The sequence below is a fragment of the Pseudomaricurvus alcaniphilus genome (assembly GCF_011440395.1).
Taxonomy (GTDB): domain Bacteria; phylum Pseudomonadota; class Gammaproteobacteria; order Pseudomonadales; family Cellvibrionaceae; genus Pseudomaricurvus; species Pseudomaricurvus alcaniphilus.
The window spans coordinates 230,686-329,061 of record NZ_JAAOIX010000004.1 but is presented as its reverse complement, the minus strand read 5'-3'; the positions used below and the strand labels follow the sequence as shown (position 1 = coordinate 329,061).

General features: G+C 57.7%; 80 protein-coding genes (1 of these 80 only partly in view). 48 read left to right on the top strand and 32 right to left on the bottom strand.

Annotated elements, in window-relative coordinates; all coding sequences use genetic code 11:
- Positions 1–820: 820 nt before the first annotated feature.
- The gene (locus tag G8764_RS11425) at positions 821–1,072 is read right to left on the bottom strand and encodes a type II toxin-antitoxin system Phd/YefM family antitoxin (RefSeq protein ID WP_166164760.1); all 252 of its coding nucleotides are present in this window, start codon (positions 1,070–1,072) and stop codon (positions 821–823) included.
- A gap of 132 nt (positions 1,073–1,204) precedes the next feature.
- Positions 1,205–1,348: a nucleotidyl transferase AbiEii/AbiGii toxin family protein gene (locus G8764_RS11420; RefSeq protein ID WP_341806372.1), complete on the bottom strand. Its 144-nt coding sequence runs from the start codon at positions 1,346–1,348 to the stop codon at positions 1,205–1,207.
- Between the two features lie 179 nt (positions 1,349–1,527).
- On the opposite strand from G8764_RS11420, the gene G8764_RS11415 reads away from it, so the two are divergent.
- Positions 1,528–2,358, top strand: a complete 831-nt coding sequence (locus tag G8764_RS11415) for a 2OG-Fe(II) oxygenase (RefSeq protein ID WP_166164758.1) — start codon at positions 1,528–1,530, stop codon at positions 2,356–2,358.
- Positions 2,359–2,386: 28 nt separating this feature from the next.
- Here the strand turns inward: G8764_RS11415 and G8764_RS22510 are convergent, their stop codons facing one another.
- Complete coding sequence (locus tag G8764_RS22510; protein ID WP_243748737.1) at positions 2,387–2,482, bottom strand: type II toxin-antitoxin system RelE/ParE family toxin; 96 nt, start codon at positions 2,480–2,482, stop codon at positions 2,387–2,389.
- Between the two features lie 169 nt (positions 2,483–2,651).
- The gene (locus G8764_RS11405) at positions 2,652–2,894 is read right to left on the bottom strand and encodes a type II toxin-antitoxin system Phd/YefM family antitoxin (RefSeq protein ID WP_166164757.1); all 243 of its coding nucleotides are present in this window, start codon (positions 2,892–2,894) and stop codon (positions 2,652–2,654) included.
- A gap of 534 nt (positions 2,895–3,428) precedes the next feature.
- Here G8764_RS11405 and G8764_RS11400 point away from each other — a divergent pair.
- Genes G8764_RS11400 through G8764_RS11385 form a run of 4 tightly spaced genes read left to right on the top strand, consistent with a single transcriptional unit; the run spans position 3,429 to position 6,032 of the window.
- Complete coding sequence (locus tag G8764_RS11400; RefSeq protein ID WP_166164756.1) at positions 3,429–3,761, top strand: hypothetical protein; 333 nt, start codon at positions 3,429–3,431, stop codon at positions 3,759–3,761.
- 9 nt (positions 3,762–3,770) lie between these two features.
- Entirely contained in the window at positions 3,771–4,079 is a 309-nt protein-coding gene (locus G8764_RS11395; RefSeq protein ID WP_166164755.1) for a hypothetical protein, read from the top strand.
- Between the two features lie 4 nt (positions 4,080–4,083).
- The gene (locus G8764_RS11390) at positions 4,084–4,434 is read left to right on the top strand and encodes a hypothetical protein (RefSeq protein WP_166164754.1); all 351 of its coding nucleotides are present in this window, start codon (positions 4,084–4,086) and stop codon (positions 4,432–4,434) included.
- A 14-nt stretch (positions 4,435–4,448) separates the two neighbouring features.
- Positions 4,449–6,032, top strand: a complete 1,584-nt coding sequence (locus G8764_RS11385; protein WP_166164753.1) for a peptidoglycan-binding protein — start codon at positions 4,449–4,451, stop codon at positions 6,030–6,032.
- 143 nt (positions 6,033–6,175) lie between these two features.
- Here the strand turns inward: G8764_RS11385 and G8764_RS11380 are convergent, their stop codons facing one another.
- From G8764_RS11380 to G8764_RS11365, 4 genes are all read right to left on the bottom strand, one after another.
- Positions 6,176–7,123 (bottom strand): hypothetical protein, encoded by a 948-nt coding sequence (locus G8764_RS11380; protein WP_166164752.1) that lies wholly within the window; start codon positions 7,121–7,123, stop codon positions 6,176–6,178.
- Between the two features lie 97 nt (positions 7,124–7,220).
- The gene (locus G8764_RS11375; RefSeq protein WP_166164751.1) at positions 7,221–8,315 is read right to left on the bottom strand and encodes a hypothetical protein; all 1,095 of its coding nucleotides are present in this window, start codon (positions 8,313–8,315) and stop codon (positions 7,221–7,223) included.
- Between the two features lie 627 nt (positions 8,316–8,942).
- Complete coding sequence (locus tag G8764_RS11370) at positions 8,943–11,840, bottom strand: TonB-dependent receptor domain-containing protein (RefSeq protein WP_166164750.1); 2,898 nt, start codon at positions 11,838–11,840, stop codon at positions 8,943–8,945.
- Positions 11,841–12,136: 296 nt separating this feature from the next.
- Entirely contained in the window at positions 12,137–13,519 is a 1,383-nt protein-coding gene (locus tag G8764_RS11365; protein ID WP_166164749.1) for an MFS transporter, read from the bottom strand.
- Positions 13,520–13,805: 286 nt separating this feature from the next.
- Between G8764_RS11365 and aroQ the strand changes: the two genes are divergently transcribed.
- Positions 13,806–14,252: a type II 3-dehydroquinate dehydratase gene (gene aroQ / locus G8764_RS11360; protein WP_166164748.1), complete on the top strand. Its 447-nt coding sequence runs from the start codon at positions 13,806–13,808 to the stop codon at positions 14,250–14,252.
- On the opposite strand, the gene G8764_RS11355 is transcribed toward aroQ, so the two are convergent.
- A complete protein-coding gene (locus G8764_RS11355) occupies positions 14,249–15,139 on the bottom strand; it encodes a LysR family transcriptional regulator (protein ID WP_166164747.1) in 891 nt (296 codons plus the stop codon). The two genes, aroQ and G8764_RS11355, sit on opposite strands and share 4 nt — an antisense overlap.
- Before the next feature lie 234 nt (positions 15,140–15,373).
- Between G8764_RS11355 and G8764_RS11350 the strand changes: the two genes are divergently transcribed.
- A complete protein-coding gene (locus G8764_RS11350) occupies positions 15,374–16,216 on the top strand; it encodes a shikimate dehydrogenase family protein (protein ID WP_166164746.1) in 843 nt (280 codons plus the stop codon).
- An 81-nt stretch (positions 16,217–16,297) separates the two neighbouring features.
- Entirely contained in the window at positions 16,298–18,181 is a 1,884-nt protein-coding gene (locus tag G8764_RS11345; protein WP_166164745.1) for a bifunctional sugar phosphate isomerase/epimerase/4-hydroxyphenylpyruvate dioxygenase family protein, read from the top strand.
- 180 nt (positions 18,182–18,361) lie between these two features.
- On the opposite strand, the gene G8764_RS11340 is transcribed toward G8764_RS11345, so the two are convergent.
- The 3 genes from G8764_RS11340 to G8764_RS11330 form a co-directional block, all read right to left on the bottom strand.
- Positions 18,362–18,940, bottom strand: a complete 579-nt coding sequence (locus tag G8764_RS11340; protein WP_166164744.1) for a DUF3237 family protein — start codon at positions 18,938–18,940, stop codon at positions 18,362–18,364.
- Positions 18,941–19,056: 116 nt separating this feature from the next.
- Entirely contained in the window at positions 19,057–21,207 is a 2,151-nt protein-coding gene (locus tag G8764_RS11335; RefSeq protein WP_166164743.1) for a TonB-dependent receptor domain-containing protein, read from the bottom strand.
- 141 nt (positions 21,208–21,348) lie between these two features.
- A complete protein-coding gene (locus G8764_RS11330) occupies positions 21,349–21,933 on the bottom strand; it encodes a TonB-dependent receptor plug domain-containing protein (RefSeq protein WP_166164742.1) in 585 nt (194 codons plus the stop codon).
- 304 nt (positions 21,934–22,237) lie between these two features.
- Between G8764_RS11330 and G8764_RS11325 the strand changes: the two genes are divergently transcribed.
- The 9 genes from G8764_RS11325 to G8764_RS11285 all read left to right on the top strand — a co-directional run bounded on the left by G8764_RS11325 (position 22,238) and on the right by G8764_RS11285 (position 35,676).
- A complete protein-coding gene (locus G8764_RS11325; protein WP_166164741.1) occupies positions 22,238–23,434 on the top strand; it encodes an alpha/beta hydrolase in 1,197 nt (398 codons plus the stop codon).
- A gap of 214 nt (positions 23,435–23,648) precedes the next feature.
- Complete coding sequence (locus G8764_RS11320) at positions 23,649–24,479, top strand: alpha/beta hydrolase fold domain-containing protein (protein WP_166164740.1); 831 nt, start codon at positions 23,649–23,651, stop codon at positions 24,477–24,479.
- 436 nt (positions 24,480–24,915) lie between these two features.
- On the top strand, positions 24,916–25,902 hold the full coding sequence (gene acuI / locus G8764_RS11315) for an acrylyl-CoA reductase (NADPH) (RefSeq protein WP_166164739.1): 987 nt from the start codon (positions 24,916–24,918) through the stop codon (positions 25,900–25,902).
- Positions 25,903–27,050: 1,148 nt separating this feature from the next.
- Complete coding sequence (locus G8764_RS11310; protein WP_243748735.1) at positions 27,051–29,969, top strand: TonB-dependent receptor; 2,919 nt, start codon at positions 27,051–27,053, stop codon at positions 29,967–29,969.
- Positions 29,970–30,174: 205 nt separating this feature from the next.
- Positions 30,175–30,558, top strand: a complete 384-nt coding sequence (locus tag G8764_RS11305; protein ID WP_207951824.1) for a hypothetical protein — start codon at positions 30,175–30,177, stop codon at positions 30,556–30,558.
- Between the two features lie 53 nt (positions 30,559–30,611).
- Positions 30,612–31,862 (top strand): Nramp family divalent metal transporter, encoded by a 1,251-nt coding sequence (locus G8764_RS11300; protein WP_166164738.1) that lies wholly within the window; start codon positions 30,612–30,614, stop codon positions 31,860–31,862.
- Positions 31,863–31,868: 6 nt separating this feature from the next.
- Positions 31,869–32,369, top strand: coding sequence for a gluconokinase (locus G8764_RS11295; RefSeq protein WP_166164737.1), 501 nt, complete (start codon positions 31,869–31,871; stop codon positions 32,367–32,369).
- Between the two features lie 145 nt (positions 32,370–32,514).
- A complete protein-coding gene (locus G8764_RS11290; protein WP_166164736.1) occupies positions 32,515–34,767 on the top strand; it encodes a chondroitinase-B domain-containing protein in 2,253 nt (750 codons plus the stop codon).
- A 144-nt stretch (positions 34,768–34,911) separates the two neighbouring features.
- The gene (locus G8764_RS11285) at positions 34,912–35,676 is read left to right on the top strand and encodes an SDR family NAD(P)-dependent oxidoreductase (protein WP_166164735.1); all 765 of its coding nucleotides are present in this window, start codon (positions 34,912–34,914) and stop codon (positions 35,674–35,676) included.
- A 32-nt stretch (positions 35,677–35,708) separates the two neighbouring features.
- Here G8764_RS11285 and G8764_RS11280 read toward each other — a convergent pair whose 3' ends face one another.
- From G8764_RS11280 to G8764_RS11265, 4 genes are all read right to left on the bottom strand, one after another.
- On the bottom strand, positions 35,709–36,185 hold the full coding sequence (locus G8764_RS11280) for an Lrp/AsnC ligand binding domain-containing protein (RefSeq protein WP_166164734.1): 477 nt from the start codon (positions 36,183–36,185) through the stop codon (positions 35,709–35,711).
- 380 nt (positions 36,186–36,565) lie between these two features.
- Complete coding sequence (locus G8764_RS11275) at positions 36,566–37,231, bottom strand: SDR family oxidoreductase (RefSeq protein ID WP_166164733.1); 666 nt, start codon at positions 37,229–37,231, stop codon at positions 36,566–36,568.
- A gap of 160 nt (positions 37,232–37,391) precedes the next feature.
- Positions 37,392–38,483, bottom strand: a complete 1,092-nt coding sequence (locus G8764_RS11270; protein ID WP_166164732.1) for an MBL fold metallo-hydrolase — start codon at positions 38,481–38,483, stop codon at positions 37,392–37,394.
- Between the two features lie 87 nt (positions 38,484–38,570).
- The gene (locus G8764_RS11265; protein ID WP_166164731.1) at positions 38,571–39,344 is read right to left on the bottom strand and encodes a 3-hydroxybutyrate dehydrogenase; all 774 of its coding nucleotides are present in this window, start codon (positions 39,342–39,344) and stop codon (positions 38,571–38,573) included.
- A 570-nt stretch (positions 39,345–39,914) separates the two neighbouring features.
- Between G8764_RS11265 and G8764_RS11260 the strand changes: the two genes are divergently transcribed.
- The 3 genes from G8764_RS11260 (at position 39,915) to G8764_RS11250 (ending at position 44,105) form a co-directional block, all read left to right on the top strand.
- The gene (locus G8764_RS11260) at positions 39,915–42,233 is read left to right on the top strand and encodes a TonB-dependent receptor (RefSeq protein WP_166164730.1); all 2,319 of its coding nucleotides are present in this window, start codon (positions 39,915–39,917) and stop codon (positions 42,231–42,233) included.
- A gap of 438 nt (positions 42,234–42,671) precedes the next feature.
- On the top strand, positions 42,672–43,535 hold the full coding sequence (locus G8764_RS11255) for a DNA ligase (protein ID WP_166164729.1): 864 nt from the start codon (positions 42,672–42,674) through the stop codon (positions 43,533–43,535).
- Positions 43,536–43,742: 207 nt separating this feature from the next.
- Complete coding sequence (locus G8764_RS11250; protein ID WP_166164728.1) at positions 43,743–44,105, top strand: cupin domain-containing protein; 363 nt, start codon at positions 43,743–43,745, stop codon at positions 44,103–44,105.
- A 54-nt stretch (positions 44,106–44,159) separates the two neighbouring features.
- Here G8764_RS11250 and G8764_RS11245 read toward each other — a convergent pair whose 3' ends face one another.
- The 4 genes from G8764_RS11245 to G8764_RS11230 all read right to left on the bottom strand — a co-directional run bounded on the left by G8764_RS11245 (position 44,160) and on the right by G8764_RS11230 (position 50,255).
- Positions 44,160–45,185, bottom strand: coding sequence for a zinc-binding alcohol dehydrogenase family protein (locus G8764_RS11245; protein WP_166164727.1), 1,026 nt, complete (start codon positions 45,183–45,185; stop codon positions 44,160–44,162).
- 284 nt (positions 45,186–45,469) lie between these two features.
- Complete coding sequence (locus tag G8764_RS11240) at positions 45,470–47,437, bottom strand: Clp1/GlmU family protein (RefSeq protein WP_166164726.1); 1,968 nt, start codon at positions 47,435–47,437, stop codon at positions 45,470–45,472.
- Positions 47,438–47,698: 261 nt separating this feature from the next.
- A complete protein-coding gene (locus tag G8764_RS11235; RefSeq protein ID WP_166164725.1) occupies positions 47,699–48,268 on the bottom strand; it encodes a gamma-glutamylcyclotransferase in 570 nt (189 codons plus the stop codon).
- Positions 48,269–48,518: 250 nt separating this feature from the next.
- Entirely contained in the window at positions 48,519–50,255 is a 1,737-nt protein-coding gene (locus G8764_RS11230; protein ID WP_166164724.1) for a potassium/proton antiporter, read from the bottom strand.
- 851 nt (positions 50,256–51,106) lie between these two features.
- On the opposite strand from G8764_RS11230, the gene G8764_RS11225 reads away from it, so the two are divergent.
- From G8764_RS11225 to G8764_RS11210, 4 genes are all read left to right on the top strand, one after another.
- The gene (locus tag G8764_RS11225; RefSeq protein WP_166164723.1) at positions 51,107–53,233 is read left to right on the top strand and encodes a TonB-dependent siderophore receptor; all 2,127 of its coding nucleotides are present in this window, start codon (positions 51,107–51,109) and stop codon (positions 53,231–53,233) included.
- An 88-nt stretch (positions 53,234–53,321) separates the two neighbouring features.
- On the top strand, positions 53,322–54,356 hold the full coding sequence (locus tag G8764_RS11220; RefSeq protein ID WP_166164722.1) for a PepSY-associated TM helix domain-containing protein: 1,035 nt from the start codon (positions 53,322–53,324) through the stop codon (positions 54,354–54,356).
- Positions 54,357–54,492: 136 nt separating this feature from the next.
- On the top strand, positions 54,493–54,984 hold the full coding sequence (locus tag G8764_RS11215; RefSeq protein WP_166164721.1) for an Lrp/AsnC family transcriptional regulator: 492 nt from the start codon (positions 54,493–54,495) through the stop codon (positions 54,982–54,984).
- Between the two features lie 127 nt (positions 54,985–55,111).
- Positions 55,112–55,972 (top strand): 2-hydroxyacid dehydrogenase, encoded by an 861-nt coding sequence (locus G8764_RS11210; protein WP_166164720.1) that lies wholly within the window; start codon positions 55,112–55,114, stop codon positions 55,970–55,972.
- A gap of 55 nt (positions 55,973–56,027) precedes the next feature.
- On the opposite strand, the gene G8764_RS11205 is transcribed toward G8764_RS11210, so the two are convergent.
- The 4 genes from G8764_RS11205 to G8764_RS11190 all read right to left on the bottom strand — a co-directional run bounded on the left by G8764_RS11205 (position 56,028) and on the right by G8764_RS11190 (position 61,098).
- A complete protein-coding gene (locus tag G8764_RS11205; RefSeq protein ID WP_166164719.1) occupies positions 56,028–57,017 on the bottom strand; it encodes a M14 family metallopeptidase in 990 nt (329 codons plus the stop codon).
- A gap of 95 nt (positions 57,018–57,112) precedes the next feature.
- The gene (locus tag G8764_RS11200; RefSeq protein ID WP_166164718.1) at positions 57,113–58,606 is read right to left on the bottom strand and encodes an NAD-dependent succinate-semialdehyde dehydrogenase; all 1,494 of its coding nucleotides are present in this window, start codon (positions 58,604–58,606) and stop codon (positions 57,113–57,115) included.
- 18 nt (positions 58,607–58,624) lie between these two features.
- A complete protein-coding gene (locus tag G8764_RS11195) occupies positions 58,625–59,713 on the bottom strand; it encodes a tartrate dehydrogenase (protein ID WP_166164717.1) in 1,089 nt (362 codons plus the stop codon).
- A gap of 2 nt (positions 59,714–59,715) precedes the next feature.
- The gene (locus G8764_RS11190) at positions 59,716–61,098 is read right to left on the bottom strand and encodes an aminotransferase class III-fold pyridoxal phosphate-dependent enzyme (RefSeq protein ID WP_166164716.1); all 1,383 of its coding nucleotides are present in this window, start codon (positions 61,096–61,098) and stop codon (positions 59,716–59,718) included.
- 130 nt (positions 61,099–61,228) lie between these two features.
- On the opposite strand from G8764_RS11190, the gene G8764_RS11185 reads away from it, so the two are divergent.
- The 11 genes from G8764_RS11185 (at position 61,229) to aspA (ending at position 73,282) form a co-directional block, all read left to right on the top strand.
- Positions 61,229–61,489 (top strand): hypothetical protein, encoded by a 261-nt coding sequence (locus G8764_RS11185; protein ID WP_166164715.1) that lies wholly within the window; start codon positions 61,229–61,231, stop codon positions 61,487–61,489.
- Positions 61,490–61,537: 48 nt separating this feature from the next.
- Positions 61,538–62,206, top strand: coding sequence for a haloacid dehalogenase type II (locus G8764_RS11180; RefSeq protein WP_166164714.1), 669 nt, complete (start codon positions 61,538–61,540; stop codon positions 62,204–62,206).
- Between the two features lie 6 nt (positions 62,207–62,212).
- Positions 62,213–63,502, top strand: coding sequence for an NAD(P)/FAD-dependent oxidoreductase (locus G8764_RS11175; RefSeq protein ID WP_166164713.1), 1,290 nt, complete (start codon positions 62,213–62,215; stop codon positions 63,500–63,502).
- An 88-nt stretch (positions 63,503–63,590) separates the two neighbouring features.
- Entirely contained in the window at positions 63,591–65,213 is a 1,623-nt protein-coding gene (locus G8764_RS11170; RefSeq protein ID WP_166164712.1) for an ABC transporter substrate-binding protein, read from the top strand.
- An 88-nt stretch (positions 65,214–65,301) separates the two neighbouring features.
- The gene (locus G8764_RS11165) at positions 65,302–66,252 is read left to right on the top strand and encodes an ABC transporter permease (protein WP_166164711.1); all 951 of its coding nucleotides are present in this window, start codon (positions 65,302–65,304) and stop codon (positions 66,250–66,252) included.
- Between the two features lie 4 nt (positions 66,253–66,256).
- On the top strand, positions 66,257–67,087 hold the full coding sequence (locus G8764_RS11160; RefSeq protein ID WP_166164710.1) for an ABC transporter permease subunit: 831 nt from the start codon (positions 66,257–66,259) through the stop codon (positions 67,085–67,087).
- Between the two features lies 1 nt (position 67,088).
- On the top strand, positions 67,089–68,927 hold the full coding sequence (locus tag G8764_RS22945) for an oligopeptide/dipeptide ABC transporter ATP-binding protein (RefSeq protein WP_166164709.1): 1,839 nt from the start codon (positions 67,089–67,091) through the stop codon (positions 68,925–68,927).
- Positions 68,927–69,235 (top strand): (2Fe-2S)-binding protein, encoded by a 309-nt coding sequence (locus G8764_RS11150; RefSeq protein WP_166164708.1) that lies wholly within the window; start codon positions 68,927–68,929, stop codon positions 69,233–69,235. Before G8764_RS22945 ends, G8764_RS11150 begins: the two co-directional genes overlap by 1 nt.
- Positions 69,217–70,671: an NAD(P)/FAD-dependent oxidoreductase gene (locus tag G8764_RS11145; protein ID WP_166164707.1), complete on the top strand. Its 1,455-nt coding sequence runs from the start codon at positions 69,217–69,219 to the stop codon at positions 70,669–70,671. Before G8764_RS11150 ends, G8764_RS11145 begins: the two co-directional genes overlap by 19 nt.
- Positions 70,668–71,810: an FAD-dependent oxidoreductase gene (locus tag G8764_RS11140; RefSeq protein WP_166164706.1), complete on the top strand. Its 1,143-nt coding sequence runs from the start codon at positions 70,668–70,670 to the stop codon at positions 71,808–71,810. The genes G8764_RS11145 and G8764_RS11140 overlap by 4 nt, the downstream gene beginning before the upstream one ends.
- Positions 71,810–73,282, top strand: coding sequence for an aspartate ammonia-lyase (aspA, locus tag G8764_RS11135; RefSeq protein ID WP_166164705.1), 1,473 nt, complete (start codon positions 71,810–71,812; stop codon positions 73,280–73,282). The genes G8764_RS11140 and aspA overlap by 1 nt, the downstream gene beginning before the upstream one ends.
- 88 nt (positions 73,283–73,370) lie before the next feature.
- On the opposite strand, the gene G8764_RS11130 is transcribed toward aspA, so the two are convergent.
- Both G8764_RS11130 and G8764_RS11125 read right to left on the bottom strand, forming a co-directional pair.
- Positions 73,371–74,483, bottom strand: coding sequence for a hypothetical protein (locus G8764_RS11130; protein WP_207951823.1), 1,113 nt, complete (start codon positions 74,481–74,483; stop codon positions 73,371–73,373).
- Positions 74,484–74,541: 58 nt separating this feature from the next.
- The gene (locus tag G8764_RS11125) at positions 74,542–75,621 is read right to left on the bottom strand and encodes a phosphotransferase (RefSeq protein WP_207951822.1); all 1,080 of its coding nucleotides are present in this window, start codon (positions 75,619–75,621) and stop codon (positions 74,542–74,544) included.
- A gap of 494 nt (positions 75,622–76,115) precedes the next feature.
- Here G8764_RS11125 and G8764_RS11120 point away from each other — a divergent pair, with 494 nt between their 5' ends.
- From G8764_RS11120 to G8764_RS11110, 3 genes are read left to right on the top strand one after another with little or no spacing between them, the layout of a single operon-like run.
- Positions 76,116–76,763, top strand: a complete 648-nt coding sequence (locus tag G8764_RS11120) for a hypothetical protein (RefSeq protein ID WP_166164704.1) — start codon at positions 76,116–76,118, stop codon at positions 76,761–76,763.
- Between the two features lie 37 nt (positions 76,764–76,800).
- Complete coding sequence (locus tag G8764_RS11115) at positions 76,801–77,508, top strand: hypothetical protein (RefSeq protein ID WP_166164703.1); 708 nt, start codon at positions 76,801–76,803, stop codon at positions 77,506–77,508.
- A 14-nt stretch (positions 77,509–77,522) separates the two neighbouring features.
- On the top strand, positions 77,523–78,224 hold the full coding sequence (locus G8764_RS11110) for a hypothetical protein (protein WP_166164702.1): 702 nt from the start codon (positions 77,523–77,525) through the stop codon (positions 78,222–78,224).
- A gap of 14 nt (positions 78,225–78,238) precedes the next feature.
- Here the strand turns inward: G8764_RS11110 and G8764_RS11105 are convergent, their stop codons facing one another.
- Entirely contained in the window at positions 78,239–78,733 is a 495-nt protein-coding gene (locus tag G8764_RS11105; protein ID WP_166164701.1) for an SRPBCC family protein, read from the bottom strand.
- A gap of 391 nt (positions 78,734–79,124) precedes the next feature.
- On the opposite strand from G8764_RS11105, the gene G8764_RS11100 reads away from it, so the two are divergent.
- The gene (locus G8764_RS11100) at positions 79,125–81,239 is read left to right on the top strand and encodes a TonB-dependent receptor domain-containing protein (protein ID WP_166164700.1); all 2,115 of its coding nucleotides are present in this window, start codon (positions 79,125–79,127) and stop codon (positions 81,237–81,239) included.
- Positions 81,240–81,745: 506 nt separating this feature from the next.
- Here the strand turns inward: G8764_RS11100 and G8764_RS11095 are convergent.
- The gene (locus G8764_RS11095) at positions 81,746–82,990 is read right to left on the bottom strand and encodes a cytochrome P450 (RefSeq protein WP_166164699.1); all 1,245 of its coding nucleotides are present in this window, start codon (positions 82,988–82,990) and stop codon (positions 81,746–81,748) included.
- Positions 82,991–83,469: 479 nt separating this feature from the next.
- Between G8764_RS11095 and G8764_RS11090 the strand changes: the two genes are divergently transcribed.
- On the top strand, positions 83,470–84,123 hold the full coding sequence (locus G8764_RS11090) for a TetR/AcrR family transcriptional regulator (RefSeq protein WP_166164698.1): 654 nt from the start codon (positions 83,470–83,472) through the stop codon (positions 84,121–84,123).
- A gap of 262 nt (positions 84,124–84,385) precedes the next feature.
- Here G8764_RS11090 and G8764_RS11085 read toward each other — a convergent pair whose 3' ends face one another.
- The 4 genes from G8764_RS11085 to G8764_RS11070 form a co-directional block, all read right to left on the bottom strand.
- Positions 84,386–85,126, bottom strand: a complete 741-nt coding sequence (locus tag G8764_RS11085) for a DUF4198 domain-containing protein (protein ID WP_166164697.1) — start codon at positions 85,124–85,126, stop codon at positions 84,386–84,388.
- 162 nt (positions 85,127–85,288) lie between these two features.
- Positions 85,289–85,855, bottom strand: coding sequence for a hypothetical protein (locus G8764_RS11080; protein WP_207951821.1), 567 nt, complete (start codon positions 85,853–85,855; stop codon positions 85,289–85,291).
- Positions 85,856–85,930: 75 nt separating this feature from the next.
- A complete protein-coding gene (locus G8764_RS11075) occupies positions 85,931–86,626 on the bottom strand; it encodes a HupE/UreJ family protein (RefSeq protein ID WP_166164695.1) in 696 nt (231 codons plus the stop codon).
- Positions 86,627–86,653: 27 nt separating this feature from the next.
- Positions 86,654–87,067, bottom strand: coding sequence for a hypothetical protein (locus G8764_RS11070; protein ID WP_166164694.1), 414 nt, complete (start codon positions 87,065–87,067; stop codon positions 86,654–86,656).
- A gap of 524 nt (positions 87,068–87,591) precedes the next feature.
- Here G8764_RS11070 and G8764_RS11065 point away from each other — a divergent pair.
- The 8 genes from G8764_RS11065 to G8764_RS11030 all read left to right on the top strand — a co-directional run.
- Positions 87,592–88,779 carry an acetyltransferase domain-containing protein gene (locus tag G8764_RS11065; protein ID WP_166164693.1) on the top strand — a complete coding sequence of 396 codons (1,188 nt, stop codon included), beginning with the start codon at positions 87,592–87,594 and terminating at the stop codon, positions 88,777–88,779.
- A gap of 46 nt (positions 88,780–88,825) precedes the next feature.
- Complete coding sequence (locus G8764_RS11060; RefSeq protein ID WP_166164692.1) at positions 88,826–89,746, top strand: GNAT family N-acetyltransferase; 921 nt, start codon at positions 88,826–88,828, stop codon at positions 89,744–89,746.
- Between the two features lie 57 nt (positions 89,747–89,803).
- Entirely contained in the window at positions 89,804–91,711 is a 1,908-nt protein-coding gene (locus G8764_RS11055) for a copper resistance system multicopper oxidase (RefSeq protein WP_166164778.1), read from the top strand.
- Entirely contained in the window at positions 91,708–92,598 is an 891-nt protein-coding gene (locus G8764_RS11050) for a copper resistance protein B (protein ID WP_243748733.1), read from the top strand. The genes G8764_RS11055 and G8764_RS11050 overlap by 4 nt, the downstream gene beginning before the upstream one ends.
- A gap of 29 nt (positions 92,599–92,627) precedes the next feature.
- Complete coding sequence (locus G8764_RS11045; protein ID WP_166164691.1) at positions 92,628–92,927, top strand: hypothetical protein; 300 nt, start codon at positions 92,628–92,630, stop codon at positions 92,925–92,927.
- A 33-nt stretch (positions 92,928–92,960) separates the two neighbouring features.
- On the top strand, positions 92,961–93,503 hold the full coding sequence (locus tag G8764_RS11040) for a c-type cytochrome (protein ID WP_166164690.1): 543 nt from the start codon (positions 92,961–92,963) through the stop codon (positions 93,501–93,503).
- Positions 93,504–93,678: 175 nt separating this feature from the next.
- Entirely contained in the window at positions 93,679–97,020 is a 3,342-nt protein-coding gene (locus G8764_RS11035) for a YfiR/HmsC family protein (RefSeq protein WP_166164689.1), read from the top strand.
- 102 nt (positions 97,021–97,122) lie between these two features.
- On the top strand, positions 97,123–98,376 hold the 5' portion of the coding sequence (locus tag G8764_RS11030; protein ID WP_166164688.1) for a Glu/Leu/Phe/Val dehydrogenase dimerization domain-containing protein. The gene runs 396 nt beyond the window's last position; 1,254 of the gene's 1,650 nt are visible here — the first part of the coding sequence; the start codon lies at positions 97,123–97,125; its stop codon lies beyond the right edge, outside the window.

The window sequence follows — 98,376 nt, the reverse complement described above, 5'->3', positions numbered from 1 at the left end:
AGCGCCCTGGTTCGACCAATTCCGCCCCGGGCGGAATTGGGACGAGGAGCGCAGCGACGAAGCCCGCGCAGCGGGTGAAAACGCCAGAGGCAATGGCGTTTTCATCTATCCAGCACGATCAGCACGCCGTCCCCGCACCTTCAGTTGATGCTGCACCCTTCGGGTGGGCCTTTTTTGTTTGTCCGGTGGGTCGGGCCGGGTTGTTGCTTCGAAGCGCCCTGGTTCGACCAATTCCGCCCCGGGCGGAATTGGGACGAGGAGCGCAGCGACGAAGCCCGCGCAGCGGGTGAAAACGCCAGAGGCAATGGCGTTTTCATCTATCCAGCACGATCAACCCTCCGCTCTCGCACCCTCATTTGGTACTGCACCCTTCGGGTGGGCCTTTTTTGTTTGTCCGGTGACTCGGGCCGGGTTGGTGCTTCGAAGCGCCCTGGTTCGACCAATTTCGCCCCGGGCGGAATTGGGACGAGGAGCGCAGCGACGAAACCCGCGCAGCGGGTGAAAACGCCAGGCTCTACCCCATTAACGGAATATGCACTTTCGTTTCAATAAACCTGATCGTGGTTGCCAATATTGATTAGAATAATCTCCTCGCCCTGAATTTCCAGTTCGAGCGCAATCCGATAGCTCATATTGATAGAGACTGAAGATAGCCCTTTTAATCGACCTTCCAGGCTGTGCAGTCTCAGTGAAGGGTGGTAGGGGTCGAGCTCCAACAGCTCGAGTGTTTTCCTGTACTGATTATGTATTTCTGGATGCTTCCGTAAAAATTTCCTGGCGCGCCTGATATAGCTGTCCGCGTATATCAGCGTGTATGGCATTAACCCAGTACTCGCTTCATGTGCTCTTCAACGCTTTCTGCTTTGTAGTTACCGTTTGCTATATCGTTACGAGCCTCCTGGAGGGCAATATCCAGTTCGTATTCGCGCAGTTTGTTGTAGGTATTAAAGTCGAGCACGACGTATTTGCGTTCACCTCGCACAGTAATAACGGCTTCCCCATCCTTTTGAAGTGCCGATTCTACAACTGAGACGCCTTTGGTCTTGAGGTCGTTTGCAGTGATGCTGGTCATGAGAACACCTAATGAAGCTATTAATAACACTTTATATCGTACTCTATAAAGTACGATATTGCTACTATACATTGTCCGGAAGGACTTGCTCGACGACTAATCAAATCGAGGATTTCCGACATCAGTCGTGCATTATCGATCACGCGGATGCTGGCGATCGAAAGTAGCCATTATTTTTCCGGCGTAGAGGCTGGCAAAAGATTGCGCCTGAATTTCTACGAAGCCGAATTGCTCTTGCGCCTGTTCCACGATCTTCATGGAGGCGGGTGGGTACACACACCCTCATTTGATACTATTGATCCGTATCCGCGGAAGCGGGTGAGGAGTGGCAATGACCTCAGCTGTGCAGTTCGAGTGGTTAGCGAACAGGCAGGTTTCACTGCATAACTTACATCGCGAAAGCCTTTGTCTCAGTCAGGGTGGTGATTGCTCGGTTCGTCAACAAGGAATGCCCCATGCGCCAGGCCCTACTAAAAGCGCTTGCCAAAGTCGACCGCCCCAGCGAGGTGTTTGCCTCGGGCGACCTGCCCTTGACGCTGCCTGGTCTGGTGGTTGAGGGCGTCGGATTGGAGCGGTTGCCGCTTGGGGCTACCCAGGCGCGCAAATTGATCCAGCGCTGTCGACAAGCGCCTTATGGCCGGGGTGCACAAACCCTGGTTGACACGGCGGTGCGCCGCGTGTGGGAAATGGATTCTGAGCAAGTCAGCTTTACCAATACCAAATGGCAGCCGCTGATTGATGCCATCGTCTCCGAAATTCAACAAAAGCTCGGGCTCGAGACGCGTCAGCTCGTGGCCAACCTGTATAAGCTGCTGGTCTATGAGAAAGGCAGTTTCTTTCTCTCCCACCGCGACGGTGAAAAGCTGGATGGTATGGTTGCGACTCTTGTAGTTTCCCTGCCGTCGATTCAAACCGATGGTGAGCTGGTTGTGTCTCACAATGGCCACCGCCATGTGTGCGACTTCCCCGGTGCAGCCTCTGGCAACGAGTTGAGTTTCGCGGCGTTTTACGCCGACTGCGAACACGAAGTGCAGCCCCTCGCGAGCGGTTATCGCTTGTATCTGACCTACAATCTGAGGCTGGCAAAATCCCGTCGTCGACATCTGCACGACATGATCGACCGCCATGGTTGCGATCTGACACATGTCACTGAGCGGCGCGGTCGGCCTTTCACCCTGGTGTGCACAAAGACCATCGCATCCTATGAGCGGGCGTTGGCGGTGTATCACCGAAACGTAGATAATCTGGCGCGGATTGTTGATATTGAGAAAAGAATGGTCAAATAGATCGATACAGCAGTCCATCTTGGCGTGGCTATTCGTAGTGAGTCCACAATCCTAATATTTTCACAGCATTTTCCGCTTCCAGAACCTGGTAAACCAGTCGATGCTGAATATTAATTCTGCGCAAATAAGCGCCTGCCAGATCTCCGACTAACTTCTCGTAGGGCGGGGGGGGGGGGGGGGAAAGGGATTCCTTGCAAGAATTTGCAACAACTCCTGAGCTTTGTCTTTGAGGCCGGATGAAGCCAGTTTACGGGCATCCTTTTGAGCTTGTTTGGTGTAGTAGAGCTTCCAGGTCACCAATCGAGCTCCTGGTCGCACTCATCCAGCCCGGTTTCCATCCCATCCCGGATGGACTCCCTCATGCCAGGCAGCGATAGCAGGTTAAGGGTTTCATTAATTGCATTCCAGTCTTCTTCTGCCAGTAGGACGGCGTTACCCCTTTTGCCGGTAATAACGATAGGTTGATGACTGGCAGAGGTCTCGTCGATCAGGGCGTATAGTTTGGAGCGAGCTTCTGTAGCGTTTAATGTGGTCATAGGTTACCTCCGAGCAACTGAGCGTGCGTCAAGGCGTACGCAGTGTCAATCGCCTCCAGATTAATTACTTTCCCCATAAGGGCTACCGATAGCCCGCTACAGTGGGGGGCAGAGGAGTAAAACCCTATCGAAACCAGCCGAAGTGTGAAGAAAGGAAACTGGGAAAATATCCTAAAAACTGCGCGTTCGAGAAACTGACGCCGCTGGCTTTTAACCAATTGGTCGTTGGGTCGTGCCGGGTTGGTACTTCGAAGCGCCAGCAAATTGATAGAACCCTCGCCGTTGCTCGCAGCGTGGTCGTCTTGTGGTCGAAGCACAGGCCGAAGTAGTTATTGTGTGCTGCGCGGCAAGCGGTATAGCGTGTTCACCCGGAAGTTAAGTTGTCAAACTATGGGGCCGGGCATATAGTGATGAAGCTCCGTAAACACAGGAAAAGCCCGAAAAAAAGAAATAAAAAAGGGAGTCAACTGTATGCATCGAACATGGCAGCAGCGATTAAAGCGGCTAGACCCCCGCGTATCAATCGAGCGGGCGATGGAATCGGCATCAGGTTCCGCTACAGTAGAGGGTGTCCTTCCCCACGGCAACAGGGCGCCTGTGCTGTCACTGATACAAACCGGCATCCAGTTCAGCATCGATCACGAGGTCGGCTCCGAAGCCTTCTACCAGCAAATGAAGCCCTCTCTACAGACAGCCCCGTTGTCCCTGAAGTATAACCGCGGTGCCAATTTGCAGGGTGAATCCCGTGTTGAGACGGCTGCCACCAGGGGCCTGAGCAGATGGCTTGACCGGCGGGAGGATGAGGCCAGATTGGTGCTGCAATCACCAGGTCGCTTTGCCGATAACCAATTGGTCCGCGTGGGTTAGGACGTCGCCATGTCGCAACTCGCGCAGGTTTTCATGGGCTATCGCAGCGGGCTGGAACAGTTTCGCGCCGTGCCGGAACTGCGCATCACGCTCTATTCCGGCCGCATGGAATTGCCGCCTTCGAGCGAGAGTATTGATGACGTGATTAACACTGTGCTCGCAAGGGTAAAGAGTCAGCCAATTGTGGCGACGCACAGGGTAGCAAATCAAAAACACCTGGTGTTGGAGAAGGTTGGGGCTGTTTTCCCGGCACCTGTGGTGCAAGCGCTAGTAAACTTTTTCTACACCGATAACATCGTGCAACCGGAGAAGGAGTAATATCATGGGAAAATTCAATGAGGCAATGCAAACTCTCGCCAACGGCATCAAGGACCTGTCGACCCTTGAAGTAGTGACTTTCCAGGGGGCCATTACGCTCACATCGGCAGACAGCGAAAGTCTTTATAAATTTGATGAGGTCATGGCCAGGGCGCGGGCCAACCCGGAGATCAAGGCCAAGGTACTGGCCAGTACCCGCAGCAGTATCGACGGGGATATCGTCGCGTTTTACGACACCGACATCACCGAGGAGCAGCGACTCGCCCACGCCGAACTGGTGGAAATGGGGTCCGAATCCCGCAAGGCGACCATCGAGTTCGTCAAATCGGTGCTGGGTGATATCGCTAGCCTCTGACAGGAGTGCTGTACATGGCGGACACTGAGCTCGATTGGTTGCAGCGCTGGAGCGACGGTATGGATGCGGCGGTGTCGCAGCGCTATCTTCCGGATCCCGGTGCTGAGTGCCACAAATTCAAGAGCCCGAATGAGTCGGATTCGGTTGCCTATATCAGGGCCTTGCGCGGGCGTCTGATTGAGTTGGGTTACCTGGCCGAGTCCGCAGGCAACCGCTCCAGTGCCGCTGTGGATAAAGAGTTTATGGCGGCGGTGAGGCACTTCCAGGCCGATGCGCGCATTGAGCAGGACGGCTGGGCTGGGCCGCAAACCTGGCGGGTACTGGAGTGCCTGGTCAGTTTTGAAAATCAGCAGAACCCGCTGGAATGGCATCGAGACTGGGATCAAGTTGAGGAAGTTCTTGCCAATCCCGCGGTGACGAGAGCCGTGTATTGCCGCTTGTATACCCTCGGCTTTTTCGAGGACTGGAAGCGGGATAAACTTGGCGTCCATTCGGTCATGAGCGCCGGCCAGCAACTCAGTCTTGAGCGCGCGCTTTCGCGTTTCGGTCAATTTGCAATGGGACTGAAACTGTTGCAGCGGCCGCCACAGGGGCTGGATTTCAGCCTCCTGTGCGCGCTCTTCAATCACGATGCCATGCTCGCGTCGCTGGCCAACCACCAAATCTATGACGCTGTAAAACTGGAGTTTGCGCCCAATATCGGCGCCATTACCCGAGCCGAGTTGTGGATGCTGGGCTATGACATTGCCCCTGGCAAGGATCGGGTCAAATGGGAGTCTGTCAGGGCGCACAAGCGCACCTCTCGACACCGGAAAAAGATCTCACAGACAAGCCTGGCCATCCGCAAATTCTGGCGGGACAATCGCGAGGAGCTGCCGGGCTCTGTCGACCAGGAGCAACCGTGCCACGAGCTGTTGGCCACGTTGCACCGGCTTGCCAGTGAATTGCCTGAGGAAGGCCGTCAATTCGAGGATGTCAATCGCAGTGTCGGTGAAATTCTGGCTGACCATGAGAGCGCCAGGACGTTTAAGACCCAGTTTGGCAACATTGCCAGTGGTATTTTCGACGGCATTAAAAGGGCCGTTAAGTGGCTGTATCGCATGGTGCGCAAGGCACTGGCTTTCAGCGTGGAGTTTATCGCCAATATCGTGCGTTACATTGGCAAGCGCGCGCGCCTGTTCTTCGTCACGGTGGTTAAGGCTGTCGATGTGGTTCGAGCCGGGCTCGGCTATTTGAAAAACGCGGTGCACAGTTACGCTGCGGAGCCGCAAATGGTTTTCACTCACGACAGGGATTTTGATCAGTACTGCCTGATCGAACCGGCGCTCGGGGCGGCGACGATTCGCGCTGCCACCGCGCAACATCGAGTGCGTTCCAGGTTCTATGTTGCCGGCCTGCAAATTCTCAGTCATGTTATGCGCATGGTGGCCGGCGTGGTCAAGGCGGTGCATTCTCCCGCAGGATGGGTACTGGCGCTGCTCTCGCTGTCCAATCTGGCTGAGAGTGTGGGTGCGATAAGACACCAGGTTGGGTTGATGGAGCACTACCAATTGGATCTCGGGCATCGGCGGGCGTTGTTCCGGGTGGCTGTGAGCTAGTTGTCCACAATCAAGCCAGTGGAGCCACTCTACGCACACTTGTTCCTGTTCCCGGGTGGCCCGCGCTGCCCGTGCTGCCCGTGCTGCCCGCGCCTGTGCGCCTTACCGATACCCTCACCGCAGCCTTATTGATCTGACCGCTGCTAAAAGCTCGCCTTGAAGGCTACCGATGCCTTGCTGGCGGTGTAGTCGGCGCTGCTGAGGTTGGACTGATAGTCACCGTATTCCAGGCGGGTATCCAGGGAGAAGATGCTGGTCAATGGCAATTCCCAAACCAGCTCCGCGACCTGGCGCTGGTCTGAGCGCCTGGCGCCAAGTGACGGGTCGCTGCCGGCATAGTCCCGCTCGGTCCAGCGCCAGCTCAGTTGCAAGCGGCTGTTTTTATCCAGCAGTGACAGGGTGGTGGAGGCCTGCAGCTTGTAGTCCCGGCCGTGATAGTCAAACAGGTCGGCCTGGGCGTCTTCACTGTCGCGGGCCACGCCGAACATCAGGTAGCTTCGGCCCTGGTTGAAAAAGCGGTACAGATCGATCCCGGCGCCGAGGCTGTCGGCGTCGCGGTCGTAGAAATTATCGAAACGGGTCTCTTTGCCGGTAGCGCTCAGGCGTACAAAATTGACCTCGTCGATCAACTTTGAGCCGTAGACAGTAACTTGCTGCAGGTCCAGCAAATCTTCGCCATCCAGTGTCGCTTGTGCAAAGTGATAGCTGGCGCCGGTGGTCAGGGCGTCAAATCGATAGCTGATGTCGGAGTGCAGCAGGTGCAGGTTATTGTCGTACTGTTCGTACTCGTCATAGGTTTTGGTACTGAAAGTATAGCCGCCATTGACTTGCAGTCGGTCGCTGGCTTGCCAGCGTGCGGCCAGTTTGGTTTTGGTGATCACGGCGCGATCACCCTCTTGCAACTGCTGATCCAGTTCCTTGACGCTGAGTGTGCTGTTGTATTCTGCGCCGGCGGCGACATCGAATTTGAAGCTGACGGCTTCGCCTGAGTTACCGGTAGCAAGGGCGCCGACCGAAAACAGGTTGCAGCAGCAGGTCAGCACGCCAGAAATGGCAAGTTTTCCGGGGTTGAATTGATGGCGTAATATCATGGCGGTGTGCTCCTTGAGCGGGCTGGAAATATGTTGGTGGTGGAATAAGCGGGAAGTGATTGCTGGCCGCTGAAGGCGCGGCCAGCGATGGACCGGTTTACAAACCGATGGCGTTAGTGATGTTGCCTTCTACTGCCTGGGCCACGCTGGCTTCGACGGCGGAGGTCACGCTGTCGCTGACGGCGCTCTCCACTGCGCCGGCTACGGCACCTTCGACAGTACTGGTTAGGGCACCTTCGACAGCACTGGTTACGGCGCCCTCGGCAGCACTGCTTACAGCCCCTTCGACGGCACCGCTTACAGCCCCTTCGACAGCACCGGCAATGGCACCCTCGACAGCACCGCCGATGGCACCATCAACAACACCTGTAACGACGCCTTCGACGGTACTTTCAGCAGCACCGGCAAGCGTGCCCTGCAGTGAACTGGCGGCCGCACCTTCCAGGGAGCCAGCGACGGCGCCTTCCAGTGCGCTGGATACTTTGCTTTCGCCGGCTGTGTTACCCGCGTCGGGTGCCGGGTCGAAAAGCGCAGTGCCAGACACACGGTTGCCAAGGGCTGCACCGACATTGGTAACTGCGCCAGTGGTTGCCTCGACGCCAGTCAATGTACCGCTGGCGCTGGACAGGGTTTTGGTCGCGATAGCAGTTGCTGCGCCTGAGGCGCGGGCGTTCAGGCGCTCGGTTTTGGCGCCGGCGTTGTCCGCTTTGTTGGCGGCGACAGCAGCGCTTTTATCGGCTTTGGCGCTAGCTTTTGCGTTGCCGTCGGCGGCAGTATTTGCCCCTTTGTCGGCAGTGGACTCGGTTTCTCCCGCCAGTTTTGTGGTGGATGGCTCAGCCGTCGCCAGCCCGGCCGACGTGCTCTCTGGGGTAACGGATGCACCGTTAGTGGATGCCGTTGCGTCGCCGCCACCGCTCTGTGAGGATGAAGCGGTGCCGGCATCGGATTCGACACTGGCCTGGTTGGACTTACCGGAGGAGGCTGAGCTCGCCGCCGATGTGCCGTTGTCATGGGTGGAGAATTCACCGCTTGTGTTGTGCTGGTAGCTGAATGAAGCCGATGTGCTGGCGGGCATGGAAGCTTGCACATTGGCTTGGGTGTCCATGTTGGCACTGGCGGATACGTCATCGTTGGCGAAAGCAATGGCGCTGGTCAGCAGGCTGAGGGTAAACAGGGTAGTTGAGTATTTCATTTGGGTGTTCCTCGTTTCGTTGTGAAGGTGTCTGCTTAACGAGTGAGGGACGGGGTTTATTCCCAACTAATTTAAAATTCTTTTGTGTTGAGACTGCGCGGTTGAGTTGCCTGGCGGCCCGATACGGACAGCCAACTCCTGGTTGCTCAAGCGTGCGTCGGCTGGCGGGGCCGCCAGAATCTGGCGGTCATAGCGGTCGAGTTGGGGCTTGCTTCGCCTATGGCCTGTTTCTTGTCGTGCATCGAAGTATGGTTTTATAGAAAAGGGGACGGAGGGATTAAACTTTGACCAACTTCTGGCCTCGTAGGCTTTAAAATACACCAAAGTGGGCATGATGCATTGTAGTTGGGTGTGTCTTGCCAGCTAATGCCGTGGGGTAAACAGCCTGAGCGCTGCTTTATAAAGCTGGAAGTTCTATTGATGTAAATGCTGTTGGATATCTGATGTACAACTGAATCAATATCCTGACAACCCCTGAAAGGGGAGCAAGGTCAGGGGCCGGTGGTTAAAAAATAATCACTCCGACCCCTTTACCCCGTCCCCTTTACCGTCCCCTTTACCCTGGTTTCGGAAGGTAAGCGCCCCGCCCCCGGGGTCCTGCGAAATTGGGGCAGGGCGGTTGTTTACCTAGAAGCTGGCATTGAAGCCGACGAAGAACGAGCGACCGACAATGTCGTAGGTGCCGGCACGGGTATCGCCGATACCACCACCGACGATCGGCGGTGCTTTGTCAAACAGGTTAGTGATGCCGCCCCTGAGGGTATAGTTCTCATTGAAGGTCCACTTGCCGCTCAGATCAAAGTAACTGAAGCTGGATACGCCCGGGGTCTGGCTGCTGGAATCCAGCACGGTATCCCGGTCTTCCATGCCGTGGGTGTAGCGCCAGCGCAGCGTCACTTCGGCGGGGCCTATTGCATAGCTGGGCGCAATCAGGGCGCTCCATTCCGGGTGCACGTTGTTGTCGGCAGCCCGGTTGGCGGGGCCGTCAATGGTGCCTTTGTAATCCAGGAAATCCTCGCCCGGGAGCGCTTGCTCTTCGTAGCTGTTGAGCCAGGTAAGGCTGCCGTTTACTTTCAAAGCGCCGGGACCAACATCCATTCCCCAGGTGGCCTGAACATCGATACCGTCGGTTCTCAAAGCCGCCAGATTCAGGTAGTTGGTTTCGATCCTTGAGACAGTGCCAGTGGCGCTTTCCCGGCTTATCAACTGGCAGAATTCGTTGCTATTGGAGAGGCCCGGATTTGAAGATGAGCTGAAGCACTTGGCAATGGCATCGTTGCCGTTGATGGTATTGATCACATCCTCGATCTCGATGCTCCAGTAGTCCACGGCGATGGAAAGCTCCTGGTTATCAAGGGCCGGCTCCCAGACAAAACCGATGGTCATGGTATCGGCCACTTCCGGTTTCAAATCCAGGTTGCCGCCCGCAGAGGTGGGCATCGAGGTGGTGGTATGTTGGAAAGTGTCTATTTGCGCAGCGGAAATACCCTGGGCAAGACACAGGTTGCGAATGTCTGCAGCGTCTGCACCGTTGCGGGACTCGGTCCGGACATCACAGGGATCGCCCCCTGTTGGCGGGTTGCCGACGGTCACTTCGCTGCCCACTGAGGAGCTGAACAATTCCCCAATGTTCGGCGCGCGCACGGCCTGCTGGACGCTACCGCGAACAAAGACAGAGTCTGTGGGGCGCCACTCGAGGCCCACTTTCCAGGAATCAAAATCGCCGGTAACGTCCTGGTCGGAAACCCGGTAGCCCAGGGTCAGGTCGAGGCTCTGAACCAGCGGCGCGTCTTGCAGCAGCGGTACCAACAGTTCGCCGCCAATTTCTTTGTTGACGGTCTCGCCGGAGGAGGCAAAAGAGGGGCCCCTGCCGAGCACATCATCGGTGGACAGGCTGATACTGGGGGCATAGTCCAGGCTGTCTTTACGATAGCTGTAGGTCAGAGAGTACATGACCTCGCCAGCGGGAATGGCAAACAGGGAACCGGTTACAGTACCCTCAAAGGTTGTGCGCCGGGTTTCCAGGGTGGAGATAGTGGTCGGCGCCAGATAGGCCTGGCACTCCGGAGAGATGGCCGCGCTGTTAGCGAGGCCGAAAGGATTGAAGCCACCCTCGCAAATGGAGGCGCCGCCGTCGGCCGCTTGCAGCAAGCTGTTCAGGCGTGACCCCAGCAGGCTATTGATATTGGATTCGGTGGAATCCATGGCGTCGCGAGCGACGTAGGCATCAAAAGTCCAATCCTTGAAGCCCACATCGCCTTTCAGTCCGACCAGGTACTGGCTGGTAATGAACTGCTCGTCAAAAGCGCGTTCGTTGATGGACATAAAGCGCTTGTTTAAAATGAAGTCAGCCCCCGGGTCTGGACGACTGGCCAGCAAGGTCGCCAGGTCACCCGGTATAAAGGGGTTGGTAACCGGCACCAGGGCGGTGGGACCCTGCAAGGTAATATTGCCGCCAACATTGCCCTCTGTAGTGGAGTTGGCGTACATATACTGGGCGTAGCCAGTGACGTTTTCGGTCAGGTCGTAATCGAACTTGGCAAAGGCGGTGTAACGCTCCAAAGGTTTGATCACCAGGCCCTGTTGGCCGACCGGCATACGCACCGCGCCGCTGGGTTGCACCCAGTACTGGGGATCCTGAGCGTTGGTTGGCCCCTTGTAATTGAGAGCATTGCCCTGGCTGAACAGGGTACCGTCGTCGTTGAAGCCGATCTGGTCGGTGCCGGGTGTGCCGCTAACGCCATAGCCGGCAAACAGTGCATTAAGTGCCGCCTGGGAGGGCGCATTACCGCCAGAGCGGAAAGTCCCCTGGCCGATAAAAGAGGAGGGTACGGCAAACCTGAAGAAATCGCGATCTGAGCCACGTAACTCGGTGCGCTCGGTGCGGCCGAGGGCGATCATGGCATGGCCGCGACCTTCGGCAATTGACGCACCGCCCAGCAGCGACACATCATTTTTTTCGAGACCACCATCAAAGGAATCGCCGTACTGGATATCCAGTTCCAGGCCTTCGTAATCCGACTTGCTTTGGAAGTTGACAACCCCGGAGATGGCCTCGGAACCGTACACGGAGGAAGCGCCACCGGTCAGCACTTCGACATTGCGCACCAGGGCACTGGGCACCATATTGATGTCGACCTCACCAAAGGCACTGGCGATGGGCAGGCGGCGGCCGTCCAACAGCACCAGGTTGCGGTTGGTGCCCAGGGAGCGCAGGTTCAGGGAGGCGCCGCCGCCGCCGCCGATGGCATTGGTCTGGCCGGTGGCGCCTTCGCCGAACTGCGGCATCTGGTTCAGCGCACCTTCCAGCTCTACGGAGCCGCTGGCTTGAATGGCATCTGTGTCAACGGTGGTCACCGGGCTGGAAGAGGCGTAGTCCTTTCTTACAATACGCGATCCGGTCACCATAACTTCTTCGATTACTGAGCTGTCCGCTGCTTGAGCGGTTTCAATTTGGCTATAGCTTGCCGCCGCAACCGCAAGTGCAAGCAGCGATAGCCTAAAGGCTGGTTTAGGTAGTGTCATACAGATTCTCCCCGTAATTTAGGTTTTTGTATCGGTTTGATAGAGCGATTGTGTATCCGAATCGAGCTTCGCCTATTAGAATCCATCTGCTTGCGCGCGGTAAAATACCTATAAATTTACCGACTATAACACGCAGGTATGGTTTGCCAGTTGCCTGCGCTGATCAGCAGGATATGCGTTACCGTTACCGAGTTGCGTGAAATTTGAAGCAAAAAAAACGGCTGTGGTTAGCAGCCGTTGCGCTTTGTGTTAGCTATTTGTTGCCAAATTTGCTGTCGCGAAATGGCAGCGGTAGCTCAGGCAAAGTCCCTGGAGCGAATGTTCAGTGCGGCGATGCCCGCCAGCACCAAAGGCACCGCGAAGACGGCGAAAGTTACTGCCAGGCCGACACCGGATTGCAACAGGTAACCCCCCACCAGAGGGCCGAGTACCGCGCCGGCACGCCCGGCACCCACCGCCCAGCCCACACCGGTGGCGCGGATTTCGGTAGGGTAGAGACGAGCGGCAGTAGGCCAGAAGCCATTAAAGCCGCCGTTGAGGGTGATACCAATAATGAACGCCGAGAGCAGAATAAAGAACACGCCCATTTGCACCGAGCCAAAGACCATCAGCATCACCGCCGCGAGGGTAAAAAACAGGAAGATCATGCGCTGTAAGCCATAGCGAGCGGAAATCCAGCCGAGGAAAATGCTGCCGACAAAAGAGCCCAGGTTATAGGCAGTACCGGCGTAGATCCCCTTGTCCAGTGGCAGGCCGGCATCCACTGCGATCTTCGGGATCCAGCTGATAACAAAATACAGAGTGAAGAACCCCAGGAAGACGCCTGACCAAAGCATGATGGTGGAAAAGCGACGCGGGCCCTCAAACAGTGCCTTGACGCTGGTCTTGTGGTGGGCGTCGTGGGGCTGTTCGGGCAGGGCTGCCAGGGTAGGGGCACCCATCCTGGTCAGGGTGCGATTGAGATCCTTGATGGCGCCACGGGGTTGTTTTTTGGCGAGGAACTCCAGCGATTCTGGCAGCAGAAAATACACCACTGGCAGCATCAGGCCAGTGATAATACCGGCGCCAATAAACATGGGGCGCCAGCCGTAGTCTGGCATAATCCAGGCGGAGACAAAACCGGTCATCACCGCGCCGATAGGGTAGCCTGCCTGCAAAAATGCCACACACAGGTTGCGCTTCTTCTCAGAGGAAAACTCCGCGGTCATGGCGGCCATGCTGGCGAGAATGGCGCCCACGCCAAGACCGGTGTACACCCGCGCGGCCGCCAGTTGCCAGATGGTTTGACAGATACCCGAAATCAGCATGCCGGTGGTGATTACGAACAGCGCTGCCATGATCATGCGCCGCCTGCCGATGACATCGGCGTAAGGGGCAATGGCAAGGCAGCCAAACGTCATGCCCACCAGGGCGGCGCTGAACACAGCGCCGAGCGCGGCGGCGGGAATGGCCCAGTCGTCGGCCAATACCGGTGCCGCATAGGACATTAATACCACATCCATGCCGTCGAGCATATTGAGGGTGAAGCAGATCATCACCACCAGGATTTGCAGCCCGGACATCAGCTTGTTGTCTACCAGGTCGCGCAGCATGCCAATGCACTCGTCGTAAGTGCCGGGGTGGATGCTGCCGCTATTGGCCGCGGGCGGTGGGGAGGAAGCAAGGACATCTGTAGCCATGGGATTTCCTGTGTTCTGTGGTGAAATTATTTGAATATCGACAACAGGTAGATATTGGTTATAACTGCCATGGTAAGGAAATCAGGCACTGTGATTCAAATACTCAAAAATACCCCTCCTATAACCTGGCATTATGGGTGGCTGGTACTGACCAGCTCGTAATGGCCTCCGGGTATATAACCTCAATGCATGGTTGTGCTCACAATTGGTCTTTGCTTTTACGCGCCTGGCTGGCTTGAATAGGCGCCTGACTTAAGTGTTAATCGCAGGAGCAAATCGACTCATTATGCAACAAGTTATCTATGTCCTTAATGGCCCCAACCTCAACCTGTTGGGCAAGCGCCAACCGGAAATTTACGGTACCGAAACCCTGGCCGATATCGAATTGAAGATGCGTGCCAAGGCCAAGCAACAGGGGCTGGAGCTGGATTTTTTCCAGAGCAATCACGAGGGCGCCATCGTCGACAAAATTCACGAGGCGCGGGAGATGGCCGCCGGCATAATCATCAATCCGGCGGCCTACAGTCATACCTCAGTGGCGATTCTGGATGCCTTGAATACCTTTGATGCGCCGGTGATCGAAGTGCATATTTCCAACATTCACCAGCGCGAGGCTTTTCGTCATCACTCCTGGGTGTCGAGCCGGGCCGAGGGGGTGATTGCCGGCCTCGGAACTCTCGGTTACCTGCTGGCGCTGGAGTATTTCGCCTCGATGCCGGTGGCGGGGGCCTAGTCGAGAGCGCGTAATTCCGTTTTTGCCAGCTCGTAGAACTTGCGTACATTGTTCGATAGGGCGATGCCATTGTGACGCAAAAAGTGCAAGCGTTGTTTGCTGCTCTTGATGGGAATGGCCCTGAGGTTGGGGAAACGCTGGGGCATGGCGGTGTATTCAAAGGCCACGGTGATGCCCAGCCCCTGCTCAACCATCGCGCAGGCGTCATCGGCGTAGCGCACCATCACCACCATCCGGGGCTCCCGCTCCAGCTCCGCGAACGCCTGATTGATCTTTTTACCCAGCAACGTCTCGGCGTAATAAGTGATCATGTCACAGTCGACAATATCACTGAATTTCAACGACTTGCGGCTGGCCAGCGGGTGGTCCTCGGGTACTACGCAGACCATGCCGACATTGATCGAGGCCTCAGCCATCAGCAGCGGGTGGTCGGGACAGTAAAAGGCCAGCGCGAAATCGATGCGTCGCTGGATAAGGTATTCGGCAATTTCTTCATTGGGCAGGGTTTCCAGCTTGACACTGACGCCGGGGAGCTTGGCTTTTACCCTGGCCAGCAGGTAGGGCAGTACATAGTTGGCGAGGCTGGGTGTGCAGGCAATCTGGAATTGCAGATTGTCTGGCCGGGTGATGCGATTTATGGTGACGTCGAGGTCTTCCACACGCTGATAAATGGGCTCCAGCTCCTTGAACAATTCCCGCCCTTCGGGAGTGGGTATCAGGCGTCCCTTGTGGCGTTCAAAGAGTTCGATGCCGAGCTTGTACTCCATGTATTTCAGCAGCCGGCTGATCCCCGGTTGGGAAACGTGCAGGAGTTCAGCCGCGCCACTTACCGTTTTGGCGATCATGATCGCGCGAAAAACCTCCAGTTGCCTGAAATTCAGCAGCATGTGGCAGCCTTTATGTTATTGGATTTAGGTGATGCCTAGTAAAGCACAGTCGGTTGGCGATGCAAATAGCGATCGCGGCTGGTGTTTGGCCAGGGCTTCGGCAGGGTAAATAACACCGTGTTATAGGGAGTGTAACTCTGGATATTTTACAAGCAGGGTGGCATGAAATTAAATGGAGCCAATGTAAATCCGAACAACAGGCTGCAACACACAACAATTAATCAAGGTACGCCAATGACTCTATTAATGGGGCTGATGGGATCGGGAATTGCCCGCTCAAGGATGCCGCGCTTGCAACAGTACCTGGGCTCCCTGGCGCAGGTTTCACTGGATTACCAGCTGATTGACGGCGAGCAAGTTGCCGGTTTCGACCCGGTACAGCGAGTCCATCAAGCGATGGCCGCCGGTTTTCACGGCCTCAATGTAACCCACCCCTACAAGCAAAAGGTCTACGACCTGGTGCAGCAGCCGGCGGTGAGCGGTCACGAAATCATTGGCTCCTACAATACCCTCAAGTTTGAGCAGGGCCGGATTTATGGCGCCAATACAGATTACAGCGGTTTTGTCCGCGGTTACCGGTACCGCCGTGGTGTGACCGAGCCGGGCAAGGTAGTGCTGTGTGGCGCCGGTGGCGTCGGTCGCGCCATTGGCTTTGGCCTGGCGGACCTAGGTGCCAGCCACATCAGCATTTTTGACCTGGTGGAGGAACAGGCCCAATCGCTCTGCAAGGCGCTGCAGCGGCAGGGGGTCAGCACCAGTGTGGTTGCCGCCGACGACCTGAAAAATGCCATGCAGGCGGCGGACGGGTTGGTGAACTGCACCGCGTTGGGTATGTACAAATATCCCGGCTCGGCGTTTCCGGCCGCCGCTATCGGGGCCCAGCAATGGGCCTTTGACGCTGTCTACACACCGCTGGAGACGGAGTTTCTTGTTCAGTGTCGACAAGCCGGCATGCAGTGTGTGTCGGGTTTCGATCTGTGGGTTTTTCAGGGGCTTGATGCCTTCCGTATTTTTACCGGCGTTGACGTGGACGCCAACGAAGAACTGCTTGCCACCACCCTGAGCTGGCTCGACTAAGCCGCTGCAGTTTGCCCCAACCCAGTGCGCACCAATAGCCCTGCCGACTGGTTTACAGCTTCACCTAGAGGATAATCGCCAATGAAACGCTCCATAGCATCTGTGTGTCTCTCTGGAGACTTACGCCAAAAGATCGATGCAGCTTCGTTTGCCGGCTTTGATGGCATCGAAATTTTTGAAAATGATCTCATGCTGTTTGACGAGTCGCCGGCGGTAGTCAAGCAAATGGCGGAGGACGCAGGGCTGAAGATCATTGCGTTGCAGCCCTTTCGCGATTTCGAAGGTATGCCGAAGGCAAAAATGCAGAAAAACTTCGATCGCGCGGAGCGCAAGTTCGACCTGATGGAGGAGCTGGAAACCGATACCTTGCTGATTTGCAGCAACGTCTCGCCCCACTGTATCGATAGCCTGGAGCGTGGGGTGGAAGAATTTACCGAGCTGGCCGAGCGCGCCGGCAAACGCAGGTTCAAACTGGGATACGAGGCGCTGGCCTGGGGGCGCTATATTCGCGACTATCAACAGGCCTGGAACCTGGTGAAGCAGGTAGACCAGAAAAACTTTGGCATTATTCTCGACAGCTTTCATATTTTTGCCCGCGGGCGGGACCTGAGTACCATCAGTGACATTCCCGGGGATCGCATTGCCCTGATCCAGGTGGCCGATGCACCCCAGCTGGATATGGACGTGCTGCAGTGGAGCCGTCACTTCCGCTGTTTTCCGGGGCAGGGTGATTTTCCGCTGGTGGAGTTTATGAAGGCAGTCATCAATACCGGCTACGACGGCTATTTTTCCCATGAAATTTTCAACGACGAGTTTCGCTCCTCTCCCTGTCGCCCGACAGCGGTGGACGGCATGCGCTCCATGCTGTGGTTGCAGGAGGAGGTGGCCAAGGAGGCTCCGGACCTCGCCGGTTCGCGGGTAAAACCAGGAGAATACTTGCCGCCAGAGGCGAGTGTTGACAGTATTGAATTTATTGAATTCGCCGCTGAAGGCGGCGCTAAAGATGAGTTGATCAAGCTGCTCAGCAGCCTCGGGTTTGCCAAAACCCATCGCCATCGCTCCAAGGAAGTCAGCCTCTACCGCCAGGGTGATGTCAGCATTGTGGTCAATGAAGAGCCAGACAGTTTTGCCCAGAATTATTACCTGGTTCACGGGGTCTCTGTATGTGCCGTGGCCTATCTCACTGACGATGCCGAAGGGATGGCGGAGCGCGCTGCGCATTTCGGTTATCGCAAGTTTGAAAGCGATATCGATAGCGGTGAACTGAACATACCCGCAATCAAGGGCGTCGGCGGCGAGTTGGTGTACTTTGTCCAGCAGAGCGCCGACGGTACTCGCTTCTTCGACGTGGACTTTATTGCCGTGGCAGATTCTGCACCAAGCCCCGCAGTTGATATGCGGGTGGATCACATAACCAGCGGGGTGTCAGAGTCTGAATTTCTCTCTACGTCACTGTTTTATAAAGTGCTGTTCGGGCTCAGCATCGCCCAGCCTCAGGATCTGATCGACCCCTACGGCATCGTGGTCAGCCGCACTGCCACCAGCAAGGACAAGAAAATTCGACTGCCGTTCAATATGTCGAAGAGCTGGGGTGCCTCCACTGAGCGCTTTCGGGAGGAGCACAAGGGTTCCGGGGTACAGCATATCGCCCTCAACAGCGATGACATCCTCGGCCTGGTGAAGCGGGTTGACCAGGCCATGATTTTGCCGATCCCGGAGAACTACTACGATGACCTGGAGGCGCGCTTTGATCTGGAACCGGGTTTGCTGGCGGACCTGCGCCAGTACAACCTGATGTACGATCAAAGTGAAACCGGCAATTTTATTCATTTTTACACCCGCGCCATCAACGGCATCTTCTTTGAAATCGTGCAGCGCCATAAATACAGCAACTACGGCGAGATGAACGCCCAGGTAAGAATGGCGGCCCAGGCGCGTTTGCGCAGGGCCAGAGCCCAAAAGTAAGCAGCAGCGGGATTATTGAAGAGTCATTTGAGTCGGCTCGCTGTTGCCAATTTTCTTACAGGCACGGTGAGCCGTTTGTACTCAGGTACAGGTAGCTACTTGCTGCTGGTGTCAGGCGCGAGCACATTCCGGAGTTCACCCAGCCTGAAAGAAAAGCCGGAACTGCGAAATCCCCCGCAATTATCGAATGACAAAAACCCTTATGGTTACGGAGGATCCGTCGCTGGCGGGTGTAATAGTACCGACAAAAATTCTTTGGTTGAGCCAGTCGTACTTGCCCGCCGGCGCGTGAAAGCGGGGGGCCGTGCGGACGTACCGAATATCAGCCCGGTCAACGCCGCCGACACTTATGCCCCGGTTGTGTACGATAATATTGTCGCCGTCCTCAGTCTTAACAGAATACAGGGCGTCAATTTCCAGCACACCATCCGGTCGCCGCAATTGCCAGTCGGCGCCACCGGGTAAAACGTCACCCGCCATGCCAACCCCCTTGAATTTACCGCCCGTTATCGGAATATATTGTCGAACACCTGCGTCGCTTTCGCCGACCACTACTCGTTTGCCAATTTGTACCTGCAGTTCAAGGACAAACTCCGTTGTTAGAGGCAGGTTTTCAGCAGTAGCGAATACCGAAGTGGCTAAAACCGATAGTAGTAATATCAGCGCAAGCGGTGAACAAGGCAGGTTGCTTTTAGGAGTCATTCGAATGGGCGGGGTATTGTCGGGAGCTGAGGGGTAACTTTTCTTGTCTAGGATCATACATTTGACTCGCCGGGTAAGCAGCGCCACCAGCGCCGGGGAAATTTTACATGTCACTGCAATTCTCTAAGGTCAACAAGGAGCGGCTATTATTGGCCGCCCCATGCTGGATTACTTTAAAAGTTCGCACTGACTCTCAGGTAGTAGGCGCGGCCAACCTGATCCTGGCCTCCTGAAACGTAGTTTCCGGGTGGCAGGATAAAGGGTTGTTTATCGGACAGGTTGGTAATCCCGAGGCCCAATTTCACGCTGTCGTTCAACTGAATATTGCCCACCAGGTCAAACACATTGTAAGTGTCCGGGCCTGGATCTGACGCGGCCGGATTGGTGATTGCTGTACGGTTGTCCATACTGCCCACATGGCGCCAGCGCACCCCCACAGAGAATTGGTCGGTGACGTAATCGAAGGTTGTCAGTGCCTTGAAGTCTGGCAAAGGCGACAGCGGCGGGAATTCTGAGGCATCAATGGTGTTTTTGTAGTCTACAAAAGGTGATCCATCGGTTGCCGCTATCTCAAACTTGTCGAGGAAATTCATGGCAGTATTGATTTTGAAGTAACCCGGCATATCAGCAAAATGTAGCTCGCCATTCAGAATCAGGTCTACACCACTGGTTTTAAAGCCGCCGGTATTGATATAGGTAGATCGAATATCATTGATAATGCCGGTAGCAGAGTTTCTGGATATTAATTGGCAATTTTCATTGTTCGGATTCAGTGTCGGATTGGAACCATCCCGATTAAAACAGGCGCCGAGAATGGCAGCACCAGAACCATTTAGGTTAATGGCTTGCTCAATTTCAATGCTGTAGTAATCCAGGGATACACTCAGGTTCTGCACTACATCGCCGCCCAGTTCCGGGGTGAAAACGACCCCGGCAGTAATGGTATCCGCTTGTTCAGGGTCCAGGTTTTCGTTGCCGGAAAAACTTCCAGCTACCGAGACAATACCGAGCGTGTAAGACGGGTAGATTGCTGCGGGCACCCCTTGGGCAATACACAGGTCTTGCAAATCAGCAGCAATGGCAGGGTTCATTCTCTCTGCGCTGCCCGCGTCACAGGGGTCACCCGCGCTGGGTACTGGACCAATCGAGGCGGCGGTAGCTGAAACAGGTGCGAACGCCTCATTGAAATTGGGGGCTCTCACAGCGCGCTCAAAACCGCCGCGGAGCAGAATTGATTCTACTGGACGGAAGTCAAGGTCTGCTTTGTAGGCGTTTACAGAGCCCACATGACTGTAGTCGGAGTAACGATAACCCAGGCCCAGGTTGGCGCTCTTGGCCAGAGGTACCAGTAGCTCTGCCGCCACTTCGCTTACGTCAATCGACTTGGAGGGCTGCGAAATAAGCGCTGGACTTGAAACCACGTCGCCAGTGGTAAAGAGAGGGTCCACATCTCTAAAGAAGCTGTCTTCACGGTAAGTGGCGGTCAGGGCAAAGCGCACGTCATCGGCGGGTAGGGAGAACAGCTTGCCTTGTACACTGGCTTCAAAAACATCCTGTTCGGTACCATAATTATTAGTGGCGGGCAGTGAAATGTAATTCAAGCACGCCTGTGAATTGTTCGGTCTGCCAAATGGGTTGTAGCCACCTTCACACACAGAAGCACCGCCATCGGCGGCATCCAGCAAGGCCTGGACGCGGGAGCCGAGCACGCTGTTGGGATGGTCTTCAGTGATATCGGTTTCAGCGTGGGAGTAATAGGCGTCCCAGCTGTAGTTACCATCGCCAAATTCACCCTTGAAACCGGCCACTAGCTGGAAAGTTTCGTAATTAGTGTCGTACACACGCCGTCCTGTTTCCGTGAATCGCTTGAACAGCAGCGCAGGTGCATTGGGGTTGGGGCGCGCCGCCAGCCAGGTTGCGAAGTCCGGAGAAATAAACGGGTTGGTTACCGGTACCGCGCTCAAGTTTGGGACGTTTAACGGGTAACCAATAGAGGTGACCACGGTGGAGTCCATATACAGCCCAGTGGCATAAAAAGTCAGTTCGGGGGATATCTCGAAGTCAGATTTACCGTACAGGGTGTAGCGCTCCTGGGGTGAAATAATACTGCGGTCGTTGAAAATAGCCTCCGACACTGCGCCGCTAACGGGATCGACAAACAAACGACCCGTTGGGTCCATCAGGTTGGCGCCGCCTGTGACAGCGTAGAGGGAGCCATCGTCATTGAAGCCAACCTGGGAGCTCGCATTCACTGTACCAGGTGCAACACCATACTGGGCAAAAATACTATCCACCGTAGCCTGGTCGGGGTTTCCCGTAAGCACATTCAGTGTGCGCCCGGGAGTGTGGAATCCGGAGCTGCCTTGGCCGCGATAATAATCCCTGTCCTCTCCCGTCAATTCGCTGCGATCGGTGTAGTTGAACGCCGCGAGGAAACTGCCCCGCCCCTCGGCATAACTGTTACCTCAAAGTATGGAGGCGTCGGTATTTTCGGCATCACTCTGCTCCGACATGCCGTACTGCACATCTATCTGAGTACCCTCGAACCCCTGCTTGGTCTTGAAGTTGACCACGCCGGATATAGCGTCGGATCCGTACACGGCGGAAGCGCCACCGGAAATGACTTCCACATTTTCAAGAATGATTTGAGGAATCAGGTTGATATCGACAACCGCTTCCGAGCTGGAGGCCGGCAGGCGACGCCCGTCCAATAGCACCAGGTTGCGCTTGTCACCCAAACCGCGCAAGTTAATGGTGGCGCGGCCACCGTCACCAAAGCCATTGGTGGAAGCTCCCTGGCCCAAGCCGAACTGGGGCATTTGATTGAGCACTGATTCGATATTGACTTCGCCGCTGGCCAATAGTGCTGCGGAATCCAGGGTGGCGATGGGGCTGGACGATACCAGGTCCCGACGGACGATACGTGAACCGGTTACCACGACTTCCTCAATTTGCTTTTCGTTCTGGGCAAACGTGTATTGCGTTTGCAGGGCGCAGGCAATGGAGGCGGATAACAGGGTTAATTTATAGACATCAGATATTCGATGCATACAGCTACTCCTACTTTATATTGTTATGGATTACTTTCTGGTCATTATTGGTATATAAGAGACTTAACCTCTGGCCTCTGATTACAAGCGCTTGAGCTCCGAATGTACAATGCCTGTTTATGCAATATCCATAACGTGTTGTTATAGTCAGGGGCGCCACTTTTGCATAACTGCTCGTTATACCCTGGCTAATATTAAGTATTGTACAGCGACCCCGCCCTGCGCTTGAATGGGGTAAACAGGCGTTGGCCAACATAATGGTCAAACAACAATAGTTCTATAATCCCTGCAGGAATCCGTAAAAATGCAACGACTTTTTTGCAATTTCGATGGCCCGATTTTCAGGTGCCGTGGCAATGATGATGGCGGCAGCCATAAACCAATAAATTGGCTGAAAAATATTGTTGCCCCGACTCTGGCTATGGGCCTTCTGGCAATATTCTCTTTGCAATCCACAGGTGCGGCGCTAACTGCCGGCGCCAGAATTACCGACCGTGCTGAGGTCGGCGCATCAGTGCGCGCAGTCGGCAATGATTCTTTTTCGGGCCTGAAGGTTGATTTTGCCGGCGGTGTTAGCGCGTACCCCGACGTTACCTATGCATCTTTGGCGGGCTTTCGGACGCTTAAACTGGACCTGTTTATACCGCCCGCCAGTTATTCGTCGCAGGGGGCACGGCCGCTGGTTGTCTACGTTCACGGGGGTGGTTGGGCCGGGGGCGGTCCGCGTCGAAGCGCCGCCTATGCAGATTGGCCCAAGGTGCTTGGTTCTCTCGCCGCGGAGGGCTACGTGGTCGCTTCTGTTGCCTATCGATTCTCGGGCGAAGCACCGTTTCCTGCCGCCATACAGGATGTGAAATCGGCGCTTCGATGGCTGCGGGTTAATGCCGCTGAATATCGCATCGACCCTGAGCGCGTGGCGATCTGGGGTCAGTCGGCCGGAGGTCACCTGGCCGCCTTGGCCGGCACCAGTTGTGGCGTCAAACACCTGGCCCCGGACCCGGCGGCAATCGCCAAACCCATGTCGCCCGATGTCGAAGTTGTTGCAGGCGCCGGTGGCGATCTGAACCTGGTTTCCGATTGTGTTCAAGCGGTCGTCGGTTGGTTTGGGGTCTATGATTTTGAAGCACAACTTGGCGCAGATGCTAAAGATTCAAAAGACAGTGCCATTCCACGTCGCTTTCTTGATTGCGAAACGATTACTTGCTCTAAAGATATTATGGCCGCTGCCTCGCCAATCACTTATGTTGACCCCGGCGATCCGCATACGCTGTTGATTCATGGCGACGCGGATCCGCTAGTTCACGTTTCACAGACCGACAAGTTCTACCAGTTACTTATTGATGCCGGGGTGCCTGTCAGCAAGATCATTATACCCGGTGTTGGACACAGCTGGATCGGTGGTTCCCCGGCCGCCACTGCGGCGGCGAGCAGGCAGGCATTGCAGGCAACCGTGGATTTTTTCGAAGCGACAATTGGTAAAGGTAAATTTGATCAGCGCTAGTTGCACTACAATGCAAACATACAGGGTTTGATAAGAGATAAAAATGAAAAAGCGATTTTCAATACCGGCGTTGACCTTGGTCGGTGTCATATATTTTTGCGCTGGCTGTACTGCGTCATCAACATCGACTTCATCGGTGCACTCAGCGCAGCATTCAGCCCAACAAAACGCTAACCTGGACGTGCCATTCTTCGAGAACAGGCCGGTGGCGGAAGTGACAATAACGCCAGATATTGCAGATGCTGTCTATGCGACCTATGCAGATGAAGCGCTTAAGCTGGATATTTATCTGCCGCGGGGGATAGAGCAGAGGGGTGTTATCGCCTATTTTTTTGGGGGCGGTTGGCAGTCCGGCAGTAAGAAAACCATCAAGAAATTTGTCCTGGCCCAGCTGCAGCGTGGCTACGCCATAGCCGCCATCGATTATTCACTCAGCGACAAAGCACATTGGCCGGTACAGGGCCAGCAAGCAAAAGCCGCTATCCGCTGGCTGCGGGCAAATGCCGGTACTCACAACCTGGCCGCAGACCGGATCATCGCCATGGGTAACTCCGCGGGCGGACATATGGCAGGTTTTCTATCGATGGCTGGAGCTACTGGCAATATCGAGTTTATAGAATCGGGTAACAAGCAGTATTCCGAACAGGTTCAGGGGTTTGTTGGCTGGTACGGAGTTTATGATTTAACTGAAATGCTCAGCCGCAATGAGCCGTTTAATCCGACCAGCCCTGAAGTGAAACTTTTGGGCTGCGGCCAAAGCCCCAGCGACTGTGCGGCCAAAGCCCGTAGCGCCAGCCCGACCACCTACGCCACATCAACGGCACCGCCGGTTTATTTATTACACGGCACCGCTGACGGTATGGTGCCGTTCAGCCAGTCCCGGCAACTCGCTGCCAGGCTTCAGCAGCTGCAAGTACCTGTAACCCTGGAATTGAATCCCGGCTATCAACACGGTGATCCGCGCTACGATGATGCCCCCGCACGCCGGGGGTTTGAGTCGTTTATCGACAATTTGACCTCCGCAAAAGCGAAGGGCGCACCCTGACAATGTCCCGGTTAATGGATTGCCCTGCAGCGGCTGGATTTAGCAGCAGAGCTGTTGCTTATCACGGGCTGACTCGTGGTAGCTGAGTTTATGCCTTTGGTAGCTTGTATTGGCAAGCGCCGTGTAAGCTTGCTCCGATAAGTGCTTACTGGGTGCTGCCAATAAATACTCCGGAATCAAACCGATTCTGTGCCGCAACCCGACAATTGTTCACCGAGCACGGTTGGCTGACCTGCTGTAACATTATCACCTGAAGGCGCATGAGTTCTTATCGCCCACAGCCTACGACGTTGGTCGGGTGGTAATTGCAGTCACGACTGGTAGCATTCTGTAACGGTGTACTTGCTGGTCGGCAGGGCAAGCCCCCTGGTTTCAAGCCGTTGCTGTCGATTTCCATTCCCACTCATAATCTATTCAAGTAAGCGGAAGGATCACTATGTTTAACGCCATTGTTATCGACAAGCCAGAAGGCGCAACTCAGACAGCGGCTGTCGCCGAGCTGGAGCAGAGCCAGTTGCCTGAGGGCGACGTTTTGGTGCAGGTGGATTATTCCACCATCAACTACAAGGACGCCCTGGCGATTACCGGTAAATCGCCAGTGGTGCGCAAGTTTCCCATGGTTCCCGGTATCGATTTGGCCGGTACAGTACTCGAAAGCCAGCACGACAACTGGAAACAAGGTGATCGCGTGGTGCTCAATGGCTGGGGTGTGGGTGAGGGGCACTGGGGTGGCTTGTCCCAGCGCGCGCGCCTCAACGGCGATTGGCTGATCGAGCTGCCGGCGGCGTTTTCCAGCAGGGAGGCGATGGCCATTGGTACCGCCGGCTACACCGCCAGCTTGTGTGTCGATGCCCTGGATGCTCACGGCGTGCAGCCGGATTCGGGCGAAATTCTGGTCACCGGCGCCAGCGGTGGCGTGGGCAGTGTGGCCATCGCGTTGCTGTCGGCCGCCGGTTACAAGGTGGTCGCGTCCACCGGCAAGGCGGCCGAGGAGGATTACCTCAAGTCCCTGGGTGCCAGTTCTATAATCGACCGGGCCACCCTGTCGGAAAAGGGCAAGCCCCTGCAGCGCGAGCGCTGGGCTGGAGTGGTTGATGCCGTGGGCAGTTTTACCCTGGCGAACGCCTGCGCCCAGACGCGCTATCGCGGTGTGGTCACTGCCTGTGGCCTGGCCCAGGGTATGGATTTTCCCGCCTCGGTGGCGCCGTTTATCCTGCGCGGTGTGACCCTGTGTGGTATCGACAGTGTCATGGCGCCGACCGCACCGCGCCAGGCGGCTTGGGCGCGACTGGCGCGGGATCTGGACAAGGCAAAGCTGGAAGCCATGGTGACCGAGATCGACCTGAAGCAAGCGCTGGTCGTGGCTGAGGACGTGCTGGCCGGCAAGGTAAAAGGCCGGCTGGTGGTCGACGTCAATCGCTGACCTGCGGAAAAGGGGACGGAGGGGAATGGCACTTACTTAAGTTGCGAAAGATCCAGCTTGTCATTCCCGCGCAGGCGGGAATCCAGGGACCTGCGTTATATGTGTCCTGAAACGCTGGATCCCCGCCTGCGCGGGGATGACATCGACCAGCTCGCGAGCGGCCGGGCAGCCGTTGATAGACCCGCCTTCGCGCGGATGACAGTCTAAAGTAAGTACCATTCGGGACGGAGGGATTAAATTTTGACCAGCTTCTGACCCGGCCGGCTTTAAAAAACACCAAGGTGGGCATGCAACAATTTAATTGGGCATGCCCTGCCAGCTAATGCAGCGGGGTAAACAGCCTGGGCGCTGCTTCATTATTAAGCTGGAAATGTTATTGATGTAAATGCGGTTGGATATCTGGTGTACAGCTGAATCAAAAGCCTGACACCTGCCTGAGGGAGGGACAAGTTCAGAGTCCGCTGGTTAAAAAATAATCCCTCCGTCCCCGTCCACACGTCCCCGTCCACAGCCCCTTAACCCCAGCGCGCAGTTGTGGTTGCTGGAATAACAGTTGCCGCAGCCCCCCGTTGCTGCCCCATGCTCGCCCCTCATAGTCGCCCGCCAGATGGGCCGTTCTCTCCCCCTTGATGCCGGTACCCCCCAGGTTTCGGCACCTCGTCTCTCCGGGGCGGCGCTGTGCCGCTCAATTTGCCTGATGTCAGCATCCTGGAGGTGTCCGCGCTGGCTGAAGGGTTTATTTGCGTTGCTGTTAAAAAATTATGTCAAACAAGGTTGCATTTAATAAACCGATTTAGTATCTTACAAATCGTTGTAGTTATAGGTACTGGTAGTGCGCGGGTTGGGTGGACCGTACACCCTTGGTAAGGCCAGACAGCTTCCCTGTCTAGGCTGTTATCAAGGGAGTAGCGAAAACGCTGATTTCCCTGCGCCAGTAAATTCGTCAGTGGTTTCGCGGGTTTAACGCCAACGCTACATCGCTCTAGATAGACAATATAGTATTACCAATAATTGCTAATATGTAATACATAACGTTATTACTGATACCGAGTGATTGGTTGTATTGCCTGGGCTGGCAAACGCCTCAGCAGTAACGCCATAGCAGTAATACAACCACATCATTACAACCTATAAATAGGGTGGGCATCATGAACACAAAACACCAGAAACACTTCGCCGGTATGAACATACGCCGCGACCTGAAGTTGACACTCCTCGCCAGCGCCATTGCTTCCGCCTCTGCGTTTCCTATTGCATCGTACGCTGAAGAAGCCGCCATGCTGGAAGAGGTCTCCGTGACCGGTATTCGCCGCAGTATGCAGGCCGCAGCAGATATGAAGCAGAACTCGGACCGGATCGCCGATGCGATTGTCGCCGAGGATATTGGCAAGCTGCCCGACAACAATATTGCCGAAGCGCTGCAGCGGGTTACCGGCGTCTCTATCAACCGCGATTTCGGTGTTGGCTCTGAGGTTTCCATCCGCGGCCTGCCCCAAAACCGGGTTGAATTGAACGGTCGCTCCACCATGGGCGACGGCCGCAACGGCGTTAACTTCCAGGACTTTCCCGCCAGCTTCCTGTCCGCGGTTGAAGTCGTAAAGTCACCCACCCCGGAAATGGTTGAGGGCGCCCTGGGTGGTACCATCAGCCTGAAAACGGCCAAGCCGCTGGATCTCGAAGAGCGGATCCTCGCCATCTCTGCGGATGCTGAATACGCCGACAAGTCGGAAGAGTGGGCGCCGGTCATGAGCGTTGCTGCTGGTGACAGCTGGGACCTGGGTGACGCGGGTAGCTTTGGTTTGATGGGCATGATCTCCTACCAGGATCGCACCCTGCGCCAGGATACCTTCCAGGTCAGTCAGTTTGTCTATGACGGCGCGGCTATCGGCCTGCCCGATGCAGTTAACACGCCCAGTGGCGACTATATTGTTCCGAGCGAGCACAAGTTTGAGCCCTTTATCGAAGAGCGCGAGCGCAAGGCGTATAACCTGTCCATGCAGTGGGCACCCGCGTCAGAAGCCGGCAGTTTCTACCTCGACCTGAATGCCACCGAGCGCTCGGGTGGCCAGGAAGCCTACTCCATTCTGCACGCTGGCGAGACCCCGGTTGCCACCAGTGATACCTTCGAAGACAGCTCCGGCGCGCTCAACAATTACCGCATCGAAAACGCGCTGATCATTCCCAAGACCTGGAGTGAATTCCGCGAGACAGACTCGGAATCCATCGCCTTTGGTGGTGAGTGGAACTTTACCGAGCAACTCAAGGTGTCCGCTGAATACTCCACTGCGGAATCCAACTCCCTTGTACCGAGTTCCGAGTTCAACTGGCGCTCGATCGATCCGGTTGCCGAAGCCGCCAACCCGGCCGCTTCCAACGAGTACCGTCCCGACGGCACAGTGATCAATGGCAGCAACCAGGCCGCCAGTGTTATCTACGATGGTGGCAACCCCTACCTGTTGACCGAAAACCTGGCGCTGCGCGAATTCCGCCATGAAGAAGCCAGGATCGACAATGAGGAAGAGGCATTTCGTCTCGACGTTGAGTACTTTAACCCCGGTGGACTGGAGTGGCTTTCTTCCATTAAGGCCGGCTATCGCACAGCGGACAATGAGTACAACAAAACGGAGAATCAGTTCCGCCAGGCCAATCTGCACAGAGACGTGACCGATGCCAATGGCAACCCGATTGTTATCTGGCAGGATGATATCGCCGCACAATTCCCCGGAATCATCATTACGCCGGATGTGACCGGTGATGCGTTCGAGCATTCCGGCATGGCAGGGCCAAGCGATTTAACCGCGTTTTCGGTCTATGATGGCAAATTGCTGCAGAATACCGAGGCAACCTTCGCACGGGTGCAACAGTTGCTGGCAAATACCAACTTTGCCACTACCGGCACCCTGGCGGATAACATGTCAGAGTTGAAGAGCTCCTTCGCCAATATCACCGAATCTTCAGATGCGTTTTATCTGCAAGCCAATATGGATTTCGATCATGTGCGGTTTGTTATCGGTGGGCGTCTGGTTGAAACCGAGATTACCTCTACGGCCTACAACCAGGACGGTACTGCACTGGTACGGGAAAGCAACACCTACAAGGATTTCCTGCCCAGCTTTAACGCTACAGTGAATCTTACTGACGAGACGCTGATGCGTTTTGCCGGTGCCAAGGTGATGGCGCGTCCGGATTTCGAGCAGCTGAGCCCGACTTACAACTTCAACGGTGACTATATCCTCGCGACCCGGGGCAACCCCGACCTGGACCCTTACCGGGCCACCCAGTTCGACCTGGCGTTTGAGCACTACTTCGGTGCCGGCGATATGATATCGGCCACTATTTTCTACAAGTCCGTGGCCTCGTTCCTGAAGACCGATACCTACTGTGCCTACGAACCTGAAGCGCTGGCACTGCAGAACAAGACCATTCCCGGCAATATCTGTATCCGGCCATCAGCCACAGGTGACTCCTCCAACTACATCTTTACCAATGACCAGGCGGAGTTTGATGCCTTTGACGCAGCCGGCCGGCGTGGAATTCTGACCTCCACCACCACCAACGGTTCGTCCGGTACCATCCAGGGCTTTGAGATCGGTTACCAGCAGGGGTTTGACTTCCTGCCAGGGCCATGGTCCGGTTTGGGTATCAACGCCAACTACACCCGCTCTGAAAGTGAAGATCCGGATGGTGTGCCACTGGCCGACATTTCCGAGAACTCCTACAACTTTCAGGTGTACTGGGAGTACGAAGGCATTGGTATTCGCCTGGCTTATACCTTTCGCGACGGCTTCCTGGATGAGAACAGCCAGAAGCGTGTCGAGCGGATTGGTGAACTGGTGGCCAACCTGACACCCGGTGTTGATGATCCAACCACGGGTAACGACTACCGCGATGAACTGGAGCAGTGGGACCTGTCCGCCAACTGGGATATCAACGAAACCTTCAGTGTGGTGGCCAACGTTTCCAACCTGACCGGTGAGCCTACCGTTAACCGGGGTGCGACCGGTGCCATGTGGGAAGTTCAGGAATCTGACCGTCGCTTCACCATGGGTGTTCGTGCCAAGTTCTAAAAAACAGCAATGAGGTGCCGGGCAGCTGCGATAAACCTGTTTTCCTTTCGCAGTTGGCCCGGCCGCTTCAATAGCTGCAAGCAATTCGGGCGTCAGCCCACTGTACCATTGCTGCGTTGAACCCCAGTGGCCAGACGCAGCAAATCTTTTTCTCCATACCGAACAGCAGTACAAATTTTTCAATTGATGCAATACCGGAGGATTTATGAAAGGTCTCTTTGTTGTAATGCTATTTCTCGTCTGCGGTTTCAGTTACGCAGAAGATTACACGATCGACAGTGATACCGTGCTGGTCACCATCGTCCTCAAGCATCAACAGGACAAGAGCCTGGGTGAATTGCAGGAGATCCAGGACAAGAACAAATTTTGGCAAAGCTTTCCGCCCGAGGGCATGGCGATAAAGTCGTGGTATGTGGCCATGGGGTTGGGGCAGGTTATCACCCTGGAGGTTGCGCCCAAGGATTTAAGACGGTTAAACCTGGCGGTGGAAAAGTCCGCCTGGGGGTCTTTTACCACGGAGTTTTACCCGACTTACGAATTCCAGGAAATTGCCAGGCAAATCAAAGCGAGCAAGTCATCGGGTAAGTGATGTAGCCGTGGATAGCTGGTATTTGGCAAGCACTAGAGTGATGAAGAATAGATATGACGGCAATAATTAAAAAGATTTTGAGTTTCGGGCCCGGTTTTTTCGCAATTGGCTACACCATTGGCACCGGCAGTGTGACCTCGATGATCGTTGCGGGGAGCACCTTTGGCATGCAGTTGCTGTGGGTGTTGCTGCTGAGCTGCGTGTTCTCCGGGACCCTGGTGTACGCCTATGGCAACTACAGCCTGGTGACTGGCGAAACGGCCCTCTACAGTTTCAAGAAGCATTTGAAATTCGGCAAGTATATCGCCCTGCTTATCATCATCGGCATAACCTTTGGCCAGTGGAATTCCCTGATCGGGATTCTGGGTATCTCGGCGAATATTATTTATGAGTTGGCAGCCTTGTATATGCCGTCAATCTCGCCGCACAAATACGCCATCGTAATCGCGATTGCGGCAGTCATTATTTGCATCATGTACGCCATACTGCTGATAGGCAAGTACACCCTGTTTGAAAAAGTACTGGTGTTTTTTGTCACCTGCATGGGTCTGTCTTTCGTGCTTTCCCTGTTTTTTGTGCACCCCTTGCCAGCCGAAGTTATCCAGGGGTTATTGCCCACTATTCCCGACGTCGAGGGCGGCAAAATGATGGTTGCTGCCTTCGTTGGCACCACCATGGCAGCAGCGACTTTTCTGTCTCGCCCCCTGTTTATCCAGGGTAAGGGCTGGACAATGGAAAACAGGAGCCAGCAGAAGAAAGACGCCATTGTGGCAGCGATACTGATATTTATCATCAGTGGCTCGGTCATGGCCGTCGCCCACGGTGCCCTGTACCACGACGGCAAGAATGTCACCCAGGTGCTGGACATGGTCAATGCGTTGGAGCCGATTGCCGGCCGGCTGTCCCTGACCATTTTCTTTTTCGGCACACTCGCCGCAGGTCTGTCCTCGGTGTTTCCCTGCATGCTGATTGCGCCGCTGTTGATCGCCGATTACCAATCCGGCAAACTGGATACCCGGTCCCGGCAATTCCGCATAATCACCGGCATTGCGGCGGTGCTGGCGCTGGCCATTCCGATTCTGGGTATTAACCCTGTCAAAGGGCAAATACTAACCCAGGTCTTCAATGTGTTTATTCTTCCTGTGGTGATCGCAGGGATCACAATAATGGTGAATAACCGGGCACTAATGAAGAGTTACGCGGCAGGCAAATTCCTCAATGCGATGCTGGGGTTGGCGTTCCTGTTCTCCCTGATGATTTCATACAACGGCGTGCTGGCGCTCGTCGCTCAATTTGGCGGATAACGGAAAATGCTTATAGTTGTTTGCGGCGTCTCCGGAACGGGTAAGTCCACTGTGGGCAAGCTGCTGGCCACTGCGCTGGATCTCAGCTTTTATGACGCTGATGATTTTCATCCGGAGTCGAATATAGCGAAAATGAAGGCGGGGATAGCCCTGGACGATAAGGACAGGCAGCCCTGGCTTGAGACCCTCGCGCTCAAATTGTCTGCATGGCAGGGCAGTAGTGGCGCGGTGCTGGCGTGTTCGGCGCTGAAGGAAGCCTACCGGGTGATACTGGCGTCGCACTGCAGCGAACCCATAAAGTGGGTGTTTCTGCACGGCTCTGAGGCGCTGCTAACCGAGCGCCTGGCATCGCGCCAGGGGCACTTCTTTGATGTGCGGCTGCTGAGCTCCCAGCTCGATGCCCTTGAATTGCCCGACTACGGCTGGGTGATTGATGTGCAGCCGGCCCCGGCCGGGATAGTGGAGACGATATTGGCAAAACTTAACAGCCCGGCTGCGGACAGTTGACGTCGGGCAGCTTGAACCACGGAATAATTACAGCTTGCCGAAAAGGATGCCCTGGAGAGCGACCGCTGGAGTCGTATTTCCCAGCACACGCCTTGCCATGGCAATTTTTTGGAAAATTAATGCTAAAAACCAGGAGTTTAGAGTCATGAGGAATCCCTCTCGCTTACACCTTTACCCTTTTCTACTGTTTCTTGCGCTTTTTTCGTTCGCGCAAATAAGCAGTGCCAAGGTTGTAAAAAACATCCAGCAGTTTGACAAGGCCGTCGCGACTCTGAAACCCGGTGACAAGATCGTTCTCGCCAACGGGACCTGGAAGGACGTAGAGCTGGTGTTTAAAGCCAAAGGCCTGCCCGACAAGCCGATCGAGCTGCAGGCGCAAACGCCCGGCAAGGTGTTTATTACCGGCCAGTCCAATCTCAGTATTTCCGGCGAGCACCTTGTCGTTTCGGGGCTGGTGTTCAAGGATGGCTACACACCCACCGGCGAAGTGATCTCTTTTCGCACCGCCATTGATGAGCTGGCGAATAATACCCGGGTGACCAATGTCGTTATCGATAACTTCAGTAACCCTGAGCGCCAATTGTCAGATCTGTGGGTCGCTATCTACGGCAAGAACAACAGGTTCGATCACAACTCCCTGGTCAATAAGCGCAACCGCGGAGTAACTCTGGCGGTGCGGCTCAACACCGAGGCTAGCCGCGAAAACAACCATGTGATCGAATACAACTACTTTGGCCCAAGACAGATTCTCGGTGCCAATGGTGGCGAAACCCTGAGAATTGGTACCAGTCATTTTTCCACCGAGTACTCAAACACGGTTGTGCGCAAGAACTTTCTCGACCGCGTCAACGGCGAGCATGAGATCATCTCCAATAAATCCTGTGGCAATGTCTTTCGCGACAATGTGATTTTTGAGAGCCAGGGCACCCTGACCATGCGCCACGGCCACTATACCACTGTGGAAAACAACTATTTCCTCGGCAACCGCAAGCCCAATACCGGTGGCATTCGAATCATTAACGAGAACCAGACGGTTAATAACAACTATCTGTACGGCCTGACAGGGCACAGGTTGCGCGGTGCACTGGTTATTATGAACGGGGTTCCCAATTCACCGCCCAATCGCTACGATCCGGTGGTTGATTCTGTCATGAACAACAATATTGTTATCGACAGTGATTACATCCAACTGGGTGCCGGTGCCGGTGCCGATGAGGAGCGTTCCGCGCCGCCGACACGCTCTGCGATCAAGAACAACATCATTATGGGCAAGAGCAATCTCGACCCAATCACGGTGTTCGACGATGTCTCCGGCATAGCTTTCGCGGGAAATATTATTAACGACGAGGCCAAGGTGCCCGCTGAATTACAGTACGGGTTCAAAAAAGTACCCTACGCGGTGAGCAAAAATAAACACGGGTTGCTGGTGCCGGAACAAAGCCTGGTCGATCAAATCGCATTTGGCGAAGTCAAGTTGCCGGTCACCAGGGAAGAGACCGGTGCCAGCTTCTACCCGAAAACAGAGGCCGGCATTGCCTTCCAGAGCGGCGATAGCATCGCGGTTAAAGCCGGTACCGACACATTGCTGTCAGCCTTGGATGCCAGCAACCCGGGGGACATTCTAGTGCTGGAAAACGGTGGCGAATACTTGCTGACCAAGTTTGCCAGCATCCGTCACCCCATCACCATCAAGGCCGCCAGTGGCGACAAACCCATTATTCGCTCGGAAAAGCCCAGTTTTATTGTGATCGAAAATGGCGGTGCGCTTGAAGTTGAGAACCTCTGGTTCGACGGTGCCGAGTCACCTGACTACAAAGGCAACAGTGTCATCAGGACCAGCGGTTATTCGATGAATATTAATTACTCGCTGTCGGTTCGCAACGTCAAGGTGACTGACCTCGATGTCAACGGTTTCTTTTATTTTTTCAAGGCTACCCCGGGTACTTTCGCTGACTACATCGAAATTATAGATTCGGAGTTTAGCAATATCACCGGTGCCATCCTGCTGCTGAATAAAGAGGTTGATGACATAGGCGTCTATAGCGTTGAAAACCTGACGATTTCCGGCAACAGCTTTACCGACATCAAGGAAGAGGTCGCCAGCGTTTATCGCGGCGGTACGGATGAGAGTACCTTCGGGCCCATGGTGACGGTGACCGACAATACCTTTACCAATATCGGCAAGGGTTCAACCCACAGGTCGGGCGCCTCCCTCTACTTCCACGGTGTGCAAAAACTGTTTGTCTCGGACTCAACCTGGAACAAAAGTGCGCCCCTCGAGTTGTACCTGACCAACGGCGAGCCGATCACGGTCATCAAGGACGTGGTGATGAAGGATACCGGCAAGATACGGGCGAACAACGATCAGTACGAAGCAGAAAATATCACTTATAAGTAAGTTATGCGCCAGCCCTCGGTGAACAGGTCCTCCTGTTGCCGGCAGCCAGGCGCGGATTCAACCGGTTGATCCAACCTGGGGTGAAGCCTGGATGGGCTTCCAGCACTGTTTGTAATTACCTGTTAACGTGGAGTTTTAATAGACATGAATGAAAAGCTGGCCGGAAAAAACGTTCTTATTACCGCGGGCGCCCAAGGCATTGGTGAGTCCATCACGCGTCACTTTATCGACAGCGGGGCGAACGTCGCTATCCACTATTTCTCCAGCGCTGATACTGCCAACCAGTTGGTCGCGTATGCACAGGGCAAGGGGCAAAAGGCCGTTGCCATCGCCGCCGACCTCACCGACGAGGCCGAGGCTCTGGCAATGGTGGAGCAAACCGTCGAGGCTCTTGGCGGGCTCAATATACTGATCAATAACGCCGGCTCGCTGGTGGCGCGGAAACTGTTGCATGAGATGGAGGCGGCTTTCTGGCACAAGGTTATGGACATCAACCTGACTTCCATGATGTTTGTGTCGCGCGCCGCCGCGCCTTATCTCGCCAAACACGAGAGCAGCAGCATTGTGAATCTCGCGTCACTGGCGGGTCGTAAAGGCGGTCACCCCGGCTCGCTGGTGTACGCCACCAGCAAGGGCGCCATTCTTACCTTTACCCGGGCCCTGTCCACTGAACTCGGACCACAGGGCACCCGGGTCAACGCGGTCGCCCCGGGCCTGATTCTGGGCACGTCCTTTCACAATACCCACACCACCAAGGAATCTGCGGATCAAACCATTGCCGGGATTCCCATCCAGAGAGCCGGCAACGCGGATGACGTCGCCCGGGCGGTCGAGTTTTTGGCGGCCGAATACGACGGCTTTATCACCGGCGCCACCCTGGATATCAATGGTGGTGTCTACGCCTGCTAGCAAGTAGCGGCCGCGGTTAAACGGGCGCGGCCTTATAACGGCAGCGCCGTCCTGCTGGACGGCGACTTCAGCACGAAACTGGAGTGCACCCCGGTGACGCCCTCGATACGGGTGATCTTCTCCAGCAACAGCCGCTGAAAGCCATCCATATCGTCGACAATCACCTTGAGCAGGTAATCGGCGTCGTGCCCGGTGATCAGGTGGCACTCCAGTACTTCCGGATAGCTGGCGATCTGCGCTTCAAACTGGTCAAAGCGGTCGGGGGTGTGGCGGTCCATGCTGATCTGGATAAAGGCCATCAACTTCAGCCCCAGGGCGCGGGCGTTGAGCATGGCTCGATAGCCTTCGATCAGGCCCGTGTCTTCCAGCCTTTTCACCCGCCGCAGGCACGGCGATGGCGACAGGCCGATGCGATCGGCCAACTCCTGGTTGCTGAGACGGGCGTCGGCTTGCAGCAATTGCAAGATCTTGCGGTCGTAACGGTCCAGCTTAGGGGTCGAATCTGTCACAAAAATCACCTGTAGAGGCAGCGGAATTTCTCACTGTTCGATATGTGGCAGAATATATCAGCAATATAGTGATTCTAGCAATTTCTGCTAAATATGGTCGCGATTCCCGGCTGAATTCGCAATCATTCACCCCGGCGGATTACCTACACTGTGCAACGTGGAGTCACCGCTCCCATCCCTCCGCCAGAACGCTTGCAGCACCCCGCAGGCCGGATGCGTGGTCAAAGTCTCCTACCCGGAGTTGAGAACGCCGCTCAGGGCCCGGACATCGGGCCCTCGGTGCGATCCTTCAAGTGGCTGTCTTCAAGTTGCTGCCTTCAAGTAGCTGTCTTCAAGTAACTGGCTTCAAGCAGCTGTTTGGGCATCCTCGGAACAGGCTTTTACCAGGGCAATACCTCGCCATTGGAATGCCAGAAGGTGCCTGAGTTTTCCAGCGTAAGACCTTCGATGCGCGCCGCCAAACGGGAAGCGGCGACTTCAGGTGTTATATCGCCTCGGCCACCCACCATGTCGGTGGCCACATAGCCGGGGTGCAAAATAGCCACCGCAACCCCTTGCCCTTTCAAGTCGTGGGCCAGGGACACACCGGCAATATTCAAGGCCGCCTTTGACATTCGATAGCCGTAACGCCCGCCGGAGGTGTTGTCGGCAATGGAACCCATGCGACTGGTGACCAGGGCCACTTTGGTCCCCTGCACCATATTGTCCAGCAGCGCTTCCGTGACCCGCAGCGGGCCCAGGGTATTCACTTGAAACTGTTCTTCAATCGTCGCAAAGTTTAATTCACCCAAACGCTCATCCCGTAAAATGCCAGCGTTGTTGATCAGCAAATCAATTTTCACTTTCTGCAAGGCAGTTTGCAGGCGCGAAGTGCAAGCGGCGGCGGCAACATCAATTCCCGCCACCACCGTCGCGCCGGAGCTTTTTAATGCTTCGCTCGCTTCCCGGCATATGCCATACACCTGCCAGCCAAGCTTTAGATAGTGTTTCACCAGTTCCAGGCCAATGCCGCGATTGGCACCCGTAATAACGGCTGTTTTGTTCATAAGTTATCCTCCCTAAAGGCTAAATAAATAGGCAATTGTACTATCTGGAAAAGCACTGGGCAGAAAAGCGCTGGGCCGAAATACGCTCGCATCCATATTCTGGCGTTATCGCCGCTGTTGCCGCAGTCGGTAAGGCTACCTGACAGGCAAAATACCGGCTCTAATCAAAGGAGTCATATTGCGGCAGCTGCCGATACCAATAGACCCCTTGCGCGTCTTGCTCACGCAATATTTGGTGTGAGTGCAGCAGGTAGTTGAGGTGGGCCAGGGTTTCGCCGGTAGCCATGCCCAAATCGTCGCCTTTAATGGTGCGCTTGAACAGGGCCGGGAAGCAGTCCACCGCCCGACGGGGTTCCTGCAAGTGCTGGTAGAGTGCCTGCAGGTCCCGGTGGTGCAATTCGATCAGTTGGGTCAGGCGGGTAGCTATGCCGTAGAAGGGGGCTTCGTGGGAGGGCAGCACCAGCAGGTCGTCAGGTAGTAATGCGCGGATGCGAATGCAGGAGGCCAACCACTCCTGCAGGGGATTGCCGTTGGGTTCGGTGGGAAAGACGCTGACGTTGGAGGTGATGCGCGGCAGTATCTGGTCGCCGGAAATCAGCAGTTTGAGCGCCGGGCAATACAGGCAGGCGTGCTCCGGGGAGTGGCCGCTGCCGACGATGACCTGCCAGTAGTTGCCACCGATATCCAGCGTTTCCCGATCGACCAGGCGCCGCAAGCTCTCCGGCAGCGGCGCGACATAGCGGCCAAAATTGCCAAATTTGTCGCGATAGCGCTGCAGTTGTTGCTCGTCGTAGCCGGCCCCTTGGTAGAAGTTCAGGGCAACTTTCGGCGCCTCGCGCCCGGTATCGTCCACCATGGCGTGGCACATCAGGAATTCGGAGCGGGTCATCCACAACTCGGTATTGAAGCGCTCCACCAGCCAGCCGGCCAGACCCACATGGTCCGGGTGCAGGTGGGTGCAAATGACGCGTTTCACCGGCTTGTTGCCCATAAAGCCCTGGAACAGTTGCTGCCACTGTTCGCGGCTGCCGGCAAAGTCCAGGCAGGTGTCCACTACCGTCCAGCCGTCACCGTCTTCCAGCAACCAGATATTGATGTGATCCAGCGCCATCGGCATGGGGAACCGGGCCCAGTAGACCCCCGGGGCAATTTGCACGGGTTCGGTCGGCGCCGGGGCGGCTCGTCGCCCAAAGGGATAGTTTAAGCCGCGGAAGGTTTCCGGCTTTTGGGGGAGCTGGGAGTTTGGGTGCATAAAACAGGCGCCTTTTTCTTCAAATAGACGAATGATTGGCGTTCTCTGCGCTGAAGTCCAGCCATTTTTGTGGTGCAAAGGCAGGCGTTACTTTGCGGTCCAGCCGCCATCCAGTACCAACTGCTGGCCGGTGATATTGCGGGAGACATTATCAATCAAATAATTCACCGCACCTTCCAGTTCATCCATGGCAATAAAGCTCTTTTTGGGCATTGGTTCGAGCATGATTTTATTGATCACATCCTGCTCCGAAATGCCGTATTCCTTTGCCTGGTTGGCGATCTGCTGTTCTACCAGCGGCGTTTTCACATAGGCCGGGCAGATGGTGTTGATCGTAATATCCTGGTCGGCGGTTTCCAGCGCTACGGTTTTGGAAAAACCCAATAGACCGTGCTTGGCGGCCACATAAGCACTTTTATGTGGCGATGCAACCAGCGAGTGAATGGAACCTATATTGATAATGCGGCCGTAGTTGTGCTCGCGCATTAGCGGTAACACGGCGCGGGTCAGCATAGAGGGGCCGACCAACAACACCTCAATCAGCAGGCGCCAGCGATCCACCGGAAAATCTTCCAACCTCGACACATGTTGCAGGCCGGCATTGTTGATCAGGATATCAATCGCGCCGGTTCGCTTGGCAACAGCAGTGACAACAGCATCGATGGCCGTATCGCTGGTGACATCAAGTGGTTGTGCAAATACATCGAGCCGCTCTTGTCGTAAAACCTCTGCCGCCTGCTGCACAGCCTCTTTATTGACATCGGTCAGGCATACACTGTGACCTTGTCGTGCCAGGTTGGCAGCAATCGCCAACCCAATGCCGCTGGCGGCGCCGGTAATCAAGGCTGTTTTTTTATTCATACTTTGCCCTTTTGCTTTGCAGCTTTGGTTTTAGAGAATTGCCTGTTTGAAAGAGTTGCTGTCGTAGAGAGTTGGTGCGAGTGGTTGTCGACACTCCAAAACTCAATTTTCAACATGTGTTGAATATATTGCCTGAAGCCAATCCTGAACTCAAGCGAGACGTTTCCCGCTAGCCTGCAAACTTGAATGTCTGTGGTTGCCGACAGTTACATCCAGCCTGGCTGCAAGATGCCCAGGTCAACGAAATTTCGACCGTTCCCTATACCCACGGTTGCCCCGGCGCGGCCGCTAAACCCGGCTTTTGCAGCGATTTATACCATTGTATTTTCGACGATTTTTATCATAAGCGGGCTCGGCCCGGCCAGCCTGAAACAAGCATGCCGATAGCGTCGAAAAATTGCGCTTGACAATTCAACAGCTGATGAATATATTTCCAGCTACTTTCAACAACTGTTGAAAACACTAAAATTATAACTGTTAGATAGCGTGGTAACGGTTATCGTCCGATAAAGATCAGCAAGACAGCCCATCCTAAATCTAGCGAACAGGTGCCCTATGAAAAATTATAATATGAATAGAAAACGACTTGCCGCCGCCATCACTCTTGCCGTTGTTGCCAGTCCACTCTCGGGATTGAGCTGGGCTCAGCAGGCTGGTAACAACGAAGGTTTGGAAGAAATTATTGTCACCGCACAAAAGCGTGAGCAAAGCCTGCAGAAAGTTCCCGTGTCAATCACTGCCCTGACTGGTGTTGAACTGGAAAATAAAGGCGTTACCAGTTTGATTGAACTGGAAAAAAGCTCACCCAATACCCAGCTGCGGGCCAGTCGCGCCACCAATTCAACGCTCACTGCCTACATACGCGGCGTTGGCCAGCAGGATCCACTGTGGGGCTTTGAACCTGGCGTCGGAGTCTATGTAGACGATGTGTATTATGCGCGCCCGCAAGCCGCGGTGATCGACGTATTCGATGTGGAGCGGATTGAAATATTGCGCGGCCCCCAGGGCACGCTGTATGGAAAAAATACCGTCGGCGGTGCGATAAAATACGTTACCAAAAAGATGAGCGGTGAAGCCAACGCCAAAGTAACGGTCAGTACCGGTGCCTATGACCAGCAGGAATTCACCCTGGCCGGCCAAATGCCGATTATTGAAAACCAGCTGTATATCGGCGGCGCGGTATCAAAAATGGATCGCGATGGCTACGGCAAGGTGCTAACCGGTTACGATATTGATACTGGCTTGTTTTCCAGCTCAGTGGATAACTACAACAAGGATGTGCTGGTCGGCCGGGTCAGTGTTGAATACACGCCGACAGAGCAGTTGTTTTTTCGTTTTTCCGCCGATAAAACCGACGATGATTCCAATCAGCTTTGCGGCACCCAGTCGAACCAGACCGGTTTGATAAACCCCGGCACCTCGGAGTTGTTTATGGCCTCCGGCGATCCCTATGACTCAGCCTGCGGCACCACCCATCGCTCCAATGTTGAAAACCAGGGCTTTTCCCTTACCGCCCAATATGACGTTAACGAGCAGCTTTCAATCAAGTATATTTATGCCGATCGGGAGGGCGAAACCCAGCAGTTTATTGACTTTGAAGGCACGCCATTGGACGCCTTTGATGTGCCCGCCAAGTACACTGACGAGCAGCAATCCCACGAGCTGCAGGTCAACTATACTACCGACCGTTTCGCCCTGGTGGGCGGTCTTTACTACTTTAAAGGCAATTCGGCCGGCGCTTTTGACGTAGTGTTAAACGGTTCGAATCCATTTTCCGGCACCCATTTTGACCTGGCGGTCGGCGGCGATGTCGATACCGTAAGTGAGTCCGCGTATCTCAACGGTAGCTACAATATCACCGATACGCTGACCTTTACCGCGGGTGTCAGAATCACCAAGGATGACAAGAATTCCAACATCCATCGTATTTCTTACATAACGGCCAACTCCTTTCCCTATACCACCACCCAGGGCTCCGGGTTTACCTTTGGCGACCCCGCTGACGATACCCTGGTGTATCCTTTGGATTCTTTGGATCCTTTGGAGCCTCCGAAGGATACAAATATTAGCGATGATGAGGCCAAAGACGACTGGAGCGAGGTCAGTCCCTCGGCCAAGCTGGACTGGCAGATCAATGACGACATTATGGTCTATATCAGCTACGCGGAAGGTTTTAAGTCAGGTGGTTTTGATATGCGTGGCAATGCCGCGCTCAACCCCAATGTGGCCAAGGGTTATGACCCGGAGATTGTTGATACCTGGGAAGCCGGCATAAAATCACAGCTGTTGAATGATCGGTTGCGCTTGAATTTTGCCGTATTTGATATGGACTACACCGACATGCAACTTACCGTGCAGCAGGCCCAGCCGGAGCCGGTGTTCTTTTCCTCGGATGTGGTTAATGCCGGTACCGCTGAAATCAAGGGCGCTGAACTGGAAGCTATTGCCCAGTTTACACCTGCATTCAGCTCCTCGCTGGCAGTTGGCTATATGAATGCCGAGTTGATCGAAGTGATCTCTGCCGGAGTGGATGTCTCCGATAGCTGGGAAATGCTGAACGCCCCCGACTGGACTGCGCAGCTGGGCTTTAACTACAAGGTTGACCTCGACACTGCGGGCAGCCTGGCCTTGAACACGGCCGCGTCTTATCGCGGCGCTTCCAGGAACTTTAACAATGTCCTCTGCAGCTGCGACCAGAATGAGTCCTATATTTTGTGGGATGCCAGCGCCAACTGGTACTCCAGCGATGAGCACTGGACCGTCAGTCTCTACCTGAAAAACCTGCAGGACAGGGAGTATAAAACCGGAGGCTACAACCTGGCTTCTGGCGAACTGGCGTTTTATGGTGCCCCGAGAACCTGGACCGCAACGGTGGCTTATCAGTTCTGATGTTATTACTGTAAGCGGTGGTGTTGGTCGCCTGGATGCAAGCGGGCGATTAACACCATTTTTGTCGCAATATTTTAGTAGTATTCACTCCGCGTGAACCATCCGGTGAGGGGTTTCCCCTTACTGCCAGCACCTGAATCCTGTACCGAAATCCAACAGCGTCTTTTCGATAAACCAGAAATTCTTATTGCAAAAGGGGCCATAAGCCAATGGCAACTATGCTTCGGCACTCCATTCGATATCCCTTCATCCCATAGCACCCCATCCCGTTTTTCTCGACCCCTTCTTCAGTTTCAGTTGCTACTTCGGACTGATTTTTCTTGTAAAACCCCTGGGCTTGCGACTTTGGGCGGCGGCTCGGTATTGCCTTGGTTGTGCCAGCGCTTACTGTAGGTACTGCGTTATCAGGATGCGCCGCGGATGAGCAGGGAGAGATTGATGAGCCGGTGGTTGTGGATTGTGTTGTGGTGTTTGGGCGGTGGTGTGTGGGTAGCAGAGGCGGCGGCTGGTCGAGTCACCGTACCCTCACCCGAGCCGCCGGGGCTCATGTTGGCCAATGTCTACCAGCGCGATATCCAGCTGGCCGATTACTGGGTAAGTGAAAAGCTGGACGGCGTCAGGGCGTACTGGGACGGCTCGCAACTATTCTCCCGTGGCGGACATCCCATTCATGCGCCGGTCTGGTTTACGGAGGGCTTTCCGGCGCAGCCCCTCGACGGTGAGCTGTGGATGGGGCGGGGTACGTTTGCCAGGCTGTCCGGTGCAGTGCGGCGCCAACGGCCAGAGGCGGACAGCTGGCGACGAATCCGCTTTATGGTATTCGATCTGCCGGCGGAGCCCGGTGACTTTGATCAGCGCCTGCAGAGAATGCGCGAATTGCTCGGAGGTCATCCATCCAGCTACCTCGCCCTGGTGGACCAATTTCGCGTCGCCAGCGAGGCGCAGTTGCAGGCGCGTTTGCAGGCGGTCGTGGCTGCCGGCGGTGAGGGCCTGATGTTGCATCGCGGCACTTCCCACTACCGGGCCGTGCGTTCGGATGACCTGCTGAAACTGAAAACCTATGAGGATGGTGAAGCGGTGGTGGTCGCTCATATGCCCGGCCGGGGCAAGTATCGGGGGCTGCTGGGCTCCCTGCTGTTGGAGTTGCCGTCCGGGCAGCGTTTCAAGGTCGGCAGTGGTTTCTCCGATGCCGAACGACGCAACCCGCCGCCGCTGGGCAGCACCATAACCTTTAAACACCACGGTACAACAGCCACGGGCCTGCCGCGCTTTGCCACCTTTCTGCGACGGCGCTCCCAGTAGTATGGGGAGCTTCACTCCGTCCCCTTTATGGGAGAGGGTGTGGTACCTGCCAAGCCACTTGTGCCGTCGGCAGCGCGGTAAACGGCGAAAACTGCCGAATGATTGCAGTCATTAGCTGCCAGTGGCGCAGCGGCATTACCTACAATTCTACGCTGGCGACATTGGCGCCGAGCCACTGTCAGGTCTTTACTCATCCAGAGATTGCTTATGTCACTGCTGAAAACCATTGTACAGAACCCTGTAGAAGCGCCCCGTGAATCCCGCGTCGCCCCCGAGCGACTGGTGGAGGGCAACCCGCTGCTCAAAGCATGGCCGGCGGAACTTGCCGCCGATGGTCGCATCAAGACCGGTATCTTCGAGTCGACCCCCGGGGTCAACAAGTCGATCAAAGGCGATACCTTTGAATTCTGCTATCTGCTCGAAGGGGTGGCGGAACTGACACCCGAGGGCGGTGAGCCGGTGATCTACCGGGCCGGCGACAGCTTTGTTATGAAGCCCGGTTACCGGGGCCTGTGGCGCACCATCGAAACGGTGAAGAAGATCTATGTGGTGGTAGAAGGCGTCTCGTAGAATGGGGACAAAGTCCCCTTTTACTGCTTTTACTCAACCATTCCTGGCTCTCGGTTAAAACCCCTGCAACACAATCTTGCCAATCGAGCGGCCGGACTCCAGTTCGGCGTGGGCGGCGCGCAGGTTTTCGGCATTGATGGGGCCCAGGTTTTTGCCGGCGGTGGTTTGGATATAACCGCGATCCACCAGCTCGGCCACCCGGTTCAGCAGGCGGCTCTGTTCGATCATGTCCGCGGTCTGGAACATGGAGCGCGTAAACATAAACTCCCAGTGCAGTGACAGGCTCTTGGGTTTCAGTTTGAGGATGTCGAGGGATTGAGGGTCGTCGATTAAAGCGATCTTGCCGCGCGGCGCCAGCACTTCGGTATAGCTATCGATATAGCTGTCGGAGTGGGTGAGGCTGGCAACGTGAGTAACCGGGCCGATGCCCAGGGCTTCAATTTGTGCCGGCAGTGGCTGGCTGTGGTCGACAACATGGTGTGCGCCCAGTTGCTTGACCCAGGCTTGCGAGCTCTGCCGTGAGGCGGTGGCGATCAGGGTGGCGCCGGTGAGGGCTTTGGCGAGCTGGATTAAAATCGAACCCACGCCGCCGGCAGCGCCCACAACCAGGATCACTTCATTGGAGGGTTCGATTGCGTCCGGGTTCTGTTGCTGAATGGCCAGGTGGTCGAACAGCATTTCCCAGGCGGTGATGGCGGTTAGCGGCAGGGCGGCGGCGTCCGCGTCTGACAGGTTCTTGGGCTTGTTACCCACCAGCCGTTCGTCCACCAATTGGTACTCGGCATTACTGCCCTGGCGGTTGAGGTCGCCGGCGTAGTAGACCTGGTCGCCGGGCTTGAATTGGGTGACGGCGTCGCCGGTGGCAACCACCTCGCCGACGGCATCCCAACCCAGTACCTTGTAGTCGCCGTCGGCGGGAGAGACTCGCTGGCGTATTTTGCAATCCACCGGGTTGACCGCGATGGCCGCCACCTTGACCAGCAGGTCGCGGCCACTGGCGCTGGGTTGGGGCAGCTCGAAGTCGGTTAGGGAAGCCGGGTCATTGATGGGCAGGGATTTGCGATAGCCAACAGCTTGCATGGTATTTCTCCGGTGGTGTTGGGGGATTGCCGGGCATCAACCTCGGCAGTCAGTGGACCACATCATAGGGCCTGGCGTGATTCCATTAAACCGTGTAATGCCAGAATCTCTATCAATGTTATTTTGACAATACCTGGCCAGCCCGGTTGCTTTTCACTGAATACTGGCGAACTGCCGGACTAACGGCACGGCAATAGTTGCTCATGTCCTCGGGGGCGGTGACTGCCAACTCGCTGGCGTTAAACCGGCGGGAGTTTAACCAGTGGGAGTTAAACCAGTGGGAGTTAAACCAACTCTCGCTCGAGTGTTGTCGGCACGACCACCCGCGAACTCAATCCCTGCAACTCCCGGTACACAGCCTCCCGCTGCCGCTCGTAACGGTGGGAAAAGTGAAAGGCGACCAGCTGTTTTACCTGGGCCAGTTCGGCAATGCGGGCGCAGGCGTCGGTGGTGAGGTGTTGGGTGCGCTCGGCCTGGGCGCGATCGGCCAGCATAAACGAGGCTTCACAGAACAGGGTGTGGGCGCCCTCGGCCAGCTGGCTCAATTTTGCGATATTGTCCGGGCTGTCCCTGAAATCGGTGGCATAGGCAATTTTATCCCCCGCTTGCTCCAGCAACAGTTGCGCAGCCAGGTCGCTGACGCTGGCGCTGCGGCCCTTGCCGAGCTGGATGCGCTGTTGCCACTGACTGCGCAGGTAGGCGTGTTTGAGGTCTTGCAGCCAGGGGCCGGGCTGCAGCCCCAGGGCCTGCAGGCGCTCTTTGCGCACGTTGAGGCGATTGCGGGATTCAAAGGCGTAGGCCAGCACCGGGATGCCGTGATCGAGCTCGGTGGCGCGCATAACAAAGCCCGGTTCGCGCCGGATAATGTTGTCGTCAATGGGCAGCTCGTCCAGCGGAACCAGGGTGTCGCCGCCGGCCACCAGTTGCCAGCGCTTGAGGTGGTCGCCGTGCCATTCGTGGATCTCAAAGCGCGGTGCGCGATCTTCCACCCGGTCCCAGAGAATGCCGTTGACCATGCCGTGGATGTGATGGGCGATACCGGCGGGGCCGTACAGGCGGCAGGGGGGAAAGTCGCCGATACGACAGCGCACCAGCCACATAAAACCACCTATGTGGTCGGCGTGGGCGTGGCTGATAAACAGGTCAGTAACCTGGTGCGCGGCGCGCAGGGGCATGCGGCCGGCATCGCCGATATCGAACAGCAGGCTGCGGCCCTGGTGCAACAGGCGCAGCTGTAGCAGCGGGTCGCCCATAACACCGTTGACCAGGGTGGCGGTGACGTTGCCGGCGCGCACCGCCACCTGGGGCTCCCGGGCCACGCTGGTGAGGGCGCCGAGTTCCACCCGCACTTCACTGGCGCCGCTGTTTGCGGGTAGCGGCGGCGGTGCTACAGGTTTGGGAACTGTGCGCAGCACCCCGTTGCGATGCACCGCGTCGCGCACCAGTAACTGCTGCACCGACGCCGGCAAACTGGCGACCCGCAGGTGCAGTTCGTTGGCGGCGACCCGGGTAACCTCACCCAGTGTCTGCAGCCGACCCTCACCGTACAGCGCCACCTGGCGCCCGCGCCAGGCATCGACGTCCGCCAGCGCTGGCGGCGTCCCCAGCAGGTTCAATTCAGTGGCGGACAGTTGCAAGGTGTTGTTAGTGCCGAGGTAATCCTGCCAGCGCTGGCTGCGCTGATGCAGGCGGTCTGTGCGCGCCAGCGGCCGGGCCTGGGGCGCGCAGGGCAGCTGAATCACTGTGGCAGAGAGGCTGCGCAGCGCCGCAGTCAATGGCAGCGGTGCGCCGGCCGGGCTCAGCAGCAGGCAGGCGTCCACGGCCGCGGCTTGCGCCAGGGCCAGCAGCAGTTCGCTGGCGCCGGGGCCCTGTACCAGCCCGGGGGTATCGATCACCAGGGTGCGGTTGCCGACCCGGGCCAGCAGCTCGGTCGCCGCCGTGACCAGTGGCAGGCGAAAGCGTCCGGCATCCAGGCTGCACAGCGGCGCCTGGGCAAAAGCGATCCACTGCCCACCTTCACGATAACCCAGGTTGAGGCAACCGGGCGGGCCGAAGGCCGGTAAACCGGGGTCACAGCTCAGGCACCAGCCTGTGCCTCCCAGCTGCGCCAGCTGGTCCAGCAGCGCCGCCGCCAGGGTACTTTTGCCCACCCCGGAGGCGCCCACCAGCAGCAGCCGTTTACCGCCGAATGTCAGCAGCGGCTCCAGGTCGGAGAGGTCGGACAGGTCGGGTAAACAATAGAACCGGTTCACTCGCAGGCCTCGCGCAAGAACGGAAGTTTAAGTGTAACCGCGAGTTCCGGGCGTGTCATGGAGAGGCGCAATAGCGATGTCTTGTACGTCAGGTTCCACTCACTGCAGGGGGAGTTTAATAGGGGACAGGCCAAAATGGCGATTACTTAAGTTGCGAAAGATCCAGCTTGTCATTCCCGCGCAGGCGGGAATTTAGGAGCTCAGGAGCCTGCGTTAATCCCAAAACGCTGGAAGATTCCAAAGTGTTAAACCGGGGGAGCTTCAATCTGTCCCCCTGTTATTCAGGTAGCGCTCGATGGCAAATACATGGGCGTCGTCTTCACCCAGTTGCCGCAACGCGGTGGCCAAATGCAGGACATAGTCGCGATTGCTGCCGCTGGGTCCCTGGGCGGCGGCAATCTGGGCCGCGATCTCCGTCTCGGTGGCCGGCCCCAGGTAGGCGCTGTTGTCTTCCCGGGCTACATAGAAAAGCCCCTCGACCTGCTCCCCGTCGGCAAATTCGATCGCGGTGGCGAGGCGTAAATAGCCGTTTTTCTCGCGCCGATCCAGGTGCTCGAATTCCTGCGGCGTGATCAGGTAAGCCATGCCCTCACAGACGGCTCCGGGCTGCGATGCCAGGGTGAGCACTCGCCCCGGGGCCTCGGGCGTGCCGCGATGATCGTGGGAACCCTGCCAGAAGCGCCGTACCCAGTGATGAATCCTGGCCGGCCGGCGCTGGATAAAGGGGAAGTCGGCCTTGTAGATCAGGGAGCCGTAACCAAACAGCCAGACACTGTGGTGGCGGTCAAAGCGATTCATGCGCTGGTTGATGTCGATGGTATTGGCAGACATAGTGGAACGATTACTTGGCTCTTAAGTCGGTCCTTTATTTTATAGCATAAAGGAAGCGTGCGTGAGGTTGGCTGGCGCTCTGCCTGATCGCGCTTTGCCGGCCAGGTCACGAGTTTTCGCAGGTCTGCTCATGTCGGGCATCGCTCGACGAAATCGCGTCGGTCAAAGCGTCGATAGCCGATACTGCGGCACCTGAAGCCGGGCAATGCCAGACTCCGGACACCACCGCCCGGGCCATCGAACTCCTCCATCAGCCGGGCCCGGACTGGCCCAGCTTTAACCCCACCGCGGTAATCTCGTCGCCCTTGAACTCCCGCACAACAAACTGCACCGAGCCCAGCTTAACCCGGTCGCCAATAACCGGTTTGCCATTAAACTTCTCGCGGATAAGCTCGGCGATGGTCAGCTGCTGGTATTTCTCCTCTACCGTAAACCCGTACAGCTGGGATAGCTCCGCCAACCGGGACTGTGGCTGGATAATAAACTCGCCAAAAAATACCGCCGAGTCCAGGCGCGGGGTCGGCGCCGACAGGGCGAACAGGCGATTGAGGGCGGCGCTGGTACCGGTGGCCGCCAGGATCAGCGCCTGGTCATGGGCCTGCAAGGTTTGCTGCTGTGAATCTTCCAGCATAATACCCTGGCGCACCACGCCCACCAGTTGCGCGCCGTCGGACAAGGGTAAATATTTGCACTTCTTGCCGACGGCGGCGCTGCCCGGCACCGCTTCATAGACCAGGATTTCCTTGTCCTGGTATTGGGGTATTTTCAACACCAGGTGCTGGGGTTCCCGCGCCGGTGGCGGCAGTTCAATCTGCAGCCAGCGCGCCAGCGGCGCGATGGTCCAGCCCTGCAGCACCAGCGAGATGAAGACCACGAAAAACACCAGCTCAAAATAGGTTTTGGTGTGCTCCATACCGGCCAGCGACGGAAATAAAGCCAGGATAATCGGCACCGCACCGCGCAGTCCGCACCAGCCAATAAACACCTGTTCGCGCCAGGGAAAGCGAAACGGCAACAGCGACAGCAACACCGCCAGCGGTCGCGCCACAAAGATCAGCACCGCCGCAATGGCGATGGCCGGCAGGATGATCGGCGGCAGGTTACTGGGGGTAATCAACAGCCCCAGCATCAGGAACATACCGATCTGGCTGAGCCAGGCCATGCCGTCGTGGAAGCGGTGAATATCGCTGCCGTAGGGCAGGGGTTTGTTGCCGATCATGACCCCGACGATATAAATGGCGAGGAAGCCGCTGCCGCCGCCGAGGTTGGTGACGCCGAATACGCTTAAACCGCCGGCCATGGCCAACAGTGGATACATCGACACCGCCAGGTTCAGGCGCTGCAACAGCAGTGCCAGCAAGTAGCCGCCGGCCAACCCGCCCACCAGGCCGAGGCCCATTTGCCGCGCCAGTTCGGTCAACAGTGGCCAGCCAAAGTCGCCGTCGCCCAGGGTCATCACTTGCACCAGGGTCAGGGTCAGGAAGATGGCCATGGGATCGTTGGAGCCGGACTCTATTTCCAGGGTGGCGCCGGTGCGTTCTTTCAGTTCCAGCCCGGCAGAGCGCAGCAGGCCGAACACCGCGGCGGCGTCGGTGGAGCCGACAATGGCGCCGATCAGCAGGCCTTCCTGCCAGGGCAGTTTTAAAATCCAGTGGGCCGCCAGGCCGGTCAGGGCCGCGGTGATTAACACGCCCACCGTGGCCAGTGACAGGGCTGGCCGGAGACTGACCCGAAAGGTATCCCGGCGGGTGCCGAGGCCGCCGTCGAAAATGATGATGGCCAGGGCCAGGTTGCCGAACAGGAAGGCGAGGTTGAAATCGTCGAATTTAATGCCGCCGGGGCCGTCTTCCCCGGCCAACATGCCGAGCACCAGGAACACCAGCAGCAACGGCGCGCCAAAGCGCCGTGAAAGGATGCTGGCAAACACGCACAGCAAAGCCAGCAGCGCGCCGCCAAAAATATACTGGCTGGTGAGTTCCAGGGCCATTCCGTTTAAATTCCTTGTCCTGTTGTTCGTGCCGTCGTTACGATATCGGTTGAATACGCCCTGCTGGCTGGTAGCGGTTGGGTTGGTCAGGTCTCCAGGGATGCGACAAGTGCGTTCATCCGTGGCAAGAGCCAGCACACATAAATCGCCTGAAATTCAGGGGGCAGGGCAGCAGAGGTACTTATACAAGAAACGTCGAATGGCTACCAGTAAAGGACTGCCTTTCCCGGCTGCTACATGTTTCGAAATGGTAACAGCGAATCGTAATAACTTGCTTATGCCGGCGTATTTCAAGTGCCAGGAATTCACTGGCAGCAGATCGAGAGCAATTGGACGTTTCAGGCGCAACCCTGGTTGCCCGCAAGCAGCCTGTCGCTGGCCGGAGTAGATTCTGCTGCAGTGCCAGTTATGTCAGCAGCAATTGTCGTATGCACCCTTGGCTATCTTGGTGCATTGCCGGGTTCCAATGTGGTGCATCCGCCGCTTTTGGCCAAAAAATCCCCGATTTTGACCGCCCGGCAGGGCTTGCACAGGGGCAAGGTGTAACCTGGCAATCCCCGTGGCAAGTGAGTGGAAAGGAAATTGTCGTGTTTCAGAAGGTACCACTTTGGGGGTGATCAGCATAATCTGCCAAATTTTTTCAAGGCATAAAATATTTCGCCGCCAAAGGCCGCGAATACGAGCCAAATTAAAAAAATCAGGGGCGTAGACTCAATTTAGAACGGAATACATGCATCGCCTTTACCGGTTGCATTGCAAGGACTGCAACAAGTTGTGCGTCAAAAGAGCGCAGCTGTAAGGGTCGATTCAGGACCAACACTTTGAAATCGTTCTACTCCAGGAGAGTCACCATGATGAAACAGCCGCACCTTGGCAAAACCCTACTATCGGCCGCTATCTGCCTGTTTGGAAGCGCGCAAGTACTGGCGGCGAAAGCCGACGGCAAGAGCCTCGAAGAGGTCGCCGTCATTGGCCAGAAACAACCCTATCGCGGCGACACGCCGCTGGAATCCCTGCCCCAGCAAGTCCAGGTCATGTCCGGTGACCTGCTGGTGGAACTCGGTAAAATGGAGCTGCAAGGCGCGCTGGATATGGCCGGCGGTGTCGCCCGCCAGAACAGCTTTGGCGGGCTCTGGGACAGCTTTGCCATTCGCGGTTTTGCCGGCGATGAAAACCTGCCGTCCGGTTACCTGATCAACGGCTTTAGCGGCGGCCGCGGTTTTAGCGGCAATCGCGACGCCTCCAATATCGAAACCATCGAAATTCTCAAGGGCCCGGGTTCTGCCCTGTACGGTCGCAGTGAACCCGGCGGCACCATTAATATCGTCACCAAGAAGCCGCAGTTTGAGCGCGAAGGTTATATTCGCACCTCGGCTGGTCGCTATGATACCTATCGCGTGGAGGGTGACTTTACCGACAAGTTGTCCGACAAAGTGGCGTTTCGCATCAATGGTGCTTACCAGGATGCCAACAGCTTTCGCGATACTGTGGAATCAGAAAAGCTGTCGCTGACGCCGTCTTTCCTGTTTGTGCTGTCCGACAGCACCAGCCTGAGCTATGAGCTGGAATACCTGAGCCAGAAGGCGCCATTTGACCGCGGTATTGTGGCCATCGATGGTGACCCGGAAGTGCTGCCTGTGTCGCGCTTCCTGGGTGAGCCCGGTGATGGCCCCACCGAAATCACGGCTGTGGGCCATCAAGCGGTATTGCAGCATGACTTTGCCGGTGGCTGGTCAATACTGGCGGGTGCCGGTGCACGATCGTCGTCGTTTGAAGGCTGTTCATCCGGGGCTGAGTTGTCCGGTGGGCGCCAGTTACTGGATGATGACGGTATGACGTTGGTGCGCCAGCCCCGCTGCCGGGATTACGATGCCGATGACTTGTCCGGCCGTATCGAGCTGACAGGTACTTTTAATACCGGTCCATTCACCCATCACCTGCTGGTTGGTGCAGACGCCTACGAATACGAGTTGGAATCGATCCAGGATCGCTTTCGGGTAGCGTTTGGCACCGGTGATACCACCTACGCTATCAATGTATTCAACCCGGTATACGGCCAAACCCGCCCGCCGTTGTCACCGCAAACCAATAACCTGGAAGAGCAGAGCGCCAAGGGCATTTACCTGCAGGATCAAATCGATCTGTCGGCGCAGTGGAAGATGCTGATCGGTATACGCCGCGATGATTTTGATCAGGATATTCACAATCGCCTGCGCGATACCCGCAGCAAGCAGTCACAAACCAAGACCAGCCCACGCTTCGGCCTGGTATTCGAGCCTACTAATAACTTGTCGTTGTACGCCAGTTACTCAGAAGGGTTCCGTCCCAACAGCGGGGCCGACTTTGATGGTAACGCCTTTGAGCCCGAAGACAGCAAATCCTACGAGCTGGGTGTCAAATGGACTTCCCCCAACGGCATGCTCAATAGCACTGTGGCCCTGTTCAAGGCAGAAAAATCCAACATCATTACCTCGGACCCGGTTAACCAGGGCTTTTCAGCTGCACTGGGTGAAGCCGAAAGTAAAGGTATTGAGATTGACCTGACCGGCGAGCTGAGCGAGTCACTGCGCTTGATGTTCTCCTACGCCTATGTGGACGCGGCCACCACCAATGATGTCGTCAACGCCGACTGGGGTGTGCCTATCCCCGCCGGCAGCCCGCTGATCAATATTCCCGAGCACAGCGGTAATTTGATGCTGGTGAAAAGCTTTGAGATTGGTGGCGCAGCTTCCACTGCGGGCATCAGCGTCAACTACGTCGACGATCGCCTGGGGGAAACCATTGATCCCACTTATGTGCTGCCGTCCTACACACTGGTGAATCTGTTTGGGTCCTATCAGGCCAGCCAAAACCTGAAGTTGTCGGTGAATATCGACAATGTCACCGATGAGAAGTACTACGTCAGCTCCTACCACAAGTGGTGGACGACACCGGGTTCTCCCATGACCTACACCGTGGGCGCCCAATACAGCTTCTGATTTTGCACGCTAGAAGTTGACTCAATGCCGGCAGGGGTCACCCTGCCGGTGTTTTTGTTTTTGCTTACACAGTGACTCTGCCCATACCATGAGATTCAAGCCGCTGCTGTTCAAGCTCCACACAACCCTGGGGATCTACTTGGGGGTTCTGATTCTGTTGCAGCTGCTCAGCGGTACAGTGATTGCCTTTCGCTGGGAGCTCAATGACTGGTTGTATGCCTCGTCCCTGCCAACGGCGGCAAGTACCGCGCGGCTCAGTGCCGGCCAGCTGCTGGAAAATTATTCGCGCCAGCATCCCGGGCAGCACATCAGGCGTGTGTTCTTTCCCCGCACCGAGCTCAGCCCTTATATCTTGCAAGTGACCAGCGCCCAGGGGGACTCCCTGGTGGCCCTGGACAGCGCCAGCGGTGCGCTGTTGCAGGCCGGCGGCTGGCGCCAGTTTCCGGTGGAGGCCGCACTGGCCCTGCACGCCCATCCGCTGCCGGGGCTGGCGGGTCTGTTGCTGGTGACCAGCACCGGTTTGTTGCTGCTGAGCATGATTATCAGTGGCCTGGCTTACGGCTGGCCGCGCCGGGGCCGCTGGCGCAGCCTCTGGCAAATCAGGTGGACGCCGGGTTTTCGCCACTGGGGGCGGCAGTTGCACAAGGCGTTGGGGTTTGCGCTGGCGCCGCTGGCGTTGCTGCTGGTGATTACCGGCCTGCTGATTATTTTGGAAACCCTGGCAGCGCAACTGGCTGCCAGCCCAGCGCCAGCGGCGGTGGTGAAAAATAGCCAGCTGTTGAACGCCACTGGCATCGATGGGGCCGTGTCACTGGCGCAGGAAAAGTTTCCCGCGGCGCAGCTGCGCGACCTGCGTCTCGGCGGTGAGCGGCAGGTGACCTTGCAGCTGGTCACCCCGGCGCAACACCCCTGGGCCATCGATCGCCTGCGCATCGATACGGAGTCGCAGGAGATAGTCTCCATGCTGTTGGCGGCAGACAATTCGGCCCTCTGGATGCAGATGTTGCCCCTGCATACCGGGGCGCTGTGGCATTGGCCTGGCCGCCTGCTGATGGTTGCCACGGCGGCGGGCCTGCTGGTGCTGCTGATACTGGGTTGGACGATCAGGTGGCGGCGGCGCTGATTATTGCCAGCGATCGCTGCGAATTGGCTCGAGGCCGGTTATTATGGCGGACCTTAAACCTGCCCGGAGGCTGGACACTGCAACGGTCGGCCCCGGTAGTACCCGATAAACATTATTTGCAAGAGTAACAACGACTATGGCCAGCATGAAACTGGATCGGATCGACATCAATATTCTCGCCGAGCTGCAGCGCAATGGACGTATCACCAACACCGACCTGGCCGATGCCGTGGCGTTGTCGCCCAGCCCCTGCCTGACCCGAGTCAAACGGCTGGAAAAATTTGGCTACATTACCAGTTATAACGCCCACATCGCCCTCGACAAGCTGGGCGAGACGGCGACCATTTTCACCGAGGTGACGCTGGACGATCACCACCGGGAAAACTTTGCTCGCTTCGAGCAGAAAATCAAATCCGTAGACGAGGTGATTGAATGCCACTTGATCAGTGGCGGTTACGATTACCTGTTGAAGTTTGTCACTCGCGGCATCGGCCACTACCAGGAATTGATCGAGGAAATTCTGGAGAGTGACTTCGGTATCTCCAAGTATTTCAGTTACATCGTGCTGAAATCACCGATTGTCAAATTGCACTACCCGCTGAATACGCTGTTTAAGGCCGAGCGCTAGTTTGGCCGCGGCAGCGCAGAGTTTGTAGCCGCCCGTACCTGAAGGAGAATTTGTTATCTGTGCAGCCATAGTTTACAAGTCGGAAGAGGCCCGCGGGCGTCACTGGCAGCAGCGTTTTGCCCGGGAAATGCCGGAGTTATCCTTTCATCTTTGGCCCGATGTGGGCGACCCGGAGGCGGTGGAGTTCTTGGTGGCCTGGCTGCCGCCGGACAATATGCTGGAGTTGTTTCCCAATTTGCGGGTGGTGTTTTCGGTGGGGGCCGGGGTTGATCATTTCGATTTGAGTGCCTTTCCGCCGCAGCTGCAACTGGTGCGCATGCTGGACCCGGGCATTGCCCAGGGGATGGTGGAATATGTCACCCTGGGCACTTTGGCCCTGCACCGGGATATGCCGCGTTTCCTGCAGCAGCAGCGCCAGCAGCAGTGGCAGGCGCAGCCCTGGGTGCCGGCCCAGCAGCGCAGGGTGGGGGTGATGGGGCTCGGCAACCTGGGGCGCGCGGTTATCGCCCAGCTGCGCTCGCTGGGGTTTCAGCTCAACGGCTGGAGTCGCTCGGCGCACCAGTTACAAGGGGTGACCTGTTTCGCCGGCTGGGAGCAACTGCCGGATTTTTTGCAGCAGACCGATCTGTTGATCTGCCTGTTGCCCCTGACCGCGGAGACCCGGCACATCCTCTGCGCCCGCAACTTCAACCACTTGCCCGCCGGGGCGGCGCTTATCAATGCCGGTCGCGGTGGTCACTTGCAGGAAGAGGATTTGTTGGCGGCGCTGGACAGCGGCCAGCTCGGCGCGGCAATGCTGGATGTGTTGCAAGAGGAACCGCCGGGGTACAGCCATCCATTTTGGCAGCACCCGAAGATCTGGCTGACCCCCCATATTGCCGGGGTGACTTCCCACGACAGCGGTTGCGATGTGTTGCTGGATAATGTGCGCCGCTTTCGGCAGGGGCTGCCAATGCACGGCGCGGTGGACCTCAGCCGGGGGTATTAGTGGTCCTCGTCGTCTTTTATTGGCCCCGGTTCACGGGGATCTTTAGTCCTTTAGTCTAGCTGTCCAGCCGGCCCAGGCGCACTACGGTAACACCCGGGCGCAGCTGGCGCAGCGAGGGCATGACCATCACGCAATTGGGGTAGGGGGTGGCCAGCGGCTGGCCGTCGCGCACGGCGTAGACGGTGCCCTTGTCGGGGAAGGTTTCCAGGCCGCGATAATCGCTGGCGAAGCGGAAGTCCATGCTGTTGGCGACGATGGCATCGGTGACCCGGATTACCCGCGGGTAGGGCTCCGGGGCGGCGCGCCAGGCGCGGGGAATATCGTTTTCATTGACCGTGCGAGCCAGCATCAGGAAGCGCGCCGCGCACTGCCGGGCGACGGTTTCCGCGTTTCTCTCCCAGTGCTGGCCGCACTCCACCAGCAGGGCGTTTTTGCAGCTGGCCGGGTCGCCAAAACCGCTGTAATCGCGCAGGCGTCGACCTTCGGCGTGACCGGCATCGACAATAATATTACCGGGCAGGGCCATTTGGCGGGCGTAGGTAACGCCCTTTTCCAGCGGCCCGGATAACATCAGCGGCGCGCTGCGCTCGTGCATGGAGTGCAGGTCGAGCAGCAGGTCGACCTTATCGATCACCGGCCGCATCTCCCGCGCCCGGCGCAGCTCCGAACAGTCCTGGCTGAGGTCATCCAGCAGTGCTTCGGTCCAGACGCGATTGAAGTCGCGATCCACAAAGCGGGAGGCGTCCGGGTTGGCGGCGTCGAAGCGGCTGAAGGCGGCGTGGTTGGCAAACGCCAGGGTCAACTTGCCGCGCCGCGGTCGCACATTGCTGAGCAGTAACTCCCGCACCGCGATGGCACCGCAAAACTCGTTGCCATGGGTAAGGGCGTTGATCATTACATGGGGGCCGGAGACCCCGCTGTCAAAACTGTACACATAGGGCACGCCGCAATTGCCCTCGGCAAAGGCGCTGATGTCCGGTGCCTGGATTTCCACCGGATAGGGTTCGAAAGTGCTGTTTGCCTGAGTGGTTGCCTGCTGCTTCATAACCTGCTGGTTCCTTATTGAGTGTCCAGATTGCCCTGGCCCGGATTGTTTTAACCTGGCTTGTCCTAACCTAGATTGTCCTAACCCAGATTGTCCTAACCCAGATTGCCCTGACACAGATACTTGATGTTTTGATAGTCATCGAGGCCATAGTGCGACCCCTCGCGGCCGTAGCCGGATTCCTTGGCGCCACCAAAGGGCGCCGCCTCGCTGGCCACCGCGCCCTCGTTAATGCCAATCACTCCCGCCTGCAGGGCTGACGACACGCGCCAGATGCGGCTCGGGTCCTGGGTGTAGAAGTAGGCGGCCAGGCCAAAGGGCGTGGCGTTGGCCTGCTCGATCACATCGCTCTCGCTGTGAAAACGAAACAGCGGCACCAGCGGGCCGAAGGTCTCCTCGTGGCAGACCTCCATAGCGGTGGTGACGTCGGCGAGGATGGTGGGGGCAAAATAAAACGGGCCGTCGGCGATGGCATTGCGCAGCGGCTGGCCGCCCGCAACCAGGCGGGCACCCTGGGCCACGGCGTTGTCCACGTGGCGCTGGATCTTGTCGATGGCGCGGCGGTTGATCATGGGACCGATGGTGGCGGCGGGGTGGGTGGCAGGCCCGACGCTGAGCTGCTCCACCTGAGCCTGCAGCTTTTCGGTAAAGGCGGCCATCACATCGCTGTGCACATAGACCCGATTGGGGCAGACACAGGTCTGGCCGCCGTTGCGAAACTTGGCCGCCATCAGGCCACTCACCGCCGCGTCCAGGTCGGCGTCGGCGAAGACGATAAAGGGGGCATTACCGCCCAGTTCCAGCGACAGTTTTTTCAGGGTGTCGGCGGATTCCCGGGCCAGGTGCTTGCCCACCGGAGTGGAGCCGGTGAAGGTGATCTTGCGCACCCGGCCGTCGCGCAGCCAGCAGTCCACCACCGTCGCGGTGCTCTCCCGGGAGGCGCTGACGATATTGATGGTGCCGGCCGGGAAGCCGGCCTCTTCGGCCAGCTTTACCAGTGCCAGGGCGGTCAGCGGTGTGTCCTCGGCGGGCTTGGCAATGACCGTGCAACCGGCGGCCAGGGCCGGCGCCAGTTTGCGCGCGATCATGGCCAGGGGGAAGTTCCAGGGGGTGATGGCGGCCACCACGCCGATCGGTTCCTTGACCACCATCTGCAGCTTGCCGGGCGCCAGCGCTGGCAGGATATCGCCGCGGGCGCGCACCGCTTCCTCCGCAAACCACTCCACATAGGAGGCACCGTAGGCCACCTCAGCGCGGGCTTCGGCCAGCGGTTTGCCCTGCTCCAGCGACATCAGGGTGGCGAGGTCTTCGCTGTTGGCGAGGATCAAGCGGTGCCACTGTTTCAGCAGTTGCGAGCGCGCCCTGGCGGTCTGCGCGCGCCACCGGGGCAGGGCCGCTTGCGCTGCATCCACCGCGGCGAGAGCGTCTTGCTGGTCGCTGTTGGCCACCTGGGCAAACACCGTGTCGGTGGCGGGATTGCTCACCGCCAGTTGACCGCCGGCGGCACTGTCACACCATTGACCGGCAATAAAGTTCTGGCGACAGAGCAGGTCGGCGCGCTGCAGCTGCAGGGGGATGGATTCATTCATGCGCGGTCAAACTCCTGATTATCGGGCCACCAGCTCGGCGATGGCTTTGCCCATCTCGGTGGTGGAGGCCTGGCCACCGAGGTCGGCGGTGCGCGGTCCTTCGGCCAATACGGTTTCGATGGCGGCGACGATGGTGTCGTGGGCCTCGCGGCAGGGGCCGCTGCCCTGGCCGAGGAAGTCCAGCAATAGGGCGCCGGACCAGATCATGGCCACCGGGTTGGCGATGTTCTTGCCACTGATGTCCGGGGCCGAGCCGTGCACCGGTTCGAACAGGGAGGGAAACTTGCGCTCCGGGTTGAGATTGGCTGACGGCGCCAGGCCGATGGTGCCGGTACAAGCTGGCCCCAAGTCGGAGAGGATGTCGCCAAACAGGTTGGAGGCCACCACCACGTCAAAGCGCTGGGGCTGCATAACAAAGCGGGCGCAGAGAATGTCGATGTGCTGCTTGTCCCAGCTGATATCCGGGAATTCAGTGGCGATGGCGGCGGCGCGCTCGTCCCACCAGGGCATGCTGATGGCCATGCCGTTACTCTTGGTGGCCACGGTCAGCTGTTTGCGGCTGCGCTGCCGGGCCAGGTCGAAGGCGTAGCGCATGACCCGGTCGGTGCCGTGGCGGGTGAACACGGACTGCTGCATCACCACCTCGCGCTCGGTGCCCTCGAACATGATGCCGCCGATGGCAGAGTACTCGCCCTCGGTATTTTCCCGCACCACCAAAAAATCGATGTCGCCGCCAGCGGCGCTGTTGAGCGGGCAGGGCACACCGGCAAAGGTGCGCGCCGGGCGCAAGTTGATGTACTGGTCGAACTCGCGCCGGAATTTAAGGATCGAGCCCCACAGGGAGATGTGGTCGGGCACGGTGTCCGGCCAGCCCACGGCGCCAAAGTAAATGGCGTCCATGCCCTGCAGTTGTGCTTTCCAGTCGTCCGGCATCATCTGGCCGTGGGCGGCGTAGTAGTCGCAGCCGGCCCAGTCGATGTGGTGGTAGGCGATATCGATGTCAAATCGCGCCGCCGCGGCCTGCAGTACGCGCAGGCCTTCGGGCATAACTTCCTTGCCGATGCCGTCGCCGGCAATTACGGCGATGTTGTAGGTAGAGTTGGTCATGATCAGGCCACCGCCTTGCGGATGTCAGTTTGGTTGAGCAGGGTATCGAGTGACAAGGTCAAACGATCGAACAGGAACTCGAAGTCGCGCTCGCTAAAACACAGGGCCGGGGCGAAGCCGAGGATGCCGTCGGCGAAAGCGCGGAAGATAATGCCGTTTTCATAGGCGATGCCGGCCAGGCGGTCGTGCAGTTGCAGTTCCGGCGCAAAGCGCGCTTTAGTGCCCTTGTCGGCCACCAGTTCCAGCGCGCCCAGCAGGCCGCGCTGGCGGGCGTCGCCCACCAGTGGGTGGGCAGTCATGGCCTGCAGGCGCTCGGCGAAGTAGGGTGCCACTTTCTGGCCATTGGCCAGCAGTCCGCCCTCCTGGTAGAGGCGCAGTACTTCCAGCGCCACCGCAGCGCTGACCGGGTGGGCGGAGTAGGTCTGGCCGTGGCCCACCAGTGGCGCGCGGTTGGGGCCGTCGGCAATGCCGGCGTAGATGGCATCGGACATCATCACGGCACCCATGGGGGCGTAGCCGGAGGTCAGGCCCTTGGCCATGGTCATCAGGTCCGGTTGCACGCCTTCCGCCTCGCAGGCAAACATGGGGCCGGTGCGACCAAAGCCGGTAATGACTTCATCCACCAGCAGCAGAATGCCCAGTTCACGGCAGGTAGCTTCCATGGCCTTGAGCCAGCCCACCGGCGGCACCAGCACCCCACCAGAGCCGATGATGGGCTCACAGAAAAATGCCGCTACCTGGTCGGGGCCACCCAGTTCCGCCACCTTGGCGCGCAGGTTGGCGACCGAGGCGTCAATTATCGCCTGCGGGTCGCTGCCCACCGGGCTGCGGTAGACGTAGGCGCAGGGAATGTGGTGCTGGTTGGCCAGCGGCAGGTCGAAATTGGTGTGGAAAGCCGGCAGGCCGGTCATGCCCGCGCCCACCGCCGAGGAGCCGTGGTAGCCGCGCTCCTGGGCAATAAAGTGTTTGCGTTGGGGCTGGCCAATGGCGTTGTAATAGTGGGTAATGTAGCGAATAGCGCTATCCACCGCATCGGAGCCACCAAGGGTGAAATAGACGTGCTCAAGGGACGCCGGTGTCAGTTCCACCAGTTTCGCCGCCAGCCGTATGGCCGGCTCCGAGCCGTAGCCAAAATAGCCGGTGGCGTAGGGCAGTTGGCTCATCTGTTTGGCGGCAGCTTCCACCACGCTCTGCTGGCCGTAGCCGGCATTGACGCACCATAAACCGGCGAAGCCGTCGAGCAGGCGCTTGCCATCGATATCGGTCAGCCAGGCGCCGTCGCCACTCTGCAGAATTTTTACGCCTTTCTCTTCGTGGGCACGGAAATTGATCACCGGGTGGATCAGGTGGCTGCGGTCCAGCTCGGTTAGCAATGATTTGGTCATAGGTAACATCCGGCATATGGGTGGATTGCTTTGGCCGGCGCTGATCAATCCTGTTTAACAACTAATGCGGCCGGGCAATATGTAAATGTGCAAATGTGCACTGTAGGACTATGTTAACGACAGCGCGCTGGTGGGTGTTGTTGTTAGGTCGCAATCAATCTCCATTGTTCTGTTGTTTTTCCGGCATTATCAGCATTATATGCTGCCGGTGAAACCGGCTGGCAGCGGTCGACAATCGGCACCATCTTTAGTCACCACATTGGTGCAAGGTTCGCGTATAAATAAGAACAATCAGCAACGGCAAACTGTGCTGATTGCAACGCCAAAACAGCGTATTTTTCAGCGCAGGGATTCCAAATCAGGACTATCTGTTGGCGGCAACGTGCTGTAATACTTTTCAACCTGTATTCACCCACTGCGGAAAACTGCGAGAGAAACTATGAGCACTTTCAGACCCAAATTCATCAGCTTTGACTGCTACGGCACATTGATTTACTTCCAGATGGCCAACATGGCCCGGGAGTTGTTCAGTGACCGCGTCACCGCGGAGCAAATGCCCCAGTTCTGCAAAGACTTTTCTGCCTACCGCCTGGACGAAGTGCTCGGCGCCTGGAAGCCCTACCAGGAGGTGGTGCGCAACTCCGTAGCCCGCACCTGCAAACGCTGGAACATCGAGTATCGCGATGAAGACTCCATCACTATCTACAACGCCGTGCCCACCTGGGGGCCGCACCCGGATGTGCCCGAGCCGCTGAAAGTTATCGCCAAGGAAATACCGCTGGTGATCCTGTCCAACGCCATGAACGTGCAGTTGCCCCACAATGTTGAGAAGCTGCAGGCGCCGTTCGCCCACGTCTACACCGCCGAGCAGGCCCAGGCTTACAAGCCGCGCCTGCAGGCATTTGAATATATGCTGGACAACCTCGGCTGTAATCCCGAAGACATGCTGCATGTCTCCTCCAGCCTGCGCTACGACTTGATGTCGGCGGACGATATCGGCATCAAGAACAAGGTGTTCGTCAACCGCGGCCACGAGCCGTCGACGCCTTACTACAACTACCACGAAATCCAGGATATCGGTGGCTTGCCAGGCATCGTTGGGCTCTAAAATTCTATGAAACTTGAATCCTTCTGGCTGGACACTGCACCGGCGTTCCAGGGCGGTGCCGCCGGGCAGGTAGGCGAGGCGGCGGACCGGGTGGATGTGGCCATTGTTGGCGGCGGCTACAGCGGTTTGTCCGCGGGCCTGGCGCTCGCCCGCCGCGGCGCCAGTGTGGTGGTGCTGGAGGCGGGCCGGGTCATCGGCGAGGCCTCCGGGCGCAATGGCGGCCAGTGCAACAATGGCACCGCCCAGTCCTATTCGGCGCTGGTGCAGGAGTTTGGCGAGGACACGGCGCGGCGCTTCTACCTGGCCTACAACAGCGCGGTCGACACAGTCGAGCGGCTGGTGCAGTCAGAAAATATCGACTGCGGTTTCCGCCGCTGTGGCAAGCTCAAACTGGCGGCCAAGCCGGAACACTACGAGGGCCTGGCCCGCGCCAGTGAAGCCTTGCTGGCGGCCGGCGTCGACCCTGGTGTAAAGCTGGTGACGGCGGCCGAACTGCCGGCGGAATTGGGTTGCGGCGGCTATTTTGGTGGCCTGCTGCAGCCGGACAGTGCGCAAATGCACGTCGGCAAATTCGGTGTTGGCCTGGCTGAGGCCGCGGCCGCAGCGGGTGCTCGCGTGTACGAACACGCCGCCGTGACCGGACTGCAGCGCCTGCCCTCAGGCGACTGGCAGGTGAGCTCGGCTCGCGGCAGTGTGCAGGCCAAACAGGTGCTGGTCACCACCGGTGGCAGCGGCCCCGGCCCCTTTGGCTGGTTTCGGCGCCGCATCGTGCCGGTGGGCAGTTTCGCCGTGGTCACCGCACCGCTGCCGGCCGAGTTGACCGAGCGGCTGCTGCCGCAGTCGCGCAATTACGTCACCACCCGCCATATCGGCAACTACTTTCGCCTCACTCCCGACAATCGCCTGCTGTTCGGCGGCCGCGCCCGCTTTGCGGTATCCAATCCCAAGTCCGACCAGAAGAGCGGTGCGGTATTGCGAGCGGCACTGGAACGGCATTTTCCCGAGCTGCAAGGGGTGGGTATCGACTACTGCTGGGGCGGCACCGTGGATATGAGCCAGGATCGCCTGCCCCGGGCCGGTGAAAAGAATGGCTTGTACTACTCCATGGGCTACAGTGGCCACGGCGTGCAGATGTCGGTACATATGGGCGAAGTTATGGCTGAGGTGATGGCGGGTAATCGCGCCGCCAACCCCTGGCGGGATTTGTCCTGGCCGGCGATCCCGGGGCACTTTGGCAAGCCCTGGTTCCTGCCGCTGGTGGGCTTGTATTACCAATGGCTGGACCGGGTGCAGTGAGTACCCGGTAGCTGGGCTGCAGGGCAGCGTGACTGTTGCGCCAGTCTTCTGGGCACACCTTTGAATCGAATTGACGGATAGAGACAGTATGGTAAATCGAAACAAAGACAGCGTTGACCAGCAGCGGCGCAAATCCTTGCGCTTGCTGGCGGGTGCCGGCGCCGCCGCGGGGCTGGGCTACCTGGGTTGGACGGCGCTGTCGGACTCGAGCGACGAGACCGAGTTGCAGCGACGCCTGGCGCTGGCAGAGCTGGACAGGCTCGGTAATACGCCAGTGCGAGGGGGGCGGATTCGGGTCGCCAGTTTGTCCATCTCCACCGCCGACACCCTCGACCCGGCCAAGGGCTCCCTGTCCACCGATTATGTGCGCCACAATATGCTCTACAACGGCCTCACCCGCTTCGATGAGCACCTCGATGCCCAGCCGTCGCTGGCGCAATCTTTTAGCAGCAGTGACCAGACCACCTGGTTGTTTGAGTTGCAACCCGGGGTGGAATTTCACGATGGCAAGTCCCTGCACGCCGACGACGTGGTCTATTCACTGCTGCGTCACAAGGATCCGGCCACTGCCAGCAAGGGCGCCGCGGTGGCCGCGCAATTCAGCGCAGTTAGGGCCCGGGGGCCACTGCAGGTGGAGATCGAACTGAACGGCCCCAACGCCGATTTGCCGCAGATTCTGGCCACCTCCCACTTCACCATTATCCAGGACGGTACCAAAGAGTTTCGCACCGCCATCGGCACAGGGCCGTTTAAACTGAAGGAGTTTGTGCCCGGCGTGCGCACCATCGTCGAGCGCAACGAAAACTACTGGCGTGAGGGCCGGCCCTACCTGGATGAGATTGAACTGATCGGTATCCCCGACGAAACGGCGCGGGTCAACGCGCTCCTGTCCGGTGACGTGCAGTTGATTATCGCCGTCAACCCGCGTTCGATCCGCCGCATCAACCAGACCCCGGGCTTTGCCGTCAAGGAGACGCCTTCGGGGCTCTACACCAACCTGATTATGCGCCAGGATATGTACCCCTCCAGCAATCCGGATTTCGTCCTGGCGATGAAGTACCTGATGGATCGCGACCTGATCAAGCGCGCCCTGTTTCGCGGCTACGCCACCATCGGCAACGATCACCCGGTGCCGCCCAGCCACCGTTTTTACGCCAGCGATTTGCCCCAGCGGCCCCACGATCCGGACCGCGCCCTCTACCACCTGAAAAAGTCCGGTATGACCGGCGCCCGCTACCCGCTGTTTGCCTCGCCCGCCGCCGAGGGCTCGGTGGATATGGCCACCTTGCTGCAGTTGTCCGCCTCCAAGGTGGGGCTCAAACTGGGGGTGAACCGGGTGCCGGGAGACGGCTACTGGTCCAATCACTGGATGAAGCACCCGCTGTCCTTTGGCAATATCAATCCGCGCCCCAGCCTCGACCTGCTGTTCAGTTTGTTCTTTAAATCCTCCGCCCCCTGGAATGAGTCGGCCTGGAAAAACCCCCAGTTCGACCAGTTGCTGCTGGCGGCCCGGGCGGAGGGCGACCAGGCCCGGCGCAAGCAGATGTACGTGGATATGCAGACCCTGATCCACAACGAGGCCGGTATTGGCGTGCCGGTATTTTTAAGCCTGATCGACGGTTTTGACCGCCGCCTGGGCGGGCTGGGCTCCATCCCCGTGGGCGGCCTGATGGGCTACTCCTTTGCCGAGCATGTGTGGTGGCACGGATGAGCCGGACGACGTTTCAGGCAAGCACCGTTGATGTAAGCACGGTTGAAGTAAGCACGGTTGAAGTAAGCATGGTTGAGGTAAGCGCACTATGAATCAATTGCTGTTGTTACTGGGCAAGCGCATCGGTGCGGCCTTGTTGACGTTACTGTTGGTGTCCGCGGTGGTGTTCTTTATTTCCAGCCTGTTGCCCGGTGATGCCGCCCAGGCCATGTTGGGGCAGAGCGCCACCCCGGAAGCGGTGGCGGCGCTGCGCTCCGCGCTGGGGCTGGATCAACCGGGCCATATTCGCTATGTGCACTGGCTCGGCGGTCTGCTCACCGGCGACCCGGGTATCTCACTGGCCAACGATATGCCGGTGGCCGAGCTGGTGGCCACGCGGTTGCCGAAATCCCTGGTGCTGGCCGGCATTACCACCCTGGTGGCGGTGCCGCTGGCGCTGTTTCTCGGTATCTACGCGGCCATGCACAGTGGTTCGCGCACCGATCGTGTGCTCAGTACCCTGACCCTGTGTATGGTGGCGGTGCCGGAATTCCTGTTGGCCACCGTGGCGGTGCTGGTGTTTGCGGTCAAGCTGCGCTGGTTTTCCGCCCTGTCCTACGCCCCGCCCGACGCCAGCCTGGGGGAGTTCCTCAGCGCCTACGCCATGCCGGTAATGACCCTGTGCCTGGTGCTGGTGGCGCAAATGGCGCGCATGACCCGGGCCGCGGTGATCGATCAATTGAACCAGCCCTACGTGGAAATGGCGGTGCTGAAAGGTGCCAGCCTCGGTCGCGTGGTGCTGCGCCACGCCCTGCCCAACGCCATCGGCCCCATCGCCAACGCGGTGGCGCTGGGGCTGTCCTACCTGCTCGGCGGGGTCATCATCGTGGAGGTGATTTTCAACTACCCGGGCGTGGCCAGTTTGATGGTGGATGCGGTGACCAACCGCGACATGCCCCTGCTGCAGGCTTGCGCCATGATTTTCTGCGCCGCCTACCTGGTACTGGTGTTGTTCGCCGACATCTGCGCCATCGTCTCCAACCCGAAATTGAGGAGCTAGACTCGTGCCGTTTAACCTGACTCGCCCGCCCAGCGCCACCGGCCTGATCGGTTTGGCGCTGGTGCTGTTCTGGCTGTTTGTGGCCCTGTTCGGGTCGCTGCTGGCCCCCCACCCGGTGGGTGAAATCGTCGCCTACGATGTGTTCGAACCCACCGGTGGCGCCTATCTTCTGGGTACCGATTACCTCGGCCGGGATGTGCTCAGCCGCATTCTCCACGGCGCCCGCTTTACCATCGGCCTGGCCCTGGTAGCGGCCCTGCTGGCCGGCCTCACCGGTACCGCGCTGGGGCTGTTTGCCGCTGTCAGCCCGCGCTGGCTGGACGAGACCCTGAGCCGGTTTATGGATGCGCTGATCTCTATCCCCAGCAAGATCTTCGCGCTGGTGATGATCGCCGCTTTCGATTCCTCGGCGCTGCTGTTACTGCTGATTATCGGCATTGCCTACACCCCCGGCTGTTACCGCATCGCCCGCTCGCTGGCGGTAAACCTCAACGCCATGGAGTTTGTACTGGTGGCCCGGGCCCGGGGCGAGGGGCGCCTGTACCTGGCCTGGGTCGAGGTGTTGCCGAATATGATTCACCCCATGCTGGCGGATTTCGGTCTGCGCTTTGTCTACGTGGTGCTGCTGTTGAGCAGCCTCAGTTTCCTCGGCCTGGGGGTGCAGCCGCCGGATGCCGACCTCGGCTCGCTGGTGCGGGAAAACATATCCGGTTTGGCCGAAGGGGCGCCGGCAGTGCTGATGCCGGCGCTGGCCATCGCTACCATTACCATCGGCGTCAACCTGCTGATCGACAGCCTGCGCGGCAAGATTCGCCACGCCGCCGGGGAGGTGTAACGTGAGTGCACATGTTGAGGTACAGCAGTTACAGGTGGTGGCCGAGACCGACACGGGCGGCACCATTACCATTGTCGACGACGTAAGCTTTGCCATCGACAAGGGCCAGGTGCTGGCCCTGATCGGTGAGTCCGGTTCCGGCAAGACCACTATTGCCCTGTCCCTGATGGGTTACGCCCGCGGTGGCTGCCGGCTTGAGTCCGGCTCTATCCGCATCGGCGCGACCGAGGTGATGGATCTCAGCCGCGAGCAGCTGGGGCAGCTGCGCGGCCGGCGGGTGTCCTACGTGGCGCAAAGTGCCGCGGCCTCGTTCAACCCGTCCCGGACCATTATGGACCAGGTCACCGAAGTGGCGGCGATCCACCACCTGATGCCGCGCCAGCAGGCGCAAAAGAAGGCGGTAGAGTTGTTCCGCGCGCTGGCCCTGCCGGAGCCGGACAGCATCGGCAGCCGCTACCCGCACCAGGTTTCCGGCGGCCAGTTGCAGCGCTTGATGGCAGCCATGGCGCTGATCTCCGATCCGGAGCTGGTGATCTTTGACGAGCCCACCACCGCGCTGGATGTGACCACCCAGATCGACGTGCTGCGAGCGTTTAAAAAGGTGGTGCAGGAGCGCAATATCACCGCGGTATACGTCTCCCACGACCTTGCGGTGGTGGCGCAAATGGCGGACCAGGTGGTGGTGCTGAACAAGGGCGCCATTCGCGAGCAGGGGGCCACCGCGCAGGTGCTGGATGCCCCCCGGGACGAGTATACTCGCACCCTGATGGCCGCCGCCCGCCAGCCACAACGCCACGGTCCCGAGCTGGACAGTGCGGTGCCGCCGCTGCTGGAAGTGCGCAACCTGCTGGCCGGTTACGGCAAGATCGACCGCCAGGGGCAGCCGGCCGTGCCCATTCTCAGCGATATCAATGTGTCCCTGCAGCGCGGTGCTACCCTGGGGGTGATCGGTGAATCCGGCTCCGGCAAGTCGACCCTGGCGCGGGTCATTGCCGGTCTGCTGGGGCCGGCCGCCGGCCAGGTACTGTTCGATGGCGAGGTCTTGCCACCCACGCTCAAGGGGCGCAGTCGCGAGCAGTTTCGCCGCATCCAGATCGTGTTCCAGAACGCCGATACCGCGCTCAATCCGGCCCACACCATCGCCCGTATCCTGGGCCGCCCGCTGACGTTTTACCACGGTTACCGCGGCGCCAAAAAGCAGCAGCGCATTGCCGAGTTGCTGGAACTGGTGCAGCTGCCGGCCAACCTGGCCGGGCGCCCCTGCAGCGAACTTTCCGGCGGCCAGAAACAGCGCATCAACCTGGCGCGGGCGCTGGCGGCGGAGCCGGATTTGATTCTCTGCGACGAGGTGACCTCGGCCCTGGACACCGTGGTGGGGGCCGCCATTCTCGATCTGCTCACCGAGCTGCGCAGTAAGCTGAATTTGTCGCTGGTGTTTATCAGCCACGATATTTCCACGGTGCGCTCCATGTGCGATGAGATTCTGGTGCTCTACAGTGGCCAGAAAGTGGAGTACGGTCGCCGCGAACATTTCGTCAAGCCGCCGTTTCACCCCTATACCGACCTGCTGATTGCCTCGGTGCCGGAGTTGCAACAGGGCTGGTTGGAGCGAGTGGCGCAGCGGCCGGCCCTGCCCGAGATCGGCCGGTCCGTCAAATCGCTGGAGCTGTGTCACTTTCTGGAGCGCTGCCCGGTGCGTATTGACGGGCGCTGTAATCGCCTGCCGCCGCCGCGGGTGCAAATGCAGCGTGGCAACGAAGTCCTCTGCCATCACGGCGAGCAGGAGTTGAGAGAACTGGAAATCCCCCCTTTGAAATGCGTCGCCGGAGGTGCCGGCTGATGAGCAAACGCTTTGTCCGCCTCGGGGAAACCCGGCGCCCTGAGGTGCAGCTGTACATCGACGGCGAGCCGGCTGTCGCCTTGCAAGGCGATACTCTGCTGGTGGCGCTGTTGCAGCACAGCAACCGGCTGCGCACCTCGGAATTTGGCGACGCTGAACGGGCCGGGTTTTGCCTGATGGGCGCCTGCCAGGACTGCTGGGTGCGCACGGAAGAGGGCGCTCGTTTACGCGCCTGCAGCACCACCGTGGCAGAGAATATGCGCATTGTCACCACGCAACTGGAGATCTCATGGCCGCAGCAGCAGTAGAGCCTCGCGTCGTCGTGGTGGGGGCGGGACCGGCGGGTAGTCGCTGTGTCGAAGCCCTGGTCAAGGCCGGTATCAGGCCGTTAGTAATTGATGAAAGTGCCCGCAGCGGTGGCCAGATCTATCGCCGCCAGCCGGATAATTTTACGCGCAGTGCGGAGCAGTTGTACGGCTCGGAAGCGGCCAAGGCGACCCGGCTGCACAAAAGCTTTGACGGTTTGCAGGGGCGGTTTGATTACTGGCCTGAAAGCCTTATCTGGAACCTGGCGGGCAACCGCATTTTTGTGGTGCGCGGTGCGCAGCAGTGCAGCGTGGAATTTTCGTCACTGGTGATCTGCAGCGGCGCCACCGACCGGCTGTTGCCGGTGCCGGGCTGGAACTACAGCGGCTGCTACAGCCTCGGCGGGGCGCAAATTGCGCTCAAGGCCCAGGCCTGTGCCATCGGTGCCGAAGTGGTGTTTATGGGAACCGGGCCGCTGCTGTACCTGGTGGCGGCGCAGTATGCCAAAGCCGGCGCCAGGGTGGCCGGGGTGCTGGATACCTCGCCGTTTTACCGGCGGGTCGCGGCGCTGCCGGACCTGCTGGCCAATCCCCGGGCGCTGTACCACGGCCTCGGCCTGACCGCCTCGCTGTACCTCAAAGGGGTGCCGGTCTACAGCGGGGTTGAACCGCTGGCGATCGAGGGCGATGCCGCCGCAGGCGTCTCCGCCGTGCGCTTTCGCGATGGTCGCGGGCGGGAAAAGCAGCTGCATTGCGACGCCGTGGCCATGGGCTATCACCTGCGCCCGGAAACCCAGTTGGCGGACCTGGCGCGCTGCCAGTTTGATTTTGATGCGTCCACCCGGCAGTGGTTGCCGCGCATCGATCGGGATGGCCGCAGCACAGTGGCAGATATTTACCTGGCCGGCGACGGCGCCCGCATTCGGGGTGCCGACGCGGCGGAAGCCAGCGGTGAGCTGGCGGCGCTGGCGCTGCTGGCGGACCGGGGCCAGGCCGTGGACAGCCAGCGGGTGGCCCGCTTGCAACAGCAACTAGGGCAACTGGAGCGCTTTGCCCGGGGCCTGGCCAAGGCCTTTCCCTGGCCGCACCAGTTGGCGGCGCAGCTGGCGGATGCAACGGTGTTGTGTCGCTGTGAAGTCGTTACGGTTGGCGAAATGCGCAGCACCATCGCCCTGACCGGCGCCAGCGAAGCCAACCGCGCCAAGGCTTTCAGCCGCGTCGGTATGGGCCGCTGCCAGGGCCGCTACTGCGCCAACGCCGGGGCGGAAGTGATCGCTGCGGCCACCGACGGTGATATCTGCAGCGCCGGTCGCTTGCGCGCCCAGGCACCGGTCAAGCCGCTGCCGCTGGCACTGGTTGAGGTGGCGCCGGAGGATTGGCTGGAGGTGTCGGCAGAGGGTGTGGATCCGGTATTGAAGCCAGCGGAGGCCGGCCTGTGAAACAAATAGCCAGCGATGTAGTTATTGTCGGCGGTGGCATTATGGGCAGTTCCGCGGCGCTGTTTTTGCGCCAGCGCGGTCTCTCGGTCACCTTGCTGGAGCGCGACCTGATCGGCCAGCATGCCAGTGGCACAAATTTCGGCAACGTGCGGCGCCAGGGGCGGCCGCTCTATCAACTGCCACTGGCCAATCGCGCCAGCGCTATCTGGCGCCGGGCGAAGGAACTGCTGGATACCGATGTGGAATACATCCAGGGCGGGCATATGCGAGTTTGCTACCGCGACCGCAGCGAAATGGTGGAGCGCATGGAAAGCTACGCTCGCGACGCCAAAGAGTTGGGGCTGGAGCTGGAGTTGCTGAGTGCGCCGGCGATCCACAAGCGCTTCCCGTTTCTCGGCCCGGAGGTGCTGGCCGGTTCCTACTCGGCGCTGGACGGCCACGCCAATCCGCGCCTGGTGTCGCCGGCGTTCGCCCGCGCCGCCCAGCGCCTCGGGGCTCGCATCGAGGAAAATACCCGCATTATCCTGGTGGAAAAAGTGGGCGAGGATTTCCAGGTATTGTCCGAGGCGGGCACAGTCTATACCGCGCCCAACGTGCTCATTACCACCGGCGCCTGGGGCAACGAGCTGGCCTCCCAGTTTCGCGAGACCGCACCGCTGACCAGCTTTGGCCCCAATATGTCGGTGACCGAGCCGGTACCCTACTGCATCAAGCCGTCGGTGGGGGTGTTCACCACTGAAGAAAAAGAAACCGTCTACTTTCGCCAGATCGAGCGGGGCAACGTCATTATTGGCGGCAGCACCCGGGCGCCGGGCTTTCCCAATACCTGTCGCACCCATGTGCGGCCGCAAAACACCCTCTCGCAGTTGCAGCAGATCCGCCGCCTGGCGCCGGGGCTGGGTCAACTGCGGTTGATTCGGGTGTGGAGTGGCACCGAGGGCTACCTGCCGGACTGGCAGCCGATCATGGGTCCGAGCGCGGTCGCGGCCGGCTTGTATTACGCCTTTGGTTTTTCCGGCGCCGGCTTCCAGATTGGCCCCGGCGTGGGGGAAACCATGGCCGAGTTAATTGCCAGCGGGCAAACCAGTATCGACCTGGAACCCTACCGGCCGTCCCGCTTTAGCCCCGAGGTAGGTTAATGAACGATTATCAGCCAGAGCCGGCAGTGGCCCAGCCGCTGCTGCAAACCGACTCCGCCAGTGTGCTTCCCGGGGGCAGCGCCGCAGCCGTGCGCGAAGAGCACGATCTGCTCGGCGAGCGTGATATTCCGGCCTCGGCCTACTACGGCATCAACACCCTGCGGGCACTGGAAAATTTTCCTATCAGCGGTATTGCCGTGGCCCAGTACCCGCACCTGATCAAGGCCATTGCCGCCATCAAGCAGGCGGCGGCGATCACCAACCGGGAGTTGGGCCTGCTCAGCAGCAACCGCGCCGAGGCCATTATTGCCGCCTGTGAGGCGCTGTGGTCCGGGCACTGCCACGACCAGTTTGTGGTGGACGTCATCCAGGGCGGGGCCGGTACCTCTACCAATATGAACGCCAACGAGGTGATCGCCAACCTGGCCCTGGAAAACCTGGGTTACGCCAAGGGCGCCTACGAGCAACTGCACCCCAACGAGCACGTCAATTTGGGGCAGAGTACCAACGACGTCTATCCCACCGCCATCAAGATCGCCCTCTGTTTCGCCTTGCAGGAACTGCAGCAGGCCATGGACGATTTGCGCGGTTCCTTTGCCGCCAAAGTCACAGAGTTTCGCTCGGTGATCAAGATGGGTCGCACCCAACTGCAAGATGCGGTGCCCATGACTTTAGGGCAGGAGTTCAGCACCTACTGTGACATGCTGGCGGAAGATCGAATGCGAGTGAGCGAGGCCATCGGCCTGGTGCAGGAGATCAACCTGGGCGGCACCGCCATCGGCACCGGCCTCAATGCCCACCCGCAGTATGCCGAGCGGGTCTGCCGCCACCTCAATCGCATCACCGGCCTGCCGCTGTGCACCGCCCCCAACCTGATCGAGGCCACCCAGGATTGCGGCGCTTTTGTGCAGTTGTCCGGGGTGCTGAAACGAGTCGCTATCAAGCTGTCGAAAACCTGCAACGACCTGCGCCTGTTGTCCAGCGGCCCCCGCGCCGGTCTCAACGAAATCAACCTGCCGCCGATGCAGGCCGGCTCCAGCATTATGCCGGGCAAGGTCAACCCGGTGATTCCGGAAGTGGTCAACCAGGTGGCGTTTGAAGTGATCGGCAATGACCTCACGGTAAGTTTTGCCGCCGAAGCCGGCCAGTTGCAGCTCAACGCCTTCGAACCGATCATTGCCCACAGTCTGTTTAAAAGCATCACCCACCTGACCCGGGCCTGCGTGGTGCTGGACCAGCGCTGTGTGCGCGGCATCAGCGCCAACGCCGAGCGCCTGCGCGCCCAGGTGGAAGACTCCATCGGCCTGGTCACCGCGCTCAACCCGCACATCGGCTATGGCAATGCCACCGATATTGCCCGCACCGCGCTGCTGGACAATCGCCGGGTCTACGACCTGGTGCTGGAGCGGGGCCTGCTGTCAAAGCAGCAACTGGACGACCTTCTGAAGCCGGAAACCCTGGCGGGTGGATAGCGAAGGGCTTGAACCCCTCGCTTGGCGCCGCAGACTTGGAAGATGGTCTGGGGGCACGGCACAACTCACAATTGTGCCGTGGTTGAGTTTACTTTCGGTAAGGAGGGTAGTCAGGATCGTCTGGAAAGCAGTGCAGCAAGCCGGGGTCCTTGGCAATTAACTTCTCCCAGTATCTGCGGTAGTGCTTGAAGTTCATGAAATCCTGGTCTTCACCGTAGACGACCTGGCCGTCGTATTCCCATCGTACCAGCGACCACCAGTTGATGATGTCGCTGTTGATGGGCCATTTTAACCAGTTTAATGTTTTACCCTTGGCGTGTAGCTCCCGGCCGAGTTCGTCGACAGCGCGAATTTCCTGGGTCAGAACTCGTCCATCGCGGCCGCGCACAGCCTTGCGGGTGCCGGAGACTACGCGGGACTTGATGCCATCGCGAACATAAAAGCCGGTGGTGACCGTTTCGGTGGTACCTTCGATAGGATCGTCGGCGAAGCTGAGTTCAGTCTGCGGATCGTACAGGTGCCAGGAGCTTTTTTCCGAGGCAAAAGCGTAGGGCCAGCCAGCTCGCAATGGGTCAGATACGTCGGCATGGCGGGGTCCCCAGCCGCGGTCGCGCAGGGCGCCACTGCTGATGGCAATGCGCTCGCCGTTAAGCTCGATCCAGCCGTTGAACTGACCGGATTGCTCGTAGTGGCCGACCGGAAAGTCACTTTCTTTTTTGACCCAGTTTTTAATGCCCGGGTCCTCTTCACCGCTCTTGGACAACTTCATGTAGTGCGGCTCTTTGGTAAAGGCGGTCCACACCAGGTCGAACTTGAAGCCATTGCGGTCGTAGGTGAAGTGGTACTCCTCCCAGGGCTTGACCATTTTGCAGGTTAGGGAGTTCGACAGGGCAAAATCGTACATCTCAGAGCCGGGGGGAATCGCCAGGTGTTGATCCCAGCCGTAGTACAGGCAGTTGTACACGTCTTCGCCGGTGTGATCCCAAATACATGGGCCGGCAACGGCCAGGTTCATATTGGGGCGCCAGTAGACATAGATAAAGCCACACAGGTTGCGCTCGGGTACGTTGAAGCTCAGCAGCGTGTTTTCGCTCCAGTAGGGGTCGTCGCTGAAACGGTGGAAGTACTCGTCTCTCAGGTTGGGTTCATCAACCCAGCCCGATCTGTCGTCCGGTTTAATTTCTGTGCCTGGATAAGCCATATTGAGTTCCTGTTTATGATGATGTTATTGCTTGAATTCACTATCAGAGTGGGTTGATTTAGCCTAAGCCGGCTATTTTGATCGAGTCGAGGTCGAGCGCCATGTTGGCCAGCTTTTGAATCAGGTCCGCGAGCAACTTGTCGTTGTGCTCATTTGATTCAACTTGTGCTGCTACACCGCCGTAGAAGATGACGCCGTACAGGGCGCCTTCGCAGTAGGATTTCCAGCAGGCATCCCAGTCGAAGTCCTTAACACCTGCTTTAACAAGCTCCTGGTGGTAAGCCGTGATGACATCGCGTTCGATCTTTCTGCGCTCTTCTGTTGGCAGGGAGCAGGCCATAAAGTAGGCCAGGTCGACCCCCGGTGGGCCAACGCGAACGGTTTGAAAATCGATCAGTGTTACCGGCGGCGCATCTGCGCTAGTACCAAATAGCACGTTCGCACTGCGAAACTCGCCATGCTGGAGCGCGGTTGGTGCTTGCCAGGAGCGTACCCATTTGCCGGCGTTAGGCATCACTGTCTTGAAAAGCTCGATCTGCTCGGCGCTCAGGCCCGTGGCATAGCGATTGAGAAAGGGCTCCAGGGCAGCGGGGAAGGCATCAAAATATTGTTGGGTGCGTTGGGGGGCGAGCCAGTTGAACTCGGCTAATACCGGCGAGTTCCAGAATGCGGCCTGAAAGCCGGCGAGTTCACGAAACACGGCGATGCACTGGTCTGCACTGGGAGGAGATTTCTCACCAGCCTGGGTAATGCCACTGAGGTCTTCCAATGCCAGGTTGAAGCGGCCACTCTTTTCGTCTATCTGCGCCAAATAGGCTTTAGGAATACTGGCGTCAGTCAGTTTGGGGGCGATATCCTGGTAAAAGCGCACTTCAAACTCATACAGGCCAGTGACCTGGGCGATTAGGAGGTTGCCTTCATCGCTGGATGGGTATTTCACCAGCATGCTGGCGGGAGCGTCGGTGGTACCGGAATAGCTCAGGCTGGCACGAACCATATTGGTCATGACGCCACCACCAAACGGCACCAGACTCACGTTTTCGACGTGGCCGCTACCCAACAATCCGGCATTTTGCAAAAGTGAGGTAAACCACTCGGGGGTCATTTCATCGGGCGTAGATGCAAACTTTATTGTCATTTGTCTCAGTCCTGGCTTGGTAATAATCAGTGTGGAAATCAGGTTGTCAGGCACCGGCCTGACAGACTCCGGCGACCAACTTTTAATAAGTGCTTACTTATAAAGGATATATTATGCCTTTCCCGTAGGATATTCAAGGATAAAGTCTTGCAGGGGCGGGCGGAGGGGTATATTTGCCATGCATATGACGGCCAGAGGTTGAAAACGGGTGCGGGGCAGGCGAGGATTATTTCACTGTTGTATGTGGGCTTGAAAAGCGCTAATATTCCACTTTTAGTAAGTGATTACTTATAATTGTAAGTGCATATATCTTGTATAGCGGATTACCTATGTAGTTGGTTGCTCATATAGATAGATAGCTGCTTATTCAAGGTGGTTACTCGTAAATAGTAGCAAGCTTAAACCAAATGAAACGCTTATAAACCAAGAGTAACAGAGGTTTAGTAATGAATACCCGAAGTCAGATCATCGCTGCCTGGTGCGGCCCGTTATTTATGCTGTTGTTTGGGTTGGGCTGGATAGTGACTGCCGGCTTTTTCCCGCCGCTATCGCCCGAGCTTGGTGGTGTTGAGGTTGCCAGTTTTTATCAGGCTAACCCTATGGGTATTCGCCTTGGCATATTGCTCAGCATGTGGGGCACGGCGGCATTTTTACCCTTCAGTGCGGTGATTTATGTACAGCTCGCTCGTATTGAGGGGCCAGCGCCGGTATGGGCGTATACGCACCTTATGGCGGCCGCTGGTACTCTCTTGACCCTCGCCTTTCCGGTGCTGTTTTGGGCTGCAACCGCGTTTCGCCTGGACCGAAGCCCAGAACTTATACAGCTACTGAGTGATTTGGCCTGGTTGCCATTTGTCGGTATGACCGTGCCCTTTTTAGTCATACCCATCTGCATTGCGATAGTGGGCTTTGGCGACAAAAGTCAGCAGCCTACCTTTCCCCGCTGGGCCTGCTATTTCAATCTTTGGGCTGATTTATTAATTCTGCCTGGTGGCCTGGTGATATTCTTCAAAACCGGGCCGTTTGCCTGGGATGGTTTAATTGGCATTTGGCTACCCCTGATTGCATTCGCTGCCTGGTTCGTTGTCATGGCTTACTTGCTGATCAAGGCCGCGCAGCGCCAGGCCCTTGCGGCTGGGTAACGGCCACTTGCAATCTTCTGTGTTGAGTACCCACACTATGAATAAAACATTAAGCATGTACGGTATCTGGAGTGGCGCAGCCTTTGTCGGTCTGTTTTTAATTGCATTTGTGTTCTTTGCCCAGTGGGTGCCACCCATGTCGCCGACGCTGACTGCCGAGCAAGTCGCCGCGCTGTTCAGTGAGCGCTCCGTGCCACTGCGCGTGTGCGCATTGATCATTACCCTGGTTGCCGCATTATACCTGCCCTGGTCGGTCATGATTGCCGAGCTGGTGCAAAAGACGCAGGGCGAATCCCGCTTTTTGTCCTGGACAATAATTACTTGTGCGGTGTTAGCGTCCATTACGTTTTTTATACCGGGCTACATGTGGGCCGTAGCGGCCTTTCGGGAGGGCCGGGATCCGCAAATTATCCAGCTGATTGTGGATCTGGGCTGGTTGATTTTCATTACCGGGATAGGCCCTTTTATTATCCAGTATGCCGCCCTGGCAGTGGCTATCTTCCAGGATAATAGTGATCAGCCGTTGTTTCCTCGCTGGTTTGGCTATTTTCAATTATGGATACTGGTCTCGTTTTTCTCGGCACTGCTCGCTTTCTTTATGAAGACCGGGCCCTTCGCCTGGAACGGTCTTTTTGTCTGGTGGATCCCGCTGACACTGTTCACCCTCTGGTTTTTGCTAATGGCCGTGTATTGTCGGCGCGCGATTTTAAATAGCGATCTACCACTGAAAGGATTGCCAGTATGAATGTAAGAAGCCAGTTGGTTGCCGCCTGGTGTGGCCCTGCGTTTGCTGTTTTGCTCGGTGTTGGCTGGGTGTTTGTGGGTGGCTTTTTACCTCCGCATTCGCCCGGCGCAGGGGGCGAGGAAATCGCTGCATTTTATCAAAGTGACCCCCACAGGATTCGCTTTGGTTTGTTGTTATTTATGTGGGGGTCGGCCTTATACTTGCCGTTTGCAGGTGTTTTGACGGTACAGATGCGGCGGGTTGAAGGCCGCTTTCCCGTTTGGACTTACACCCAGTTAATGGCCAGTGCCGGCAATGTGATTACGTTGACATTCCCCACGCTGTTCTGGGCGACCGCTGCTTTCAGGCTGGATAGACACCCGGATTTAATACAGCTTTTGAATGACCTCGCCTGGACTCCGTTTGTGGCAATGACATCACCCTTCCTGCTTATACCTTTATGCATGGCGATCATTGGCTTTGCGGATAAAAGTGATACGCCTTTATTTCCCCGCTGGGCCTGCTACCTGTTTCTGTTTATCGATTTTCTGTTGATGCCTGGCGGCCTCATTATCTTTTTTAAATCCGGTCCTTTTGCCTGGAATGGCTTGTTTGGTATCTATATACCCCTGGCGGCCTGGGGTACCTGGTTCTTTCTAACTACCTATTTGTTAATCAAGGCGATTAAACGCCAGGCTGGCGAAGAGTGTCAGCCGCTATCGGCGGCAGCGAGCTAGGGGCAGGGCTAGGGTTAAGCAGGGGATTCCAGCAACTTCTTGTAGCGTTCCAGCATGCGGGGCACAATCCGTTTTAAAAGCCCGTAGACTAATGGTGCTAGCAGGCGGGCGCCTCTGCCGGTTTCAAACGCCAGAGTGAAATGCAGTCGCACACGATTGTTGCCAATAGTGATGATCTTGTGGTCCTCAGCGAATCTGACCAGGCCGGGCACGTTGGCCTGGTCTACACAAAAGCTGACCCGCTGGGCGTCTTGCCAGTGAAAAAAACGCTCTTTAAACAAGATGCCACCCCTCAGGTAAACATCCCGTGTGGCATCTTTTCCTCCCGCTGCAGATGTCCAGTCGGCCGACACCATCGGGCTCGCCCAGGCTACCCACTGTTGTGCGTCCCGCAGTGCCGACATCATTCTCGTGGCTGAGCAATTTATGTCGAGCTGGTGTGTGATTTGAAAGCGAGCTGAATCGAAAAAGTCGGTATCAACGGCGGCGAGGCTATAGAGTCTAGGCATGGAAATCCGGATTATTCTGTATCGTCGAGTTTAATGAAGGGTATCTCTAATAATCGCCCGGTTTAATCAACGAGCATACGTGCGTAGGTCACATTGGTACACACGGAATTCTAACCCTGATCTGTGGCTTTTAACATCTTTTCATATGTAAGTGTTTATTTATTAATTGACACGGATCAGGTTTTATCCGATAGTAGAGTTTGTAAAATATTCTGCGATTCAGTAGTGAATATTTGTTTGGCAGAATAGAAAACATAAATAACAAGCAGGGCTCACTATGAAATCTTTTTACCAAAATTCGTATTTATCGGCGTCTATTGCTGCTGCTCTTGCCTTGACCGCTGGAGACACTCTGGCCGCTGGGCAAACTGCAACATTGGAGGAAGTTGTGGTGACCGCGCAGAGGCGCGCGGAGAGTATCCAGGATGTGCCCATCGCTGTGGTTGCCGCCTCCCAGGAGCAGCTTGAAACCGCCGGGGTTAGCAGTTTCAAAGACATTGCAATGATCGACAGCGGTATTGTGGTCAACGACAGCAATAACTTTGTATTTCCATTTATTCGTGGTGTCGGCTCGTTTATCCAGTCAGGGTCGACCAATAGTAGTGTTGCCGTCTACATGGATGGGGTCTATTTGCCGCGCCTCAGCTCTTCCGCATTGGAACTGGACAATATTGCCCAGGTAGAAATCCTGAAAGGGCCACAGGCAACCTTATACGGTCGCAACGCCACCGGGGGGACGGTAAAGATCAGTACCCGAGTCGCCAACCCGGGTGATGAACTGGAGGGTAAAGTAAGTGCGACGGTAGGGGATTACGGCAACAAACGAGCCAGCTTTTTCGTCTCCGGCGGTATGTCCGAGAGCGTTGCTGCAAATATGTCAGGTTACATTGCCAAGCGCGATGGTTTTACTAAGAACCTGGCGTCGTCTAACCTGGACGTGTCTGATTTTGACCAGGTCAAAGGCGACGACCTGGATAACCTGAACTCCTACTACATCAATGGCAAGCTGACCTATGAGCCCACTGATGAATTACAGTTTATCGTGTCGGCCTATAAGAGCGAATACGACGGGTCTGCCGCCTCAGGGTTAAGGCAATTGGATCCGGTTACTGCTTCTTTTACCATGTCCGCTTTTACCGGTGGATTGGTACCGCCCGCTGCGTTTCAGTTCAGCACCAGGGATCATGAAACCTATGGCCATGCGGATCGCACTTACAATTCCAGTGGCGGTGCAAGCTTAAAAGTCTCTTATGAACTGGATACCATGGAATTCATGTCCCTGACGGCGGCCAACAGCGTCAAGTCAAATGCCAGTACTGAATTGTTTGAGGCCAATATTCCGCTGGCCGGTTTTGAAGGTGTGACCAATTCAGAAGACTTTAGTCAGGAATTCCAGTTGACTGTGGTCGATGGTGAAGGGCTGGACTGGATGATTGGCATGTCTTACTTTCAGGAAGAGAGCAATGACTACGAAGATTTGGTCGGCATTCAATTTTTGCCCACTGGCCCTATTGCACCGGTAAGTTCACGTGTTGATTGGTCGGTTGAAGCTAAATCGTTGTTTGCAGAGCTCTACTACCCGTTGACGGATGCTCTGACGCTGACTTTGGGTGCTCGCTATACTGACGAGATTTTCGAAGCAACGCCAGTTGTCGATTTTATTGATCCATCGGGTATCGGTATCAAGCAAGATGTCAAGGACGATGCCCTGACCTATCGCGCAGTATTGGATTACAACACTGATTGGGGTTTGTTGTACGGCAGCATCGCTACAGGCTTTAAAAGCGGTGGCCTGGTTACGGCCAACGTTTCGGCCGGTCCCTATGACGCTGAGGAGTTGACGTCCTACGAGATTGGCGTCAAGTCAACACTGGCAAGTGGCAGTGTGCGGCTCAATGCTGCCCTGTTTATGTATGATTTCACCCAAATTCAAGCGCAGACGGTAGGTTCGCCCGATACCGGCGGTGCGGTGTTTATCGTGTCCGGAGATGAGGCTGATGTAAGTGGATTTGAAGTGGGGCTCGATGCTCTGGTGACCGATAGCTTTACCGTGCAAGCGGGCATGACCCTGCTGTTCGATAACGAGTACAAGGACTTTGTGGTGCCGGCAAATCCCGCTGCTAAAATTCCCGCGATTGATGCAGGCGGCAACGTCATGGTGGGGTCAGCGGAATTGATCGCGGTACTCGGGGGCCAGTATCTGGTTGAGCTGAGTGATCACGGCTCGCTGATCTTTAGCGCCAATGTGAATTACAACAGTGGTTACTATCACACGATTGACAATGTCATTGGAACCGGCGGCCTGGACGACGACGGTTATACCGTGGTTAATACTCGCGTATCTTTCCTTTCGGCTGACGAAAGCTGGGAGCTGGCACTATGGGCCAACAATATTACTGATGAATACTTTATTCGCTCTGGTTTGTCCGCGTTTGGTGGTGGCACCAAGCTGGGTCTGGAAGGCGCACCACGCCATTACGGTTTGACCGCGAAGTACAGCTTTTAATCAGTGGTGACAGGGCGGCTGTTGTCGCTCGGAACGATTACCCCCCTGGGGGGGCAATTTGATTAGGCCTTTGCCGGCGACTGCACCGCAGTTTATGGCAAAGGCTTTTTTTATGGCTTGCAGTGGTCCCTTTTCTTGATGGCAGCTGGCCTGGTATTTTATAGCTGGTGCCGCAGTAAATTCGATTCTGTAATTCTCACAATATCGAAGAATCATCTGCCTTGAAACAGGCGCTAGAGCCTTTACTTGCACAAGGGCTTTGCTACGGCACCGTTCAGCTTGCGCGGAAGCTCGGATCAATTATTAAAGGCACCCTTGAGTCTGGCGCCGCAGGGGTAAGCAGGCTTTAAATCGGGGGCAGGCGTTATGTCTGGAGCAGGCCTGGATCTTCCGGTGAAGGCATTGAATTGGTATTGCCAAGAGCAGGCTATTGTCTGCAGGCAATAAAAAAGCCATCAGCGTGAACTGATGGCTTTGCTTGGTTTGGCTTGGTGATGTGTAGGCGTTTAAGCGCTGCGCTTGTCAAAACTTACCTGCAGTTTATGCAAGTGTAAATTCAGGTCAAGGACAACGGGTGAGTAATCGCTCATGGGAATGTCCGGATTAACCAGTTTGATGTTATCCATGCGGCTGACGATGGCTTCAAGCAATGATTTTAATTCAGTCCGTGCCAGCATATTGCCAATGCATATATGGGGCCCGGCACCAAACGACAGGTGACGGTTGGCGTTTCTTCGGTCTGCTTGCAATTCGCCGGCATTGTCGCCGAACACGGCTTCGTCTTCGTTGGCTGCCCCCATCATAATTAACACCTGGCTGCCGGCGGGAATGGCAACGCTGCGCAGTTCGGTGTCTTGGGTGGTAACCCGGGGTAGCATGCGCACTGGCGGGTTCTTGCGCAGGATTTCCTCGATAAAGACTTTGTAGGCGCGGTCGTCTGCAGCGCGCAAAAACTCCACCAGACCGGGGTCTTCTGCCAGGGTTTTTATAATGGAGGTAATCACAACGCTGCCAGTTTCGTGTCCAGCCACCAGAAATGCCGCTGCGACCGCCAGGATTTCAGGATCTGTTAATCGCTTGCCGTCAACTTCTGCCTTGATAATGTCGGTCAACACGTCGTCCTGGTCGGAATCGCGACGCTCGTTTATGTGCCCGATGATGTATTGCTGCATTTCTGCCAGGTCATTACCGACTTTGATGGCTTCACCTTCACTGCTTATACGGTTGCCAGCACAAGCGGTGTACGACTGGGTCCAGCGTTTTATGTCGGCACTGCGTTCGCGGGGTACTGATAGCAGATGGGCAATAATACTGACAGGCAGTGGCACCGCCAGCTGTGACATTACCTCGAACTCGCCATCATCAATAAAAGCAGTGATGAGCTCGTCGATAACTTCTTCTATGTAGACCTGGAACTGAGCAACCCGTTTTGATGAAAACGCCAGGTTCAGGGCGCTGCGAATACGGGTGTGCTCCGGTGGATCGGTCATCGGCAAAATAGACTGAAAGGCACCGTAAGCCTTTTCGTTCAGGATTCCATTTACCACGTCTTCGTAGTTATAGGAAGCGAACAGTGCCAAAGCGCTGGAGTAGAGGTTCGGTTGTTTAAATACTGCATTGACGTCCTCGTGGCGACTCACAATATAAGCGCCGATTGTATCGTCAAAATATACCGGACGCTCATCGCGCAGCGATTTGAACATGGCTTGCGGGTTGATCAAATTGGCAGGATTAGTAAAAGGACAGGGCATGGCTTACTTCCTAGTGGAGTTAGAGTAATGACCTGTATGCTACGCAGCTCCACCGCCCCTGTCAATAACTAAGTATTCACATAGTAAGGATATTGTCATGCAAGTATTTACTGTTATCTTTATTGGTAATTTACTAATAAAAACAGGGAGTTACACTTGAATTTTGGTTGCAGGCAGAGGTTAGGGGGGTGTTTCAATAATTTGATAAATTCGATATTTAGTGCCTATTATTGCTATACGTAGTACCATTGGCAGTCTGCCGTGCAGCCGTACCCTGGCAGCTTCAGTTTGGGTTTTACCTCACTTGAGCGGTTCTGCAGGGCATACCTGCAGGTTTGCTCTGTCGGGGGGCCGCAGAAGTCCTCCGCGGCACTGTAAATGGCGGCTTCGAGAGCGCTTTTGCCGGGCGGGTAATTCGCCTCAAGCTTACGCTGAGATGCGCGACTGACAATGATGACATTGAGATAAGGGTTGTAATTTTGGTCAATAAAAAATCTGCTAGCGCGGAAACTAAGCCCGCAGCGCCGAAGAAAAAACGCCTGCGACTATCGGCAGAGAAGCGTAAAAAGCAAATTATCCAGGCCGCGCAGAAAGTCTTTGTCAAGCTGGGCTTGAATGGCACCCGTACTAGAGACCTGGCCAAGGAGGCTGGTGTCAATGAGGCGACCTTGTTTTTATATTTCAAGACCAAGCAGGAAATCTTCGATGCGGCCATTGTCGAACCGCTAGGCAGGTTGGCGGCCATGCAGATGTCCCAAGGGGAGGCATTTTCCAAAGCAACCGATGAGAGCTCTAAAGAAGCGATAGGCGCCCAGGCCCATAAAGAAATCTATCAGTACATGGAAACCATAGGGCCACTGCTGAGTACGGCATTATTTTCTGATGATAAAACGGCTAAAGAAATTTACAAGCGCGATGTCTACCCAATGATTGAGCAGTTTGGCGAGGCGGCAAACTTGAGCTTTGGTTTGAAAAACAATAAAGAGGCTTCGGAGTTCGTTGTGATCGCTGCGTTAGGCTTGAGTTTTCTGATGCAGACTCACCATCGCTTGCTGGGCGTCAAGCCCGATGTCGACGTGATTACCAATCGCATTGCGAATTTATTTATCCACGGGGTCGATTCATTGGAATAGATCATACCGTGATGTGATCTGGTGGCGGCTGGAGGGCCGAGAGCCTGGCGCTTTAGAGGCTGTTCGCTTGAGCGCTACGCTGATTTAGCGAGAGCTGACTCTCACACTGGATAGAACTCGCTAGTGCCCTGGACCAGGGCTAGATATCATTCAGGTACCGGTGATTTTCGGAGCCTGCACAAATCACGGATAGTGCAGGCACCCCCCGGCAGGAGCTCTCGGGCTCCTCCCTGTCGCCGCTGGCTCGGCAGTGTGTCGGGATTTATTCCGGCAGGTGCTCAAGCACAAACGACAGGGTGGCCAGGTGCTCCACCGAGTTAACCTTGACCGGGTCATCGGCTGGGCCCTTGAAGATCGCGGCGATCACGTTCAGGCCCTGGTTGCGCACCTTGATGGTCACCATGCCGTTCTTGTCGGTCTTTTGCGGCTTCTGGTCGGGGTCGTTGACGAAGTCCCGTTTCACTTCTACGCCCTTCACCGGCTTGCCTTCGAACAGTACTTGCAGCTTCATTTTGTCGCCCATCATTTCCGGCATTTTATCGCCGACTGGCAGCACCTGCAGGGTCTGGTTTGGCAGGGTGGTGAGGGGCTGGTTGAGTTTGCCGCGCACATGCACTGCGTACTTCATGGTGTGCTCGGCGATGATGGCGTCAGGCACTTCATCCTTGCCTTTCTTGTGCCATTTACCGTCGGCGGTCTTGGACCAGATGCCGTTGTCCATCACAGCGGTCAACAGCGGCGGCTGCTCGTCACTGACCGCCAGTAGCAGCGGACCCGCGGCGAACAGTTCGGTCTCGACCGGCTGCAGGTTGGCATCGTAACCGGCGGCACTCTGGATCAGCGGCAGGCGCTTGACCGTGTCGAGGTCGTCGGCGCCAACGCCGTAAATCAGGGCGGTTTGCGTGGCGCGCTGGGCAAACCAGATGCCGTGGGCCTGGGCCTGGCCGGCCAGCAGGACGCCAAAGGCGGCGGCAGCGGTGAGAAGGCGGGTGCGTATTTTCATGAGTCAATTCCTGTGGTCAAAGTGCATGGCGAAGTTGGTTTGGTGTCTCAAGCTTAAAGCCCCGGGGGCCGATGAAGTTGCCAATTGCCGCCGTTCCGTTGACAGTTATTGCCAAATAATCGGTCGCGGCGGCAGATCCTGTGGTGCTGGCAGCGCCGTCACTCAGGGAGTGTAGAGCTTGGCAAAGGTACCGCTCACCACCAGCTTGACGGTGATGGGTTCTTCCCCCATGTTCTGCCAGTACCAGCCGTGGGTGCCGTCAAAGGGCGCGGTAAAGGCCCCGGTGGCCTGGCTCTGTTGTTTCTCTTTCCAGTAGCTGGTGAACTCGTCGCCGGCGTTGTGTCTCTCGCCGTGCATGTCCGAGTAGACCGGACTGTCGCTGCTCCAGTTGAAGACAATGTGGTCGCCGCTGGTCATCAGGGCTTTCATCTCAATGCCGTCAAACGGTTCGAGCACAATACTGCGCTGCTCACTTTGGAAAGCGTTGCTGAGAGCGACTACCGGGGCGGCGCTGGTGGCATTGGCAGGGGTGGCAGCAGGGACCAATTCCACGCTTTCCGCGGCGGCTTCAGTACCCAGTTGGGTCAGCCCCATTAATTTACCGGTGCCTAGCGGATCGATGCCGTATTCGGCCGGTAATACCGCGGTTACCAGTAACACGGCGGCGCCACTCAGGGCCAGCGCCATGGATTTACCCAATTGCCCGAGGGTGGGTAGTGGGGGTTGCATTGTCGGTGTGGTTTCCATGTCCAGGACCTCTTGGTAAATTCGTTAAATTGCGTTCAATGGATTGTGCCAGCTGGTTCAGCCGACGAAATAGCCGGTGAGTTGATAGCCCATCAGGATAAAGCCCGCGCCCATTAGCAAGGTGTTGGCGGCAAAGGCCTGGCGCAAATAACTGCCGGATTGGCGCCAGAAGGACACCGCTAGCAGGATGGCGCTGAGGGCCAGCAGTTGGCCGATTTCGACGCCGACATTGAAGGAGACGATATTGCCCACCAGGCCCTCTTCGGAAAAGGTAAATTCCTGCAGCTTGGTGGCCAGGCCAAAGCCGTGAAAGAAGCCGAAGATAAGCACGGCGGCCCTGGTGTTGGGCTGGAAGCCCAGCAGCCTGCGAAATCCGCCGAGGTTGTCGAACGCCTTGTACACCACCGAGAGGCCGATAATGGCGTCCACCAGGTAGGCATTGACGTGGGTACCGCTGAGTACGCCGTAGAGCAGGGTGACGCTGTGGCCGACGGCAAACAGGGTGACGTAGACGCCGATGTCCTTCATCCGGTAGAGGAAGAAAATCACTCCGAACAGAAACAACAGGTGATCGTAACCGGTGACCATGTGTTTGGCGCCGAGATAGATAAAGGGCAGGATTTGCAGGCCCGAGCTCTGCTCGATAAAGGCGCGGTCGCCGTCGGCCACGCCGTGGGCGAGTGCCAGTTGTGGCAACAGCGCGACCAGCAGGGTGGCAGCGGCCAGCAGGATGCGGGGTAGGGAGGTGAACATGATCTGTGCTCCAGCGCGGTTAACGGGTTAGTGGCTCTGGGGCTCGCCGATGGTAAAGTTGGCGCCAATTTTGGAGTAGCCGTTGGCCAGGGTCACCAGGGCCAGGATTTTTGCGCCATCTGCCAGGCTGACGTTGGCGGCGCTGAAACGGTTGCCGCCAGCGGGCTGCAAGTCAATATAACGGGCCGGTGTCTCACTCTTGATCTTGATTCTGGCGGTCATGGTGCTGGTGTCCATCAACTCGCCGTCGTCGAGCAGGTACAGCTCGATGCGGTTGTCGCCGTTGACCAGTTCGAAGGACATCTCGCCGACGATTTTTACCACGCCGCCGTGCTGGGGTTCGGTGCTGCCGTGACCGTAGGCCTGACCCAGGTGCAGGGTTGCGAACAGCCATAGGCCGGCCAGTAAAAGGGTGCGCAAACGGGGTGTTAGTGTGAGCATGACGGGAATCTCCGGGGTTAATAGTGTCTGGGGTTCTATTACAACAGAGCGGCAGAGGAAAAAAGATTGAACTGGGGAATGAGCGCGGCACGGGAGGTGTAAATTGCGCCCTGTTAGCGGCAGATTCTGCTGCCCGGCATCCGGGGCAAGGGTTGCCAGGCGGCCGACCGGGAAGAAGCCGGCAAGGGCGCAATAGAGTTTTACGGTCAATTTATAGAGCCTTCTTCAATAAGGGGGCTAGTGGCTGCCATGGCGCATGCTATTACCCGGCCCGTGGCATTACGTGGCATTAATAGAACAGCCAGAAGTGCTGCCAGCAGTTTTTACCGGCGCCTATAAACAGTTTTGGCAGCAGCCCTCCGCAGGCCCCCGGGCAGCCAGCCTGGCGACAGATATTGGTGGTGGGGCGGCGGACAAAGCCACAAAGCCACCGCGCGACGGCGGGCAAACGGCAGATTATTCGTTGTTGCCGGTTGTAAACTGGTTGCCGTCCTTACATCGAAGCAAATACCGAGGAAAGCCCAATGAGTCTCTCAGGTACTACAACGGCGGCAGCCAGCGCGATTCCGGTCACGCCAGCTATTAGCAAAACCCGCATCGCCACCATCGACGTGTTGCGCGGCCTGGTCATGGTGATCATGTTGATGGATCACGTGCGGGAACGGTTTTACTACTTCAAGCAGGTCACTGACCCCATGGACGTGAATACCACGGAACCGGACCTGTTCTTTACCCGTTTGGCGGCGCACCTGTGCGCGCCGGTGTTTGTGTTTCTCACCGGTATGTCCGCCTGGCTCTATTCACATCCTGCCAGCGGCAATTATCGTTCGCCCACCGGCTTTCTGTTCAAGCGCGGCCTGTTCCTGGTATTTATCGAGGTTACGGTCATCAACTTTTCCTGGGCCGGTACCTACGAGACGCTCTGGTTGCAGGTGATCTGGGCCATTGGCCTGAGCATGATCGCCCTGTCCTTGATGGTGAAACTGCAGTACTGGGTGGTTGGCTTGATCGGGTTTGCGATTGTCTTTGGACACAACCTGTTGACCCCCATCAGCTTCGCCCCGGGTGAATTCGGCTACACCCTGTGGGCCATCCTGCACGACCGCGGGGTGTTGTTGGAAGAGCCGTTGCGGATCAAGGCGAGCTATCCGATCCTGCCCTGGATCGGTGTGATTGCGCTGGGCTATTTCGCCGGCCCGCTCTACGCCCGTACCACCGAAGCCCTGACCCGCCGCAAGCTGCTGGTGGCTCTGGGTGTGGCCTGCTGGGCGCTGCTGTTGGTGCTGCGCGGCTTCAATATCTACGGTGAAACCCTGCCCTGGACCAGTGGTGCAACGGCGGTGCAGACCCTGATGTCTTTCCTGAACTACACCAAGTACCCGCCCTCGCTGGACTTCCTGCTGATGACCCTGGGCACCGCGTTTTTCCTGATGGCGTGGTTTGAAACTCTGCGCAACAAGTTTATGGACGCACTGGAGGTCTTCGGTTCGGCACCCATGTTTTTCTATATCGTGCACCTGTACGTGCTGTTGATCGGCTACCGCATCCTGCTGGCGGTCTTCGGCACCAACCAGGGTGAGATGTTCGGCGTGGATCATGTCTGGGGCATCTGGCTGATTACCATTGGCCTGGCCATCGCCCTGTACCTGCCTACCCGCGCCTTTGCCCGCTACAAGCACCAGAGCAAGAAGTGGTGGTTGCGCTACCTGTAGACAATTTAGTAGACAATGACGTACCCAGACAATGGTTGAGCCGACAATGACCGAACAGTTTAGCCTGCGTCCCATGCAGGAGCAGGACCTGGCCGGCGCACTGCGCCTGACCCAGGCAGAGAAGTGGCCGCACCGGGCGGAAGACTGGGCGCTGCACTTGCAACAGGGCCGGGGCTGGGTCGCCTGCGACCAGGGCGGGCAGGTTATTGGTACCACCCTGTTGTGGGAGTTTGGCGCAGCGTCCAACTCCGGTATTGGTACAGTCGGCCTGATTGTGGTGAGCCGCCACTGGCAGGGCCGTGGCGTGGGTCGGCAACTGCTGGAGCTGGCAATGGAGTCAGCGTCGGTGGCGACACTGCGGCTGATGGCTACCGAGGCCGGTATCAAGTTGTACGGTCGTTGTGGATTTGTACCCACCGGCACGGTGCAGCAGCGCCAGGCGATCCCCGGCCAGGTGCCGCTGCTGGCGGTGCCGGCAGGGCTGCGCTTGCGCCGCGCGCAAGCGGCTGATTTGGCCAGCCTGGTGGCCCTGGATGCTGCCGCCTTCGGCTGCGAGCGTGCGCGCTTACTGCAATCCATCTGCCAGATTGGGCGTACTATGGTCCTTGAGGCCGATACCGGGGTACTGGAGGACGACACTGGCATCAAGGCATTTGCCAGTATTCGCCGTGGCGGCCGCGGGCTGCAATTTGGCCCGGTGGTGGCGGCGAACCAGCAGCAGGCTTGTGTACTGATTTCCGCCCTGCTGCAGGATACTGCGGAGTTTATCCGCCTCGATGTGCCCCGGGAGGCGCTGCAGTTGGGCGCCTGGCTGGATGAGATCGGTTTGCCAGTGGTCGACCAGGTCACCGCTATGCAGCGGGGCCCGGTTGTCGAGGGTGAAAGTACCAATCAACAGGGCAACCAGCAGGGCGGCCAAGAGGGCAACCCCCGGACCTATGCGTTGGTGTCCCAGGCTTTCGGTTAAACGCCCGGACTTTAAGAATTTATACGTGTTCGCAACTATTGGAATTAATTGAACAATATGACAACCACCCCCTTCGGTTTTTCCCGCCGCCAGTTCGTGCTGGGGCTCGCTGCCGGCGGCGCCATGTCCGTTGCCGCCCCCCACACCCTGGCCACCGGGGCGAGCCAGCCTGGCCTGGTGCAGGATTCAGCCGCGGTGCTGACCGGCACTGAATTTGACCTGGTGGTGGCGCCGGCGCTGGCCAATTATACCGGGGTCAGTCGCCCCGCGGTCGCCATCAACGGCTCCATCCCGGCGCCCACCCTGGTGTGGCGGGAAGGCGATACGGTGACCATTCGGGTCACCAATCGCCTTCCGGTAGACACCTCCATTCACTGGCACGGCATTATTCTGCCGTTTACCATGGATGGCGTGCCCAATATCAGCTTCGCCGGAATTGCGCCCGGGCAGACCTTTACCTACCGCTTCAAGGTGGAACAGACGGGTACCTACTGGTATCACTCCCACAGCGGTTTCCAGGAAATGTCCGGCATGTACGGCAGTATCGTCGTGGTGCCGGCGGCCGGGGAGCGCATCCGGGCGGATCGTGACTATGTGGTGCAGTTGTCCGACTGGACCGACGAAGAGCCCATGGCGGTGTTCGCCAAGCTCAAACACCAGGGCGATTACTACAACTTCAACCAGCCTACGGCGCCGGATTTTATGCGCGACGTGGCCAATTACGGGTTCAGCCAGGCGGTGGCCAAGCGCCGCATGTGGAACCAGATGCGCATGAGCCCCACCGACCTGGCCGACATTTCCGCCGAGACCTTCACCTATCTGCTTAATGGCCGCACCCCGGCGGGCAACTGGACCGGTTTGTTTGACCGCGGTGAGCGGGTGCGCCTGCGTTTTATCAATGGTTCCAGCAACACCTTTTACGATGTGCGTATTCCGAACCTGCCGCTGACTGTGGTGCAGGCGGATGGCCAGGACGTGGAACCGGTGACGGTGGATGAATTCCGCTTTGGCCCTGGGGAAACCTATGACGTGGTGGTGCAACCCCGCGACGATGCTTACACCCTCTTTGCCCAGTCCATGGACCGCACCGGCTATGCCCGCGGCACCCTGGCCTTGCACGAGGGCCTGTCGGCGCCGGTGCCGGCCATGGATGCGCCACAGCCCCTGAGTATGACGGATATGATGGGAGCCATGGACCACGGTGGCGGTGGCATGGACCACAGCCAGCACGGCGGTATGGCCATGGACCACAGTAAGCACAGCGGTATGACGATGGATCACAGCCAACACGGTGCCAAGGCGATGGATCACAGCCAGCACGGCGGTATGGCCATGGACCACAGTAAGCACGGCGGCATGGCCATGGACCACAGTAAGCACGGTGGCAAGGCGATGGATCACAGCCAGCACCGGGCGCAAGCTGCCGGCATAAAAGTACCCTCCACCACCGTCAACCACGCCCGCACCGAATACGGGCCGAGCGTGGATATGCGGGTCGATACCCCGCGCACCAATCTCGACGACCCCGGTATCGGCCTGCGCAATAATGGCCGGCGGGTACTGACCCTGGCCGACCTGCGCACCATCGGTGGCCCCATGGACCAGCGCCTGCCGGAGCGGGAGGTGGAATTGCACCTCACCGGCAATATGGAGCGCTACAGCTGGTCGTTCGATGGCCTCGAGTTTGGCGACTCCACCCCGGTGCATTTCCGTCACGGCGAGCGCCTGCGGGTAATCCTGCAGAACGACACCATGATGACTCACCCCATGCACCTGCACGGGATGTGGAGCGAACTGGAAAATGAGCGCGGCGAATTTCTTGCGCGCCTGCACACCATCCCGGTGCAGCCGGCGCAGCGCATCAGCTTCCAGGTCACCGCCGATGCCCTCGGCCGCTGGGCCTGGCACTGTCACCTGTTGTTTCATATGGATGCGGGCATGTTCCGCCAGGTGGTGGTGTCATGAGCAGACTGACTGTTAAACAAGGGTTGCGCCAGCGCGGGGCGCTGGCCGCGGGGCTGATGCTGTTCGCTCTCAGCCTGGGCAACCACAGCACTGTCCGCGCTGCAGGTGAAGCCATGGAGCACGATATGTCCGCCATGTCCATGCAGGGTGGCAGCCCGCCCGCCAATGCCCGGGATCCCCACGCCTACGCCGGCGGGACCACCCTGGACAGCGGCCCCTACCTGTTGCCCGGTGTCTCGCGGCTGCACCTGGCCGACGAGCACGTCTTCGGCGTGGTGGCGGTCGACCGGCTGGAGGCGGTGGAATCCGACCAGGGTGACCACGGCGTGTATGAGCTGCAGAGCTGGTACGGCACCACCTATGAGCGCCTGGTGTTGAAGGCGGAAGGCGAGGTGGCGGCCGAGCGGGTAGAGGAATCCGAGACCGAGCTGCTGTACAGCCGGGCCGTGACCGCGTTCTGGAACCTGCAGGCGGGTATGCGTCACGACAGCAGCGAGGGGCCGGATCGCAACTGGTTGGCGCTGGGCTTTGCCGGGCTGGCGCCCTACTGGCTGGAAATCGATGGCGGCCTGTACCTGGGGGCCCACGGTCGCTCCATGTTGCAGGTGGAAGCGGAATACGAGCTGCTATTGACCCAGCGCTGGGTACTGCAGCCGCTGGTCGAGTTTACCGCTTACGGTCGCGAGGACAGTGAGGTTGGGGTCGGCAGTGGCCTCGCCAGGGTGCGGGCGGGGCTGCGCCTGCGCTACGAATTCAGTCGTCAATTTGCGCCCTATATCGGGCTTGAATGGCAGGGAGAATTTGGCGCTACCGCCGACTTTAGCCGCGCCGAAGGCGGCGATACCCGCTCTACCTCGGCCGTGGCCGGGGTGCGTTTCTGGTTTTAATTTTAATCTGATAGCAAGAGGTTTACCGCGTGAGAATCAAGCAGATTGTTAAACACAGTTTTATTGCTGTAGTCGCGGCGGCGTTCTCCGTCGTCACCCAGGCACACGACCCGTCCCTGCACATGAAAAATGCCGAGGCGCCAAACTGCAAGGCCATGGAGGGAATGGATCACAGCAAAATGGATATGAGTGACCCGATTATCAGGGCGCTGATGAAAAAATGCATGGCCCAGGTGCACGCCGAGGACGGCGCGGCAGAGTCTGCTGGCAGCAGCGAAAAGTCCGGGCAAGCGCAACATGAAGCGGATCACGGCCAACACAAACACTAATCGATAAGCCGCAGCGGTGCAGAGGAGGAAGTCATGGGGTGGGTAAAATGTGTGGTTTCCGGCCTGTTACTGGTGGTCGTCGCGGGGTTGCTGGTGGCCTGGTCCGGGGTAATATCTGTGGCCGCAGACCAACCCCATGATCCCCTGACTTACAAGTTGCTGGAATTTGCCCGGGAGCGCTCCATTGCCCGGGCGGCAGCGGACATAGAGGTGCCGGATCTCAGTGATCCGGACCTGCTGTTGGCCGGCGGCCCGGACTACAACGATATGTGCGCGAGCTGCCACCTCAAACCCGGTCAGCGGGAGAGCGACTTGAGCCTCGGCCTCTACCCGGCACCGCCCAACCTTAGCCTGGCGAGCGCCGGACAGGGCGATGGCGATGAGGTGCAGGCGGCGCGGCGCCAGTTCTGGGTGATCAAGCACGGCATCAAGGCTAGCGGCATGCCGGCCTGGGGTTTGACCCACGACGACCAGCGTATCTGGGCCATGGTGGCATTTATGAAAAAAATGCCGCAATTATCGCCAGCTCACTACCAGATTTTGACCGCCAGGGGTGACGACGAAGGGCATCATTGATGCCCTTCGGGGGGCGGTTTTGGATTCTTTTGGGGGCGCCGCGGGACAATGGTTTACGCGCCGTTGCTGTGCTAGTATGAAATGACCTAACGCAGCTTGGAATGCCGCAGAACATTGCAGGTAGCGGTCCGGCCGCTATACCCGTGAGGTTCATTACTTTGCCGCAGCAACCCATATGCGCATATTGAAGTCGTTGAGTCGCCACCGCCATTTGTTGCCCGGCATCTGCCTGGTGCTGGCGTTGTTTGTTGTCATTTCAGTATCCTCTCGCGCTGCCGCCGAGGCAGTGACCGTCGAAGACGGTAAAGTTACTCTCCTTAACGCGATCATTGAACACACCGACTGGCCCGACCAGGATCGTATCGACCGTTATATTATCGGTTTGTACGGTCGTGATACCCAGCTGCTGCGGGCAATCAAGCGGGCGGAGCCGCGCATGCGAGCGCACGGCAAGCCGGTGGTTGGCAAGTACTACAGTTCGCTGTTCGAGGCGCGCTCTGCCCACGTGCTGGTGCTGGCCAATTCGAAAAATTCCGAACTGGTCAGGGTCAACCAGATATTGCAAAAGAGCAACACCCTGATTGTCACCGACGGCAGTGATGACCAGCGCAATATCATGATCAACTTCACCCATCCAACCGACAACATCCTCTCCTTTGAAGTCAACCGCAGCAATATCGTTTTCGAGGGCTTGCAGCTGTCGAAGGAAATACTGCTGTTTGGTGGCACCGAGCTGGATGCCGCCACCATCTACAAGGAGACCGAGGCCGAGTTGGCCAAGGCCCGGGACCTGGCCAACCAGCAACAACAGGAGCTGGAGGCACAACAAAAATTACTGGCCCAGCAGATGGAGAAAATTCGCCAGCAAAGCGTGCAAGTGGCCAAAAAAGAACAACAGCTGGCCGAGTTGGAGCAGCATTTCAATCGAGTGCAGGCGAGCCTGGAGCAAAGCGAGATGCGTTTGCTGGATAACGAAATCGCCCTGCGCCAGAACGAAGCGGCGCTGCAGCAAAAGGAAGCGGTGCTGTCCGAAAAAGAGGCCTCGATTGCAGGCTACTCCCGCAAAATCGAGGAAAACCAGGCGCGGCTGGCGAAGCAGCAGGCTGAATTGCAGGAGCAGGAGCGCCTGATTGCAGAAAAAAATACGGTATTGACGAAACAGGTCAGTACTATTGAATACCAGAAATTGATCCTTATTGCTGGCAGTGTCGCACTGCTGGTGGTGCTGGTACTGATCGGGATTATATTTCGCAGCTATCGCAGCAAACACAAAATCAATCTGCAGCTGAAAGACAAGACCAGTGAACTGGAAGCGGCCAATGAAAAGCTGCGCATGATGACCGACGCCAAGAGCCAGTTTCTCTCCACCATGAGTCACGAAATACGCACGCCGATGAACGGCGTGATCGGTATGGCCGAGTTGCTGGAGGGAACCAAGCTCACCAACCAGCAGGCTGAATACGTGGCGCTGATTCTCAATTCCGCTGATACCCTGCTCGACCTTATCAACGACATCCTCGATTTCTCCAAGATCGAGGCCGGCAAGCTCGATCTCGAAGTCATTCCGTTTAATTTGCCCGATGTGCTGGGGGATACCCTGCAGACCCTGGCCTTGCGGGCCAATGAAAAAGGCCTGGAGCTGGCTTTTCATATTCCACCGGATGTGCCCGAGCGGGTCTGCGGCGATCCGGTGCGGCTGCGCCAGGTGGTGGTCAACCTGGTAGGCAACGCCATCAAGTTCACCGAGCGCGGCGAAATTGTGGTGGACCTGCACCTCGAGTCACTGAGCACCGATGCCGCCCGGATTGCCTTCGACGTGCGCGATACCGGGGTCGGCATATCCGCGGAGCAGCGGGAGAAAATATTCGAGGCCTTTGGCCAGGCGGACAGCTCCACCACGCGCCAGTACGGTGGTACCGGGCTGGGGTTGGCCATCGCCTCCCAGCTCGCCACCATGATGGGCGGGCAGATGACCCTGACCAGTGAGCCGGGTCGAGGCAGTACCTTCTCTTTCAGCGCTGACTTCGCGCTGCCCGCAACGGAAGGGACGGAGCCGGTCAAGGCCACCGACTTGCAAGGGCAGCGGGTGCTTATCGTCGATGACAACAGCACCAACCGCATGATCCTGGAAGAGATTGTGGAAAACTGGGGCATGCAGGCCTGCGTGGTGGACAGTGGTGCCCGGGCGCTGGCGGAACTGGACCACGCCGCCAGCAAGGCGCAGAGTTTTGCCCTGGCCCTGCTCGACCTGATGATGCCGGGCATGGACGGGGTCGAGTTGGTGCGCAAGATTCGGCAGCAGCCGGTGCACCGCGATATGCGTATCCTGATTCTGTCTTCGGCGGGGAGTTCCGGTGCCGGCTTCAGCACCGAGCTGGATATATCCCGGACCCTGCTGAAACCGGTCAAACACTCTGACTTGCTGGTGGCAGTGACCGATGCCCTCGGGGTGGCCACAGCGGAGCCCAAGAGCGCCCCTGTTTCCCGCGAGCGTCCCGAGGATGTGCCCGCCAGCCGGGTGCTGCTGGTGGAAGACGGTGTGATCAACCAGAAAGTGGCTACCGACCTGTTGACCAAGCGCGGCCACAGTGTCGAATTGGCGCAAAATGGCCAGGAGGCGCTGGATGCCCTGGAGCGCGAATCGTTCGATGTGGTGCTGATGGATGTGCAGATGCCGGTCATGGATGGCATCACCGCTACTTGCAAGATCCGCGAGCGGGAAAGTCGCAGCGGTGGCCATGTCCCCATTGTCGCCATGACCGCCAGTGCGACCACGGCAGATCGGGAGCGCTGTTTTGCGGCCGGCATGGACGACTACGTCACCAAGCCGTTTCGCACCGCAGAGCTGTTTCGCGCGGTGGAGGAAAACGCCTCAGGGCAGGCTGCATCGCCGTCCACAGCGGCCGCCAGGCCCGGCGCCGAACCGGGCCCTGAACCGCAAGCCACAACCGCAGCGCAGCCGGAACCAATAGCCGAGCCCGAACGAGAGGCGGAAGCTGGTGCGGAGCCAGAATTGAAAGCGGACGTAAAAGTGGAACCAGAAGCAGAAGCAAAACCGGAACCAAAACCGGAACCCAAAGAAGAAGCAAAAGTGGAGCCTGAAATGGAGCCAAAACCAAAACAGGCGGCGTCCGGGGGACCGGAGAAGACGGCGGGTGCGCCGCGCCTGGATTGGGCCGCTGCGCTGGCCAACCTGGAGGGAGATGAGGCGCTGCTGATCGAGCTGGCACAACTGTTTCTCGAGCAGTGCCCCAAGCTGATGGCGTCGATCGAGTCGGCATTGGCCGCGCAGGATGGCGCTGAACTGCGGCGCGCGGCCCATACCTTGAAGGGTTCGGCCAATGTGGTCGGTGGCCGGGCCACGGCCGCGGCGGCGCTGGCGCTGGAGAACCTGGCGCGCGAGGGCCAGTTCGAGGCGGCCGCACCCGCCCGCGAGGCGCTGGTGGCCCAGCTGGCCTTGCTGGAGCCGCTGCTGCGCAAGGTAGTGAAAGGGGCTTCTGCACAAGAGGGTGGCTAGTAGCAGATAAGCAGTTAGCCCCTGGAAGGCACTACCCAGGTTCGTAGCGCCGGGTAATGATTATTAGCGTGTAAACCCATCCACTCTGCAAGGAGAGGGGTCATGCAAGATCAAGCCATACACCTGCTGTTAATCGAAGATAACCCGCTCCACTCCCGCTTGATCCAGCGCCTGCTGGAGGGTGAACAGCAACTGCGCTGCGAGGTCGAGGTGGTGGACCGCCTCGCCGCCGGGCTGGAGCGGTTGGGGCGCGGCGGCATCGATCTGGTCCTGCTCGATCTGGTGCTGCCGGACAGCCAGGAACTGGATACGCTGTTCCAGGTACACGAGGCGGTACCGGAGGTGCCGGTGGTTATTCTCACCAGTCTCGACGATGTTACCCTGGCGGCGCGGGCAGTGGAGGCGGGCGCCTACGATTACCTGGTCAAGACCCACCTCAACAGCGTCTCCCTCGGCCGCGCCATCCGCTATACCCTGGCGCGGGTGCGGGCCCGCTCCGGGGAGTGGGAGGCGCCCATGTTCCGGCTGGCCCAGCAGCAGTTTCTCAAGGCCGCCCAGATCATGGCGCTGGACGACAATATCCGCCAGCGGCTGTTGTTCCCGCAGCGCACCCAGGTGGTGTCCTTCCCGTTTTTTCGCGATGACCGAGCCCAGGTCGAGACCGTGTTTGGCTATCGGGTACAGCATGTGTTGTCCATGGGGCCCACCAAGGGGGGGATCCGCTACCACGAGGAGGTGGACCTGGGCGAAGTGGCGGCGCTGGCCATGTGGATGACCTGGAAGTGCGCGCTGATGCAATTGCCATTTGGGGGTGCCAAGGGTGGGGTGCGGGTCGATCCTACTACCCTCAGCGATCGCGAACTGCAGCGCTTGACCCGCCGTTTTACGGTGGAAATCATCGATATGATCGGCCCCGATAAAGACATCCCGGCCCCGGATATGGGTACCAACGAGCGGGTGATGGCCTGGATGATGGACACCTACAGTCAGCAGGTGGGTTACACCGTACCGACCGTGGTGACCGGCAAACCGGTGGTGTTGGGCGGTTCACTGGGGCGCAAGGAGGCCACCGGCCGCGGCCTGGTCTACCTGGTACAGGCGGCGGCCGAGCATATCGGCCTGGACCTCAGCAAATCCACCGCGGTAGTGCAGGGCTTTGGTAATGTCGGCAGTTACAGCGCCCGTTTCCTGGCCGAGACCGGTGCCAAAATCATCGGCATCAGCGATGTCTCCACCGGGCTCTACAATCCCAACGGCCTGGCGCTGGATGCGCTGCTTGAGTATGTGGCCGAACACCGGGTGCTGAAAGGCTACCCGGACGCCGATGAGGTGACCAATGCCGAACTGTTGGAGCTG

Excerpts from the sequence above, each read along its gene's own strand:
- G8764_RS11300 (WP_166164738.1), top strand. The coding sequence starts at position 30,612 with ATGACGGCAATAATTAAAAAGATTTTGAGTTTCGGGCCCGGTTTTTTC.
- G8764_RS11165 (WP_166164711.1), top strand. The coding sequence starts at position 65,302 with ATGAATCAATTGCTGTTGTTACTGGGCAAGCGCATCGGTGCGGCCTTG.
- G8764_RS11395 (WP_166164755.1), top strand. The coding sequence starts at position 3,771 with ATGTCGCAACTCGCGCAGGTTTTCATGGGCTATCGCAGCGGGCTGGAA.
- G8764_RS11405 (WP_166164757.1), bottom strand. The coding sequence starts at position 2,894 with ATGACCACATTAAACGCTACAGAAGCTCGCTCCAAACTATACGCCCTG.
- G8764_RS11230 (WP_166164724.1), bottom strand. The coding sequence starts at position 50,255 with ATGGCCCTGGAACTCACCAGCCAGTATATTTTTGGCGGCGCGCTGCTG.
- G8764_RS11250 (WP_166164728.1), top strand. The coding sequence starts at position 43,743 with ATGTCACTGCTGAAAACCATTGTACAGAACCCTGTAGAAGCGCCCCGT.
- G8764_RS11270 (WP_166164732.1), bottom strand. The coding sequence starts at position 38,483 with ATGCACCCAAACTCCCAGCTCCCCCAAAAGCCGGAAACCTTCCGCGGC.
- G8764_RS11340 (WP_166164744.1), bottom strand. The coding sequence starts at position 18,940 with ATGATCCTAGACAAGAAAAGTTACCCCTCAGCTCCCGACAATACCCCG.
- G8764_RS11205 (WP_166164719.1), bottom strand. The coding sequence starts at position 57,017 with ATGAAGCAGCAGGCAACCACTCAGGCAAACAGCACTTTCGAACCCTAT.
- G8764_RS11375 (WP_166164751.1), bottom strand. The coding sequence starts at position 8,315 with ATGAAATACTCAACTACCCTGTTTACCCTCAGCCTGCTGACCAGCGCC.
- G8764_RS11385 (WP_166164753.1), top strand. The coding sequence starts at position 4,449 with ATGGCGGACACTGAGCTCGATTGGTTGCAGCGCTGGAGCGACGGTATG.
- G8764_RS11265 (WP_166164731.1), bottom strand. The coding sequence starts at position 39,344 with ATGAATAAAAAAACAGCCTTGATTACCGGCGCCGCCAGCGGCATTGGG.
- G8764_RS11345 (WP_166164745.1), top strand. The coding sequence starts at position 16,298 with ATGAAACGCTCCATAGCATCTGTGTGTCTCTCTGGAGACTTACGCCAA.
- G8764_RS11235 (WP_166164725.1), bottom strand. The coding sequence starts at position 48,268 with ATGTCTGCCAATACCATCGACATCAACCAGCGCATGAATCGCTTTGAC.
- G8764_RS11275 (WP_166164733.1), bottom strand. The coding sequence starts at position 37,231 with ATGAACAAAACAGCCGTTATTACGGGTGCCAATCGCGGCATTGGCCTG.
- G8764_RS11065 (WP_166164693.1), top strand. The coding sequence starts at position 87,592 with ATGAGTCTCTCAGGTACTACAACGGCGGCAGCCAGCGCGATTCCGGTC.
- G8764_RS11055 (WP_166164778.1), top strand. The coding sequence starts at position 89,804 with ATGACAACCACCCCCTTCGGTTTTTCCCGCCGCCAGTTCGTGCTGGGG.
- G8764_RS11260 (WP_166164730.1), top strand. The coding sequence starts at position 39,915 with ATGAATAGAAAACGACTTGCCGCCGCCATCACTCTTGCCGTTGTTGCC.
- G8764_RS11040 (WP_166164690.1), top strand. The coding sequence starts at position 92,961 with ATGGGGTGGGTAAAATGTGTGGTTTCCGGCCTGTTACTGGTGGTCGTC.
- G8764_RS11080 (WP_207951821.1), bottom strand. The coding sequence starts at position 85,855 with ATGCAACCCCCACTACCCACCCTCGGGCAATTGGGTAAATCCATGGCG.
- G8764_RS11175 (WP_166164713.1), top strand. The coding sequence starts at position 62,213 with ATGAAACTTGAATCCTTCTGGCTGGACACTGCACCGGCGTTCCAGGGC.
- G8764_RS11225 (WP_166164723.1), top strand. The coding sequence starts at position 51,107 with ATGATGAAACAGCCGCACCTTGGCAAAACCCTACTATCGGCCGCTATC.
- G8764_RS11050 (WP_243748733.1), top strand. The coding sequence starts at position 91,708 with ATGAGCAGACTGACTGTTAAACAAGGGTTGCGCCAGCGCGGGGCGCTG.
- G8764_RS11310 (WP_243748735.1), top strand. The coding sequence starts at position 27,051 with ATGAACACAAAACACCAGAAACACTTCGCCGGTATGAACATACGCCGC.
- G8764_RS11400 (WP_166164756.1), top strand. The coding sequence starts at position 3,429 with ATGGAATCGGCATCAGGTTCCGCTACAGTAGAGGGTGTCCTTCCCCAC.
- G8764_RS11220 (WP_166164722.1), top strand. The coding sequence starts at position 53,322 with ATGAGATTCAAGCCGCTGCTGTTCAAGCTCCACACAACCCTGGGGATC.
- G8764_RS11170 (WP_166164712.1), top strand. The coding sequence starts at position 63,591 with ATGGTAAATCGAAACAAAGACAGCGTTGACCAGCAGCGGCGCAAATCC.
- G8764_RS11350 (WP_166164746.1), top strand. The coding sequence starts at position 15,374 with ATGACTCTATTAATGGGGCTGATGGGATCGGGAATTGCCCGCTCAAGG.
- G8764_RS11120 (WP_166164704.1), top strand. The coding sequence starts at position 76,116 with ATGCTGTTGTTTGGGTTGGGCTGGATAGTGACTGCCGGCTTTTTCCCG.
- G8764_RS11070 (WP_166164694.1), bottom strand. The coding sequence starts at position 87,067 with ATGCTCACACTAACACCCCGTTTGCGCACCCTTTTACTGGCCGGCCTA.
- G8764_RS11130 (WP_207951823.1), bottom strand. The coding sequence starts at position 74,483 with ATGGCTTATCCAGGCACAGAAATTAAACCGGACGACAGATCGGGCTGG.
- G8764_RS11095 (WP_166164699.1), bottom strand. The coding sequence starts at position 82,990 with ATGCCCTGTCCTTTTACTAATCCTGCCAATTTGATCAACCCGCAAGCC.
- G8764_RS11115 (WP_166164703.1), top strand. The coding sequence starts at position 76,801 with ATGAATAAAACATTAAGCATGTACGGTATCTGGAGTGGCGCAGCCTTT.
- G8764_RS11150 (WP_166164708.1), top strand. The coding sequence starts at position 68,927 with ATGAGCAAACGCTTTGTCCGCCTCGGGGAAACCCGGCGCCCTGAGGTG.
- aspA (WP_166164705.1), top strand. The coding sequence starts at position 71,810 with ATGAACGATTATCAGCCAGAGCCGGCAGTGGCCCAGCCGCTGCTGCAA.
- G8764_RS11255 (WP_166164729.1), top strand. The coding sequence starts at position 42,672 with ATGAGCCGGTGGTTGTGGATTGTGTTGTGGTGTTTGGGCGGTGGTGTG.
- G8764_RS11325 (WP_166164741.1), top strand. The coding sequence starts at position 22,238 with ATGCAACGACTTTTTTGCAATTTCGATGGCCCGATTTTCAGGTGCCGT.
- G8764_RS11415 (WP_166164758.1), top strand. The coding sequence starts at position 1,528 with ATGCGCCAGGCCCTACTAAAAGCGCTTGCCAAAGTCGACCGCCCCAGC.
- G8764_RS11330 (WP_166164742.1), bottom strand. The coding sequence starts at position 21,933 with ATGCATCGAATATCTGATGTCTATAAATTAACCCTGTTATCCGCCTCC.
- G8764_RS11035 (WP_166164689.1), top strand. The coding sequence starts at position 93,679 with ATGCGCATATTGAAGTCGTTGAGTCGCCACCGCCATTTGTTGCCCGGC.
- G8764_RS11285 (WP_166164735.1), top strand. The coding sequence starts at position 34,912 with ATGAATGAAAAGCTGGCCGGAAAAAACGTTCTTATTACCGCGGGCGCC.
- G8764_RS11295 (WP_166164737.1), top strand. The coding sequence starts at position 31,869 with ATGCTTATAGTTGTTTGCGGCGTCTCCGGAACGGGTAAGTCCACTGTG.
- G8764_RS11200 (WP_166164718.1), bottom strand. The coding sequence starts at position 58,606 with ATGAATGAATCCATCCCCCTGCAGCTGCAGCGCGCCGACCTGCTCTGT.
- G8764_RS11380 (WP_166164752.1), bottom strand. The coding sequence starts at position 7,123 with ATGATATTACGCCATCAATTCAACCCCGGAAAACTTGCCATTTCTGGC.
- G8764_RS11085 (WP_166164697.1), bottom strand. The coding sequence starts at position 85,126 with ATGAAAATACGCACCCGCCTTCTCACCGCTGCCGCCGCCTTTGGCGTC.
- G8764_RS11145 (WP_166164707.1), top strand. The coding sequence starts at position 69,217 with ATGGCCGCAGCAGCAGTAGAGCCTCGCGTCGTCGTGGTGGGGGCGGGA.
- G8764_RS11195 (WP_166164717.1), bottom strand. The coding sequence starts at position 59,713 with ATGACCAACTCTACCTACAACATCGCCGTAATTGCCGGCGACGGCATC.
- acuI (WP_166164739.1), top strand. The coding sequence starts at position 24,916 with ATGTTTAACGCCATTGTTATCGACAAGCCAGAAGGCGCAACTCAGACA.
- G8764_RS11365 (WP_166164749.1), bottom strand. The coding sequence starts at position 13,519 with ATGGCTACAGATGTCCTTGCTTCCTCCCCACCGCCCGCGGCCAATAGC.
- G8764_RS11425 (WP_166164760.1), bottom strand. The coding sequence starts at position 1,072 with ATGACCAGCATCACTGCAAACGACCTCAAGACCAAAGGCGTCTCAGTT.
- G8764_RS11290 (WP_166164736.1), top strand. The coding sequence starts at position 32,515 with ATGAGGAATCCCTCTCGCTTACACCTTTACCCTTTTCTACTGTTTCTT.
- G8764_RS11060 (WP_166164692.1), top strand. The coding sequence starts at position 88,826 with ATGACCGAACAGTTTAGCCTGCGTCCCATGCAGGAGCAGGACCTGGCC.
- G8764_RS11180 (WP_166164714.1), top strand. The coding sequence starts at position 61,538 with ATGAGCACTTTCAGACCCAAATTCATCAGCTTTGACTGCTACGGCACA.
- G8764_RS11245 (WP_166164727.1), bottom strand. The coding sequence starts at position 45,185 with ATGCAAGCTGTTGGCTATCGCAAATCCCTGCCCATCAATGACCCGGCT.
- G8764_RS11305 (WP_207951824.1), top strand. The coding sequence starts at position 30,175 with ATGAAAGGTCTCTTTGTTGTAATGCTATTTCTCGTCTGCGGTTTCAGT.
- G8764_RS11105 (WP_166164701.1), bottom strand. The coding sequence starts at position 78,733 with ATGCCTAGACTCTATAGCCTCGCCGCCGTTGATACCGACTTTTTCGAT.
- G8764_RS11355 (WP_166164747.1), bottom strand. The coding sequence starts at position 15,139 with ATGCTGCTGAATTTCAGGCAACTGGAGGTTTTTCGCGCGATCATGATC.
- G8764_RS11215 (WP_166164721.1), top strand. The coding sequence starts at position 54,493 with ATGGCCAGCATGAAACTGGATCGGATCGACATCAATATTCTCGCCGAG.
- G8764_RS11390 (WP_166164754.1), top strand. The coding sequence starts at position 4,084 with ATGGGAAAATTCAATGAGGCAATGCAAACTCTCGCCAACGGCATCAAG.
- G8764_RS11370 (WP_166164750.1), bottom strand. The coding sequence starts at position 11,840 with ATGACACTACCTAAACCAGCCTTTAGGCTATCGCTGCTTGCACTTGCG.
- G8764_RS11210 (WP_166164720.1), top strand. The coding sequence starts at position 55,112 with ATGCCGGAGTTATCCTTTCATCTTTGGCCCGATGTGGGCGACCCGGAG.
- G8764_RS11125 (WP_207951822.1), bottom strand. The coding sequence starts at position 75,621 with ATGACAATAAAGTTTGCATCTACGCCCGATGAAATGACCCCCGAGTGG.
- aroQ (WP_166164748.1), top strand. The coding sequence starts at position 13,806 with ATGCAACAAGTTATCTATGTCCTTAATGGCCCCAACCTCAACCTGTTG.
- G8764_RS11190 (WP_166164716.1), bottom strand. The coding sequence starts at position 61,098 with ATGACCAAATCATTGCTAACCGAGCTGGACCGCAGCCACCTGATCCAC.
- G8764_RS11075 (WP_166164695.1), bottom strand. The coding sequence starts at position 86,626 with ATGTTCACCTCCCTACCCCGCATCCTGCTGGCCGCTGCCACCCTGCTG.